Here is a 111,987-nt window from a genome sequence, read left to right as displayed (position 1 = left end):
ACCAGCACGTTGCCGGCCGGCAGGCTGAAGCCGACCGGTGGCGGGCGCCGGTCGGGCACAGTGCCGCCAATCGGTGGACCGATGCTGTTGCCCGCGGCCGGGCGCGGGCCGGGGTGCGGGCTGTAGCCGGGGCCGGGCCGGCCGCGCGGATACCAGACGTTGCCCCACACCGTCACCCAGCGCGGGTTGCCCTCGTTGCTGTCGCTGGTATAGCGGCTGCCATCCTCGGCCACGCATTCGTACATCGGCTGCGGCGGCTGCACGTACACATGGCGCACTTCGCGCTCACGCAGCGCGGGGGGATCGGCGCGCTCCAGCGGCGCGGCGTCGGTGCTGACAACGCGCGCGGGCGGGTCCTTGGGGCGCTGCATGTCGCGCACTTCCTGGCGGCCGCTGCTGCACGGCTTGTCCTGCAGGGCGACAGCACCGTTGCTGCCCACGCAGCGATAGATGCGCACGTCATCGGCTGCCGGCGCGCTCAGCGGCAGCAGCAGGGCCAGGCAAAGGATGGATCGCAGCAGGTGCATGTGCGCAGCGTGCGCCAAGCCGGGCGCCGCTGCAATCATCGGCTCAGGACCGCAGCACGTTGCCACTGAGTGCGTCCCGGATCGGGGTGGGCTGGGCCAGCCCGCCGGTCTCGCCGTCCAGCACGCCGTCCAGCAGGCGCAGCAGGCGCGGGTCCAGCTCCTGGCGGGTACGCGCGGGCGGTTCGCCGGCCAGGTTGGCGCTGGTGGACACCAGCGGGCCACCCCAGGCCTGGCACAGCGCGGCCACCAGCGGGTGCGCGCTGATGCGCACGGCAATGCCACTGTGTTCACCGGTGATCCACGGCTGGGCACGCGCCCCCGCCGGCAGGATCCACGTATTGGCGCCGGGCCAGCTGGCCAGCACTGCGCGCTGCCGTGCGTCGGGTAGGGCGTCCAGCCGCACCCAGCCCTGCAGCTGGGCCAGGTCGGCGGCGACCAGGATCATGCCTTTCTCGATCGGGCGCTGCTTCAGGCGCAGCACCATATGCACCGCCGCCTCGTGCGCGGGGTCGCAGCCCAGACCCCAGACCGCTTCGGTGGGGTAGGCAATCACGCCGCCGGCACGCAGGGTGGCGACGGCGGAGTCCAGAGTGAGTTCTTTCATGGCGGCAACCGGGCCGGCGTGGGGGTTCATTATCCCCCCGCTGCGTGCAGATGGGGTGGAACCTGCCACCCCAAGTAGGTGCGGACCGTTGGTCCGCACATCCAGGCACATCATCCACGCATGGCGTGGATCTACTTCACTGCTTTCTTGGTGGCCTTCTTGGCCGCTTTCTTGGCCGGGGCCTTCTTCGCCGGGGCCTTCTTGGCAGCGGCCTTCTTCGGTGCGGCTTCCTTCTTCACCGCCGCCTTCTTGGCCGGGGCTTTCTTCGCCGCGGCCTTCTTGGCGCCGAAGCCCTTGCGCACCGGCTTGCCGGTTTCTTCCATCAGCTGCTGCACTTCGGCCAGGGTCAGCGATGCCGGCTCGCGATCCTTGGGGATCTTGCCGTTCATCTTGCCGTCGCTGATGTACGGGCCGAAGCGGCCGTTCAGCACCTGGATGTCGCTGCCCTCGAACTCCTTGATGATCCGGTTGCGTGCGATTTCTTCCTTTTCTTCCACCAGGAACACGGCGCGGGCCAGGTCGATGGTGTACGGGTCATCTTCCTTCTTCAGCGAGGCATAGGTGCTGCCACGCTTGGCGAACGGCCCGAAGCGGCCGATGCCGACGCTGACCGGTTCGCCCTTGTCCTCACCCAGCGCGCGCGGCATCAGGAACAGCTCCAGCGCGTCTTCCAGGGAAATGGTGTGCATCGACTGGCCGGGGCGCAGCGAGGCGAACTTGGGCTTCTCCTCGGCGTCCTCGGCGGTGCTGCCGATGGCTGCATACGGCCCGAAACGGCCCAGGCGCACGCTCACCGGCTTGCCGGTCTTGGGGTCGGTGCCGAGCTCGCGCGCGCCACTGGCCTCGGCGCGGTCGACCGATTCCTTCTTGTCTTCCACCAGTTCCTTGAACGGCTCCCAGAAGCGGGCCATCAGCGGAATCCACTCTTCCTCGCCGCGCGAGACGGCGTCGAGCTCGTCCTCAAGCTTGGCGGTGAAGTCGTAGTCCACGTACTGGGTGAAGTGGCTGGACAGGAACTTGGACACGGCACGACCAACGTCCGACGGGCGGAAGCTGCGGCCTTCCATTTCCACGTACTTGCGGAACAGCAGGGTCTGGATGATCGAGGCGTAGGTCGAGGGACGGCCGATGCCGTACTCTTCCAGCGCCTTCACCAGCGCCGCTTCGGTGTAGCGCGGCGGCGGCTGGGTGAAATGCTGTTCGGCCAGGATGCGTTCCAGCGGGATGCGGTCGCCGGGCTTCATCGCCGGCAGCTTGCGGCCTTCGTCCTCGTCCTCGGCGCTCTTGTTGTCCTTGCCTTCCTCGTAAACGGCCAGGAAGCCGGGCACCACCACGGTGGTGCCGCTGGCGCGGAACACATGCTCGCTGCCGGCGGACAGGTCCACGCTGACGGTGTTGAGCGTGGCCGGAATCATCTGGCAGGCCACCGCACGCTTCCAGATCAGCTCGTACAGCTTGCGCTCGTCGTCGGTCAGGAAGCGCGACACCTGGGCCGGCGTGCGCAGGGCCGAGGTCGGGCGCACCGCTTCGTGCGCTTCCTGGGCGTTCTTCGACTTGGTCTGGTAGGTGTTGGGCTGGTCGGGCAGCGACGCGATGCCGTAATCACGGGCGATCACGTCGCGGATCTCGGCCAGCGCATCCTGCGACAGGTTCACCGAGTCGGTACGCATGTAGGAAATCAGGCCGACGGTGCCTTCGTCGCCGATGGCCACGCCTTCATACAGCTTCTGCGCCACCTGCATGGTCTTGCGGGTGGTGAAGCCGAGCTTGCGCGAGGCTTCCTGCTGCAGGGTGGAGGTGGTGAACGGCGGGGCCGGGCGGCGCTTGCGCTCCTTGCTGGCCACGTCGGTCACGTGCAGCGCACCCTGGGCGGCCTGCTGGATGCGCAGGCGCGCGGCCTCGGCGGTGTCGCCGTCGGTCACGGTGAACTGTTCAAACTTCTGCCCGTCCAGCTTGATCAGCTTGGCGTTGAAGTGCTGCGACGGGTGCGCGCACTCGGCGCCGATGGACCAGTATTCGCGGGCGATGAACGCTTCGATCTCTTCCTCGCGCTCGACGATCATGCGCAGCGCCGGGCTCTGCACGCGGCCGGCGGACAGGCCGCGCTGCACCTTGCGCCACAGCACCGGCGACAGGTTGAAACCGACCAGGTAATCCAGCGCGCGGCGCGCCTGCTGCGCATCCACCAGATCACTGGCGATGGCGCGCGGCTGGTTGATCGCTTCCTTGATGGCGCGCGGGGTGATCTCGGTGAACACCACCCGCTGCATCGGCTTGTCCTTGACCAGCCCGCGTTCCTTCAGGATCTCGGCAATATGCCAGCTGATCGCCTCACCTTCGCGATCCGGGTCGGTCGCCAGCAGGATGTCATCGGCGCCCTTGGCAGCCTTGGCGATGGCATCGACGTGCTTTTCGTTCTTGTCGATCACGTCGTAGTGCATGGCGAACCCGTTGTCCGGGTCGACCGCGCCTTCCTTCGGAATCAGGTCGCGCACATGCCCATACGAGGCCAGGACGGTGTAATCCTTGCCGAGGTATTTGTTGATCGTCTTGGCCTTGGCCGGCGATTCGACGATGAGCAGGTGCTTGGGCATGTCGGGATAGGTCTGTGGGCGGACCGGGGGAAGGGGCCGCTAGGGTGGAGCAAACGGCCGCATTAGTGAAGCGGCCACGGGAAATTCCATAAACTGAACGCCCGGTAGTGTGCCGGGCGTTCAGGTTTCCTTATTAGAGGAATCATGTCCGGGCGGCCGGTGTCAAGCAGCACGGCGTGATGACCGTCGCCTGCAGGCCGCCCGGGCAGGGCCGGTCAGCCGGCCATCTTGGCGATCATGCCGATGGCGAAGATCATCACCGCAAAGCCGGCCAGCATCAGCAGGCCGCCGATCACCAGCACCACCACGGTCACCGTGCCCAGCTCGTGGCGCTGCAGGTGCGGCTGGTCGCTGAAGGCCCAGCGGTCCACCACCACGGTGTCGCAGATCAGGTCGTGCAGGGCCTGCTTGCGGTCGGTGAAGGCGGCCATCAGGTAGCCGATCATCAGGGTCAGGCTGCTGAGGATGGTGGCGAAGTAGCGGCCGATACTGCGGCCCAGAGTCAGGCGTTCGCCGTTGCCGCGTACCACCTTGATGCCGATGGCCATCTTGCCCAGGGTGGCGCCGCCGCGCGAAGCGTGGAACCAGCCATAGTAGGCCAGGGAAATGACCAGGCCGGCCAGGCCGCTGACAAGCTGCGCGGTCACTTCGGCCGCCGTGCCGCCGCTGCCGGCCGCGCCCATGCCGGCGCCGATGCCCACGCCCAGGATGGCGCCGACGATCCAGCTGGGGATCAGCAGCACGAAGTAGTCGATCAGGTAGGCAGCAAAGCGCTTCCAGAAGCCGGCATAGACGATTTCGCCGCCTTGTACCGGCTGGCTGTAGTCGCCACCGCCTGCGCCGGGGGCGGCGTAGGGCGAATTGCTGAGTACGCCGGTGCCGGGCAGCGGCGCGGTGCCGTTGTCGATGGCCGCGTAGTCGCTACGCAGGTCGAAACCGCCACTGGCGGTGGCCGTACTGGCGTCTGCCAGGGTCTGCAGGCCCAGCTCGTCCACCACCTGGCGCAGGGCGGCCCATTGGCCCATGCCCTCGCGCCAGACCAGGGTGTCCAGGGTCAGCTGGCCGCGCTGGAAGCGCTGGCGGATCTCGGCTACCGGCAGCGGCCCCTGCCGCTGCTGTCCTTCTGCGTAGTACCACTCGGTCATTGCATGTCCCCTGTTGGGTCGTCCTTGGTTGTGGAGGCCTGTGCCGTTCAGCCGCGGCAGGCGACGGGCAGGTACTTGTCGTCGCTTTCGCCGCTGCATTCCCAACGGCCGCTGTCGCGGTCGTATTCCTGCCACAGCAGATCGCCATCGATGGTCTTGCCCGGCACCGACAGCGTGGCTTCAATGCCGCAGTGGCCATTGTTGAAACGGCCGATATGCACGGCCGACAGGCCCTGCGCGGCGAAATCGCCCGCGCCGGGGAAGCCGGCATCATTGGCGCCGGGGCAGCGGCCCTCGTCGTCGGCGAAGTGCTGTACCTGGTCCTTCAGCGGCTGCAGTGCGGTGATCGCACCGGCCACCTTGGCCTTGATCGTGTAGTCGTTGTAGGCCGGCAGTGCGATCGCGGCCAGGATGGCGCAGATCGGCACCAGGATCAGCAGCAGGCCGCCGCCGATGATGGCGGTGATGGCGCAGCCGGAAAGGCCCTTCTTCGGCGGCGGTGCGGCCATGGCCGGAGCGGCCGCGTAGGGCGTGGCCGGTGGCAGGGTAGGCGGCAGTGGGACTTCGGGCGGTGCTGGCGGTGCCGGCGGCGGCGGCGGTTCGACCGATGCCGGTGCATCCATCGCCGGCACGATTAGGCCCAGCTCATCGACCACGCTGCGCAGCGGCTGCCATTGCGGCAAGCCGTCGCGCCACACCAGGGTGTCCAGGTTGATCTGGTTGCTGCGGAACAGCGCGATCAACTGTTCCGCAGGCAACGGGCCTTGCTGGCGATTGCCTTCTGCATGGAACCACTCACTCACGGGGGACGCTCCTGAATGCGCACGGCCCCCAAGTGTACGGTCAGTGCAGCGGTTCTGGCTCGTCCACGAACATCTGCGTTTCCATCCAGGCGTAGGCCGCCTCGGCGCCGGGCTGGTTGAACAGCACCATCAGCACCACCCATTTCAGGTCATCCAGGTCCAGTTCGTCCTGGTCCAGGGCCATGGCACGGTCCAGCACCAGCTCGCGCTGGTCGGCATCGAGGATGCCGTGTTGTTCCAGATAAAGCAGGAAACCGCGACATTCCACGTCCAGTTTGTCCAGCTCGGGGCCGTGGTAGATGCGCACGGGGCCATCGACCCGGGCCTGCGCCACGCTGGGCCGCTGGGCGGCCAACGCGTCGAGCCAGTCGAACGCCTTGTTGATCTCGGTAGGGCTGAAACCGGCCTGTATCAGGCCATTCTGCAGCGAGTCGCGATCACGGATCAGGTCAGCATCTTCGCTGAAATAGTGTTCAAACAGGTACAGCAGTACGTCCAGGATGCTCTCTTTCATTGCCCCTCGGCCTGCGTCGGGCGACGCTGTGGAGGTGAAGAAACTAGGGAGTTCGACAGTAGCGGCCGTGTACGCACACCACGATTCCCGCCAGTTCCATGGCCAGCAGCATGGAGGACACCTCCGGCGCCGTCAATCCACAGCGCGTGATCAATGAATCCATACTGATTGGGTCGTGGTCCAGCGCGCGCCACAAGGTCTGGTAGTTGCGGTCACCGGCCCAGTGCGCCGGCAAGGCTGTCGAGACTGCCTGTTCAGTGGGGGCCGCCAGCCGGCTTTGCAAGTCCGGCAGTTGCTGGCGCAGGGCCGGGGCCAGCAGCTCCAGAACCTCCTCGGGGCGCTCGACCAGGGCGGCGCCGTCGCGGATCAGCCGGTGGCAGCCGGCCGCGCGCGGGTTCAGCACCGAACCGGGCACCGCGCAGACCTCGCGCCCGGCCTCGGCTGCCAGCCGCGCGGTGATCAGCGCGCCCGAGCGCTGCGCCGCCTCGACCACCACCGTGGCCAGGGCCAGCCCGGCCACCAGCCGGTTGCGCGCCGGGAACTGCCCGGGCCGGGCAGGCATGCCGGGTGGGTATTCGCTCAGGACCACGCCTTCGACGGCAATGCGGGCCTGCAGCCGGGCGTTGCCGGGTGGATAGGCCAGGTCCGGCCCGGTGGCGATCACCGCCACGGTGCAGCCGCGGGCATCCAGCGCCGCGGTGTGGGCGGCTGCGTCGATGCCCGCCGCCAGGCCGCTGCTGACGGCCAGCCCGGCCTCGGCGAAACAGCGGGCGAACCGCGCCGCCAGTGCGCGCCCGCCGGGCGTGGGCGAGCGGCTGCCGACCACCGCCACCGAGGGCCGCCAGGCCAGGCTGGGGTCACCGGCCACGAACAGCGCCAGTGGCGGGTTCGGCAGGTCCTGCAGCAACGGCGGCAGGGCCGGGTCGGTGCAGGCCAGCAGTTGGTGGTCGGGTGCCTGCAGCCAGTGCTGGGCGGTGGCCAGCGAACGCGCATCCGGGCCCTGCAGCGCGGCGCACTGGGCGGGCGTGCAGCCATGGGCGCGCCAGCCGGCAACGCCCAGCGCCAGCGCGGCACGGGCGGTTCCGGCGCTGCGCAGCAACGCGCGGCGCGGCGCCAGCGGCCCTTCGGCCAGCACCAGGGTCAACAACGCGAGGGTTTCATCCATCGGCCGACTATCGGCCAGATACAGCAACGGCGCCCTAGGGCGCCGTCGCATGTGCGTGTCAGAGGATGCCGGGCGTGCCCGGTATGCCCTTACTTCGCGTCCGGGTGCAGCGCGCTGTAGCCCACCTTCACCGGCTTCAAGCCCTGCATCACCAGCGCATAGCTGACGTTGTCGAAGGTGCGGAACACCATGGCATGGGCGGCGTACTCGTCCGGCAGGGTGACCCGGCCAGCGCCGGTGCTGCGCGAATCGTCCATGCGCGAGGAGGTCGGGTACTTCATACGGTGGGCCACATGGCTGCCCTGGCGCCACAGCGAGAACACCGTGCCGTTGTCCACGCCCTGTGCCTTGCCGGCGGAAATGGCGATGACATCACGCGGGCCGCCGGCATCGAACATGTCGGTGACCGCCAGCACGCGCACGTCCACGCCTTCCACGCTGGCCGCCGGCACATGCGGGAAGAACTGCAGGTCGTACGGCTGCGCTTCCACCGGTACCAGGCGGTCGCCGGCACGCACTTCGCGGCCGTTGGCGTTGCTGTCCAGCACCAGGGTGGAGGCTTCGGTCTTTTCGCCGGCCACCTGGGTGATGGTGCCCAGGCCAACCTGCGCCAGTTCATAGCCGAGCACGCCGCGGCGGTGGTTGGGCGCGTTGAAGGCCTTCCACAGGTTGCCGCTGCCCGGGGTCACGTCGCCGTTGGCGGTCAGGTCCTCGGTGGGCTTGGGCTGGGCGTAGCGCACGGTCGGGCGGACCACGGCCCAGCGCTGGCCCGGCTGGGCGTCGGCCAGGCGGACATAGGCGGTCTGGCCGCCGGTGGCACGCAGGCGGTTGTCTTCCAGGCCGACCACGTAGGGCAGGCCCTCAATGCTGTCCACCACGCTGAGCTGCTTCAGGAACGGCTCGACCTGGGCCAGCGGTACGCCGGTCACGGGCGCTTCCTGGCGCGGGCCGGGCGTGGCCGTCACGCGGTCCAGGTAGGCCAGGCTGAGCACGTCACCCGGATAGATCAGGTGCGGGTTGGCGATCTGCGGATTGGCTTGCCAGATCTCGGGCCAGAGCCAGGGCTTCTGCAGGAATTTGCCTGCAATGTCCCACAGCGTGTCCCCTTTGCGGACCACATAGGTGTCCGGGTGCCCGCCATTCACTTCAACGGCGGTAGCATAGGCAGCCACGGTCAGCATCGCCGCGGCGACGACCGTACGAAAACGAAGCAACATAGGTGCGAAGCCCTGATTCCCCAACAGGTTGGCGCACTATAGTCCAGAAACCGGGGCGCAAGGCAAGCGTTGCAGATAGAATCTGCGACGTATGCCGGCGTTGCCCCGGCCCCCAACCCGGAAACTGCCATGGCACTGCTCCCCATTCTTGAGTTCCCCGACCCGCGCCTGCGCACCAAGGCGGCCCTGATCGAGGCCACCGAGGTCACCACGCCGGCCTTCCAGGAACTGATCGACAACATGTTCCAGACCATGTACGAAGCCCCCGGCATCGGCCTGGCCGCCAGCCAGGTGGACGTGCACAAGCGCTTCATGGTCATCGACGTGAGCGAAGAGAAGAACGAACCGCGGGTGTTCATCAACCCGGAAATCGTCGCCAAGGACGGGGGCCAGGTGTACCAGGAAGGCTGCCTGTCGGTGCCGGGCATCTTCGCCGACGTCACCCGTGCCGACAGCATCACCGTGAAGTTCCTGGACCGCCAGGGCCAGCCGCAGGAGCTGTCCACCGACGGCCTGCTGGCGGTCTGCGTGCAGCACGAGATGGACCACCTGGACGGCAAACTGTTCATCGACTATCTGTCGCCGCTGAAGCGCGAGATGGTGCGCAAGAAGCTGGCCAAGCAGCGCAAGCACGTGGCGTGATCGCCACGCCGGGCCGGCCGCTGCGCCGGCCCGCGCCTGCGCACTGCGCGCGGGCCGCACGGCGCCGGATATGGGCGCCGTTCTTTTTTCTGCATGAAATCATCCTGCAAGTGGGGTCGCCATGAGGATTGTCTTTGCCGGTACGCCGGAATTCGCAGTGTCGTCGCTGCGCGCCGCTGCCCGCCACCATGAAGTCGTGGCGGTCTACACCCAGCCGGACCGCCCGGCCGGCCGCGGCCGTGGCCTGGCACCGTCGCCGGTGAAGCTGGAGGCGGTGGCCCGTGGCATTCCGGTGTACCAGCCGGAAACCCTGAAGGATGAGGCGGCCCAGCAGCAGCTGCGCGATCTGCAGCCGGACCTGATGGTGGTGGTGGCCTATGGCCTGATCCTGCCCAAGGCGGTGCTGACCATTCCGACGCACGGCTGCTGGAACGTGCATGCCTCGCTGCTGCCGCGCTGGCGCGGCGCCGCGCCGATCCAACGCGCGATCCAGGCCGGCGATGCCAGCACCGGCGTGTGCCTGATGCAGATGGAAGCCGGCCTGGATACCGGCCCGGTGCTGCTGCACCAGGAACTGCCGATCGCCGCCACCGATACCGGCGGCCAGCTGCACGACAAGCTGGCCGAGCTGGGCGCACAGGTGCTGTCCGACGGTCTGGGCCTGCTGCGTGCCGGCATCAAGCCGGTGGCGCGGCCGCAGCCGGAACAGGGCGTGACCTACGCGCACAAGCTGGACAAGGCCGAGGCCAAGCTGGACTGGGCGCAGCCGGCCGACGTGCTGGCGCGTACCGTGCGGGCCTTCAACCCGTGGCCGATTGCCGAGGCCACGCTGGCCGGCGAGCGCGTGCGCATCCACGGCGCGGTGGCGCTGGACCTGGCCCATGGCCAGGCCCCCGGCACCGTGCTGGCGGCGGGCCGTGAAGGCATCGACATCGCCTGCGGCCAGGGCGCGCTGCGCCTGCGCGTACTGCAGCGCGAGGGCGGCAAGGCGATCACCGCCGCCGATTACCTCAACGCGCGCCGCGATCTGCGCGCAGGGGTGTAACGGGTGGGCAAGCAGAACGATTTTTCGGTGGCCAAGGCCGCCCCGGGCGCGGCCACCCGCATGCTGGCCGCGCGCGTGCTGGCGCAGGTGTTCACCCGCGGCCGTTCGCTGAAGGCCGAGCTGGCCTGGGCGCTGCCCAAGCTGGCCGACACCCGCGACCGCGCCCTGCTGGAAGCCCTGTGCTTTGCCGTGCTGCGCCGTCGCAGCACCTACGATGCCGTGCTGCAGGGCTGGATGCAGAAGCCGCTGTCGGCACGCGATGCCGATCTGCGCACGCTGCTGATGGTGGGCTTTGCCCAGCTGGACGTGCTGGAACTGCCGGCCCATGCCGCACTGTCGGCCACGGTGGACGCCGCGCGCGCACTGGGCCGCGAGCGCCAGGCCGGGCTGGTCAACGCCATCCTGCGCCGTGCCCAGCGCGAGGGCTTCCCGCAGCAGCCGGCCCGCGATGCGTTCCCGGACTGGCTGGCACAGGCCATCGAGCGCGACTGGCCGGAACAGGCCGGCGCCATCTTCGACGCCAGCCTGCAGCCGGCGCCGCTGTGGCTGCGCGCCAACCGCCAGCAGGGCGGGCGTGACAAGGCACTGGCCGCGCTGGCCGAGGCCGGCATTGCCGCCGAACCCAGCGCCCTGTGCAGCGATGCCCTGCGCCTGGCCGCGCCGGTGCCGGTGAACCAGCTGCCAGGGTTTGCCGACGGCGCGCTGTCGGTGCAGGACCTGTCGGCGCAATGCGCCGCCGACGCACTGGCGCCGCCGCCGGGGGCACGGGTGCTCGACGCCTGCGCGGCGCCTGGCGGCAAGTCCGCCCACCTGCTGGAACGCGACCCCAGCCTGCGCCTGCTGGCGCTGGACATCGATGCCCGGCGCCTGGCGCGCGCGCGCGACACCTACGCCCGCACCGGGGTAGGCGAGGGCGCGCAGACCCAGGTGGCCGACGCCAGCGATACCGCCGCCTGGTGGGATGGCACGCTGTTCGACGCCATCCTGCTGGATGCCCCGTGCTCGGCCACCGGTGTGATCCGCCGCCAGCCGGACGTGATGTTCCACCGCCGGGCCGAGGACATCGAGGCGCTGGTGGGGGTGCAGGCGCGCCTGCTGGAAGCCTGCTGGTCGATGCTGCGCCCTGGCGGCGTGCTGCTGTACGCCACCTGCTCGATCCTGCGGGCCGAGAACGTGGACCAGGTGCGGGCCTTCCTGAAGTGGCATCCGGACGCGCAGGCCGCGCCGCTGGGTGACGCTTTCGGGCTGGATTGTGAGGGCATTGCCCGCCAGCGACTGCCCGGCAGCGATGATGCTGACGGATTTTTCTACGCGCGTCTGCTAAAAACAGCCTGACCTTTTCAATCGCCGAGTTCCCATGCTGAAAACCCGCGCATCACGCGAGACGTGGCTGTTCGTAGTGATGGCCCTGCTGGTGCTGGGCGCCGGCCTGGGCCTGCGCGACCCGTGGCCTTCGGACGAACCGCGCTTTGCCCTGGTGGCCAAGCAGATGGTGGAAAGCGGCGACTGGCTGTTCCCGCACCGCGGCCTGGAGCTGTATTCGGACAAGCCGCCCATGCTGATGTGGTGGCAGGCCACCCTGTACAGCGTGATCGGCAACTGGCGGGTGGCGTTCCTGCTGCCCTCGCTGATCGCCGCGCTGGGCACGCTGTGGTGCGTGGTCGACCTGGGCCGCCGGCTGTGGACGCGGCGCGTGGGCCTGTACGCCGGCTGGGCGCTGCTGTTCGCGCTGCAGTTCACCTTCCAATCGAAGAAGGCGCAGATCGACCCGCTGGTGGTGCTGTTCATCACCCTGGCCAATTACGGCCTGCTGCGCCACCTGCTGCTGGGCCCAGCGTGGCGCTGGTGGTGGCTGGGCTGGTTCTTCGCCGGCATCGGGGTGATCACCAAGGGCGTGGGGGTGATCGCCCTGCTGATGATCGTGCCGGCGGCCATCGCCTCGGCGCTGCACTGGCCGCGGGTGCGCCTGCATGTGCGCGACGTGCGGTTCTGGCTGGCGCCGCTGGCATTCGCGCTGGCGGTGGCGTTGTGGCTGCTGCCGATGGTGCTGACCGCGCTGGCGACCAAGTCGGGCGAGTACCAGGCGTACATGAACGACATCCTGTTCCGGCAGACGGCCAAGCGCTACGCGCAGTCCTGGGACCATCACCAGCCCTGGTGGTACTTCCTGGGCACCATGCCGTCGATGTGGATCCCGGCGTTCCTGCTGGTGCCGTGGGCGATTCCGGCATGGCGCCGACGCCTGCAGCGGCGCGATGCGCGGTACCTGCTGCTGCTGGGCTGGTGGGCGTTGATCGTGCTGTTCTTCTCCATTCCCAACGGCAAGCGCGATGTCTACATCCTGCCGTCGCTGCCGATGTTCTGCCTGGCCCTGGCGCCGCTGCTGCCCGGCCTGCTGCGCCGGCGCGACGTGCAGTGGCTGCTGGGCGCTTTCACCCTGCTGCTGGCCGTGGCCACGCTGGGCGGCGGCCTGGCCGCGCTGATGGGCGAGCCCAGCTTCGAAGTGCGGCTGCAACAGGCGCGCGGCATGGCGCCGGGGGTGATGAACCAATTGGCCTGGGCCGCTCTGGCCATGGGTGGCTGGGCCGTGGCCAGCCTGCTGCTGTTCGGGCGCCGCCGCTGGCACATGGCGCTGGTCTCCACGCTCACCGTGATCTGGGTGCTGTACAGCCTGGTGGGCTACCCGCTGTTGAACGATTCCAGTTCGGCGCGGGGGCTGATGCAGGCCGCCGGCCAGCGCATCGGCCCGAAGGCCGAGCTGGGCCTGGTGGCGTGGAAGGAACAGAACCTGCTGATGGCCGACCGCCCGGCGGCGACGTTCGGCTTCAAGGTGCACTGGGATGAACAGCTGGCGGCCGGCGTGCGCTGGCAGCAGCTGGCGCCGGAACGACGCTGGCTGCTGGTGCTGGAAGATGCCCTGCTGCCCTGCATCGACCGCAACCAGGCCGAATTGGCCGGTATCGCCAACCGCCGGCGTTGGTGGTTGGTGCCGGCCACGGCAGTGCAGGGGCGCTGTGTGTCCAATGCCGCCGAGCGCGAACGTGAACGGCAGATGCAGGATGATGAGTAGGCGTTCGCAGTCTGGTGTGTCCAGACTGCCCAGCAGGCTGCAAACACAGTAAAAGATACGGGCGGGGGTGGCCTGGCCACGCCTCTTGAACTTCCGCAGGAACGCAGTGATCGCTCTGAACGTGGCAGCTTCACCAGACAACCAAGACGCGCGGGCCAGCACCCTGCTGGCAGCTCCCGCCGGGGGCCGCCACGGCGTGGCCCATTGGCTGGCCCAGGTTGGCCTGTTCTGCATGCCGGCGCTGGTGCTCACCCTGCCCAGCAACCTGCTGGGCTATGGCGTGCTGTTGCTGGTCAGCACCCTGCTGGCCCCGGAACTGCTGTGGCGGGCCCGGCGCATCGAACCGACCACCCTGAAAGTGCTGACCGTGCTGATGCTGGCGGTGGTGGCGCTGGGCGTGTTCTCGATCCTGCTGTTCCAGCAGGGCCTGCGCGATGTCGACAACCGCTCGCGCTTCCTGGTCATTCCCTGGCTGGTGCTCTGGGTATGCGCACTGCGGCCGGACATGCGCTGGCTGTGGCGTGGCGCCCTGGCCGGGTTGCTGGGCACCTTCGTGCTGGCTCTGGTGCAGGTGCTGCAGGGGGCGCCCCGCGCTGAACTTTCAACCAATGCCATCGTGCTGGCCGACATCGTGGCCATGCTGATGGTGCTGCTGGTGTTCTGCCGTCCCTCACGGCGCTGGTCGCTGGTGATCGTGGGCATGGCGGCCGGCTGCGGCACCATCGTGCTGACCGGCAGCCGCGGGGTGTTCGCCGCGCTGCTGGCGCTGCTGGTGGTGCTGGCGCTCAGTCTGCGCTGGCGCACGGGCACGGCGCGGTTGTCGGTGCTGGGGGTGATGCTGGCGCTGGGCGCCACGCTGATGCTGTCGGTACCCGAACTGCGCCATCAGCTGCGCCTGACCGAACTGCACAGTGACGTGCAGCGGCTGGAGAAGGGTGACGCCGATTCGTCGGCCGGTGCCCGGGTGGAGCGCCTGCAGGTGGCCTGGGAAACCTTCAAGGACCACCCGTTCACCGGGGTGGGCATCGGCCAGTTCGATACGGCCATGCAGCGCCTGCCGGTCTGCCGCACCGATCCGGGCGAACTGCGCTGCCACCTGGGCCATGCGCATAACGACCTGGCCGAATGGACCGCGACCCAGGGGCTGCCGGGGCTGTTGCTGCTGCTGGCGGTGTACGGCGTGCCCCTGTGGGTGTTCGTGCGCCTGCACCGGCGCAGTGGTCGCGCCACGTTCCGCGGGCCGGCGGCCGCTGGCATCATGATCGTGGTGGCCTATGTGCTGTGCGGCCTGACCCAGTCGATGTTCGCCCACCAGATGACGGCCAGCTTCTACGTGACCATCGTCGGCCTGCTGGCCGGTCTTTCCATGGTGGAAGGCGCGCGGCACCGGGCGGCCATCGGACGGTAGCGCCGGGCCACGCCCGGCGGGTCAATCGGTCGGCGGGTCGGCCACGGCCTGGCCGTTGCCCAGCATCCACAGCATGATGGTCTTCTGCCGCACGTAGTTGGCGCGCACGTAGGCGTAGACCAGGCCATGCCAGCCATCGCGGAAGCCGCCGCGGAACACGAAGCCCCGCCAGAACCGCCAGGCCGGTGCCAGCACCAGCTTGCCTAGCGTGGCCCGCTTGCCGCGCGCGAACTCGTGCTCGGCCATCATCCGCGCGTACTTTTCGGTCTTGGCCAGCTGCTGCTGCAGGGACCGGTACGGGTAGTGGATCAGGTCGCCACGCAGGGTGCCGACGCTGCCGTCCACGCTGGCCGCCTCATGGATCTCGCGCTTGCCGCGCCAGCCACCGTGGCGGCGGTCGAACAGGCGCAGCACGCGGTCGGGGTAGGCATTGCCATGGCGCAGGAACTTCCCGAAATACTCGGAAAGCCGCGCGAAGCGGTAACCCGCGTGGCCACTGAAGCCGCCGTCTCGGGCGGCCTCGATGGCCGCGCGCAGTTCCGGGCTGATGCGCTCGTCGGCGTCCAGGCACAGCACCCAGTCGTGCTGCGCCTGCGCCACGCAGAAGGCCTTCTGGCTGCGGAAGCCGTCGAACCGCCGCTGCAGCACGCGGGCCCCGGCGGCTTCGGCGATGGCCACGGTGGCATCGGTCGAATACGAGTCCACCACCACGATCTCATCGCAGAAGGCCAGCGAGGCCAGGCAGTCGCCGATGCGGCCGGCCTCGTTGAACGCGATAATGCACGCCGAGATGCGAGGCCGTTCGATGGGAGCGGTCGTGGAGGACATGATGGCCGGGTACCTGTTGTTTGCGACGGAGCGCTATGCGCTGCCTATTCTCGCCCCGTTGGCGCAGGCGTTGCACGCCTCGGGCCAGCAGGTCAGTGCCTGGTTCGAGGGGGGCGCCGCTGGCAGCCAGCTTCCCGGGGTGCCCACGGTGGGCCTGAAGCAGGCCCTGGCGCTGCGCCCGCGCGCGGTGTTCAGCGCGGCCAACTGGGTGCCGACCTTCCTGTCCGGGGCCAAGGTGCAGCTGTTCCATGGCTTCAACGTGGAAAAGCGCGACAGTGCGCGCGGCCACTTCCGGGTGCGCGGCATGTTCGATCTGTACTGCACCCAGGGCCCGGCCACCACCGCACCGTTCCGGCAGATTGCCGACCAGCAGGGGCATTTCGCGGTGGCCGAGACCGGCTGGCCGAAGCTGGACCCGTTGTTCCGCGACGATGGCGGTGAAAGCGCGGCGCTGCGCGCGCCGGCGGACGGACGCCCGGTGGTGCTGTTTGGTTCCACCTTCACCGAGCGCCTGAGCGCGGCCCCGCACCTGCATGCGCAGATTGCCGCCGACATCGCCGCCGGTGATCGCTACTGGCTGCTGACCCTGCACCCCAAGTGCCCACCGGAGCTGTTCGAGCAGTACCGCGCGCTGGCCGGTGCCAATGCGCGCTTCATCGAGCCCGAGCAGGTGATGGCCGCGCAGCGTGCCGCCGACGTGCTGGTGTCGGACACCTCGTCGATCGTTTCGGAGTTCATCGTGCAGCACAAGCCGGTGGTGACCTTCCGCAACCGGGTGCCGAAGCCGCACATGATCGACTTCGATGCACCCGAACTGCTGCCGGCCATGCTGCAGCGCGCGCTGCATCCCGATGCGGCGCTGACGGCGGAGATCGTGCGCTATGCCGATGCCATCCACCCTTATCGCGATGGCCGTTCCAGCGAGCGGGTGATCGCCGCCACCGAGGATTTCCTGGCCGGCGAGATGGGCGCGCTGCGGCGCAAGCCGTTCGGCACCTGGCTGCGCGATCTGCAGATCCGCAAGGACCTGGGCTATTGGGGCCCGGCGCAGCGCTGACGGGGGGGTGATCGGGTAGCGTCGATCGTTGGGTTGCCACGCGCCCGTCAGTAGATCCACGCCATGCGTGGATGGTGTGTGTCTGGGGTCAGAGCCCTTTCCTGCGGAAAGGGATCCGACCCCGCCGGGTCGACTGCTCTTCATGAATTGCGCGAAAACCCCGCGCTGCGCGCGATAGTCGACCAACGGTCGACTCTACCGTCGCGTTTCCAGTAGATCCACGCCATGCGTGGATGGCGCTTCCGGGGGCGGCCGTCACCAGCGCAGCTTGCGCCGGGCCAGGGCGTGGGCCAGTTGTTCCATCAGTTGCTGCGCTTGCGCCTGCGGCAGGTAGTTCAGGGTCAGCGCCACATCGCCGTGTGCGCCGGCCGTATCCAGTTGCAGGCTGGCGGTGCCCAGCAGCTTGTCCAACGGCGTGCGGCGCAGGCGCAGCGCCTGCACTTTGTCCAGTTCGGCCCAGCGCCACCAGCGCTTCCACCAGCCGCCGCGCACGGCCACGAAGTGGTCGTCCAGGTACCAGCCCATGCGCGCCATCTGCCGGTGCGCGGCCAACAGGGCGATCGGCAGCCACGCCAGCACGGCCAGCCCGAACGTGCCCCAGCGCCAGTACGCCGCGGCCGCCAGCAGCGGCACCAGCAACAGGCTGCCCAGCGCCAGCCGCCACCAGCCGCGCTGGCGCACCGGCTGCCACTGTGGCGGTGGCCACTGCAGCTGCGGCAACAGGTGCTGCACCAGGCCGTCGCAGGTGGCCGCCGGCGCCAGCGGCGCCAGTTCGCGCAGGGCGCGGTCGTCGCCGCGCGAGGGCCCGCCGGCGGCGCTGTCGATGCGCAGTTGGCGCAGCCCGAACCAGCGGTGCAGGGTGCTTTCGCGCAGGGTCCAGGCCTGGATGCGGCGCCGCGCCACACTGCTGCGGGTGCGGCTGAGCAGGCCGGTGGCCACGGTCAGGCGGCGCTCGCGCTCGCTCAGGGTGAAGCCGTGGTAACGCAGCAGGGTCAGCGCGACCGACAGCACGCGCAGCGCCAGCCAGCCCAGCAGCAGCACGCTGGCCGCCAGCAGCAGCGCACCGGTGGTGCCCGGGTGCAGGTGGCTGACGAAGCCGAACGCCTGGCGGCCACCGCGCTGGATCGCATCGTCCATCACCGGCCGTGGCACGGTCTGGAACAGCAGGCCGAAGGCGGCCACCGCCAGCGCCCAGCCGCGGTTGGACAACAGCCCCATGCGCAGCACGTCCCAGCTGGACAGGCGCAGCAGCACGTGGTCCTGCGCATCGTCCGGCGCGACCGCCTGCGGTTGATCGTCGGCCACGGCCTGTGGCGCCTGGCCGCGCTGGCGCACCAGTTGTTCCAGCGCCAGCGCCTGGTCCAGCCGCAGCACGCGCATTTCCGCCTCCGGACGTACGCCGCCGGCCGATTCCAGGCGCAGTTCGGCTACCCCGAACAGACGGTGCAGCGGGTTCTGCCGCACTTCCACGTTGTGGATGCGGGCGAAGGGGATTTCGCGCCGGTTGCGCGCGAGCAGGCCGCTGCGCACGGTGATCGCATCGGCGCCGATCTGGTAGCGGTAGCTGAGGTACTGCAGCACCGACACCAGTACCAGCGCGACGATGGCGCCCAGTGGAATCAGCTGCGCCCACATCGGGTCGCGGTCGCCGCGCTGGCCGAACACCAGCAGCGCCACCAACGGCAGGAAGTAATGGCGCAGCTGCATCAGCAGCACGAACAGCCACGACCAGGGGTGCAGGCGCTGGTCCTGGCCGCCGGTGGGCAGCGCGGCAGGCAGGGGCGGTGGCTGGCTCACAGGGCGTCGGCGTCCTGGTCCAGCTGGTGGGCCAGGGTGTCGCGCAGGCGTTCGGCATCGGCCTGGTCCAGGCCGTTTACGGTGACCGCGCTCATGCGGGTGCCGGCGGTGTGCACGATCAGCGTGGCCAACCCGGCGCGGCGCTCCAGCGGGCCACGGCGCAGGTCCAGGTGCTGCACGCGCGACACCGGCACCCGCGTTTCCAGCTGCCACATCAGGTCGCGGCGCAGGCCCAGGCCCTGTGCGTCCAGGCGCCAGCGTGTGCGCCGGGTGCGGCGGTGGCCGATCCATGCGCCGAACAGCACGCCGGCCAGCAGGGCGGCACCGGCACTCCACAGGCCACCGGGGGCATCGAAGAACCAGCAGGCCGCGGCCAGCGGGGCGCCGGGAATGAACACACCGCCGAACGCGCCTTCCAATGCGGCCAGTACTGCCGCACGTGCGGGCAGCGGCTGCCAGTGGTCCAGGGGCGGCGCAGGGTCGGCAATCGGCAGGTCGGTCACGCAGGCATCCGTCGGGCAGCAGGGCGGGCGGTGGCGGCCGCAGCCGCACCGCGCTGACGGTAGCAAATCGGCCGCGTTACTGGGCGGCCTGGATCAACGCATCCACATCCAGCAGGTGGCCGGCGCGGTCGGCCTTGGTGCGCAGGTACTGCTCGTTCTCGGCGGTGATCTCGCCGGTGACCGGAATGCAGTCCAGCACTTCAATGCCGGCATTGCGCAGGCGCTGCGCCTTGGTCGGGTTGTTGCTGAGCAGGGCCACGCGGGTGATGCCCAGGCCGTGCAGCATGGCCACCGCGCTGCCGTAGCGGCGCTCGTCGGCACCGAAGCCCAGCTGCGCGTCGGCATCGATGGTGTCCAGGCCGTCGTGCTGGTAGCCGTAGGCGCGCATCTTGGCGGCAATGCCGGTGCCGCGGCCTTCCTGGTCCAGGTACAGCAGCACGCCGCCGCCCAGTTCCTTCAGCTTGCGCAGGCCGCGCCGCAGCTGGTCGCCACAGTCGCACTTGAGCGAACCGAACAGGTCGCCGGTCAGGCACGAGGAATGCACGCGCACCGGCACCACGGCCGACAGGTCGGGTTCGCCGACGATGATCGCCACCTGGTCGCGCTGGGCCACGCCGCCGCGGAACACGGCGAAGGTGGTCATGCCCACATCGCGCAGCGGCACCGGCGAACGCGCCACCAGTTCGTAATCGTGGGCGGCATGGGCAGCGCCTTCGGCCAGATCGCACAGGGCCACGTCGGCGGCGCCATCGAAGGTGCGGTCGTCGGCGGCCAGGCGCACCGCCACCATGGCCGGCAGCAGCAGGCCCAGGCGGGCCAGTTCCACCGCACCGGCGTCGAAGGCATCGCCCGCGCTCCAGCCGTCCGGCATCGGGCCCGGCTCGCGCAGGTAGCCCAGCGACGGCAGCGCATCGAAGGCGATGCCGGCCAGCGGCAGGCGCGCGCCGTGCGCGGCCTCCACGCCCAGCACGCGGGCGCGGGTGGCGGTCAGGAACAGGTAATGGCGTTGCTGCGCGGCCTTGGCGAAGGCGGCGAAGCTGCTGGCGGTGGCGCTGTCCAGCGCGATCACCGCCAGGCGCTGGCCCTGGCCGTCGTGCAGCAGGACCGGGCGACCGGCACGCAGTTCGGCCACCGCGCGTTCGCAGCGGATCGCGGCAGGGTCGCCGAACAGGGAAGAAGCAGGCATGGCAGGACCGGGGGAGGCGGACATCGCAGTCTCTATGGGGGCGCCGGCGTCGTATTCAACATAGCGCGATCGCCGGCGTCCGGCCGTCAGTGCGGGTGCTTTTCGGTGGCGTAGGGGTCGTCTTCGCCGCTGCCCGGCGGCCGCAGCGTATAGCGCTTGTAGGTCCACTGGTACTGCGAAGGGTCGCGCCGGGCAATGCGTTCAATGCCCGCATTGAGGGCGGCCACGGCCACCTGCGGGTCCGGGTCGGCCACGGCCGGGTCGGTTGGTTCGATGTGCAGGGCGAATTCCATGTCCGGACCAATGCGTTCGCACCAGCCGTACAGCACGGTCGCGCCGGTGCGCTCGGCCAGCCGGTTGACCAGGGTCATGGTCAGCGCCTGCACGCCGAAGAACGGCACGAACACGCCGTCGCCGGCCTTGGGCTGCTGGTCGGGCAGGATGCCGGTGGCACCGCCGTCCTTCAGTACCTTGAACAGCTGGCGCACCGCCGGGCCTTCGGCGCGCACCTGCTGCACGTTCTGGCCGCCGCGCACCAGCTGCAGGAAGGCATCGCCGGCCTCGTCTTCCGGTGGCTTGTAGACGATGGCGATCTGCCCGCGCGAGGCCAGCCACTGGTTCAACAGCTCCCAGTTGCCGAAGTGCGGGGCGGCGACGATCACGCCCTTGCCGCTGGCCAGGGCGGCGTCGTACAGGGCCTGGCCGTGGCGCTCCTTCAGGTGCAGCCGCAGGTTGTCGGCCGGGCTCTGGCTCCACAAGCGCAGGGTTTCGATGGCCTGCAGCGCGGTCGAGCGCAGCACCTGGCGGTGCAGGGCGGTGCGGGTGGTCGCGTCCAGTTCCGGGTAGGCCAGTTCCAGGTTGCGGCGGGTCACCCGGCTTTCGCGGGCGTCCAGGCGGATCCACGCCCAGGCCAGGGCGTGCGCGAACCCCCGCAGCAGCGGCCAGGGCAGGCGGGCGAACAGGGTGGTGGCGCGGTAGACCAGCCGGGCTTTGCGTTGCGGATTCATCGCCCCCAGTTTAGCCAAGGGCGCTGCTATCGTGGCCGGCCGTGTTCAAAGGAAGCCCCCGCATGCTCGTCCTGATCCAGCGCGTCAGCCAGGCCGCCGTCCACGTAGAGGGCGAAGCGGTGGGGCAGATCGGCCCGGGCCTGCTGGCCCTGGTGGGCATGGAACCGGGCGACACCGAGGCGCAGCTGCAGCGCATGGCCGAACGCCTACTTGGCTACCGTGTATTCGCAGATGAGGCCGGGCGCATGAACCGCTCGCTGCGCGACACCGGCGGCGGCCTGCTGCTGGTCAGCCAGTTCACCCTGGCTGCGGACACCCGTTCGGGCATGCGGCCCAGCTTCACCAGTGCCGCTCCGCCGGACGAGGCTGAACGCGGGTTCAATCGATTTGTCGATATCTGCCGTGAAAATCATGCTGCGGGGGTGGAAACGGGCCGATTTGGTGCCCATATGGTCGTCAGCCTGGTCAATGACGGTCCCGTGACCTTCCTCCTCAGGCCCTAGGCCGCCGGGACCACCGCCCGGCAGGCCGGGCCCCGGGCTGGTATAATGCTACGTTCCCTATTTCTCCCTAGCCGGTGGCGCGAGCACTACATGGCCAACGAACGTCCTGCCCAATCCGAAATCAAGCAACTGATCAGCAAGGGCCTGGAACAGGGCTACCTGACCTACGCCGAAGTCAATGACCATCTGCCGGACGACATGGTCGATCCGGAACAGATCGAAGACATCATCGGCATGATCAACGGCATGGGCATTGATGTCCATGAAGTTGCGCCGGATGTGGAAACCCTGCTTCTGAACGACGGCAACACGGGCAACCGTGAGGTCGACGACACCGCGGCCGAAGAAGCCGCCGCAGCGCTGAGCGCGCTGGACACCGAAGGTGGCCGCACCACCGACCCGGTGCGCATGTACATGCGCGAAATGGGCACCGTCGAGCTGCTGACCCGCGAAGGCGAAATCGCCATCGCCAAGCGCATCGAGGAAGGCCTTTCGCAGGTGCAGGCCGCGCTGGGCCAGTTCCCGGTGTCGGTCGAATCGCTGTTGAACGATTACGAAGCCCACAAGGAAGGCAAGAAGCGCCTGGCCGAAGTGATCGTCGGCTTCAACGACCTGGCCGACGAAGAGCCGGCGCCGCCGGCTGCCGCCGCCTCCGATGACAGCGACGACGCTGACGCCGATGGCGACGAGGACGAGGACGATGATGTCGACGGTGGCGATGAAGAAGCCGCACCGACCGGTCCGGACCCGGAAGAAGTCGCTGCGCGCATGCAGGCGCTGAGCGATGCCTTCAACGCCTTCAAGAAGGCTGCCGGCAAGAACGACAAGAAGAACCTGCCGCGCCTGCGCGAAGAAATGTCGGCCGTGTTCGTCACCCTGAAGCTGCCGCTGCCGCTGACCGACGTGCTGACCAAGCAGCTGCGCGACACCATGGCCAGCATCAAGGGCCACGAGCGCCGCGTGCTGAACCTGGCTACCGTCACGGCCCGCATGCCGCGCAAGGACTTCATCCGTTCCTGGGAAGGCAACCAGACCAACCTGGAATGGGTGGAAGACGCACTGAAGCGCAAGCAGAAGTGGTCCTCGGCCCTGCGTGAAGTGAAGGACCAGATCATTGCCGAACAGCAGGCGACGATCGACATCGAGAAGCTGACCCAGCTGGACCTGGAAGAGCTGAAGGAAATCAGCCGTGCCATGGCCTACGGCGAAGCCAAGGCGCGCAAGGCCAAGAAGGAAATGGTCGAGGCCAACCTGCGCCTGGTCATCTCCATTGCCAAGAAGTACACCAACCGTGGCCTGCAGTTCCTCGACCTGATCCAGGAAGGCAACATCGGCCTGATGAAGGCCGTGGACAAGTTCGAGTACCGCCGCGGTTACAAGTTCTCGACCTACGCCACCTGGTGGATCCGCCAGGCGATCACCCGCTCGATTGCCGACCAGGCACGCACCATCCGTATTCCGGTGCACATGATCGAGACGATCAACAAGTTGAACCGCATTTCCCGCCAGATGCTCCAGCAGTACGGCCGCGAGGCTACGCCGGAAGAGCTGGCCAAGGAAATGGACATGCCGGAAGACAAGATCCGCAAGGTGATGAAGATCGCCAAGGAGCCGATCTCGATGGAAACCCCGATCGGCGACGACGAGGATTCCCATCTGGGCGACTTCATCGAGGACACCAACGTGGAGTCCCCGATCGAGAACACCACCAACATCAACTTGTCTGAAACCGTGCGCGACGTGCTGGCCGGCCTCACCCCGAGGGAAGCCAAAGTGCTGCGCATGCGCTTCGGCATCGACATGAACACCGATCACACGCTGGAAGAAGTCGGCAAGCAGTTCGACGTGACCCGCGAGCGCATTCGCCAGATCGAAGCGAAGGCCCTGCGCAAGCTGCGCCACCCGAGCCGTTCGGAACAGCTGCGCAGCTTCCTGGATATCGACTGATTTCCGGGTTGGGCTGATGTGTTGAAAAAACCCCGCTTCGGCGGGGTTTTTTTGGGGGGTAGCGCCGGGCCATGCCCGGCGGATTTGTATCGATATTCGTACTGTTTACGTAACACTATTCGAGCATCTGCCTGCCGTGGCTTTCGAGTAATTCATTTTAAAACAAAGAATTGTGAATAATTGGATGCTTGCGGCGCCTGATCATTTGCGCTAAATACGTAACACTATTCCGTCAGCAAACACTGCCATGGCCCGCCCGCCACTGCTTCAGCCCCAGGACCTGATCGCCCAGCTTCCCCCGGGCCAGCCAATGTCGGCGGCGGTCCTGGCCGAACGGCTGGGCGTGAACCGCATGACCTTGAGCCGTCTGGTAGCCGCCAGTGGCGACCAGGTGGTGCGCCTGGGCCAGACCCGCGCCACCGCTTACGCGCTGCGGCAACCCTCGCGCGTGGGCAGCGAATGGCCGCTGTACCGGCTGCGCGAAGACGCCACGCTGGAAGAGCTGGGTCGGCTGGTCGCGCTCAGTGGCGACACCTTCCATGTGGACGCCAGCCGCGCGCGATCAAACCTGCTGCGTGCGCCCGAGGGCGACTTGGCCGGATTCTTCCCCGGTCTGCCCTGGTACCTGGACGACCTGCGTCCGCAGGGCTTCCTGGGCCGCAGCTTCGCCCATGGGCGCGGCCGCGCGCTTGGCCTGCCGACTGACCTCAACCGATGGCAGCGCGATGACGTGCTGACGGCGCTGGTGCAGGGCGGGGGCACCGAAATCGGCGATCTGCTGCTGGGCGGGGACGCAGTGCAGGCGGCTCTGGCTGCACTGGACGCACCCCCGGACCGCGTGGACGCGACCGACCGCGCGCGCCAGTACCCCGAGCGCGCGCGTGCTGCGTTGGCCGGCGAAGACGTGGGCTCATCACCGGGCGGCGAGCAGCCCAAGTTCACCGCCACCGTGGAAAGCGCAGGCGGGCGACGCGCGGTACTGGTGAAGTTCGCCCAACCCGAGGGAGGCGACGCTGCACAGCGCTGGGCCGACCTGCTGGTCTGCGAACACCTGGCCCTGCAGACCCTGCGCGGCGCCGGCATGAATGCCGCCCACAGCGAGCTGCTGCAGACACCCACGCATACGTTCCTGGAAGTGGAGAGGTTCGACCGCACCGCCGATCTGCTGGGGCGGCGTGGCTTCGTCTCGCTGCTGGCGCTGTCGGCCGCCTTCACCGGCGAAGCCACGCTGGACTGGCCCTCTGCCGGTGCGCAACTGCAGGCGATGGGCTGGTTGTCGGCGCGCACCGTGCAGGCCATGGCGCGGCTGCATGCGTTTGGTCGCCTGATCGGCAACACCGACATGCACCAGGGCAACGTGGGTTTCCACTTCGTGGACCGCGGCGCGCTGCCCTTGGCGCCGGCGTACGACATGCTTCCGATGTCGCTGGCACCGTCGCGGCTGGGCGTGCTGAGGCAGGATGCGCCGCTGGACGCCGTGGCACCGCGTGGCAGCGGCGAGCTGGAACACCTGCGCTGGGCGGTGCCGCTGGCGGCGGAGTTCTGGGAGCGCGCGGCGGGGGAGGCGCGCGTGGGCTCGGCCGGGCTGCGTGCCTTGGCGGCGATGAATGCTGAGCGGGTGCTGGCGATGGGCGCGCGGTTTGGGTGATCCGGTCTGGTAGCGCCGGGCCATGCCCGGCGGATTGTTCCGGTGTCGCGTTTGCCGTTTGAACTCTCTCTCTGGCTGCCGCACGCTGGTTTGGCAGGTGCTCAACACACCTCGTAGGCGGACCGGACACCCCGGTACCGATGCAGACGCGCAACACGTCGCACCCTTCCCGGGGCGGGCTGTTGCTTCGATTGACCCTGCATCTGGAGTACAGCCATGAATGATGTTGAGCCTGTTGAGGCGGATCGAGACGTTCCCGATTTCCTGCCGCTGCTGGACTGGAATGATGTGATGCGGGACGAGCTTGAGGATCGCTGGGGCTTTGCCCGGCGAGCGACGTTCGCGTTGCTGACACAGTCTGGCGCGGGTTTGGTTGAGGGGTTTGGTGGGGAGAACCGGTCGGGGTTGGAGGGCGTTAGGAGCGCAGTGATCCTGTTTCGTGAGCATCTGCTGGAGATGCAGGTGTACGCAGAGGCTGCTGAAGATCGGTTGCGGCAGGTCGCGACGGTGCTCGCAGCTGAAGACTGAGTAGCGAGGTAAGGGCGGGCTCCACTACACTGTGGCGCTGCGCAGGGCCTATAGCTCAACGGTTAGAGCAGGGGACTCATAATCCCTTGGTTCCAGGTTCGAATCCTGGTGGGCCCACCAAACATCTGCCCAGCGTTGTTGAAGTCGGTCCAACGACCGGCACAACGCTGCGTCCGGCTGTGCTGGCTTTTTTCTCGCTCGCATTTCCAATACTTCCCGGTTGAACCCGATCTGGGCTCAGATTCTGGCCGCGCGCAAGAAGACGCGTGCGCAAGTCGGCTATATGATCAAATGCGAGAAGAAGCGAAGAACGTCCTTCACACCCGGAGAGCGGAATCGTACCTGGCATGAAAATAGAGGAATCTGTCGTAAAGACGCTGGTTGATCAAGCCAGTCGATTGCAGTCGGCTGCTGTCGTACCTGCGGATTGCGGGCGCATCAATGTCTCGGTTGCCATGCAGGAAACGAGAGAGCGCTTGGCAAAGCGTATCGATGACTACCTGCAGCCGTGGTTTGTCCTGTTAGACGAGAGCATCCAGTTTTTCGTGCAGTTTGAGCGCTACCTCTACGAGGCTCCGCTAAGCAGCAACCTTGCCGGTTTCGCGGTAACGGTCTCCAAGCTCAAGCGCGATGTCATCTCGATACGCGATCTCCTGGCCATTGGGCAGGACATGACAGCGCGAGTCTTGGCGCGCACGTTCATTGAGGACATTGAGATTGCAATGGCGCTGGCGCTCAGTGCTGAAACATGCGAAGCGTTTGCCGCAACCCGCGATACCAACGAGTTCTGGAACAAACACATCGGGTACGGGAAGGTATACGACAAAGTGCATCAGTATCTCTTGGCATGTGGAACCGAAGCAGATCTCTCCAAATCGCTCGTCGACAGGCACCGCCATGCAAAGAACGTCTTCTCTGAGAGCACTCACGGTGGGCGAAATTCCTCGCTGATGAGTGCTTTTGCACCGTCGCTTACTGATAAGGATGAATTGCACTTCCTCTCGATAGGTGCACTGACCTACGCAACTGCGCAGTTGGCGAGGTTCATTGCCCAAGAGACGCATGCGTTTGCGGGCTCGATCGTGAAGGGAACGATGGTCGCCGATCCATTGCATCTGTTCAGGAATTTTCGATTGACGGGGCGCTATATGAACGCCGTCGGCTCTGCTTACGTGCTCCAAGAGCTCCTGAAGCGGTATGAGGCAGGATTGGAAGCTCAGGAAGCGCGATTCGGATGAGGTGCATGGGTCGAACGGTCTCACCTAGATTTGATCGCGCATTGGCTTGAAGCCTGGGGACGCTGCGCGTCCCCAGGGCCTAGCTCATTGCAGGCTCTTGCTCAGAATCAGCCAGGCTGGATTTCTTCGCCTGCGCCTTCGAATTCTTGGAGACCGCCCGTCGGATACGCTGCTGTGCGTCCTTTACTTTTTCCCCGTCCAGCACTTCGCGCTTCAGAATCTCGTTGTTTAGAAGCTCAACTACGGCCTCTGGCTCGATCTTCAACTCGGGGAAGAGGCGGCGCAACTCGCGGCGGATCACAGTAACAACGGGCTCTCCGAGAACAACCTGGGCAACCGTAAACTTATTGAGAACCGAGATGTGCTGGTGATACAGGCCCATCGCATCGGAGGTGATCCCTTCTCGACAGAGCAGGAACAATTTGCGCTGGTCCTCGTCGTTCTTCAAGTTGATATCTGCAATGCAGAACGATGAAACGAGTTCGTACTCGATAGGCTGACCGAACTTGATCCTGTACAGCCGCCACTCGAGTGCGTTCGTCAGCACGATCCATTCGATTCCCTCGTGGGCACCGTAGTTGATGGCCTGACGCAGGTGGGTCTCGTTCAACGAGATGGCGGCAGCTTTCACTTCAATCAGGACCCTGATCTTGCCGTCGATCCTCACCGCCAAGTCGCAGAAGGTTCCTCTGATCTGCTGTTCGCTCGTCAGTTCGTTGTATTTGTCATAACCGAAAATGTCGGCAAGCATGTCCTTGACGAGGGTCACTGTGTCCGCTTCAGACACATCCTTGGTCTTATGGGAAACGGCGACAGAAACAAGAGACTTTACTGTTGTCGGCCACCTGTCCGAGACCTTCTTTGGAATCTTCAGCACGTCCATGCTCCTTCCAGTTGTCGTCTGCGGATAGTGATGCTTTGCCCGCCACTGTGCAATAACTCGCTCCGGGGACTCTGGTTTTGGAGTGTATGTATGGGGCGTGGCGGCCTGCCATGCCCCCCGCCAGCCAGCCTTCAACAACACGCTCACACCCCCAGCGCCACGCTCAGGCCTCTGCAAGGAGGCTCCCCATGGCACCCACCATCCGCATCGCGTCCTCTTCCGACCTCCCGCAGGTCGCTGCGCTCTTCAACGATTACCGGCAGTTCTACGAACAGCCTGCCGACCTTGAACTGGCCACGACCTTCATGCGCGATCGGTTACAGGCCGGCGATTCACTGGTGCTGGTAATCGAATCCGAAGAACACGGAATCGTCGGGTTTACCCAGTTGTACCCACTGTTCGATTCAGTAAGCGCGCAGCGCAGTTTCATTCTGTACGACCTGTATATCTCGCAATCGGCACGTCGCCAGGGCCTCGCCCGTGCGCTGATGATCGCGGCAACCGACGAGGCACGTCGGCGTGGCGCGGGGCGCCTGGAACTGCAAACCGGCCGCAGCAACCTGCCTGCGCAGCGGCTGTACGAAGGCCTGGGATGGGAGCGCGACGACGCCTTCTTCGTCTACGCCATTCACCCATAGGCCGCGCCGGGCGTCGGGTGTCCTGTAAACCCAGCTTGACACCCCGCCCGCCAACATGGACCTTTCCCCCCCATGACTATCGATATCGAATCGCTCAGCCTGCGCGAGCTGGGCGCCCTGGTGGCCGCCGCTGAACAGCGCAAGGCGCTGATCACCTCCCGTCGCCCGGCCGCCGCCGTGCGCCGCCTGCTGAAGGCCGCCGCCGCCGAAGCCGGTTACACCATCGAAGAATTGTTCGGTGACGATGCCGACACCGCGCCCGCGCCGGCCCGCAAGACCACCCGCCGCAAGTCCGGCAAAGTGGCGCCCAAATACCGCGACCCCGAATACAAGCGCCTGACCTGGACCGGCCGCGGGCGCATGCCGCGCTGGCTGGCGGCCAAGGTGTCCAAGGGCCACAAGGTCACCGATTTCCTGATTCCCGGCCTGGCCAAGCCGACGGCGGGCAAGACCAGCACCATCGGCAAGCGCACCGTCATCAAGAAGGCCTGAGGCCCGCGTTCCACTCCCGCATGCGGAGTGGGACCGCCTTCGCATTCCTTATCTGGATCGATCTAATATGCTCCCATCTATCCAGCACGGGAGCGCACGGCATGGCGTTGGGGAAGTGGATGATGGCCGCCTGCATGGCGGTGGCACTGGCGTCGGGCGCGCAGGCCGCGCCGCCGGCCACCTCGGGTAATCCGATCCTGCAGGGCTGGTATGCCGACCCGGAAGCGGCCGTGTTCGGCAGCCGCTACTGGATCTTCCCGACCACCTCGGCCGTGTACGAAGCGCAGACCACCTTCGATGCGTTCTCGTCGCCCGATCTGCTGCACTGGACCAAGCATGCCGACGTCCTGAACGCCAAGGCGGTGCCATGGGCCAAGCGCGCGATGTGGGCGCCGTCGGTGGTGGAAAACAATGGCAAGTACTACTTCTTCTTCGCCGCCAACGACATCAAGAACGATAGCGAGCTGGGTGGCATTGGCGTGGCCGTGGCCGACCACCCGCAAGGGCCGTACAAGGATCTGCTGGGCAAGCCGCTGGTGGGCGCGTTCCATAATGGCGCCCAGCCCATCGACCAGTTCGTGTTCAAGGATGACGATGGCGCCTGGTACATGATCTACGGCGGCTGGAAGCACGCCAACATCGTGCGCCTGAAGGACGATTTCACCGGCGTGCTGCCGCTGGCCGATGGCACGCTGTTCAAGGAAATCACCCCGGCCCCGGAATACGTGGAAGGCCCGTTGATGTTCAAGCGCGGCGGACGCTATTACTTCATGTGGTCCGAAGGCGGCTGGGGCAGCCCGGATTATTCGGTGGCCTATGCAATTGCCGATGCGCCCACCGGGCCGTTCAAGCGCGTCGGCAAGATCCTGCAGCAGGATGAAGCCATCGCCACCAGCGCCGGCCACAACTCGGTGATCCAGGTGCCGGGCACCGACCGCTGGTACATCGTCTACCACCGTCGCCCCCACGGTGACAGCGCCCGCGACCATCGGGTGACCGCCATCGAGCGCATGCAATTCGATGCGCAGGGCCACATCCTGCCGGTGAAGATCACCCATGAGGGCGTGGCGGCCGATCCGCTGCGCTGAGGTCGGCCGAGCGGCAGGCCATCAGGCGTTCTGGAACACTGCCAGCTGCGCGGCGAACGCGCGCTGGTAGGCCGGTCGTGCCGTCGCACGCGCCACGTAGGCCGCCAGCAACGGGAATTCATCGACGATGCCGCTGCTCTTCAAGCGCAGCAGCACCGACACCATCAATAGATCGGCGGCGCTGAAGCCGCCCTCCAGCCAGGGGCCATCGCCCAACCGTGCGGACAGTTCGCCCAGCCGACGCCGCACGCGCTCATCCAGCATCACCAGCCGCTGCGCATACCAGGGTTGTTCGCGTTCCAGCACCCAGGCCAGCGAGCGCTCGACAATCGGCGGCTCCACCGTGTTCAACGCGGCGAACATCCACATGATCGCGCGCATGCGTGCGTTGCCATCGGGCGGCAGCAGGCCGGCATGCTGCTCGGCCAGGTGCAGGATGATCGCGCCGGATTCGAACAGCACCAGGTCGTCTTCTTCGTAAGTGGGAATCTGCCCGAACGGATGAAGCGCGCGGTGCGCCGGTTCCTTCATTTCAGCGAAGCTCAGCAGTCGCACGTCGTAGGCCAGGCCCAGTTCTTCCAGTGCCCAGCGCACGCGCATGTCGCGTGCCAGGCCCTGGCCACGGTCGGGGGAGGTGGCAAAGGCGGTGATGGTCGGTTGCATGCTGCTGCTCCTGCAGGGAAATGGCCTGCGTTACCTGTTCCGACGAACGACGGGGCCGGCAATCGACAGGCCAACCCCATCGGCTGGATGTGATTCGGCAGCAACTGCTTCCGCGCAGGCAACATGGCGTCCCCGCCGACGGGTCTACTGGCGCATCCATGGGTTTTCTACGCTGGTTTCGCACGGCTACCTGCCGTGTTGCGCGCCAGCTCGCTGCTGTTGCCCGCCCGCCAACTCTGTGGAGATCCGCTCATGTTCAGTCTGGAAAATACTGCCGCCCCCATCGCCCCTGCACTCGATGAACTGGTGCCCTCGCGCTACGCCCTGAACGTGGGCGATGTTGAAGTGCTGGTGATCAGCGATGGCGTCCTGCCGCTGCCCACGCAGATGCTGGGCCACAACGTGCCTGCAGCGGACCGCGACGAATGGTTCGACGAGATGTACCTGCCGCACGATGCCTTCGATTGGGCGTTGAACGTGATGGTGGTGCACAGTGGTGATCGCACCATCCTGATCGACGCCGGCCTGGGCATGGACCCGGACCTGCAGTTGCCGCGAGCCGGCCAGTTGATCCGCCGCCTGGGTGCGGCGGGTATCGATCTGGGCGGGATTACCGATGTGGTGATCACCCACATGCACATGGACCACATCGGCGGCCTGCTGGTGGACGGAGTGAAAGAACAGCTTCGCCCGGACCTGAAGATCCACATTGCGGCGGCCGAAGTGGAATTCTGGAAGTCGCCGGACTTTGCCCGCACCAACATGCCGCAGGGCTTCCCCGATGCACTGCGGGCCACGGCCAAGCAGTTCTGGGCCGAGTACAGCGGCCTGGTGCACACCTTCCAGGACGAGCAGCAGATCGCGCCGGGTGTGGTGGCGCGCCGTACCGGTGGGCACACGCCGGGGCATTGCGTGGTGCGCGTGGCATCGGCTGGCCAGGCGCTGACCTTCGCCGGCGATGCGGTGTTTGCAGTGGGCTTCGATCAGCCGAACTGGCACAACGGCTTCGAGCACGATCCGGAAGAATCGGCGCGCGTGCGCATTGCCCTGTTGGACCAGCTGGCCGGCAGTGGCGAAATGCTGGTAGCCACCCACCTGCCGTTCCCGTCGGTGGGCCGGGTTTCACGCGATGGCCAGGCCTACCGCTGGGTGCCGGTGTTCTGGGATTTCTGAGCGGCCACCGCAGCACATCGATCCAATACGGTCGATCAAGTTTTACGGACCATTCGTCACCGATGCGCCCGGATCCGGGCGCACAGTAGCGCCTGTCCAACCACCCAAGACGAGGTTCCCCCATGAAATTTGCTACCCGTACCCTGGCCGCCGCCGTGCTGGCCCTGTCCGTGCAGGCCGGCGTGTCCGCCCAGGCGGCCGAGCCGGTCAAGCCGGCCGCGGTCACCAGCATTGCCCGCACCGCCAGCTACATCACCACCGCCGACGGCGTGCAGCTGTACTACAAGGATTGGGGCCCCAAGGACGGCCCGGTCGTCACCTTCAGCCACGGCTGGCCGCTGAACTCGGACAGCTGGGAATCGCAGATGATCTTCCTGGCCAACCACGGTTACCGCGTGATCGCGCACGACCGTCGTGGCCACGGCCGTTCCAGCCAGCCCTGGGATGGCAACGACATGGATCATTACGCCGATGACCTGGCCACGGTGATCAACACCCTGGACCTGCACGACGTGACCCTGGTGGGCTTCTCCACTGGCGGCGGCGAAGTGGCGCGCTACATCGGCCGCCATGGCACCGGCCGGGTGAAGAAGGCCGTGCTGATCAGCTCGGTGCCGCCGTTCATGCTGAAGACCGCCGACAACCCCAACGGTCTGCCGATCGAAGTGTTCGACGGTATCCGCAAGGCGCAGATGGAAAACCGCGCGCAGCTGTACAAGGACATTCCGTCGGGCCCGTTCTACGGCTTCAACCGCCCGGGTGCGAAGGTTTCCCAGGGCCTGATCGACGCCTGGTGGGCGCAGGGCATGCAGGGTGGCCACAAGAACACCTACGATTCGATCGCTGCGTTCTCGGCCACCGACTTCCGCGCCGACCTGAAGAAGTTCGATGTGCCGACCCTGGTCATCCATGGTGATGACGACCAGATCGTGCCGATCGACATCTCCGGTCGCCAGTCGGCCAAGCTGATCAAGGGCGCCAAGCTCATCGTGTACCCGGGTGCGCCGCACGGCCTGACCGACACCCACAAGGACAAGGTCAACCAGGACCTGTTGGCCTTCCTGCAGCAGAAGTAAGTGCGAAGACGAAGGCCCCGGCAATGCCGGGGCCTTCTGCGTTGCGGCTACTGGATGGCCAGCTGGCGGTCCAGATGCTGCAGTTTGTGCGGATTGCGCTGCACCAGGATCTGGATGATCTGCTCGCCATCGGTATCGAAGGCCATGGCCGATTCCAGCACGCCGTCGAAGTAGCGCAGCAGGCCCAGCCGGCCATTGATCATGGTCGGCACCATGCGCAGCTGGTCCTTGCGGCGCAGGTGCGGCGCGTACAGCAGCTGGGCGATCCGCGCGCCACCCACCATCGGCTTGGGGAAACTGGTGACGATGCCGCCGCCGTCGCCGATCAGTTCGGCCGACTCGGCCATCAGTGCTTTCATGCTGGCGAAATCACCGCTGGAAACTGCATCGGCAAAGCGCTGCATCAGCTTCTGGTGGACATGCTGCGGCACGTTGTAGCGGGGTCGCGCCTGGCGCAGCTGCAGGCGTGCACGGTGCACGATCTGCCGGCACGCCGCTTCGGTCTTGTCCAGAGTGCGGGCGACCACGGCGTAGTCCTGCTCGAACACATCGTGCAGCAGGAACGCGGCGCGCGCGTCCGGTGCCAGTCGCTCAAGCACGTTAAGGAAGGCCACCGACAGATCGCTGGCGGTTTCCAGCACGTGTTCCGGGGTGGTCGATTCGTCGGTCAGCAGTGGCTCGGGCAGCCACATGCCCACGTAGTGTTCGCGACGGTGCCGGGCCAGGCGCAGGCCATCGATGGCGCGGCGGGTGGTAGTGGCCACCAGCCAGGCCTCGGCATTGTCGATCTGCGCTCTGTCGGCACCATGCCAGCGCAGCCAGACATCCTGCACCACGTCCTCGGCTTCATGCGCCGAGCCGAGCATGCGGTAGGCCACGCCGAACAGGCGCGGGCGAAGCTGGGTGAAAAGGGCGGTCGAGTCGTCCATGCCAGCGCAGACGGGACAGTTCCCCGGATTGTGACACCCGGGGAGCTGTGGAGGGGGCTGGTTGAACGGGCGCGCTCAGTGCGGCGGCAGCACAGCCGGGGTGCCGATGTCCTTCAGCAGGAAGACCACGAACCTGGCCGGCTCGGTCTTGCTGGCGTTGCGGCCCACGGTGTGCAGGTCCTGCGGACCTTCATGGAAGGCCTCGCCGGGGCCGAGGGTGACTTCGCGGCCGCCGGCAACGCCCATCACGATGCGTCCCTGCAGCACGTAGACGAAGCCGTGGGCATCGTGCCGGTGCACCGGGTCGGCGCCGCCGGGCGGGTATTCCACGGTCAGGATCAGCGCTTCCTTGCCGGGGTAGTCGGGCAGGGGCTGGGTCATGACCTCGCGCACGACAGGTTCCGGCGCTGCCGCTTGGGCGGCCGGCGTGGCGGGGGCCGCCTGCGCCGAGGCCATCGACAGCAGGCCGCACAGTGCCAGGACAATAGGGGTTCGCATGGGGTGTCTCCTGGGAAGGAAGTGGCGCCGTGCCGGAGCGCGGCGCAGCCGGATCAGGCCAGTCCGGCCCGGGACAGGCCGAAGGCCTGGTCGAGGACACCCGGCACGGTGCCGAATGCCACGTTGGCGCGGTTCCAGGCATTGATCGCCATCACCGCGTAGGTCAGGTCCACCAGCTCCTGTTCGGACAGCTGCGCGCGAACCTGGTCGTACAGCGCATCGGCCACGCCCTGGGCAGGCAGATGGGTCAGGGCATCGGTCCATGCCAGGCAGGCGCGCTCGCGCGGGCTGAACAGGTTCGATTCGCGCCATGCCGCAACATGGTGCAGCCGCAGCGGACGCTCGCCACGGATCGTGGCTTCCTTCACATGCATGTCCAGGCAGAACCCGCAGCCATTGAGCTGCGATGCGCGGATGTTGACCAGGTCGATGATGGCCGGTTCGATGCTGGCGTGATGGGCGGCATGCGAGAACGTGCCGAGCTTCTTGAACAGCTCGGGGGACAGTGCGGCATAGTCCAGACGATGGGTCATGGCAGGGGGCCTGTAGGCAGGGGAACGTGCTGCGCAGGCTACGAACGCGGCGGCGGTGGCGGTAGGCCGCGCCGGGGATGCATCGCGTTGCACGAAAAACACCAATGGCCTGTCACAGCGGCAGGCGCCCGCACGTCTGCCGGGCATGGACACCCCGAACGCCCATGCCTTGCGCCCTGCCAGCGAACGTATCTGGCAGTCCTTCCTTGCCGCGCTGGCGCAGCTTCCTGCCGACGCCCGCGCCGTGCTGTTGCTGCATGACGTGCTGGGTGCCGACGTGGACGACATCGTGCCGCTGCTGGGCCTGAGCGCCGCAGCGTGCCACCAGCGCCTGCTGCAGGCGCGTGCCCACCTGCACCAGCCCCCCAACGCTGTGGAGCCCCCGACCCCATGAATGCATCGTCCCCTGCGACCGCCGCCACGGCCGCGCGCGATCCGCTCAATGCCTCGTTTTCCACCAGCTACGCGGGCGTGCTCGCGTTCATCGCCGTGGCCAGCGAGGGCAGCTTCGCCCGCGCCGGTGACCGCCTGGGCATCGGCAGGTCGGCGGTCAGCCGCAGCGTGCAGAAGCTGGAAACCCAGCTGGGCGTGCGCCTGTTCCTGCGCACCACGCGATCCACCTCGCTCACCCGCGAGGGGGAACTGTTCCTTGAAGGCTGCAGCCCTGGCGTGGAGTGCATCCTGCAGGCGCTGGATGAAATGCAGGACCTGCGCGAAGGACCGCCGCGCGGTCATCTGCGCATCAGCGCCACGCACGGTTTTGGCCGCCGCGTGATCGCGCCGTTGCTTGCGGCCTTCCGCAGGGAACATCCGCAGGTGACCGTGGAGCTGCTGCTGGACGAACAGGCGCCGGATCTGGCCGGCGATCGCATCGACATCGCCTTCCGCGAAGGCGTGCTGGAAGACAGCCAGGTCATCGCCAAGCAGCTGGTGCCGATGCAACTGGTGGCCTGCGTGTCGCCGGCGTATGTGCAGGCCCATGGTGCGCCGCAGAGTGTGGACGCGCTGGCCACCCATGCCTGCATTGGTCGCCGGCTGCCCGCCGGGCGCATGCAACGCTGGGAGTTCCGGGTGGACGGCCAGGAGCTGCACCCGCAGCCCACCGCGGCGCTGGTGTTCAACGATGCCGAACTCGTGCTGCAGGCCGTGGTCGATGGCCTGGGCATCGCGCAACTGCCCAGCTACCAGGTGCGCGATGCGCTGCGCGCCGGCAGTGTGGTGACCTGCCTGGACCGCTATGCGCCGCACGACCGCGGCCACTACCTGTGCTACCTCAGCCGGCGGCAACTGCCCAAGCGTATCCGCGCGTTCATCGACTTCAGCACCCAGCGGGTGCGCGCGCTGGACCTGGACGCCATTTCGCACTGGGAAGCACGCCAGCAGGCCGCCGTGGCCGCGACCGCTGATGCGCCGGCATGGGCCTGAGCGATTGGTGCATGGCAGGCAACAACGTGGGGCCGCCGCCGGATCTACTGCCGGCCCAGCGGTGTTCCTAGCATGGCAGCGAACCGGCTATTCCCCTTCCGCATTCCTGGAGACAGCACATGAAGATTCTCGTCATCGGCGGCACCGGCCGCATCGGCAGCAAGGTGGTGGACCGCTTGCGGGCCGCCGGGCATGAGGCCGTGGTTGCAGCACCGTCCACGGGCATCGATGTGTTGACCGGACAGGGCCTGGACGCGGCCATGGCCGGCACCGAGGTGGTGCTGGATCTGGCCAACTCGCCTTCGTTCGAAGATGCCGCCGTGCTGTCGTTCTTCGTTACGGCCGGGCACACGATCCTGGCTGCGGCCGCGCGCGCGGGCGTACGCCACCATGTGGCGCTGTCGGTGGTGGGCACCGATCAGCTGGCCGCCAGCGGCTACTTCCGCGGCAAGATCGCGCAGGAGCAGTTGATCCGTGATTCGGGCCTGCCGTTCACCATCATTCATTCCACCCAGTTTTTCGAATTCCTGCCGGGCATCGTGCAGTCGGCCGGGCAGGGCCCGACCCTGCGCCTGCCCAGTGCCGATGTGCAGCCGATTGCCGCCGACGATGTGGCCGACGCGGTGGCGCGCATCGCACTGCAGCCGCCGGTGAACGGCGTGGTGGACATTGCCGGGCCGCAGCGCGAATCGATGGCGGCGCTGGCACAGCGCTTCCTGCAGGCCAACGGGGATACGCGCGAGGTGGTGGCCGACCCGGACGCGCCTTATTTTGGCGCGGTACTGCAGCAGGGCACGCTGGTGCCGCAGGGCGAGGCGTGGACGGGCCGCATCGACTTCGCCCAGTGGCTGCAGCAGTCCACGCCGGCAGCGGGGCCGCGGGCATGACCCTGCCGTCAGTGCTGCTGGACGTCCAGGTCTGCCGATGAATGGCCTGAAGCCGCCGCCGTCCAGTGTGCTCGATCGCTATCACGGCGATGAGGTGCGCCCCCTCTACACCGGCCGCGTGCGGGTTCAGGGCGGCCAGGCCGGGCACGGTCGCGCCTCGGGCGTGGTGCGTTCCGATGATGGTGCGCTGGCCGTCGATCTGCGCCTGCCCCCTGAACTGGGCGGTCCCGGCGGTGGCACCAATCCCGAACAGCTGCTGGCGGCCGGTTACGCCGGCTGCTTCCACGGCGCCATGGTGCTGGTTGCCGCGCGGGCCGGCCTGGTGCTGGACCAGCCCAGCGTCGAGGTGGGGGTGACCTTTGCCCGTGACCCGGTGGATGGCCTGTATCTGCTGTCCGCCGAGATCGTGGTGTGCCTGCCGGGCATGGACGCCACGCTGGCGGCGGAACTGGTGCGCAATACCGAACGCGTGTGTCCGTACGCCAAGATGTTCCATCGCGGCATCAGTCACGTGGTGCGGGTCAGCGTGGGATGAACGCTGCGCCCTGCCATGGTTGCCTGGTGATCAGGCTCGCGGCTGCGATAATGGGCCATGCACACTGCGTCCCTTACCGTCACCTTGGAAGCTGCGTTCCTGGGACTGCGCGCGCTGCCATGGTTTGCGCTGGCGCACAACAGCCTGAACCCGCGCCTGATCCTGCACGCGGACCGTGTGGAATACCGCGTGCTGCGCCGCCATGAGCGGCCCTACAGCGCGATTGCCGAAGTGGACTACCGGAACTGGCGCAGTACGCAGAACATCGTGCTGGCATTTGAAGGAAGCGCATTCACCTTCATTGCCAATACCGGAGTTCTGGGCCGCACGCGGGGGGCCATTGCGCGATTGCAGGCGCAGGGATGCGTGTTGTCACCGCGTGCGCAGGCGCTGTTAAGCGCGCGTGCGAATGAAGACGCGCCGAAGTAGGCGTTTTCCCGTGCTGGAACACTGCAATTGCTGCAATCACGTGAAGCCGCTGCAACGCCGCGTGAAGCAGTCAGCGCCGGTTCTACAGCGTGATTCCCGCATCAATCGCTGCTCACCTGCACCGCACACGCGTTCGATCACTGTGGCTGCGCACGGCAACGGTCATGCACCGCTGCCCCTTCCCGCAGATCCGAAACGGAGCCACGCCATGAGCACCCAGTCCACCATCGAAAGCCGTCTGAACGACCTGATCGAAATCGCTCGCGACGGCAAATCCTTCTATGAAGAAGCGGCCACCAAGGTGAAGGATGCCGAGCTGTCGGCACTGTTCACCCGCATTGCCGGCGTCAAGGCGCGCATCGTGACCTCGCTGAGCGGCGCGGTGGCGGCCACCGGCGGCAAGCCGGCCGAGCACGGCACCCTGGTCGGTTCCATGCAGCAGTTCTACGGCAAGGTGCGCGCCGCCTTCGGCGATACCAACTACGGCTACGTAGCCGAGCTGGAAGAGTCGGAAGACCGCCTGCTGGCCGCGTTCAAGGACGTGCTGAAGGAAAACGACCTGCCGCCGGCCGTGCGCCAGGAAGTGACCCAGTGGCTGCCGGACGTGCAGGAATGCCACGCCGTGATGCGCACCCGCAAGCACGCAATGAAGGCCGCTTGATCGCCTGAACGTTTCTGGCTGACCCCCACCAGCCAACCCGGGCCCCGCCACATGGCGGGGCCTTTCTGTGCGTGCGCGCACAACTGGAATGCGCTGCTCTCGCCGTGGTCGCACGGCCTGCCTAGAATCGCTTCATCCCGGTACGTTCCGGGCGCTGTCGAGTGAATGGATTCCATGAAGATTCTGCTGACCGGAAGCTCCGGCCGCATCGGCCGCGCGATCTTTGGTGCGCTGGCGGCGCAGCACGAGGTGATCGGGCTGGACCGCAGCCCGTTCGCCACCACGCGCATCGTGGCCGACGTGACTGACCGCACGGCACTGCAGCGCGCCCTGGACGGCGTGGATGCGGTGATCCATACCGCCGCCCTGCACGCGCCGCATGTGGGCCTGGTGGACGAAGCGGTGTTCCAGACGGTGAACGTGGACGCGACCGCGCAGCTGCTGCAGCTGGCGCGGCAGGCGGGTGTGCGGCGGTTCGTATTGACCAGCACGACGGCGCTGTACGGCCACGCGGTGGTGCCTGGCGGCTGCCGCTGGATCGACGAAGACACCCAGCCGCAGCCGCGCACCATCTACCACCGCAGCAAGCTGCAGGCCGAGGGACTGGTCGAGCAGGCCGCATCGGACAGCTTCAGCGTGCGGGTACTGCGCATGGGACGTTGTTTCCCGGAGCCGCCCGAACGCATGGCGCTGTTCCGCCTGCACCGGGGCATCGACGCACGCGATGTGGCCAGCGCGCATGCCGCACTGCTGCTGGACGAAGGTGGCGTGTTCCAGCGCTACATCGCCTGCGGTGCCAGCCCGTTCCAGCGCGAGGATTGCCTGCAGCTGGCCGTTGATACTCGCCAGGTGCTGGCGCGCCGCGCGCCGCAGCTGCTGGCTGAGTTCGACCGCCGTGGCTGGTCGGTACCGCCGTCGATCGACCGGGTGTACGACAGCCGCCGGCTGCAGCAGCAGCTGGGCTGGCAGCCGCGCCACGGGCCGGAAGAAGTGCTGCAGCAGTACGCCGCCGGCAGCATTGAAGTGTTGCCGCGCGCGATGGCCCGGCCGTAACCCGTAGCGTCGAGCTTGCTCGACGGCCGTGAACGCCGGCGCCACCGCGTCAGTCGAGCAAGCTCGACTCTACGAATGGGCGCGCTCCGGCGTCCCCCGTAGCGTCGAGCTTGCTCGACGGCCATGAAGCCCAGCGCGCGCCGGGCACCTGGCCAGACCACGAGACTGAGCGCGTTCAGCTTCGGCGCCCGGTCCGGCTCAACCTGTGCGGCGCGCGGCCGTTAACCCGGTGCGCGCCTTCTTCTGGAAGGTGGCCCGCGCGAGGGATCGCGCATCTGCGCGGTGCCCCCACCGGTGCCGGTTGTCCTGAATCACCTGCGGATCCTTCCATGTCGCCTTCCCGTTCTACGGCTGCCCGTCGCCCCGGCAGCATTGCCCACAAGCTGATGCTGGGCACCGCGCTGATCGCACTGCTGTGCTTCGGCCTGACCGCCTTCCTGATCTACCGCCAGGCCAGCAGCAGCCTGATCAACGCCTCGCGCCAGACCATGGCCAGCGAGGCCAATGCCGAGGCACGCAAGGTCGCCGCCGACCTGGGCACGGCCTTTGCCAGCAACGACGCCATGGCCGAGGCCGTCCTGGCCCAGCGCGCGCGCGGCGATGTGCCCGACCGCGCCAGCCTGGCCGCCATCATCGGCGAGCAGCTGCACGCGCACCCGGAATGGCTGGGCAAGAGCACCATGTGGGAAGCCGATGCCTTCGATGGCAAGGACGCCGAATTCGTGAACACCGAGGCGCACGACGCCACCGGTCGCTACATGAGCTACTGGGCCTGGCAGGACGGCAAGCCGACCCAGTCGCCCATGACCGACTACACCGACAGCGCCAGTGGCTCTGCCGACTGGTACGTGGGCCCCAGCCGCGACAAGCTGCCCAAGGTCAGCGAACCCTACGCCTACGACATCGGCGGCCAGCAGGTGCTGATGAGCACGCTGAGCACGCCGATCGTGGAAAACGGCACGTTCCTGGGTGTGTTCACCGTTGATTTCTCGCTGGCGGCCCTGCAGAAGCACCTGGCCACGCTGGCACCGATGGGCGCCGGCCGGGTCGAGCTGCTGTCGCCCAAGGGCGTGGTGCTGGCCGCGGCCAACCCGGCGGAGATCGGCAAGCCGCGCAGCGATGCCGGCACCCGCGCCATGCTGCAGCAGATTGCCGCCGACAAGACCGTGGAAGCCTTCGAGCCGGACGATGCCGGCAATGTGCGCCTGTACGTGCCGCTGAAGATCGGCAACGCACCGCAGCGATTTGCCCTGGGCGTGGTGGTGCCGCATGCAGTGATCGTGGCCGAAGCGCGCCAGCTGCTGTGGCTGACCCTGCTGGTGGGCGTGGTTGCCGCGCTGACCCTGAGTGCCGGCGTGTACGTGCTGCTGCGCCGCCTGGCGATCCGTCCGCTGGCCGAAGCCGTGCGCATCGCTGGCGATGTGGCCGCCGGCAAGCTGGATTCGGCCATGCCCGCGCGCAGCAACGATGAAGTGGGCCGGTTGCTGGAGGCGATGCAGGCCATGCGTGGCCAGCTGCAGGCGGTCATGGCCGCCCAGGCCGAGATGGCGCAGCGCCACGATGCCGGGCAGATCAGCTACCGCATGGATGCGTCGGCATTCCCGGGCGAGTACGGCCGCATGGTGGCCGACAGCAACCAGCTGGTGGCGTCCAGCAATGCGGTCACCCAGCGCCTGGTGGAAGTGATGCAGCGCTACGCCGTGGGCGACCTGAGCGTGGACATGGAAGCGCTGCCGGGCGAAAAGGCGGTGTTCACCGCGGCCATGGCCACCACCAAGGACAACCTGGGCGCGATCAACGATCAGATCCAGCAGCTGGCCGCCGCTGCCGCCGCCGGTGATTTCGCCGTGCGCGGCGATGCCCAGCGCTTCGAGCATGATTTCCGCCGCATGGTGGAAACCCTGAACACCATGATGCAGGTGAGCGACCACAACCTGGCCGCGCTGTCCACGCTGCTGCGCGCGATCGCCGCCGGCGACCTCAGCACGCGCATGCAGGGTGATTTCCACGGTGTGTTCGCGGTGATGCGCGACGATGCCAACAGCACCGTGCAGCAGCTGACCCAGATCGTCGGCCAGATCCAGCAGTCGGCCGCCAGCATCCGCCTGGCCGCCGGCGAGATTGCATCGGGCAACAACGATCTGTCGCGCCGTACCGAAACGCAGGCGGCCAACCTGGAAGAAACCGCCGCGTCGATGGAAGAGCTGACCTCCACCGTGCGCCAGAACGCCGAACACGCCCAGCAGGCCAACAGCCTGGCGGCGTCGGCGGCTGGCGTGGCCAGCGAAGGCGGGCAGGTGGTCGGCCAGGTGGTGCAGACCATGGAACAGATCGAAAGCTCGTCGCAGCGTATTGCCGAAATCATTTCGGTCATCGATGGCATCGCCTTCCAGACCAATATCCTGGCGCTGAACGCCGCGGTGGAAGCGGCGCGTGCCGGCGAGCAGGGCCGCGGTTTCGCCGTGGTTGCCAGCGAAGTGCGCGCGCTGGCACAGCGCTCGGCGGGCGCGGCCAAGGAGATCAAGGAGCTGATCGATGCCTCGGTGGCCCATGTCGGTGCCGGTGCGCAGCTGGTGCACGGCGCCGGCCGCACCATGCAGGACATCGTGGGCCAGGTGGGCCGGGTGAACGAGATCATGGCCGAGATCTCGGCCGCCTCGCGCGAGCAGTCCGCCGGCATCGAGCAGGTGAACCAGACCGTGGTGCAGATGGACGAAACCACCCAGCAGAACGCCGCGCTGGTGGAAGAAGCCACGGCCGCCGCGCGGGCCATGGAAGAGCAGGCCGAACAGCTGGCGGTGGCGGTGTCGCGCTTCCGCCTGCAGGCCGATGCCACGGCGGCGAAGGTGCTGCGCGCAGCCTGAGGGCTGGAAACGAAGACGCCCGGCGGGGGCCGGGCGTCGTTTGCATCCTTGCCGCGCGTCCGTGCGCAGGTCTGATTCGCTCAGAACATTCCTTCAAACGGGTTCCAGCTGGTGCTGCCCTTCACCTGTTCCAGGTAGTAGGCGTAGTTGGTGCTGGAGGCCACCAGGAAATTGGTGGCGATGAACAGGGCGCGGGCGACGATTTCCGGCAGTACGAAGGCCAGCGCCATCAGCACGATGTTGATGCCGATCACCACGATCGCCTTGCGCCACATGCCCAGGATGAACAGGTAGATGGCGCCGAAGAAGAAGGCGAAGAAGTTCAGGTTGATCTTCAGCCGGTCGCCGAAGGACAGGGCCTTCCAGGCCTGCTTGAAGCCCGGCTCCTTGGGGGCGCCGTGCTGCTGGTAGAAGGCAAAGCGGAACTGCCACTTCGGACTGAAGCGGGAGAGGTCTACGGCATTCATTGAGTAGGGACATCCCTGTAAGAAAACGTTTTCATGATAAATGGCAGCGCATTCAGGTGGTACAGGGTCGCGTCAAAAATGTGACGCCTTGCTCAGGAATTCGCCGCGTCGGGCGGTCGCACCGTCACCCACCCGCCTTGTTTTTAGGATAGGGTGCGCAGTTCCGCTGGCGCCCCGGCTTCATCCAGGCGTTGGCGGAATGTCCATGGAGGTTGCATGACCACAGCTGCTACACCGGAAAACGCACCGGGACCGGTGCTTCTGCCGACACCTGAAGTGGTGCAGGCACAACAACTGCTCGCCCGCCAGCAACTGGCGGTGGCGATGGAGCGCGCGCGCGCGGCGGCCAGTGGTGCCGCCCACACACCGGCACTGGCCGACGAGTGATACCCGCCGGGGCCGGGATCGCGTTGGCTGAGCAGCGCGACCGGCCCACCCCAGCGCCTGTTCATGAGAGTTGTTCTCATTTGTCACGATCCAGCCCGGCGCTCGCCTGCTGATCGCTGAATGGGGACATTTCCCGGCGCAAACCTTCGCACTGGGCTTACATTTACCCGCCTAGACTGGGCCGCATTTTTTCGATTCCGCCCCGTTGGAGATCGTGTGGGTTCCGGTAGTGACAGACATCGACTGCGCGGCGTGAAGCCCCCGCAGAGTGGACAAGTGCGGGCGCCGGGAAGGCGCGCCGGGAACCTTGGTGCATGCAGCCTGGCCGGGATGGCAGGGCGCGGCGCCTGGGCGGAATAGGCCTGCATGGAAGTTCAAACCCACATTCCGAGCACGGGCAACCCGGAGCTGGATGCCGGCTGGGCCCTGCTGCCTGCCGAATCGCCGCTGGTCATGCCCGAGCAGAGCCTGGGTGAGGGCGCGCTGAAGGTGCGCCGCCATCGCACTTCGCCGCGCCTGATCGGCCTGCGCCGCCTGTACATCCTGGGCGGCACCGCCGTGATGACCGCCGCCGCCACCCGCATGATGTGGCGGGTGCTGTCGGGCAATGGCATCAGCGTGCTGGAAGCCTGCCTGCTGGTGCTGTTCGTCGGCCTGTTCGCCTGGATCGCGCTGTCCTTTGCCAGTGCCGTGGCCGGCTTCCTGACCGCGGTGTTCGACCGCGGCTACCGCCTGGGCATCGACCCGGACAAGCCGCTGCCGGTGGTGCACAGCCGTACCGCGCTGCTGATGCCCACCTACAACGAAGATCCGCGCCGCCTGCTGGCCGGCCTGCGTGCCATCTATGAATCGGTGGCGGCCACCGGCCAGTTGCAGCGCTTCGATTTCTTCGTGCTCAGTGACACCCGCCGCGAGGACATCGCCCGCGCCGAAGAGCAGGTGTTCAACGAACTGCGCGAGCTCGTGCCTGACGGCCAGGTGCGTTTGTTCTACCGCCGCCGCAGCGACAACAGCGGCCGCAAGGCCGGCAACATCGCCGATTGGGTGCGCCGCTTCGGCGGTGCCTACCCGCAGATGCTGATCCTGGACGCCGACAGCCTGATGACCGGCGACAGCATCGTGCGCCTGGTGGCCGGCATGGAACACAACGCCGACGTCGGCCTGATCCAGACCCTGCCGTCGGTGATCGGCGGTCGTACGTTGTTCGCCCGCATGCAGCAGTTCGGCGGGCGCGTGTACGGCCCGGTCATCGCCCGCGGCGTGGCCTGGTGGCACGGTGCCGAGAGCAATTACTGGGGTCACAACGCAATCATCCGCACCCGCGCCTTCGCCGACCACGCCGGGTTGCCGGCGCTGCCGGGGCGCAAGCCCTTCGGCGGCCACGTGCTCAGCCACGATTTCGTGGAAGCGGCGCTGATGCGCCGCGGTGGCTGGGCCGCGCACATGGTGCCGTACCTGGGCGGCAGCTATGAGGAAGGCCCGCCCACCCTGACCGATCTGCTGGTGCGCGACCGCCGCTGGTGCCAGGGCAACCTGCAGCACGGCAAGGTGGTGGGAAGCCGTGGCCTGCACTGGATCAGCCGGGTACACATGCTGATCGGCATCGGCCATTACTTCACCGCGCCGATGTGGGGCATGTTGATGCTGATCGGCATCGCCATCCCGCTGTTCCAGGAAGGCATCGATTTCAATGCGGTGCTGCATCTGTCGCCCAGCGTCTACTGGCGTGCGCAGGATGAAGTGCAGGTGGTGCGGTTGTTCGGCGCCACCATGGCCGTGCTGCTGATGCCCAAGGTGCTGGGCTACCTGGCCATGCTGCTGGACCCGGTGGACCGTCGTGGCTGCGGCGGCGCGATCCGTGCGTTCGTGTCGATGTTGGTGGAAACCGTGCTGGCGGCGCTGATGGCGCCGGTGGTGATGTACGTGCAGTCGCGCGGGGTGGCCGAAGTGCTGTCCGGGCGCGATTCGGGCTGGGATGCGCAGCAGCGCGACGACGGCGGCATTTCCTGGTGGGCGCTGGTACGCGGCTACGGTGGGCTGGGCCTGTTCGGCGCGTTCATGGGCCTGCTGGCGTGGGCCGTGTCGCCGTCACTGGCGGCCTGGATGGCGCCGGTGGTGATCGGCATGGTGCTGGCCATTCCGGTGGTGGCGCTGACCTCCTCGCGTGCGCCCGGTGCCTTCCTGCACCGCCTGGGCCTGCTGGACATTCCCGAAGAGAACCTGCCGCCGCCGGTGCTGGTGCGCGCTGCGCAGCTGCGCCGCGAGGCCGCCGAGCAGCCGCCGCTGTACTGATCCCCGCGCGGCACCGGCATAATGCGGCTCGAACGTACAGGAGCCGCAACATGCTGCAAACGGTGGAACAGGAAACCGGCGCTTCGCCGCAGTGGTCGGTCATCTGGCTGCACGGCCTGGGCGCCGACGGCCATGACTTCGCACCCATCGTGCCGGAACTGGTACGCCCGCACTGGCCGGCGCTGCGCTTCGTGTTCCCGCATGCGCCGGTGCGGCCGATCACCATCAACAATGGTGTGCCGATGCGCGGTTGGTACGACATCGTCGGCATGGACTTCCGTTCGCGCGCCGACATGGCCGGCGTGCGTGAATCGATGGCGCAGCTGGACGCGCTGATCGCCCGCGAGATCGAGCGCGGCATCGCCGCCGACCACATCTTCCTGGCGGGCTTCTCGCAGGGGGGCGCGGTGATCCTGAGCGCCGCGCTGGCGCGCACCGCACCGCTGGCCGGCCTGATCGCGCTGTCCACCTACCTGCCCGACGCGCAGAGCGCCACCCGTGTGGAAGGCGCCGTGGACGTGCCGGTGTTCATGGCCCACGGCACCGGCGATCCGGTCATTCCGCTGCCGGTGGCCGAGCACAGCGCGCAGGTGCTGCGCGACCTGGGGCTGCAGCCGCAGTGGCACAGCTATCCGATGGCCCACCAGGTCTGCGCCGAGGAAATCGACGCGCTGGGCGATTGGCTGCAGCAACGGCTGGGCGTGGCCTGAGCCATGGCCGCTGCCAGCGCCGCCCCATGGATGCCGGAACTGTGCCGCCTGCCGCGGCTGGCCGCCATGCTGGGCCTGGCCGAGCTGGTCGTGGTGGTGCTGGCGCTGGCGCCCGATGGCAGCCGGCACTGGACGCTGGGCGAGCTGGCTTCGGCCAGCGGCTTCGCGCTGTGGCTGGCGCTGGCTGTCAGCATCAGCCTGTGCGCGCTGCGGCGGCCGTTGTCACGCCTGCCCGAATCGCTGGGTGCCGTCGCCGCCGTGGCCCTGGCGGCGCTGATCGCCGTGGCCTGTGCGGCCATCATCCATGCGTTGTATGCGGTCCTGGGTGACAACTTCACCCGCGGCATCAGCTTCCTGCGCTTCACCCTGGGCAGTGCCGCCACCACCGCGCTGATCACCGCGCTGGCGCTGCGCTATTTCTATGTGAGTGATCGCTGGGCCGCGCAGCTGCAGGCCAATGCACGCGCACAGGCCGATGCGCTGCAGGCGCGCATCCGCCCGCACTTCCTGTTCAACAGCATGAACCTGATCGCCAGCCTGCTGCACCGTGACCCGGCCGTGGCCGAGCGCGCGGTGCTGGATTTGTCCGATCTGTTCCGTGCGGCGCTGGGCGCGGGCGAGGGCGATGCCACCCTGCGCGAAGAATGTGAACTGGCCGAGCGCTACCTGTCCATTGAGTCGCTGCGACTGGGCGATCGCCTGCAGGTGCGCTGGCAACGCGACGAACCGCTGCCGTGGGAGCTGCCGATGCCACGCCTGGTGCTGCAGCCATTGGTGGAAAACGCGGTGCTGCATGGCATTTCACGGTTGCCGGAAGGTGGCACGATTGAACTGCACCTGGCCCGGCAGGGTGATGAACTGCAGATCACCGTGCGCAATCCCGCACCTGACCCGCAGGCGCCGGGGCTGGCCCTGGCACGTGGCGCCGGCCATGCCCAGCACAGCATTGGCCATCGCCTGGCCTGGCGCTTCGGCCGCGGTGCGCGGATGACGGCAGGCTGGAGCGAAGGCTACTATGCCTGCCAGGTGACAGTGCCGATCCAATGAAGGAGCGACCGTGAGGGTGGTCATCGCCGATGACGAACCGCTGGCCCGTGAACGCCTGCGCAGCCTGCTGGCCGCGCAGGAGGGCATCGAGGTAGTGGCCGAAGCCGGCAACGGTGAGCAGGCGCTGCACGCCTGTGCGGAACTGCAGCCGGACCTGGTGCTGCTGGACATCGCCATGCCGGGGCTGGACGGCCTGGAAGCGGCCCGCCACCTGGCCAGTTTCGAGCCGCGCCCGGCGGTGGTGTTCTGCACGGCCTACGATGCACACGCGCTGTCGGCGTTCGAAGCGGCGGCCATCGACTACCTGATGAAGCCGGTACGCGCCGAGCGGCTGGCCGCGGCGATCGCCCGCGCACGGACGTTCCTGGCCGGTCGTGATGGCCAGCCGCAGCACAACGGTGGCCAGGCCCGCAGCATGCTGTGCGCGCGCCTGCGCGGCAGCCTGCGCCTGATTCCGCTGGACGATATCCACTACCTGCAGGCCGAAGAGAAGTACGTGGTGGTGCACCACGCACGCGGCGAAGACCTGATCGAGGAATCGCTGAAGTCGCTGGAGGAGGAGTTTGCCAGCCGCTTCGTACGCATTCATCGCAACTGCCTGGTGGCGCGCCACGAGCTGGTGGAACTGCGGCGTGGCACGGGCGGGCAGGTGCAGGCGGTGCTTCGGCATGGCAAGCAGCCGCTGGAAGTCAGCCGCCGCTGCGTGGCCACGCTGAAGCAGGAAGTACGGCATCTGTAGGGGTGCCGCGCGGCCTGCGGCCGCGACCGCTTCGAGATCAACGTCAACAGCAACAGCGGGTTTGTCGGCTCGTGGTTGCTGCGTGTTGGGTGAGGCGGGATGGGCGGGCGGGACACGCCGTTAACCCATCCATGGGGGCTCGTAGGCGCCATCCATGGCGCCTGCGGTCCCGCCCGCCCATCCCGCCTCACCCCTCTCGTTTTCCCTGCGTCGGACAGCAAAAGCAGAGTTGTTATCGGGTGGGGAAAGAGGGGTCAGATCCCTTTTCCTGCGGAAAAGGGATCTGACCCCGGAGGTCACCGGCTGTTGCTGTTGCTCTGCTTTTTCTTTTGATCTTCCGTGGCGGCGGCGCACGGAAACTGTCAGGGGACGGGTGGGTGGGTTGCGCAGGGGCGCAGGCGCCATGGATGGCGCCTACGAGCTTACAAGGACGTACTTGCAGCGTCCCCTGCGCAGCCCACCCACCCGGCCCAGTGCAACGATCCATCCGGCCGCACCCGCCACGAGGAGCTCCGCCGTTGGCCGTATCCGCGCCGTAGGCGCGATAATGTGCTGATGGAAACCGTCCGCATCGCCACCCGCAAGAGCCCGCTCGCCCTCTGGCAGAGCGAACACGTCGCCGACCGCCTGCGCCAGGCCCACCCGGGCCTGCACGTGGAACTGGTACCGATGAGCACCCGCGGCGATGAGGTGCTGGACCGCTCGCTGGCCGCCATCGGCGGCAAGGGCCTGTTCCTGAAGGAACTGGAGCTGGCCATGCTGCGCGGTGAGGCCGATTGCGCGGTGCATTCGCTGAAGGATGTGCCGATGGAACTGGATGCGCCCTTCGCGCTGCCGGCCATGCTGACCCGGCACGACCCGGCCGATGGCTTCGTCTCCAACCTCTATGCCTCGCTGGATGCGCTGCCCATCGGTGCCCGCGTGGGCACGTCCTCGCTGCGCCGCCAGGCCCAGTTGCGCGCACTGCGCCCCGACCTGCAGCTGCTGGATCTGCGCGGCAACGTGAACACACGCCTGGCCAAGCTGGACAACGGCGGCTACGACGCCATCGTGCTGGCGGTGGCCGGGCTGGAGCGCCTGGGGCTGGGCAACCGCATCGTGGCGCGCCTGCAGCCGCCGCAGTGGCTGCCGGCGCCGGCGCAGGGCGCGGTGGCGGTGGAGTGCGATGGTGGCAATGCGCGCCTGATGGCTTTGTTTGCGGGCCTGGATGACGCGGGCACGCGTGCCTGCGTGGAAGCCGAGCGGGCGATGAACCGCGCGCTGCATGGTAGCTGCCATGTGCCGGTGGCGGCCATCGCCCAATGGCAGGGCGATGCTCTGCACCTGCAGGGCCTGGTGGGCAGTGCCAGCGATGGCCGCGCGGTGCGCGCCGAAGCGGTCGGGCCGGGCAGCGATCCGGATACGCTGGGCCAGCAGGTAGCGAAGATGCTGCTCGATGCCGGCGCCGGCGAACTGCTGAACGTCTGACCGAACCCGATTTCCGTAGAGTCGAGCTTGCTCGACTGCTCTGCAGGAAAGCAGTCGAGCAAGCTCGACTCTACGAAAGCAGACCTTATTTGAACTTGTAGACCACGTTCATCGTGGTCAGGGTATCGGTCTTGCGCTTGTCGTCGGCTACGTCGCTGTTGTAACGCGCCTGCCAGCCGGCCTTCAGTGCCAGGTGTTCGTTCATGCTCACCGACACGCCGAAGTCGTTCTGGCCGAAGGTGTTGTACGAGCCCGATTCCACCAGCAGGTTGTTGATCAGGTCGGTGTTGTCGGTCAGCGAATACTTCAGCTCGAACTGGCCCTGGCCGATCAGGCCGGTACGGGTGCGGTCGTCTTCGGTGCTGTGGGTACGGCTGACACCCGGGCCGATCAGCGCGTCGAAGTAGAAGCGGTCGGTGTTCCACAGGCGGGTACCGTAGCCCAAGCCGAACGAGCTGCGGCGGTCATAGGTGGCGAAGTCATCGCGCTCGAAACGCACCTTGGCCGACAGCTGGCGGTGTTCGCCCAGCTGCAATGCGCTGCCGGCGCTGCCGGTGTAACGGTTGGCCGTGGTGTTGGTGCGGCGCGTGGTGGTGCCGTCGTCGTTGGTTTCGGTCACCTTGGAACTGGAGCGCAGGCCGAACAGATCCATGGTGTGCACCCAGTCATCGTCGGTGTAGCGCAGGCGCAGGCTGCCGTTGAAGCTTTCGGTGCTGCTGTTGCCGCGTGCCGACGCGAAGCCCAGCTCGCCGCCGCTGCCACTCCATGGCGAGGTCATCGCCGCCAGCTCGGATGCGTCCTGCGCGTAGGCTAGCGGCGCGCACAGCAGCAGGGGGACCAGCAGGGACAAACGCAGGGACATCAAGGCTTCTCCGAAGCGGTTAACAACCGGTGATGATACTGGATGGTCGATGACAGGCCGACCCATCGCGGCCCATGCTTCAGCAGACGTTGCCGCCGCTCCCCCATTCAGGGCAGATCGACGCGCAGGGCAGGGTCGTTGAAGCGCGAATAGCGCAGCCGCAGCTGGTAGGGGCCGTCCTGGGCGGTGCCGCTGCGCATGATCTGCCGCGGCAGGCCCTGGTCGTCCACCCAGTAGTCCAGGTGTTCGCCGGGGCCGCTGCGCAGCCGGTAGTGGCGCGTGGCCACGCCGTCCAGCGATTGGCTGCCCAGGTCTTCCACCTGCAGGGCTGCCGGGTCGGCGTCGGCCGGCAGCGGGCTGCGCCATTGTTCCAGCGCGCCCGCCGGCAGCGGCACCTGGCGGATCGCGCCTTCGGCCTGCAGGAACAGCGTGTCGCCGATGATGATCTGCGCCCCGGCCGGGGTGTCCACCCGGAAGCGGTCCGGTGCCACGAAGTCCATCGCGCTGCGCACCGGGCGCGGGCCGCCGCGCACGTCCAGCTCGGCGTGGAAGCTGCGCAGGGCGGCAAAGCGCTGGCTGGCCGCCAGCACCGTCTGGGCCGCATCGGCAGCGGGCACCGGCGTGGTGGCCGTGGCCGGCGCGGGGGCGCGATCGCAGCTGGCCAGCAGCAGGCAGGCCAGCAGGGGCAGGGCGGGCAACCGGCGCATCGGGCATGTCCATGGGGCGGGGGGCGCCCACGATAGCCCAAAGCCCCCACACAACGCCCGCGACTCGGACATAATCGGGGGTATGGACCGATACGAACGCATCACCGCCCTGCATCGTCTGCTCAAGTCCGCTCGCTACCCGGTGACGGTGGCGACGCTGCAGGACAAGCTTGCCTGTTCCCGCGCCACCGTCTACCGCGACCTGGCCTTCCTGCGCGATGCGCTGATGGCGCCGATCGAGGGCGATGGCGAGGCCGGCTTCCGCTACCAGGCCGATGAAAGCGATCGTTTCGAGCTGCCGGGCCTGTGGCTCAGCTCGGAAGAACTGCATGCCCTGCTGGCCTCGCAGCACCTGCTGGCGCGCACCGGCGGTGGCGTGCTGTCGTCGGTGCTGGCGCCGCTGCAGCAGCGTATCGAGGGTCTGCTGGCGGCCCAGGCCGGCGTGTCCAGCTGGCCGGTGGACCGGGTGCGGGTCATTCCGCACCGCGGCCGCAAGTTCGACGAAGCCAGCTTCCGCACCGTGGCTTCGGCGGTGCTGGAGCGCAAGCAGCTGGCATTTGAATACCGCGCCCGCTCCACCGACGAGCCGACCCGGCGCACGGTGTCACCGCAGCGCCTGACCCACTACCGCGACAACTGGTACCTGGATGCCTGGGACCATGACCGCGAAGCCCTGCGCAGTTTCGCCGTCGATCGCGTGTACAAGGCGCGGGTGGTGGACGAAGGCGCCAGGGACGTGGCCGACACCGAACTGGACGAGCAGCTGGGCGCCAGCTACGGCATCTTCTCCGGCGCGCCCAAGGGCTGGGCGACCATCCTGTTCAGCGCCAAGGCGGCGCGCTGGGTGGCCGACGAGCACTGGCATTCCAAGCAGCAGGGGCGTTTCCTGCCCGATGGCCGCTATGAACTGAAAGTGCCCTACAGTGTCTCGCGCGAGCTGCTGATGGACGTGCTGCACTATGGCTCCGACGCCGAGATCGTCGAACCGGTGATGCTGCGCGAGCAGGCCAAGGCGCTGCTTGACCTGGCCCTGAGCAACTACGAAAAATCCTGACCCTCCCCCCGAGAGACCCCCTGCACCCATGAAGAAGACCCTGTTGCTGCCCCTGTTCGCCGCTGCGCTGGCCCTGACCGCCTGCGGCAAGTCCGGTGAGCCCTCGCAGAAACTGGTGGTGGCCGCCACGGCGGTGCCGCACGCGGAGATCCTGGAGGTGGTCAAGCCGATCCTGAAGCAGGAAGGCGTGGAACTTGACGTGCGCGTGTTCAATGACTACGTGCAGCCCAACGACCAGCTGGTGCAGAAGCAGGTGGACGCCAATTACTTCCAGACCGAACCGTACCTGGATGCCTACAACCGCGATCGCAAGACCGACCTGACCAAGGTGATCGGCGTGCACATCGAGCCTTTCGGTGCGTACTCGCGCAAGGTGAAGTCGCTGGCCGAGCTGCGCGAAGGTGCCGACGTGGTCATCCCCAACGATCCCAGCAACAACAGCCGCGCGCTGATCCTGCTGCACAAGGCCGGGGTGATCGAGCTGAAGGACCCGACCAACGCGCTTTCCACCCAGCGCGACATCGTGTCCAACCCGAAGAAGTTGAAGTTCCGCGAGCTGGATTCGGCCATGCTGCCGCGCGTGCTGGACCAGGTGGACCTGGCCCTGATCAACACCAACTACGCGCTGGATGCCGGCCTGAACCCGACCCAGGATGCACTGGCGATCGAGAGCAAGGATTCGCCGTACGTGAACTTCCTGGTGGCGCGCCCGGACAACAAGGACGATGCGCGCGTGCAGAAGCTGGCCAAGGCGCTGACCAGCCCGCAGGTGAAGACCTTCATCGAAACCAAGTACAAGGGCGCGGTGCTGCCGGCGTTCTGATGTTGGGGTAGCGCCGGGCCATGCCCGGCGCTACCCATCTCAATCAACGTGGAAGGCCAGCGTTGCGGCCACCGCCTGCTGCCAGCCGGCGTACAGTTTTTCCCGGCGGGCCGCTTCCATCTGCGGCTCGAAGCGCCGGTCCAGGCCCCATTGCGCGGCAATCTGCTCGCGGCTTTCCCAGAAGCCCACCGCCAGCCCAGCCAGATAGGCCGCGCCCAGCGCGGTGGTTTCGGTCAACCGCGGCCGCAGCAGCGGCACGCCCAGGATGTCGGCCTGGAACCCAGCCAGGAAATCATTGGCGATCGCGCCGCCATCGGCGCGCAGCTCGCTCAGCGCGATGCCGGCATCGGACTGCATGGCATCCAGCACGTCGCGGGTCTGGTAGGCCATGGCTTCCAGCGCGGCCCGTGCGAAGTGCGCCTTGCTGGTGCCACGCGACAGGCCGAACATTGCCCCGCGCACGTCACTGCGCCAGTAAGGCGCGCCCAGGCCCACGAAGGCCGGCACCAGGTACACGCCGCCGCTGTCGGGCACCTGCGCGGCCAGCGCCTGGCTCTGGCTGGCATGGTCGATCATGCGCAGGCCGTCGCGCAGCCACTGCACCACCGAACCGGCCACGAAGATCGAGCCCTCCAGGGCGTATTCCACCTTGCCGTGCAGGCCCCAGGCGATGGTGGTCAGCAGGCCGTTGCGTGAACGCACGGCCTGGTCACCGGTGTGCATCAACATGAAGCAGCCGGTGCCATAGGTGTTCTTCACCCGCCCGGGGCTGAAGCAGGCCTGGCCGAACAGCGCGGCCTGCTGGTCGCCGGCGATGCCGGCAATGGGAATGGGGTGGTCGAAGAAGAACTGGGGCCGCGTATGCGCGTACACCGCACTGGAATCGCGGACCTGCGGCAGCATGGCGCGCGGGATGTCCAGCAGTGCCAGCAGGTCGTCGTCCCAGTCCAGCGTGTGGATGTTGAACAGCAGCGTACGTGCGGCGTTGCTGTAGTCGGTCACGTGGGCCTGGCCGCCGCTCAGGTTCCACACCAGCCAGCTGTCGATGGTGCCGAACAGCAGTTCGCCGCGCTCGGCGCGCTGCTGCGCACCGGGCACATGGTCCAGGATCCAGCGCACCTTGGTGGCCGAGAAATAGGCATCGATCAGCAGCCCGGTACGCTCGCGCACCAGCGCCTCGTGGCCGTCCGCGCGCAGGCGCTCGCAGATGGCCTGGCTTTGCCGCGACTGCCAGACAATGGCGTTGTGGATCGGCTGGCCGGTGGCGCGGTCCCAGACCACGGTGGTCTCGCGCTGGTTGGTGATGCCCAGCGCGGCGATCTGGCGCGGATCGATCTGTTCGCGGCTGAGCAGTTCGGTCAGCGTGGCATAGACGCTGGTGAGGATCTCGCGCGGGTCATGTTCGACCCAGCCGGGCTGCGGAAAGATCTGCGCGAACTCGCGCTGTGCGCTGCCGACGATATCGCCGGCGTGATCGAACAGGATGGCGCGTGAACTGGTGGTGCCCTGGTCGATGGCCAGCACGTAGCGGGGCGTCATGGAGCGTCTCCGGTGGCGATGGGGAAATCCTACGGCATCGCGATGGAAGGGGCGGTGTGCGGGTGGGATGGCGCGGTGTGTGGGATTGCCGGAGAACCGTACGGACGGCGCGGTGTGGGATTGTCGCGGAGCCGTATGGACGGCGTGGCGTGGGATTGCCGGGGAACCGTATGGACGGCGTGCTGTGGGATTGCCGGGGAGCCGTAGAGTCGAGCTTGCTCGACTGCTTTTCGCGGCAGTCGAGCAAGCTCGACTCTACGAAGCGGGGCAGTCGAGCAAGCTCGACTCTACGAAGCGGGAAGTCGAGCAAGCTCGACTCTACGAATCGGGAAGTCGAGCAAGCTCGACGCTACCGGTCCTGCATCCAGGTCTGCAGGTGCGCTACCTGCGCTGCATCCAGGCGCAGGCCGAGCTTGCTCCGGCGCCACAGCACATCATCCGCAGTGCGTGCCCATTCGTGTTCGCGCAGGAACGCCACTTCGCGTGCATGCAGGCCGGCACCGAAGTCTTCGCCCAGCGCAGGCAGGTCACGCGCGTCCTCCAGTAGTTCGGCGCTGCGGCTGCCGTAGGCATGGGCCCAACGGTGCGCCAGACCGGCAGGCAACCATGGCGCGCGCTGCTGCAGCTGCGCGGTCGCATCTGCGGCGTCACCCCAGTCGCTGCCGGGCAGGGCGGGGCCGTGCGCGGTCCAGGCCGGACCCATCTGCGCCAGCGCGCCGCGCAGCAGCTCCAGCGCCTGTTCGGCCAGCACGCGGTAGGTGGTCAGCTTGCCGCCCAGCACGTGCAGCGCGGGCGCCCCGTCGTCCTGCAGCTGCAGCCGGTAATCGCGGCTCAGGCGTGCTGCGCGCGGGTCCGGATCAGCCAGCAGGGGGCGCACGCCGGCGAACTGCCAGACCACCTGCGATGGCGTGACCGGATCGCGCAGATAGCGGCTGGCTGCGGCGCACAGGTAGTCGATCTCTTCAGGCAGCACCGTGCAGCGTGCCGGGTCGCCGCGATAGTCGGTATCGGTGGTGCCGACCAGCAGATGGTCGCTGGCAAAGGGCAGCAGGAACACCACGCGGCCATCGGGCTGCTGCAGCAGGCAGGCGCTGTGCGCGGGCCAGGGCCGGCGCAGCACGATGTGGCTGCCCTGCACCAGACGCAGGGCAGGGGCGCCACTGTCCGCGTGCATCTGCTGCAGCAGACTGCCCGCCCACGGGCCGGCGGCGTTCACCACCGCCCGGGCGTGCACGGCGAAGGGAGGTTCGGCGGCGGTCTGCAGCTGCGCCTGCCAGTGCGTGCCATGCCGCTGCACCTGCAGGCAGCGGGTGCCGGTCAGGATGCGTGCGCCGCGGCCAGCGGCATCGAGCGCGTTGAGCAGCACCAGGCGCGCATCATCCACCTGTGCGTCGGCGTAGCTGAAACCGTGGTGCAGATGCGGTAGCAGCAGGGCGCCGATCGGGTCGGCCTGCAGGTCCACTGCGGTGGCGGCGGGAAAGGACGGGCTGCGTTGGCCCAGGTGGTCGTACAGCCACAGGCCCAGCCGCAGCATCCAGCGCGGCCGCAGGTGCGGTTCCCACGGCAGCACGAAGCGCAGTGGCTGCACCAGGAAGGGCGCCTGCCGGCGGACGATCTCGCGTTCGCTCAAGGCTTTGCGCACCAGCGCGAATTCGCCCTGTTCCAGGTAGCGCAGGCCACCGTGGATCAACTTGCTGCTGGCGCTGGAGGTGTGCGCGGCCAGATCGTGCTGTTCGCACAGCAGCACGCGCAGGCCACGGCCGCTGGCATCACGGGCGATGCCGGCACCGTTGATGCCGCCGCCGATCACCAGCAGGTCTACCTCGTGCATGGGCGTTCCCGTGTGGCCAGGTAGAGTCGAGCTTGCTCGACTGCCTCCCGCGTAGAGTCGAGCTTGCTCGACTGCTGGAGAAACAGTCGAGCAAGCTCGACTCTACAGAAAACGGCAGTCGAGCAAGCTCGACTCTACAGAAAACGGCAGTCGAGCAAGCTCGACTCTACAGAAAACGGCAGTCGAGCAAGCTCGACTCTACAGAATGCGGGCGACGGAAACGACGACGGGCCCCGCAGGGCCCGTCGCGTTATTGCAGTGAAGCGGGTACGTGCTTAGAAGCGGGCACCGATACCGAAGCCCACGGTCCACGGGTCGATCTTGGCTTCACCCACCTTCACGCCATCGATCTTCACGTCCGGGCGCGAGCGCATGTAGCGCGCGTCGGCACGAGCGAACCAGGTGGAATTGATGTTCATGTCCACGCCGACGGTGCCGATCACGCCCTTGGCATCCTTCAGGCGGATGTCCGAGGTGCTGCCATCGGACAGCGATTCATTGCTGAAGGCCGACTGGAAGTAGCCCACGCCCACGAACGGACGGAACACGTTGTCGGCCTGGCCGAAGTGGTACTGGCCGCTCAGTGCGACCGGCTGCTGCTCGACGCTGCCCAGGCGGGCATTGCCCGGACCCTTCACGCGGTGGTCGAACTTGTCGGCGGCGCCCCACAGTTCAACGGCCCAGTTGTCGTTGACGTAGTAGCTGAAGCTGACGGTCGGCGCCGGGCCACCATCGACCTTCTTCACGCCTTCGATCGGATCGTTCTTCGGCTGCAGCAGCGTCACCCCGCCAACCACGGCAAAATGCTTGCCCGAGGCGGTGTCGGTGCTGCTGCTGTCCTGGGCGAAAGCGGCCGGCGCAAAGGCGGCGGAAGTCAGCAGGGCGAGGCTCAGAATACGGATGGAGCGCATGGGGGAATCTCCTGATGTTTCTTGTTTTTGGGCCCCCGGTTGCGGGGCGAGCACACCGTAGTCGCCCCAACATGAATCGAATCCGACGCGCGTTAAAAAATGGTTGTCCTTGTTCAGCGAACAGCGCGAAAGCGCTGTTTCAAAGGGGTTTTTGATGCGGCGTGATGTTCATGCTGTTGTAGATGATGTGAGTGTCGAACACCTGTGCATCGGCTTTCCTGCGCAGGTGAACGACGACTGTCGCGTGTTGTTGCTGGGGTCGATGCCGGGCGTGGCATCGCTGCAGGAACGGCAGTACTACGCGCACCCGCGCAATCGTTTCTGGCCGCTGCTGGGCGCGCTGTGCGGTTTCGATGCGGACCTGCCCTACGCGCAGCGCCTGCACGCGCTGGCCGCTGCGCGGGTGGGGCTGTGGGATGTGATCGGCCAATGCCAGCGGCGCGGCAGCCTGGATGCGGACATCGTGCGTGGCAGCGAAGTGCCCAATGCGCTGCCTGCGTTGATCGCCGGCCTGCCTTCGCTGGTGCTGATCGGCTGCAATGGTGCCGCCGCGGCGCAGGCCTTCCGGCGCTGGGTGCTGCCGCAGCTGGTGGCGCCGCCGCCGGTGCTGGCCTTGCCCTCCACCAGCCCGGCCAATGCCGCCTGGTCCTTGCCCCGCCTGCGCCAGGCCTGGCAGCCGGTGGCCGACGCACTGGCGACATGAAGCGGACATCGACGGGACAATACGCTACCCACTGGAAGCCCGCGCAGGCCCGTGGCAACAGCGTGTCCCGGTGGCGTGCGTACTGAAAACACCTGTAACGGTTGGCGCTGGCCCCCGCTGGCCGCACAATAGACGTTTCCCTACACCAGATTGCCGGAGTTATCCCCATGGCCGAAATCAAGGAAGCACTTGTCCCCGATATCGGTGACTACAGCGATATCCCGGTAATCGAGGTGCTTGTCGCCGTCGGCGATACGGTCAAGAAGGACCAGGGCCTGGTCACGCTGGAAAGCGACAAGGCCACGATGGAAGTCCCGTCCTCGGTCGCCGGTGTGGTCAAGGAAATCAAGGTCAAGGTCGGCGACAACCTGTCCGAGGGCAAGGTCGTGGCGCTGATCGAAGTGGCCGAAGGCGAAGCCGCCAAGCCCGCCGCTGCCGCCCCGGCCCCGGCCCCGGCCCCGGCCAAAGCCGCTGCCCCGGCCGCCGCCACCCAGAGCGCGCCGGCCCCGGCCGCTGCTGCCCCGGCCGCCCCGGCCGCCAGTGGCGGTGCGGTGGAAGCCCTGGTGCCGGACATCGGCGATTACACCGACATCCCGGTCATTGAAGTGCTGGTCGCCGTGGGCGACACGGTGAAGAAGGACCAGGGTTTGGTCACGCTGGAAAGCGACAAGGCCACCATGGAAGTGCCGTCCTCGGTGGCGGGCGTGGTCAAGGAACTGAAGGTCAAGGTCGGCGACACCCTGTCGCAGGGTGCCGTGGTCGCCATCATCGAAGCCGAAGGTGCCGCCGCTCCGGCCGCTGCTGCCCCGGCCCCGGTGGCTGCCGCGCCGGCCGCTGCCCCGGCTCCGGCCCAGGTCAGCGCCCCGGCGCCGGCCCAGGCCGCCACCCCGTCCGCAGGCGCGCCGTCCAGCCCGCCGGTGCAGTTCAACGCCGATGGCGTGCTGCCGGCCAAGGTGCCCTATGCCACCCCGGCCGTGCGCGTGTTCGCCCGCGAACTGGGCGTGGACCTGCTGCAGATCAGCGGCACCGAGAAGGGCGGCCGCATCACCAAGGGTGACGTGCAGAAGTTCGTCAAGGCCGCGCTCAGCGGTGGCGTGCCGGCTGCCGGCGGTGCCGCCGTGCCCGCCGGTGGTGGCCTGAACCTGCTGCCGTGGCCGAAGGTCGACTTCAGCAAGTTCGGCGAAACCGAAGTGCAGCCGCTGTCGCGCATCAAGAAGATCTCCGGCGCGAACCTGGCCCGCAACTGGGCCATGATTCCGCACGTCACCCAGTTCGAACAGGCCGACATCACCGACCTGGAAGGCCTGCGCGTGGCGCTGAACAAGGAGAACGAGAAGGCCGGCATCAAGCTGACCATGCTCGCCTTCCTGATCAAGGCCAGCGCCGCGGCACTGAAGAAGTTCCCGGAATTCAACGCCTCGCTCGATGCCAGCGGTGAAAACCTGACCCTGAAGAAGTACTTCCACATCGGCTTTGCCGCCGATACGCCGAACGGCCTGGTCGTGCCGGTCATCCGCGACGTGGACAAGAAGGGCGTGGTGCAGATCGCGCAGGAAACCGGCGAACTGGCCAAGAAGGCGCGCGACGGCAAGCTGGGCCCGGCCGACATGAGCGGCGGCTGCTTCTCGATCAGTTCGCTGGGCGGCATCGGTGGCACCGCGTTCACCCCGATCGTCAATGCACCGGAAGTGGCCATCCTGGGCGTGTCCAAGTCCTCCATCCAGCCGGTCTGGAATGGCAAGGAATTCGCGCCGAAGCTGATGCTGCCGTTGTCGCTGAGCTACGACCACCGCGTCATCGATGGCGCCCTGGCCGCACGCTTCACCACGTACCTGTCGCAGGTACTGGCCGACATGCGCCGCGTGCTGCTGTAAGGCCGCGCTTCGCCCCCACCGTGCGGCCGCTGCCCCTGGCGCGGCCGCGTGAACAGATGCAGTGACAGCCCGCCGGCCCGCCCGGCCGGGCACGAGGAAAACCACCATGGCCACGATTGAAGTCAAGGTTCCCGACATCGGCGATTACAGCGATGTGCCGGTGATCGAAGTGTTGGTCGCCGTCGGCGACACGGTGAAGAAGGACCAGGGCCTGGTGACCCTGGAATCGGACAAGGCCACCCTGGAAGTGCCGTCGTCGGCCGCCGGTGTGGTCAAGGAAATCAAGGTCAAGCTGGGCGACACGCTGTCCGAAGGCGCCGTGGTCGTGCTGCTGGACGCTGAAGGCGCCGCCGAAGCCCCGGCCAAGGCCGCCGCGCCGGCCCCGGCTGCGGCCGCCCCGGCCAGCAAGCCGCCGGTGACCCCGTCGCACCGCGCTCCGGCCGAGCCGGCGGCGCCGAAGCCGGCGCTGTCCAGCGGCAAGCCGGCCGACATCGAATGCGAAATGGTCGTGCTGGGCTCGGGCCCGGGCGGCTACACCGCCGCCTTCCGCGCCGCCGACGTCGGCCTGGACACGGTGCTGGTGGAGCGTTACGCCAGCCTCGGCGGCGTCTGCCTCAACGTGGGCTGCATTCCGTCCAAGGCGCTGCTGCACGCTGCGGCGGTCATCGACGAAGTGGCCCATGCCGGCGATTTCGGCGTCGAGTTCGGCAAGCCGACCATCACCCTGGACAAGCTGCGCCAGTACAAGGAAAAGGTGGTCAACCAGCTGACCAAGGGCCTGGCCGGCATGGCCAAGCAGCGCAAGGTCCGCAGCGTGCAGGGCGTGGGCAAGTTCGTTTCCGCCAACGAGCTGGAAATCACTGCCGCTGACGGCAGCACCCAGCTGCTGCGCTTCCAGAAGTGCATCATCGCCGCCGGTTCGCAGGCGGTGAAGCTGCCGAACTTCCCGTGGGACGACAAGCGCGTGATGGATTCCACCGACGCGCTGGAGCTGGCCGAAGTGCCGGGCTCGCTGCTGGTCGTCGGCGGCGGCATCATCGGCCTGGAAATGGCCACCGTGTATGGCGCGTTGGGCAGCAAGGTCACCGTGGTCGAGTTCATGGACCAGCTGATGCCGGGCGCCGACAAGGACCTGGTCAAGCCGCTGGCCGACCGCCTGAAGAAGCAGGGCATTGAAGTGCACCTGAAGACCAAGGCGTCCGGCGTCACCGCCGATGCCAAGGGCATCACCGTCACCTTCGAAGCGGCCGAGGAAGGCCAGGCGCCGGCATTGGCGCAGGGCACCTTCGATCGCGTGCTGGTGGCCGTGGGCCGCTCGCCGAACGGCAAGAAGATCGATGCTGAAAAGGCCGGCGTGCAGGTCACCGATCGCGGTTTCATTCCGGTCGATCGGCAGATGCGCACCAACGTGCCGCACATCTTTGCCATCGGCGATATCGTCGGCAACCCGATGCTGGCCCACAAGGCCACGCACGAAGGCAAGCTGGCCGCCGAAGTGGCTGCCGGCCACAAGAAGGAATGGGTCGCCCGCGTGATTCCGTCGGTGGCCTACACCAACCCGGAAATCGCCTGGGTGGGCGTGACCGAAACCGAAGCCAAGGCCAAGGGCCTGAAGGTCGGCGTGGCCAAGTTCCCGTGGGCCGCCAGCGGCCGCGCGATCGGCATCGGCCGTACCGAAGGCTTCACCAAGCTGATCTTCGACGAAGAGACCCACCGCATCATCGGTGGTGCCATCGTTGGCGTGCATGCCGGTGACCTGCTGGCCGAAATCGGCCTGGCCATCGAAATGGGTGCCGAAGCCGAAGACATCGGCCACACCATCCACGCGCACCCGACGCTGAGTGAATCGGTGGCGATGGCCTCGGAAATCTACGACGGCACCATCACCGATCTGTACATGCCGAAGAAGAAGTAACGCGCTCGCGCGCTGTAAACAAAAGCCCGGCGAAAGCCGGGTTTTTTGTTGCCTGAATCATGCGTGGGGCTTCGTTTGCCGCTGCGGCGAGGGTCGGGGCCGCGCCGCGGGTGGCAGGCATTCCGGCAAATGTCCCCCGGCCGCCGCCTGGCGGCGCCAGCCTCCTCCTTGAATTTGCCCGAATGCCTGCCACCCGCGACGCGGCTCGGCTTTCGGCGGACAGAAAGCCGCGCCCTCCACAGCCCGCGCCCGACACACCATCAGCCACGCGTTCTGCACGGGAACACAAAAAACGCGGCGCCTGGTTGCCCGGGCGCCGCGTTGGAGTGAGAGAGAGAGCGGTAACGCTTAGAAGCTGACGCTGATACCGGCCACCGGGCCCTTGAATTCCTGCTTCAGGCCGATGGTGCCGTCGCTGCCCTTCTGGTCCACGTCCAGCTTGAACCAGTCGTAGCCGGCGAACACGCCGAAGTTGTCGGTGAAGCGGTAATCAACGATGGCATTGGCGCGGCTCAGGTCGCCCTTGTAGTCATCGAAGCTGCCCCAGCGGGTGTTCAGGTACTGGCCCTGCAGGGTGATCATCCACTTTTCAGAGGGGGTGAAGCTCAGCCGCGCACCGACCACCGGCGCCACGCCGTCAGCCTTCTCATCCAGGAACTGGCCTTCGTACACGGTGCCCAGATCGGCATAGCCCTTGGTGCTCACCTTGGCGTACTCGGCACCCAGCTGCAGGCCCAGGTCGAACTTTTCGGTGTCCACCACCGAGTAGTCGTACACCAGGCTGGCCACCTGGTACTTCAGTTCGGCCTTGACGAAGCTGTCGGCCGGCACGTTGACGTCACCGAACGTGATGTCTTGGCCCAGCGTCTCGCGGCGGTCCTTGTCGTATTTGAAGTAGTTGAACAGCAGGCGCTGGCGGTCGCTGATGCGGAACATGCCGTCGATGCGCGGTTCCCATTCCTTGCCGCCCAGCTTGAAGTCCTCGGAGAAGCCGATGTCCTGGCCGGCCACGTTGGTCTGGCCACGCAGCGTGTTGTCCGAATCGATGTTCATCGCACCCAGGCGCAGGGCGAAGCGGTCATCGCCTTCCGCAGCATGGGCGGACGAAGCGAAGGAGGCGCCGGCGGCGAGCAGCGAGAGGGCGAGCAGGGTGGGTACGGAGCGCATCAGAAAGTCCTTGCGGTGGTTCATTCGGGATGAAGGCCACTGTGCCGGACGCGCGCGTCCACCCTACGTGAACGTATGGTCCACGTTGCGTGGACGGTTCAGCGCGGTCATGACGTTGCAAAGAAGATGGCCCCGGAGCGCGCTTCGGGGCCATCCTGGGACCTGCAGGGCGGAGCATCGACGAGGAAGTGCAGCAGGCAGGTCGAAAGGTCAGACTGCAGGCGCGCGGGAAAGTTCCCGGCCGTGCGACCAAAGTTCAATACGCTGCGCTGCAGCATGCGGCGGACGCCATTGTCCCCCTGCTGGGCCGTAAAAAACCTGCCGTTCCCGCAACTTGCGGCTTCCGGGATGAACAGGCAGCGGTTGTCTCGCAAATTGTCCCATTGCTATAATTTGGCGGCTCGATGAGGCACCCCCTGTTTTAGCGGCCTCAGCCATTCACTTGTAACCACGTGGGACGTCCTGTGCTGAACTCCGTTGAAGCGGGTCGGCGACTGATGCTGCGCGCCGCGGTCTACCCGCTGGCTGCAGTCGCTGTGCTGGCTCTGGCCTTCCTCCTGGTAGGGCCGAAGTACGCCCTTGGCGCCCTGGCGTCCGGGGTGGCGATCTCGGCCGGTGGCTGGGTCGCGGCACGGATGGCGCTCAGTGGTGGGGCGGTGGCAGCGGGTTCGGCGATGGCGCGGCTGATTGTCGCGATTGTCGCCAAGTGGGTCGTGGTTTTCGGCGTCCTGCTGGTGGGGTTCCTGGTCTTCAAGCTGCCTGCATTGGCGCTGCTGGCCGGTATCGCCGTCGGTTTGATGTTCCAGGTCCTGGCCATGGCCAGGCGTTGACAAAAATTCAATTAACGAAGGTTCCGGACACATGGCGGGCGAGGCTCTAACCCCTACCAGCTACATCCAGCATCACCTGCAGAACCTGACCGCCCCGGTCGGTAACGGCGAAGGGATGTTCTGGCACATCCACGTCGATACGTTCCTCACCGCGGTCCTGATGGGCCTGGTGATCGTGGTCGCGTTCTGGCTGGGCACCCGCAAGGCCACCGCCGGCGTGCCGGGCAAGTGGCAGGCCTTCGTGGAAATCTGCCTGGAGTTCGTCGACCGCCAGGCCAAGGACACCTACCACGGCAAGAGCAAGCTGGTCACGCCGATCGCCATCACCATCTTCTTCTGGATTCTGCTGATGAATCTGCTGAAGATGATCCCGGCCGATTTCATCGCCAAGCCGCTGGAAATGGCCGGTATCCACTACTGGAAGCCGGTGCCGACCGCTGACGTCAACGCCACCCTGGGCATGGCCTTCAGCGTGTTCTTCCTGATGCTGTTCTTCGCCCTGCGTGCGAAGGGCCTGGGCGGTTTCATCAAGGAATTCCTGACGGCGCCGTTCGGCAAGTGGATGATGCCGTTCAACCTGATCCTCAACATCGTCGAGTGGCTGAGCAAGCCGATCTCGCTGGCGATGCGACTGTTCGGCAACATGTTCGGCGGCGAAATCGTGTTCCTGCTGATCTGGGTGCTGGGTGGTGCCGGTTTCTTCGGTGCCATTGCCGGTGGTGCGTTCGGCCTTGGCTGGATGCTGTTCCACCTGCTGGTGATCCCGCTGCAGGCCTTCATCTTCATGATGCTGTCGATCGTGTACCTGAGCCTGTCGGAAGACGCTCACTAAAGTTCCAAGCTTCAACGCGTTTCAACCTTCATCCGTTTCATCACCCTTAGCAACTTAGTTCCTGGAGATAACCATGTACTTCGCCGTCCTGACCAACTTCGCGCAGATTCAGAGCTCCACCGCCCTTGCCGTCGGCATCATGATCGGCCTGGCCGCGCTGGGCGCCGGTCTGGGTCTGGCCATCATGGCTGGTAAGTTCCTGGAGTCGGCCGCCCGCCAGCCGGAACTGATCCCGGTCCTGCAGGTCCGCATGTTCATCACCGCCGGCCTGATCGACGCCGCGTTCATCATCTCGGTCGCCGTCGGCCTGCTGCTGGCCTTCGCCAACCCGCTGTCGGCCGCCTTCGCTGGCGCCGTCACCAAGGCTCTGGCCGGCTGATACAGCGGTTTGAGACGACCGGGTGCTGATGCACCCGGTTTCGGATGAAGGTCCGGGTGCGCCGCTCCGGCGGCGCATCCACCCCGAAACCAGCGATCGAGCTAACCATGAATATCAATTTCACCCTTCTTGCGCAGGCGCTCGCCTTCGCTGGTCTGATCTGGATCATCGCGACCAAGATCTGGCCGCCGCTGATGAACGCGATCGAAGAGCGCCAGCAGAAGATTGCTGAAGGCCTCGCCGCTGCCGACCGCAGCCAGAAAGATCTGGCCCAGGCGCAGGAAAAGGTCAACGAAGCACTGAAGGACGCACGCACCAAGGCCAACGAGATCATCGACCAGGCCCACGCGCGCGCCAACCAGATCGTCGACGCTGCCCGTACCGAAGCGATCACCGAAGCCACCCGTCAGAAGGAACTGGCCCAGGCTGAAATCGACGCCGCCGCCAACCGTGCCCGTGAAGATCTGCGCAAGCAGGTGTCCGCGCTGGCCGTGACCGGTGCCGAAAAGCTGCTCAAGCGCGAAATCGACGCCAACGCCCACAAGGCGCTGCTCGACGAGCTGGCCTCGGAGATCTAAGGATGAGCCAGGCCCTCACGCTTGCCCGCCCGTACGCCCGCGCCGCCTTCGCGACCGCGCGCGACGAAGGCACGTTCGCGCCGTGGTCGGACGCCCTCGCGTTTTCCGCCCACGTCGCCGCCGACCCGCGCGTGGCGGCCCTGCTCGCCAACCCGGAGCTGGGTCGTGACGACGCCGTCGCCCTGCTGGCGCCGGTGAACCACGGCGAAAGCTACTCGCGTTTCCTGGCCATCCTGGCCGAATCGCATCGTCTGCCGCTGCTGCCGGAAATCGCCGGCATGTACGACGCCCTGCGCGCCGAAGCCGAACACGTGGTCAAGGCCACCGTGACCTCGGCCGCCGAACTGTCGGCCGGCGAGCTTGACGCGATCAAGGTCGCGCTGCGCAAGCGCTTCAACCGCGAGGTCGATGTGACCACCGCGGTGGATGCCTCGCTGATCGGCGGCGCCGTGATCGATGCCGGCGACGTGGTCATCGATGGTTCGCTGAAGGGCAAGCTGGCCCGTCTGCAGACCGCGCTCGCTAACTGAATTCATTTAACGTCCGGCCCCGCTGCCGGCACTAGGACTTGACGATGGCAACCACGCTCAACCCCTCCGAAATCAGCGAACTGATCAAGAACCGCATCGAGAAGGTCAAGCTGGCCGCGGAATCGCGCAACGAAGGCACCGTGACCAGCGTGTCCGACGGCATCGTGCGCATCTTCGGTCTGGCCGACGTGATGCAGGGCGAAATGATCGAACTGCCGAACAACACCTTCGCCCTGGCCCTGAACCTGGAGCGCGACTCGGTCGGCGCCGTGGTCCTGGGTGACTACGAGCACCTGCGCGAAGGCGACGTCGCCAAGACCACCGGTCGCATCCTGGAAGTGCCGGTCGGTCCGGAACTGCTGGGCCGCGTGGTGAACGCCCTGGGCGAACCGATCGACGGCAAGGGCCCGCTGGGCACCGACGTCACCGCCCCGGTGGAGCGCGTTGCTCCGGGCGTGATCTGGCGCAAGTCGGTCGACCAGCCGGTGCAGACCGGTTACAAGTCGGTCGACTCGATGATCCCGATCGGCCGTGGCCAGCGCGAGCTGATCATCGGCGACCGCCAGACCGGCAAGACGGCCATGGCCATCGATGCGGTGATCAACCAGAAGGGCACCGGCATCAAGTGCGTATACGTTGCGATCGGCCAGAAGGCTTCGACCATCGCCAACATCGTGCGCAAGCTGGAAGAGAACGGCGCGCTGGCCCACACCATCGTGGTGGCCGCCACCGCTTCCGAATCGGCTGCCATGCAGTACATCAGCGCCTACTCGGGCTGCACCATGGGTGAGTACTTCATGGACCGCGGCGAAGATGCGCTGATCGTGTACGACGATCTGTCCAAGCAGGCCGTGGCCTACCGCCAGATCTCGCTGCTGCTGAAGCGCCCGCCGGGCCGTGAAGCCTACCCGGGTGACGTGTTCTACCTGCACTCGCGCCTGCTGGAACGCGCTGCCCGCGTGTCCGAGGAATACGTCGAGAAGTTCACCGAAGGCAAGGTCACCGGCAAGACCGGTTCGCTGACCGCGCTGCCGATCATCGAAACCCAGGCCGGCGACGTGTCCGCCTTCGTTCCGACCAACGTGATCTCGATCACCGACGGCCAGATCTTCCTGGAAACCGACCTGTTCAACGCCGGCATCCGCCCGGCCGTGAACGCCGGTATCTCGGTGTCGCGCGTCGGTGGCTCGGCCCAGACCAAGATCATCAAGAAGCTGTCGGGCGGCATCCGTATCTCGCTGGCCCAGTACCGTGAACTGGCTGCGTTCGCGCAGTTCGCCTCGGACCTGGACGAAGCGACCCGCAAGCAGCTGGAGCGCGGTCAGCGCGTGACCGAGCTGATGAAGCAGAAGCAGTACGCGCCGATGTCCATCGCCAACCAGGCGCTGTCGATCTACGCCGTCAATGAGGGCTACCTGGACGACGTGCCGGTCAACAAGCTGCTGGCGTTCGAAGAAGGCCTGCACGCCCACTTCGCCAACACCCAGGGCGAACTGGTCAGCAAGGTCAACGCCACCGGCGGCTGGGACAACGACATCGAAGGTGCCTTCAAGAAGGGCATCGCCGAGTTCAAGACCACCGGCAGCTGGTAATCGCGGTCCTGTAGAGCGGAGCCATGCTCCGCTGGACCAGATGACAAACGGTTGAACAACGCGGGGCAGCAGCCCCGCGCCACGGGAAACAAGAGATGGCAAGCGGACGCGAAATCAAAACCAAGATCAAGAGCGTGCAGAACACCCGCAAGGTGACGCGCGCCCTGGAAATGGTCTCGGCCTCCAAGATCCGCAAGGCGCAGGATCGGATGAAGACCTCGCGTCCGTACGCGCAGGCGATGAAGCAGGTGATCGGCCACCTGGCCCAGGCCAGCACCGATTACCAGCATCCGTTCCTGGTCGAGCGTGAGCAGGTCAAGCGGGTCGGGTTCATCGTGATCTCCTCCGATCGCGGCCTGGCTGGCGGCCTGAACAACAACCTGTTCCGCAAGATGCTGGGCGAAGCCAAGGCATGGCAGGACAAGGGTGCAGAAGTGGACCTGGTGACCATCGGCCAGAAGGCATCGACCTTCTTCCGCCGCGTGAAGGTCAACATGGTCGGCAGCGTGACCCACATCGGCGACGTGCCGAAGCTGGAATCGCTGATCGGTGTGATCAAGGTCATGCTCGACGCCTTCACCGAAGGCAAGGTCGACCGCGTGTACCTGGTCTACAACCGCTTCGTGAACACCATGGTGCAGAAGGCCAGCTTCGATCAGCTGCTGCCGCTGCCGCCGGCTGAGAAGCAGGTCGCTCACCACGACTGGGATTACCTGTATGAACCCGATGCCGCGACCGTGCTGGAGCACGTGATGACGCGTTACATCGAGTCGCTGGTGTACCAGGCACTGCTGGAAAACGTCGCCTCCGAGCATGCCGCACGCATGGTCGCGATGAAGGCGGCGAGCGACAACGCCAACAAGCTGATCGGCACCCTGCAGCTCGTCTACAACAAGGCGCGCCAGGCAGCGATCACCCAGGAAATCTCCGAAATCGTCGGCGGCGCGGCAGCAGTCTGACCGCGTTCGTTCAAAGCACACATTAGAGGATGCAGCAATGAGTCAGGGCAAGATCGTTCAGATCATCGGCGCGGTCGTCGACGTCGAATTCCCGCGTGAGTCGGTGCCGAAGGTGTACGACGCACTGAAGGTCGACAACACCGAAATCACCCTCGAAGTCCAGCAGCAGCTGGGCGACGGCGTGGTGCGTACCATCGCCCTCGGTTCCACCGATGGCCTGAAGCGCAACCTGGTGGCCACCAACACCGACCGCGGCATCTCCGTGCCGGTCGGCGCTGGCACCCTGGGCCGCATCATGGACGTGCTGGGCCGTCCGATCGACGAAGCCGGCCCGGTGGCCGCCAGCGACAGCTGGGAAATCCACCGTGCGGCCCCGTCGTACGAAGACCAGAGCCCGGCCACCGAACTTCTGGAAACCGGCATCAAGGTCATCGACCTGATGTGCCCGTTCGCCAAGGGCGGCAAGGTCGGCCTGTTCGGCGGCGCCGGCGTCGGCAAGACCGTCAACATGATGGAACTGATCAACAACATCGCCAAGGCGCACAGCGGTCTGTCCGTGTTCGCCGGCGTGGGTGAGCGTACCCGTGAGGGCAACGACTTCTACCACGAAATGAAGGACTCCAACGTCCTGGACAAGGTGGCGATGGTGTACGGCCAGATGAACGAGCCGCCGGGCAACCGTCTGCGCGTCGCCCTGACCGGCCTGACCATGGCCGAGTACTTCCGCGACGAGAAGGACGAAAACGGCAAGGGTAAGGACGTCCTGCTGTTCGTCGACAACATCTACCGCTACACCCTGGCCGGTACCGAAGTGTCGGCACTGCTGGGTCGTATGCCGTCCGCCGTGGGTTACCAGCCGACCCTGGCCGAGGAAATGGGCGTCCTGCAGGAACGCATCACCTCGACCAAGAACGGTTCGATCACCTCGATCCAGGCCGTCTACGTGCCCGCCGATGACTTGACCGACCCGTCGCCGGCGACCACCTTCGCCCACCTGGACTCGACCGTTACCCTGTCGCGTTCGATCGCCTCGCTGGGTATCTACCCGGCCGTGGATCCGCTGGATTCCACCAGCCGCCAGATGGACCCGCTGGTCATCGGCCACGAGCACTACGACACCGCCCAGCGCGTCCAGCAGACCCTGCAGAAGTACAAGGAACTGAAGGACATCATCGCCATCCTGGGCATGGACGAACTGTCCGAAGAAGACAAGCAGGCCGTGTCGCGCGCCCGCAAGATCGAGCGCTTCTTCAGCCAGCCGTTCCACGTGGCCGAAGTGTTCACCGGTTCGCCGGGCAAGTACGTGCCGCTGAAGGACACCATCCGTGGCTTCAAGGCCATCGTCGATGGCGAGTACGACCACCTGCCGGAGCAGGCGTTCTACATGGTCGGCGGCATCGAAGAAGCGGTCGAGAAGGCCAAGAAGATGGCTGAGAAGGCCTGATCATGAGCACCATTCGTTGCGACATCGTCAGCGCTGAACAGGAAATCTTCCGTGGCGAAGCGACCCTGGTCGTGGCGACCGGTGAGCTGGGCGAGCTGGGCATTGCGCCCAAGCACGCCCCGCTGATCACCCGACTCAAGCCCGGCAAGGTCGTGGTCACCACGCCGAACGGCGAGCAGCTGGATTTCGCCATTTCCGGCGGCATCCTGGAAGTGCAGCCGCAGGTAGTGACCGTGCTGGCCGACACCGCCATCCGCGCCCAGGACATCGACGAAGCCTCGGTCCGCAAGGCCAAGGAAGAAGCCGAGCGCATCCTGGCCAACCGTGGTGAAGCGATGGAAGTGGCCGAAGCCCAGCAGAAGCTCGCCGAAGCCGTGGTCCAGCTGCAGGCCCTGGAACGTCTGCGCAAGAACCTCAAGCACTGACGCCAGGCGCTGGCGCCTGCCATTACGGTCAGGGCACGCGTTGAAGAGATCGCCGGCCCCGTGCCGGCGATTTTCTTTTGCACGAAGGAACGCAGATGCAGCAGCACGGACGCACTCCCATTCTGGCAAGCGCTTCGCGCCGTTTGGCCGCTCGGCCAGAGGCGGCATGGTTGCTGGCCTGGTGCGTGCTGTGCCTGCCCTGGCTGGCGGGGGTGAAGACGATTCCCTTCGACGCCGTCCAGCAGTTCTTCCCGGCCGTCAGCTTTACGGCCGAGCAGTTGCGCCATCTGCAGGCCCCTTGGTGGAACCCTTACCTGTACTCGGGTTACCCCCAGTTGGCCGACCCGCAGATGATGACGTTCCAGCCCAGCATGATCCTGCCGATGATGCCGGCGCCCACGTCGCTGCATCTGTTTACCGTGGTGGTGCTGCTGCACGTGCTGGCCGGCGGGCTGGGTGCGTTGCGCCTGGCGCGGTCGTGGGGGCTGTCGGTGGCACCGCAGCTGCTGTTTGCGCTGGTGCTGGCCGTGGGTGGGGTGGCTGCCTCGCGGCTGCAGCATACGCCGATGATCATCAGCTACAGCGTGCTGCCCTGGCTGTGGCTGGGGCTGGATCAGCTGCGTCGCCGGGGACGCATCGGTGATGTGCTGCTGGCAGGTATTGCAGGTGGACTGTGCGCCCTGCAGCTCACCCAGGTCACTTATTTCATCATCCTGGCCTGTGCCATCTATGCGTGTGCTGCACTGCTGGTTGCCAGGGACTCGCGTGGACGTCTGGCCCTGCACCTGTCGGCCGTCGCCTTCATCGCTGCGCTGATCAGCGCACCGCAATGGTTGTCGACCCTGGCCTGGCTGGGCGAAACCAACCGGGACGGTCTCTCGTTGCAGGCCGCACTGCCGGGCGCGCTGCACCTGCAATCGCTGGCCACGCTGCTGTCCGGCAATGTGTTCGCGCAGGGGCGCGGTGACAACTGGGCGTTCGGTGATGTCACCACCGACTATCTGTACATGGGGGCGGTCCCGCTGGCGCTATGGCTGGCCTGGGGCGGTCGCGTGGTGCAGCAGCACCCGGCGGCGGCACGCATTGCGTTGGCCACCCTGGTGCTGGCCGTGCTCGTGGCACTGGGCGGTGCGACGCCGTTGTTCCCCTGGCTGTTTACGGTGCTGCCGGGCCTTGATCTGTTCCGGCGCCCGTCCGATGCGCTGTTCCTGACCGTTCCGGCCGCTGCCTGGCTGGCAGCTTACGCCCTGCAGGCCGCCGTGCAGCGCGCCCGCTTGCAGCCGCACCTGCCTTCCGTACTGGCATTGGCCGTGCTGCTGGTCTACACCGGCTGGCTGGTGGTCGCCGCGGGGCAGATGCAGTCCTTCGCCTGGATGGCCATCAGTGGCGCCATCGGCGGGGGCGCGCTGTATCTGCTGCGTCGCCACGCCCACCCCCTGCGTTGGGTGTTCGCACTGGTGATGCTCGACATGATCTTGTTCAACGTCAGCACTGCGTTCAATACACGCAGCAGCAGGAATGTTGTGCTGGACGCCACGCGCGACGCGCCGTCGCAACGCGCGTTTGCACTGCTCGTCCGCGAGCGCGGCGAAGGCTTGCCGGAGCGGGCCGTGGTGTTCGGGCTGGGCACGCTGACCAATGGCGCAGCGGCACACGGTCTGCCGCTGGCCAATGGGTATAACCCACTGCTCGACGTGCGCTACCAGGCCATGGCCGGCATGCCGGCTGAGCCGGTCGACGCGTTCCAGCAGAAGCCTGCTACCCCTTGGGCGGCCGATATGGATGCGCCCCTGTTCCATCTGCTGGGCGTGCGTTGGCTGCTGTCCGCGCAGGCGTTCGCGGGTGCGCAGGCGCAGGGCGAGGGGCTGTACGTGGCACGGCGCGCGGATGTGCTCCCCCGCACCCTCAATCCGCATACCGTTCGTCGTCATGCCGACGATCTGCCCCCGGCCGATGATTACGGTCGCACCGACTTCCAGCAGGTGGTGTGGCTGCCGGCTTCGGTGAGCACTGCCTGCCCGGATGCGGATGCCGGAAACGTGCAGGTGCTGAGCCATCGCTACCGTGCAGGGGCGATGACGCTGCAACTGGTTGCGGATGAACCCGGCTGGCTGGTGGTCAATGAACTGCATGCCCCGGGGTGGGTGGCGACGCTGGAATCGGGCCTTGGCCTGCCGATCGTGCGTGGCAACGGGCTGTTCCGTGCCATCTGCGTGCCCCAGGGCCAGCACACGTTGCGACTGCGCTACAGCCCGCTGCAGCTCTGGCGGGAGGGGCTCGGCCAACGATTGGCAGATCGTCGCGGTCACTGAACCCGGTAGGGTCAACGGTCAGTCGACGATGGCGCGCCGCGCGTTGGCGGACCTCGATACGCCAGCCCCGCCGTCAGCGGTAGACCACAAACCGCATCAGCAGGAACGACACGCACGCCAGCCCGCCTTCCACCAGCGGCTTGGCCAGCCATGCGTACTGCAGGCCCAGCGCATGGTCGGCGGCGGCCACCAGCAGGGTGCTGGCGATCGTCACCAGCGCCCACAGCGGGAGGAAGCGTGCGAACCGGCGCCAGCCCAGGCGCTGGCCGCCCTGCGCATCGGCGAAGGTGTAGCGCCCGTTGAGCCAGAACCCCAGCAGCATGCCGCCCACGCGCCCGGCCACGTTGGCCGGCACCACCGGCATGCCCGCCGCCGTGCAGGCGACGAACAGCAGCCAGTCCAGCAGCAGCTGGGCCAGGCCGATCACGAGGTAGGCGGTGCCTTGGCGGAACAGGCTCATGGGCAATGGAGTCTGCAGGGATGCCCATGTTAACGGCCTGCGTTCTAGAATCGTCGGCAACGACCTACGGATAGCCGCCCATGACCCAACCCCTGCACGTGATCATCCTGGCCGCCGGCGCCGGCAAGCGCATGAAGTCGGTGCTGCCCAAGGTGCTGCAGCCGATCGCCGGGCAGCCGATGCTGGCGCATGTGATCGCCACCGCGCGCGAACTGCAGCCGGCGGCGATCCACGTGGTCTACGGTCATGGTGGCGAAGCAGTCCGCCAGCGCTTCGCCGACCAGCCGGACCTGCTGTGGGCCGAACAGGCGCAGCAGTTGGGGACCGGCCACGCCGTGGCCCAGGCCATGCCCGAAGTGCCCGACGCCGCGCAGGTGCTGGTGCTGTACGGCGATGTCCCACTGATCCGCGCGCAGACCCTGCGTGACCTGCTGGCGCAGCCGGGGCGCCTGGCGGTGCTGGTGGCCGAGATGGACGACCCGACCGGCTATGGCCGCATCCTGCGCGATGCCGAGGGCAAGGTCGGCGCCATCGTCGAACAGAAGGATGCCGATGACGAGCAGCGCCGCATCCGCATCATCAACACCGGCATCATTACCGCCGAATCGACCGCGCTGCGGCGCTGGCTGTCGCAGCTGTCCAACCGTAACGCGCAGGGCGAGTACTACCTGACCGATGTGTTCGCCTTCGCCGCCCATGAGTTCACCCCGGCGGAGATGGCCCTGGTGGCCGACGCCCAGGAAGCCGAAGGCGCGAACGACCCGTGGCAGCTTTCGCAGCTGGAACGCGCGTGGCAGCGCCGCGCGGTGCGCGCCCTGTGCACCCAGGGCGCGCGCGTGCTTGACCCGGCCCGCGTGGATGTACGCGGCCAGGTGACCGTGGGCAGCGACGTGCAGATCGACGTGGACGTGATCCTGGAAGGCGCCGTGGTGCTGGGCGATGGCGTAAGCATCGGGCCGTTCACCCGCTTGAAGGACGTGACCCTGGGGCCGGGCACCGAGGTGCGCGCGCACTGCGATCTGGAAGGCGTGGTGAGCGAAGGCGCCGCGCAGATCGGCCCGTTCGCGCGGCTGCGTCCGGGCACGGTGCTGGCCGATGGCGTGCACGTGGGCAACTTCGTGGAAACCAAGAAAGTGACCCTGGGCGTGGGCAGCAAGGCCAACCACCTGACCTACCTGGGCGATGCGGTGATCGGCAGCAAGGTGAACATCGGCGCCGGCACCATCACCTGCAACTACGACGGGGTGAACAAGTCGACTACGACCATCGGCGACAACGCCTTCATCGGTTCCAACAGTGCACTGGTGGCGCCGGTGCTGATCGGCGAGGGCGCCACCATTGCGGCCGGCTCGGTCATCACCCGCACCGCACCCGATGGCAAGCTGACCCTGGCGCGCGCACGACAGGAAACCATCGATGGCTGGAAGCGCCCGATCAAGAAGTCCTGAGCCACGTGTGCCGCACGCCGATGAGCTCGGCGTGCTGCCAGGCATCGAACAGCGCGCCGGCGAGCTGCTGAAGGGCCATGATGCCTATCCGGTGTTTGCCGGGCATGGCCTGGATCTGCCTGCGCTGCACGAAGGTCTGCGGCGCCGGCAGGTGTGGGTGGTGGATGCGGCCGACGGCGGAATCGCCGGTTACCTGCTGGCCGGTGAACTGGCAGGTGAGTTCCATGTGCTGCAGATGGATGTGGATCCCGCGCACGCGCGCCGGGGCCATGGACGTGCGCTGTTGCGCCACGCATTGGCGATGGCCAGGGCAGACGGCTATCCGGCAGCGGTACTGACCACGTTGAGCGATGTGCCGTGGAACGCGGCCTTTTACGCCAGCGAAGGATTCGTCACGGTGCCGGAAGCGGAATGGGGCGCCGGCCTTCAGGCCGTGATGGCCGAAGAGGCTGCGTTGGCGTTTCCGATGCATCTGCGGGTCGCGATGCGTCGGGTGCTGTAGCGGCCGACCTTGATCGGCCTATGGATCTACTGCCGCCCGCCATGGTCCTATCCCCGGTAGATCCACGCCATGCGTGGATACGCCCCCCCCGTTCACCCCACCGGCAACAGGATCGACACGCACAGCCCGCCCTCGCCGCGGTTCTGCAATGACACCCGCCCGCCGTGCGCTTCCACGATTTCCCGGGTCAGCGCCAGGCCCAGCCCGGTGCCGTTGCGCTTGGTGGAATAGAACGGCATCAGTGCGTTCTGCAGCACCTGCTCGTTCATGCCCTTGCCGCGGTCCAGCACATCCAGCCGCAGCCACTGCGGCAGGCGGGTCAGCTGCACCTGCACATCGTCGTTGGGCGGGTCGGCTTCGGCGCAGGCTTCATGCGCGTTCTTCAGCAGGTTCAACAACGCCTGGCCGAACTGGGCGATGTCGATGCGGCTGCTCAGGTCTTCGCTGGGCGGGTGGTCCATGGTGAACGGAATCTGCTGGCCCAGGCTGGCCAGGAACGGCGCCCAGTGCACGGTCTGCAGCTGCGGCTGCGGCAGCTTGGCAAAGCGCGCGTAGCCGCGGATGAAGCCTTCCAGGTGGCGTGCGCGGTCTTCGATGGTGCTGAAGATCTCGGGCAGGCGGTCGAAACGCTCGCGCTTCACCAGCTCGCCGCCGGAATGGGCCAGCGAGGCAATCGGCGCCAGCGAGTTGTTCAACTCATGGCTGATCACCCGGATCACCTTCTTCCAGGTCTGCACTTCCTGCCGCCGCAGTTCGGCGGTCAGCAGCCGCACCAGCAGCAGATCGTGCGGGCGGCCGTTCAGATGGAACGCGCGCCGCGACAGGTGGTAGACCTGTTCGTCGTCCTCGTCCAGTTCGGTACCGTCGTCCACGTCCGGGCGCACCGCGAACAGGCTGTCGCCGCCGCGCTCGATGGCATCGCGCAGCTCCACCGGCATCTGCTGCAGCACATCCTGCAGCCGCTGGCCCTCCAGCTTCCAGCCGCCGTGCAGCAGCTTGCGTGCGGCCAGGTTGGAAAACACCACGCGCGCAATGCCATCGCCACCGGCGGCGATCAGCAGCATGGCCACCGGCGTGTTCTGCACCATGGTGTCCAGCAGCAGCTCGCGCTGCACCAGCCCCTGGCGCTGTTCGCGCAGCACATCGCCCAGTTCGCGGTGGGCCTGTACCAGGTCACCCAACTCGTCGTTGCCCGGCCAATGCACGCTGAAGTTGTATTCGCCGTCGCGGTAGCTGCTGGTGGTGCCGGCCAATGCCCGCATCAGCGATCGAACCGGTGCGGTGGCACGGCGCAGCGCCCACCACATCAGCGCCAGCAGCAGTACGGTGGACACCAGGGTGACCGCCCAGCCGTGGTCCAGCCAGTAGGCCAGCAACCACGGCAATGCCGCAGCCAGCGCCAGCACCGGCAGCAGGCGCAGGAACAGGCGGAAGGTGAACGAGCGCCGCTTCATTCGCGCGGAATGCCGTGGCGGTCCATGCGGCGATACAGCGCCTGCCGGCTCAGCCCCAGTTCGGCGGCCGCCTGCGCGATCACCCCGTGGTTGCGTGCCAGCACCTCTTCAATACGCGCACGGTCCGGGTCGTTGCCGGCGCTCGGCGCGGGGCGTGCTGCGGCCGGCGCACGCGGCAGGTTCAGATCGGTCACCTCGATGCGCGGGCCACTGGCCAGCAGTTCGGCGCGCTGGATCACATTGCGCAGTTCGCGCACGTTGCCCGGCCACGGGTGGCGCTGCAGCGCGGCCGCGGCGGCGCTGGACAGCGGCTTGCCGGCGGCCAGGAAACGCTCGGCCAGCGGCAGGATGTCACCGGGACGCTCGGCCAGCGGCGGCAGTGCCAGCTCCACGGTGTTCAAGCGGTAATACAGATCTTCGCGGAAGCTGCCGTCGCGGATCATCGCCGGCAGGTCCGCATTGGTCGCGCTGACCACGCGCACCTTCACCTGCCGCTCGCGGTTGGAGCCCAGGCGCTCGAAGCGGCCAGTTTCCAGTACGCGCAGCAGTTTCATCTGTCCGCCCAGGGACAGGTTGCCGATCTCATCCAGGAACAGCGTGCCGCCGTCGGCCGCTTCGAACTTGCCCTCGCGTGCCTTGTTGGCACCGGTATAGGCACCGGCCTCGGCGCCGAACAGTTCGGCTTCGATCAGTTCCGAGGGCAGCGCGCCGCAGTTCACCGCCACGAACGGGCCCTTGGCGGCCAGTGAATTGGCCTGGATGATCTGCGCGATCTTTTCCTTGCCGGCGCCATTGGGGCCGGTGATCAGCACCGGCAGTTCCGAGCGTGCGACCTGGCAGGCCAGGGCGATGATGCGCTCGCTGGCCGGATCGGCGAACACTGCATCACACAGCTCGTACTTCGTTTCCAGGGCGGTGCGCTGGCGCTGTTCGCGGGCGCGGCGCTGGTCCAGCTCGCGGCGCGCCTCGGAAAGCTCCAGCAGGTTGTTCACCGTGGTCAGCAGCTTGCGGTCATCCCACGGCTTGGCCAGGTAGTCGGCGGCACCGGCCTTGACCAAGTCCACCGCACTGCTCAGGTGGGTCCAGGCGGTCAGCAGGATGACCGGCAGATCGGGGTGGCGCGCGCGGATCTGCGCGAACAGTGCTTCGCCTTCCTCACCGGAGGTGGTGTCTTCGGTGAAGTTCATGTCCTGGATCACCAGATCCACCGGCTGCGATTCCAGCAGGGCCAGCCCTTCGGCCGGGCTCTGCGCCTGCAGGGTGTCGATGTCATGCAGGGAAAACAGCACGTCCAACGCAGTGGCTACGCTGGCGTTGTCGTCGATGATCAGGATCGCAGGCATGGACGCATTCTGGAGAAGGGATGGGTGGCGCCAAGAGAGCCGTGACCGGCGCCACCCATCAAGCATAGCCAAACCCGTGGCCGCGCAGGGCCCGGGGGTACGTCTCAGGCCCCGCGGGTGGCCACCGCCGGCGGTACCGCGGCGGCGCGCCGGGCTGGGCCGAACACTGCGATCTGGCCCAGCACCCACAGCAGCAGGGCGCCCAGCGGCAGGTACAGCAGCGGCATGCGCGGCAGCTCGTACATGTTCATCAGGGCCAGGTTGATGGCGTAGGCCGCCAGCATGCCCAGCACGATGCCCAGGGTGGCCAGCAGGAAGTTCTCGGTCTGGAAGTAGCGCAGGATCTGCCCGCGGGTGGCACCCAGCGCACGGCGGATGCCGATCTGCTTGCTGCGCTGCTGCACCCAGAAGCTGGCCAGGCCGACGATGCCCAGGGCCGTGACCACCAGCAGCGCCACGCACACCGTCACCAGCAGGCCGACCATGGCGCGGTCGTTGCTGAAGTACTTCTGGCGCTGTTCTTCATAGGTCATCTTTTCGCGCATCAGGCGGTTGGGATCGTTGCGTTCCAGCGCAGCCACCGCAGCCTTCAGCACCTCGTCGCGGCGCTCCGGTGCGGTGCGCAGCATGTAGGTGCCGCCTTCGTCGAAGCCACGGCGCAGCGGCAGCAGCATCGATTCGGACCAGTTGTTGGCCCAGCCGGTGGGGGTGGTGAGGGTGTCGACGATGCCGATCACATGCAGCGGCTGCTTGCCCATGTAGTAGGTCTTGCCCAGCGCATTGCCATTGGGTTCCATCTTCGCGGCAGTGGCCTGGGTGAAGATCACCGGGATCGCCTTGTCCTGCGAACCGGCCTTGCTGACCACTTCGTAGTCCCGGTATTCGTCGGGCTGGAAGTCACGGCCGGCGATCACGTTGATGCCCATCGTGCGGATGCCATCTTCGGACATCGTGTACATCGATGCTTCGGTGGTGGGCTGTTCCTGGTCCTGCTGGCGCTGGATGCTGCTGCTTGAAGAACCGCCGCGGAACGGCACCTGGTTGATGATGGTGGCGCTGGTGACACCGGGAATGGCGCGCAGCGCGGCCAGGTCTTCGCGGGTGCGGGCCAGGCCGTTGGTCTGCTTGCCGATGCCGCTCACGCGCACCATTACCAGTTCGTTCTCGGCGATGCCGCTGGGCATGCTGATCTTTTCCACGCGCTGGCTGACCAGGAACAGCGCATTGCAGACGATGGCGCAGGTCAGGGCGACTTCCAGCACGATCAGCGCGGCAGCGGTCTTGTGCCGGCGCAGGGTGCTGAGGATGGGGCGGATGTCCATGGGAGTCCTCGTTCGGGTGCTTACTGCGACTTGAGCTGGATGGCCGGGGTGACCTGCATCGCGCGCCAGGCGGGCAGGAAGCCGGCAGCAAGGCTGGCAAACAAGGTCAGGCCGATGGCCAGCAGCAGCATGCTGCCGTCCAGGTGGGCCAGCTTGGCGTAGTCCACCGGCTGCTGGCGCACCGCGAACAGCCCCAGCAGGGCCACGCCGATGCCGAGCACGCCGCCGACCACGCCCACCGCACCGGCTTCCACCAGGCACTGCAGGAAGATCTGCCCACGGCTGGCGCCCAGCGCACGGCGCACGCCGATTTCACCGCTGCGGCGCAGGAACTTGGCCAGCAGCAGGCCCACCGTGTTGACCAGGCACACGCCCAGGAAGCCCAGGGCCAGCCACAGCTGCAGGCGCACATCGCTGGGCACCGCGCCGTTGAAGTCCAGCCACTCCATCACGTTGCGCAGGCGCACGTTCGGCGGGCGCTGGAAGCGACCGGCCTCACGCTGCTGGCTGGAATAGTTTTCCAGGTAGCGGCGATAGTCGTCGGCCTTGGCCGGGTCGACCTCGACCCAGTACTGCAGCCAGGTGCAGGGTGCGTTCAACGAGTAGCTGTTGCCGTCCGGGTTCTCGCCGAAGCAGTTCATGTTGCCGCTGCTGCCCAGCTTCATTTCGAAGGACGTGCTGACCGGCAGCAGCAGGTCTTCATCCTTGCCGTAGCTGCCGGTGGTCAGGTCGAAAAACTGCGGTTCGGGATTCCATTCCTTCATTACGCCCACGATGCGGAAGCTCTGGCCATCCATGCGGATGTCCTTGCCCACGCTGTTACCGCCCTGGTACAGCTTGTCGTTCAGCGCCTTGGAAATGACCACCACGCGCGCGCGGGCGTCATCGTCCTGGCGGGTCCAGGGGCGGCCGTACTGCATGGGCACGTTGAACATCGGGAAGAAATCGGCCGAGGTCCAGCGCGTATCGATCGTGAACGGCTGCAGGGTGCTGTTGTCCGGTTCGATGGTGCCGCCGCCGGCGCTCATCAACGCCTGGCGTTCGGCCTTGGCCTCGCGCAGCAGTGCCTCACCGTCGAAGCGGGTCATCTGCGAGTTGGGTTCCTCGCCGGGCACGTAGCCACCGCGCTGGCCCGGGTCCAGCTGCACGTAGAACAGGCGATCACTCTTTTCCGGGATCGGATCGCCGGAAAGCACGTGGAAAACAGTCAGGGTGGTCATCGAGGCACCGATGCCCAGCGCGATGGCCACCACCATCAGCGCGGTCAGCACCTTGTTGCGGCGGAAGCTGCGCGCCGCCAGGCGGGCGTAGTAGGCGAACATGGTCAGGCCCTCACTCGTTCACGGCAACGATGCGGCGCGGCGTAGCCAGCACCGGCTCACGCACCAGGTCGGTCACCTGGCCATCGACGATGTGCACGTTGCGCTGCGCGCGCGCGGCCAGTTCCGGGTCATGGGTGACCATGACGATGGTGGTGCCGGCGGCGTTGATTTCTTCCAGCAGCTCCATTACGCCGCGTGCCATCTGCGTGTCCAGGTTGCCGGTCGGTTCGTCGGCCAGCAGCAGGCGCGGGCTGCCGGCCAGGGCACGGGCAATGGCCGCGCGCTGCTGCTGGCCGCCGGACAGTTCGTTGGGGTAGTGCTTCATGCGCGAGCCCAGGCCGACCTGGGTCAGCGCCTTTTCAATGCGCTCGCGGCGCTCGTTGGCGCTCATTTTGCGGTAGCGCAGCGGCACGTCCACGTTGTCGAACAGGTTCAGGTCGGGAATCAGGTTGAAGCCCTGGAAGATGAAGCCGATCTTCTGGTTGCGCAGGCGGCTGCGCGCATCATCGCCCAGCGTGCTTACGTCCTGGCCGTCCAGCAGATAGGTGCCGCTGGTGAAGGTTTCCAGCAGGCCGGCAATGTTCAGGAAGGTGGTCTTGCCGGAGCCGGACGGGCCGGTGACGGCCACGAATTCGCCTTCCTTCACCTGCAGTTCCAGCGAGCGCAGTGCATGGGTTTCCACCTGTTCGGTGCGGAAGACCTTGGCGACCGAACGCATTTCGAGCATGTACATGGGGTGTCCTCTCTCCAGGATGTGTCAGTTGACGGAGACGCGTTCGGCGTCCTTGAACAGGTCGCTGCCAGAGACCACGATGCGGTCGCCCGGCTGCACACCCGACTTGATTTCCACTTCGCCCAGGCTGCTGACGCCCAGTTCCACCGGCCGGCGCACCGCGGTGCGGCCGTCCATCACGTAGGCCACGCCGTTGCCCTGTTCGACGAACGGGCCACGCTCGACCTTCATCACGTTCCTGCGCGTATCCAGCAGCACGCGCACCGACATGCGCTGGCTCTGGCGCAGGCCTTCGGGCTGTGCGGCGGCAAAGCGCACGCGGGCGTTCACTTCACCGTTCACCACCTCCGGCGAGACGGCGCTGATCTCGCCGGCGAACGGCTTGCCGTTGCCGCCGGTCAGCTGCGCCGGCATGCCGATGGCCAGGTCGCGGGCGAAGCTTTCCGGCACCTTGATCTCCACTTCGAACTTGGACAGGTCCACCACGCCCAGCACCGGCGCGTTGGCCGCCAGGTTGGTGGCCTGGGTGGCCTGCACCTGGCCCACCTGGCCGTCGAACGGGGCACGCAGGGTCAGCGCGTCCACCTGGCGCTGCACTTCGGTCACCACGGCCTTCTGGCGGTCGGCCAGCAGGCGCTTGTTGCGCGCATCCAGGTCGGCGCCCTGGCTCTGCAGGCGGGCGTCGGTGGTGGCGTTGGCCAGGGTGATGTCGGCCTTCTTCAGGCTGTCCTGGGCCTTGGCCAGGTCGATCTGCGGCACCGCGCCGCCGTCGTAGCCGCGCTGGTAACGCTGCAGGTCGCGGTCGGCGGCCTGCCGTTCGATGCTGGCCTGGTCGGTTTCCTTGCGCGACTTGGCGCGGGCCAGGGTGGCGTCCAGCGCGGCGCGGCTGGCTTCGGCTTCCAGGCCGGCCAGGGTGGCCTGTTCCTGGGCCAGCTTGCTGCGCAGTTCCGGGCTGTCGATGATCGCCAGCTCCTGGCCCTTCTTCACCACGTCACCGGCCACCACCTTCAGGTCCACGGTGCCGGCCGAGATGGCGTACAGGGTGGGGCTGTTGGCGGCGATCACGCGGCCGTCGGCGGCGATGTCGCGCACCAGGTCGCCGCGCTGCACTTCGGCAATGCGCACCCGGCTGCTGTCGAAGGAGCGGCTGGCATTGGACCAGGCATGCACCGCCCAGCCGATGGCGGTCAGCAGGGCAAGCCCGCCCAGCACCGGCCAGCGGTAACGGCGCAGGGCGGCGCCCGAGCGGGAGGTGCCGGCCGGGGCGGAGGAAACGATCTGGTCCTGGGCAGAGGTGTCGCGGATCATCGGGTACGTGCCTGTCGGTGGTAGTCCATACCAAGCACGTCGCGTGCCAACTTTTTGGTGTTATGAATCAGTGATTTAGCGGCCCGTGATCGGTGTCCGGGTGTCCGCGGACACTGCAGCGGACACTTTCATTAAGCGGACAGGCGGGGGAGGGCGGACACCCACGCTAGAATGCCGACACCGTCTTGAAGGAAACGCGACATGTGTGGAATCGTAGGTGCGATCGCTGATCGCGATGTGGTGCCGGTGCTGATCGAAGGACTGAAACGACTGGAATACCGCGGCTACGATTCTTCCGGTATTGCGGTGATCGACCAGGGCGAGCGCCCGGACGTGCGCCGCGTGCGCCGCACCGGCCGTGTTTCGGAAATGGCCACCGCCGCCGAGGCCGAGGGCTTCAACGCCAGCCTGGGCATCGGCCACACCCGTTGGGCCACCCATGGCGGGGTGACCGAGGCCAATGCGCACCCGCACATCAGCCACGGCGTGGCGCTGGTGCACAACGGCATCATCGAAAACCACGAAGAGCAGCGCGAGAAGCTGCGCGCGCTGGGCTACACCTTCGAGTCGCAGACCGACACCGAAGTGATCGCGCACCTGATGCACCACCACCTGAAGGGCGGCGACAGCCTGCTGGGCGCGCTGCAGCGCACGGTGAAGGAGCTGACCGGTGCCTACGCCCTGGCCGTGGTCAGCCGCGCCGAGCCGGACCACTTCGTCTGCGCGCGCATGGGCTGCCCGCTGCTGGTGGGCCTGGGCGAGGGCGAAAACTTCGTCGCGTCCGATGTGTCGGCCGTGATCTCGGCCACGCGCAAGGTCATCTTCCTGGAAGAGGGCGACACCGCCGATATCCGCCGTGATGGCGTGCAGGTGTTCGACGAACACGACCAGCCGGTGCAGCGCGACACCCATCTGTCCGATGTGTCGCTGGCCTCGCTGGAACTGGGCCCGTACCGCCACTTCATGCAGAAGGAAATCCACGAGCAGCCGCGCGCGCTGGGTGACACCATCGAAGCGGCGATCGACGCCGGTGGTTTCCCGGCCGAGCTTTTCGGCAAGAATGCCGAAACCGTGCTGGCCGGCATTGAAGGCGTGCAGATCCTGGCCTGCGGTACCAGCTACTACTCGGGCCTGACCGCGCGTTACTGGATCGAATCCATCGCCGGCCTGCCGTGCAGCGTGGAAATCGCCAGCGAGTACCGCTACCGCGCCGCGTATGCCAATCCCAAGCACCTGATCGTGACCATTTCCCAGTCCGGCGAAACGCTGGATACGATGGAAGCGCTGAAGTACGCCAAGTCGCTGGGCCACACCCACACGCTGTCGATCTGCAACGTGCCGGAAAGTGCGATTCCGCGTGCCAGCGAACTGGTCTGCTACACCCGTGCCGGCGCCGAAATCGGCGTGGCCTCCACCAAGGCCTTCACCACCCAGCTGGCCGCGCTGTTCCAGCTGACCGTGGTGCTGGGCAAGCTGCACGGCCGGGTGGATGCAGCACAGGAAGCGGAATACCTGGAACAGCTGCGTTTCCTGCCGGGCAGCGTGCAGCACGCCCTGAACATGGAACCGCAGATCGCCGCCTGGGCCGAGCGCTTCGCGCGCAAGAGCAGCGCGCTGTTCCTGGGCCGTGGCCTGCATTACCCGATCGCACTGGAAGGTGCGCTCAAGCTGAAGGAAATCACCTATATCCATGCCGAGGCCTACCCGGCCGGTGAGCTGAAGCACGGCCCGCTGGCGCTGGTGGACGAAGACATGCCGGTGGTGGTGATCGCGCCCAACGACAGCCTGCTGGAAAAGGTGAAGTCGAACATGCAGGAAGTGCGCGCGCGTGGCGGCGAACTGTTCGTGTTCGCCGACCAGGACAGCAACTTCAACGAGTCCGAAGGCGTGCACGTGATCCGCACCCCGCGCCATGCCGGCGTGCTCAGCCCGGTGGTGCACACCATTCCGGTGCAGCTGCTGGCCTACCACACCGCGCTGGCACGCGGCACCGACGTGGACAAGCCGCGCAACCTGGCCAAGAGCGTTACGGTGGAATAAGCCGGAAGGGCCTGTGGTCGCCGGGCATGGCCCGGCGCTACCAGGGGCCGGGCAACACCGGCGCCGCGGGGCACGGCTCGGCCACCATCGGTAGCGCCGGGCCATGCCCGGCGGCATGCCTCAGGCCGCGTGCACCTGCACATCCACATACTCAGCCAGGCCACGGCACGCGAGCAGCAGGCCTTCGCGCACATCGTTGCCGACCTGCTGCGCTTCGTCGCCATCCACGCGCACGCGCTCGCTGGCGTGCAGCAGTTCCAGCAGCAGCGTCAGCCCGGCGTTGGCGCGATGGATGCGCGCCAGCGCCATGCACTGGCCGTTGCTACGCCCCTTGCGCTGCAGCGGCTGGCCATCGGCGGCATCTACCTGGCGGATGCGCTGCAGGCTGCCCAGCAGAGTGATGCCCGCATCGGTCTGCTGGGCGGCAAGCGTGGTTTCCAGCGGCTGGGCAAGTTCATCGGGCAGGGTGTTGGCGGCCTCGCCCAAAGTGGCGAACAGGTACGGGTATCGCGAGGTGCTCATGGCGGCTTCCTTCTGCATGCGGCGAAGAAGCCACCCCGCTTAACAGCAAGGGTGGCGGACGGTGCGTGGTTGCAATACCGGGGAGCTTCTGCAAAAGCCGGCGGGCACGAGGCCCCCACGCACCGCCCGCCATAGGTGCGCGGACAGAGTGCCTGCCGACGCCACCCACAGGGAATGGGCGACGCCGACAGGCAAGCGTAACCAGCAGAAACTACCCACGGGATTGCAAGCCCGTGCCACCCGTTTTCGGTGGCCACCCATATTTCGCATGGGTCGCCTTGGCCGCCAATGAGGAAAGTTGGAAAGATCGAAATTGTTGCAATACACCGATGCGCTGCAGACGCACGCGGCGGCGCGCCGATTGCGACACCGGTTGCCGACGGTTCGTCGAGCAAGGCTCGACGCTACAGATCTTCCGGGTGCGGCTCAGGTCCCCACGTGGAAGCGGTTGCTGTCTTCGGCCAGCCCCAGGTGTTCCAGCGCGATCTCCAGCCCCAACGCATAGCTCTGCGCACCGTAGCCACTGGCCACCGCCAGCCGGCGCCCAGCACCAGCCGGAATGCAGGTCTCGCGCTGCGCGCCATCGTCGTGCACTTCCACATAGGCGTTATGCAGATGCGGCAGCAGGCGCTGCAGGCGGGTGCTGTCGGCGCACGCACCGGGGTCGAGCAGGGTGATCTCGCCGCGGCTGTGGTCGGCCACGCGCAGTGCGTCCAGCAGTTCCTGTTCGGAACCGCACGCGCGGATGGCGATGGTGGTGCCGGCATCGATGGCGCGTTCCACCAGTGCCTTCAGCACGGGGCTGGGCAGCGGTGCAGCCGTGCGGATAAGACGGCCACTGGCTTCCGGGCCACGAATGATGAAGATCGACATGGCTCAGGCCTCCATGGCCAGACGGTGGCGGATGATGCCCAGCGAGAGCGGATAGCCGCCCTGCGCGTTGCGATGGTCGACCACCACGGCGGCCGGTGCATGCTGCAGGCGCAGCCGCGACTGCAGATCCAGTTCGCAGGTGGCCTGGACTTCAATGTACTGCGCCGGCAACTGGTCCAGCGCGTGGCCCAGCGCGGCGGCCTGTTCGCACCATTGCTGCTCGTCCACGGCACCCAGTTCCAGCACCACCCAGTCGCGGGGCTGGGCGTCGATCTGGCACAGACACTGGCGAATCTCTTCCACGCCACTGCAGTCTTTGCAGACCACGGGATGGTTGCCCAAGTGCGCAGGCAGGCTCGGCGGCACACTGCTGGGGGTTGCGTGGCGAATCACGATCACGGTCATGGCGGTTCTGGTTTCACACCCTGCGGTGCGGTGATGCCATGGTCGCGGTGGGCTACGTAAAATCGCCAGCCGTGTTCTGCCGCCCCTGCATAAAATCAACGTAACGGCCGGCGCGGTGCGCTGCATCGCCGCCAGCGGGGCGTGAAATTTTATGAAGATTTTACGCGGCGTATCAACGCGGGAATGGGCTTTTTACAGGCATCGATTCGACAATTTTCGCATCGGCTGAACAGCCATCCTGTGAGTTGTCATTTCATGTCTCTGCACCTCTTCCCGGGCCAGCGCGTCAGCGCCCAGGTCATTGCCACCCGTAGCCTGGCCGGCCTGGTCCTGTTCGCCGGCACCGCGCTCAGCAGCCATGCGGCCACCGTGTCCGGCTCGGCCGCCATTGCCAATGATTATGTGTGGCGTGGTTCCAGCCAGACCCAGGGCGATGCGGCCGTGCAGGCCGGCTTCAAGGCCAGTGCCGAATCGGGCTGGTACGCGTCGGTCTGGGGCTCCAACGTCGAATTCGCGCCGGAGACCCATGCCAGCAGCGAGCTGGATTTCATTGCCGGCTGGTCCGGTGGCCTGTCTGACGATTGGGCGCTGGACGTCAACCTGATCCATTACCGGTACCCGTCCACCACGGTGGATCTGAACTGGACCGAATTGAACAGCACCGTGACCTGGAAGCAGAACTACTGGCTGCAGGTGGCGTACTCGCCCGATGCCCTGGCCACCGACGAGCGCGGCGTGTACGCGCAGCTGGGCGCGCGACTGCCGGTCAGCGACAGCGTGCGCTTCGAGGCCGCCGTGGGCCATTACTGGCTGGAAGACGCCTACAACGACAGCTACACGCACGGCCAACTGAGCGGCATCTGGGCCTTCAAGGCGCCGTTCGAACTGCGCGTGACCGCGCACGCCACCGATTCGGCGGCCAAGCGCATCTTCCCCGATCTGGCGGGTTCGCGCGTCGAAGCCGCGCTGCAGGCGTCGTTCTGAACTGAGTCCGGCATCGCTGACAGGCGCCCCCGCGCGCACGGCGATCCAACCACAACAAGGTGGGACATCCCATGTTCGAGTTCCTTTCCGTATTTGCGCTGGCCCTGTTGCTGGGCTGGCCCATTGGCCGCTATCTGGCGGCGGTGATGCGTGGCAACCCCATGTGGGGTGACCGCGTGTTTGGCCTGATCGAACGGCCGCTCTATCGCATGCTGGGCGTTGCGCCTGGCCAGGGTATGGGCTGGAAGCAGTACGTTACGGCGTTCCTGGTCAGCAACCTGGTGCTGGCCGTGCTGACCCTGGCCATCTTCATGACCCAGGCCTGGTTGCCGCTGAACCCCAACAATGCGCCGAACATGCACTGGGACCTGGCGCTGCACACCATGGTCTCGTTCCTGACCAACACCAACCAGCAGCACTATTCCGGCCAGGCGCAGTTGTCCTACTTCGCGCAGATGACCGGCATTCTCGGCCTGCAGGTGATCACCCCGATGATGGGCCTGGCCCTGGTGGTGGCAACCCTGCGCGGCCTGTTCGGCGGGCGCAGGCGCGATGTGCTGGCCGCAACGGGCAAGGATCGCGCGACGCCGGTCGCTGCAACCGATGGCGAACCCGACCTGGGCAACTACTGGGCCGATGTCATCCGCCCGGCCGTGCGCCTGATGCTGCCGCTGTGCCTGCTGTGGTCGCTGCTGCTGACCTGGCAGGGCGTGCCGTCCACTCTGAACGGCGGCCCGGTGGCCACGCCCATCGACGCGTCTGCGGGCATGGCCGAGCAGAAGATTCCGTTGGGGCCGGTGGCCTCGATGGTGGCGGCCAAGCAGCTGGGTACCAATGGCGGTGGCTGGTATGGCCCCAACAGTGCCGTGCCGCTGGAAAACCCGACCGCGCTTTCCAACCTGCTGGAAACCCTGGCCTTGATCCTGATTCCGGTCAGCATCGCTTTCATGGTAAGCGCCTTCACCGGGCGCCGCCGCTTCACCGCGCTGGTGGTCGGCACCATGCTGGCCATGTCGCTGGTTTCCACCGGTGTGGCCCTGTGGTCTGAATCGCTGTCGTCCACCAGTACCGACATTGCACTGATGGAGGGCAAGGAAGTGCGCTTCGGCGCCGACGCTTCCGCGCTGTGGGCGGCGTTGACCACGCAGACCTCCAACGGCTCGGTGAACGCCATGCACGATTCGCTGGCGCCGCTGACCGGCCTGGTCACGATCGGCAACATGCTGGTCAACTCCATCTGGGGTGGCATCGGCTGCGGCCTGCAGCAGTTCCTGGTCTATCTGTTGCTGAGCGTGTTCCTGGCCGGCCTGATGACCGGCCGCACCCCGGAACTGTTCGGCCGCAAGATCGAAGCGCCGGAAGTGAAACTGCTGGCCGTGCTGGTGCTGCTGCAGCCGCTGGTGCTGCTGTCCCTTACCGCCATCACCCTGGCCGTGCCCAGCCTGACCGGCAATTCCAACCCGTCCTTCCACGGCATCAGCCAGGTGTTCTATGAATTCACTTCGGCCTTTGCCAACAACGGCTCCGGCTTCGAAGGTCTGGGCGATGCCACCTACTGGTGGAACCTGACCTGTGCGGTGGTGTTGGCGCTGGGCCGTTACCCGGCACTGATCATCCCGCTGGTCATTTCGGCGATGTTGGCGCGCAAGCGTGCCGTTCCGGAAAGCCCGGGCACGCTGCACGTGGAAACGCCCACCTTCGCACTCACCCTGATCGCGGTGGTCGTCATCCTGACCCTGCTTCAGTTCATGCCGGTTCTGGTGCTGGGCCCCATCGCCGATCACCTGGCGCTCAAGGCCTTCTGAGGATTTCCCAATGACTGATACTTCCATGCACACCGGGCATCGCCCCGGTCGCCCGGCGCTGCTGGATGCCGCCGGGTTCAAGGCCGCTGTCATTGCGTCCTTCGCCAAGCTGTCGCCTGGCCATGCCTTCCGCAACCCGGTGATGGCCGTGGTGTGGCTGGGCACCCTGCTCACGGCGGGCCTGACCATTACCGGCAAGGCCGCCACCGGTACCGGCTGGGCGGTTACCGCACTGCTGCTGGTCACCGTGCTGTTCGCCAACTTCGCCGAGGCCGTGGCCGAAGCGCGCGGTCGCGGCCAGGCCGCCTCGCTGCGCCGTGCACGCAAGGATCTGGTGGCACGCAGGATCAGCGATGCGGCCATGCCGGCCAGCGCGGTCTCGGTGCCGGCCGCCGAGCTGCGCCCGGACGATCTGGTGGTGGTGTCGGCGGGCGAGATCGTGCCCGCCGACGGCGAGATCATCCGTGGCCTGGCCACCATCAACGAATCGGCGGTGACCGGCGAATCGGCACCGGTACTGCGTGAGGCCGGTACCGACCGCTCCGGCGTGATCGGTGGCACCAAGGTGCTGTCCGACGAAATCGTGGTGCGGGTAACCGCCGAACCAGGCAACAGCTTCCTGGACCGCATGATCTCGCTGGTGGAAGGTGCCAACCGGCAGAAGACCCCCAACGAGATCGCGCTGGGCCTGCTGCTGGTCACCATGACGCTGACCTTCCTGATCGTGGTGCTGACCCTGCCGTCCATCGCCGGTTTCGTGGGTATTTCGCTGGACCCGCTGCTGCTGGTCGCGTTGCTGGTCTGCCTGATTCCGACCACCATCGGTGGCCTGCTGCCGGCCATCGGCATTGCCGGCATGAACCGCGCGCTGTCGTCCAACGTGTTGGCCAAGTCGGGCAAGGCGGTGGAAGTGGCCGGTGACGTGGACGTGCTGCTGCTGGACAAGACCGGCACCATCACCCACGGCGATCGCCAGGCCACGGCGTTCCATCCGCTGGCGGGCGTGGACATGCAGCGACTGCGCGAAGCAGCGCTGCTGTCCTCGCTGGCCGACCCGACTCCGGAAGGCAAGTCGATCGTCAAGCTGGCCCGCCAGCCGAACACGCCCATCGAAGAGCCGACCAACGCGCACTTCGTGCCGTTCAGTGCGCACACCCGCATGTCCGGTGTCGATCTGAATCTGTCCGATGGCCAGGTGCGTGCCATCCGCAAGGGCGCCATCGACGCCATGGTGAAGTACGCGCAGTCGCTGGGCTCGGAGCCCTCGCCGGAACTGTCGGCGCGCGTGGAGCAGGTAGCCCGCAATGGCGCGACGCCGCTGGTGGTGGCCGATGGTCGCCACCTGCTGGGGGTGATCGAGCTGTCCGACGTGGTCAAGCACGGCATCAAGGAAAAGTTCGCGCAGCTGCGTGCAATGGGCATCAAGACGGTGATGATCACCGGCGACAACCCGCTGACCGCCGCGGCCATCGCTGCCGAAGCCGGCGTGGACGACTACATCGCCGAGGCACGCCCGGAAGACAAGCTGGCCCGTATCCGCCAGGAACAGGCCTCGGGGCGCCTGGTGGCGATGGTTGGCGACGGCACCAACGATGCGCCGGCGCTGGCGCAGGCCGACGTCGGCCTGGCGATGAACTCGGGCACGCAGGCAGCCAAGGAAGCCGGCAACATGGTCGACCTGGATTCGGACCCGGCCAAGCTGCTGCAGGTGGTGGAATTGGGCAAGCAGCAGTTGATCACCCGCGGCGCGCTGACCACGTTCTCGCTGGCCAATGACGTGTCCAAGTACTTCGCCATCCTGCCGGCGATGTTCGCCGCCGTTCCCTCGATGGCCGCGCTGAACGTGATGCACCTGTCCAGCCCGACCAACGCGGTGGTGGCCGCGCTGATCTTCAACGCGATCATCATTCCGATCCTGATTCCGCTGGCCCTGCGCGGTGTGCGCTTCCGTGCCGCCAGCGCCACCGCGCTGCTGCGCCGCAATGTGCTGGTGTACGGCCTGGGCGGCGTGCTGCTGCCGTTCCCGGCCATCAAATTGATCGACATTGCGCTGGCCGCCGTGTTCGGTGCCTGAGGACCTGCCATGAACAACATCATTGAACACGCTTCGTCGCACTCCGCTCCCACCCGCAGTGGCGTCTGGCGCGCTTCCATCGGCCTGGCGATCACCTCGCTGCTGGGCTTCGGTTTCGTCTACTCGCTGGCGGCCACGAACCTGGGGAACCTGATGTTCCCGGCCGCCGCCAGTGGCAGCCTGATCGAGCGCGACGGCAAGGTGGTCGGCTCGTCACTGGTGGCGCAGCCGTTTGCCGATGACCGCTACTTCCAGTCGCGCCCGTCGGCGGCGTCCTACGACGTGATGGCGCTGGCCGGCAGCAACCAGGCCCGCACCAACCCGGACCTGCGCACGCGGGTGGACGAGGCCCGCGCGGCCGTGGCGGCGCGCGACGGCGTGGCGCCGGAAGCGGTGCCCAGCGACCTGGTGACCCAGTCTGGTGGCGGCATCGATCCGCACATCTCGCCGCAGGCCGCGCAGATCCAGGTGCAGCGCGTGGCCAAGGCACGCGGCATGCAGGCTGCCGATGTGCAGGCCTTGCTGGCCAAGCACACCGAAGGCATGCGCTTTGGCCTCTATGGTGCGCCGCACGTGAACGTGCTGGAGCTGAACCTGGCGCTGGACCAGGTGGCACCGGCCCCGACCCGGAACTGAGCGCGGCACGCTCGGATCGAGCCGCCCCTGTGTACGCACAGGGGCCTGCGCACACCTGATGGAACCTGCCCATGAACGATGACCGCAACGCCAAGGCCGATGCGCTGGCGGGCGAACTGCGCCGGCAGAACAGCGGCCACCTGACCGTCTTCCTGGGCGCCGCGCCCGGCGTGGGCAAGACCTACGCCATGCTGTCGCGCGCACGCGAGCTGCGCCGCCAGGGCATCGACCTGGTGGTGGGGATCGTCGAAACCCACGGCCGTTCCGAAACCGCCGCGCTGGTGGACGGGCTGGAGCTGATTCCGCGCAGGCGCATTGAATACCAGGGCCGCAAGCTGCAGGAACTGGATGTCGATGCAATCCTGGCGCGCCGTCCGCAGGTGGCGTTGATCGATGAACTGGCCCATCGCAACGTTCCGGGAAGCCGCCATGAACGGCGCTGGCAGGATGTGATCGATCTGCTGGATGCGGGCATCGATGTCTACACCACGATCAACATCCAGCACTTGGAAAGCCTGAACGACGTCGTCCATCGCATCACCGGCATCCGCGTCAGCGAGACCGTGCCCGATGCGGTGTTCGACCGCCTGCGCGACATCCGCCTGGTCGACCTTCCCGCGCGCGAACTGATTGAACGCCTGAACCAGGGCAAGGTCTACCTGCCCGAGCAGGCGACCCACGCCTTGCAGGCGTTCTTTTCGCCGTCCAACCTGGCGGCGCTGCGCGAACTGGCCATGCAGACGGCGGCCGACCACGTGGAAGAAGACCTGCGCGAATCGCAGATCGCACGCGGCCTGCCCGGCATTGCGCTGCGCAACCGGGTGCTGATCGCCATCGATGGCATGGGCGCATCGGAATACATGGTGCGCGCGGGGCGCAGGATCGCCCAGCGCCGTGATGCGCCCTGGACGGTGGTGACCGTGCAGTCCGGCAAGCCGGTGGAGGCCACACGCCAGGCCGAGCTGGACCGCGCCTTCGCACTGGCACGCAGCCTGGGTGCGGACGCCGAGGTGGTGCACGGCACCCACGTGGCCGATGCGCTGCTGGACCACGCCGAACGCTGCGGTGCATCCACGCTGATCGTGGGCCGCACCCGCGAGCGGCCGCTGGCCCGCATGATCAACCGCACGCTGACCCAACAACTGCTGCAGCGCGGGGCGCATTACGAACTGGTCATCATCAGCTCGCCCGAAGCACGTGCGCGTGCGCGCCGCCGCCTGCGCATTCCCGACCGTTCGCTGCTGCGGCACGATCTGAGCGCTGCCGTGCTGGCCACCCTGGGCGCGATCGTGGCTTCGTGGATGGCGCAGCGATGGCTCGGTATCGACGACATGTCGATGGTCTTCATCGTGGCGGTGATCCTGGTGGCCACCCGCACCAGCATGCTGGGCGTGGTTGGCACCGCGGCGCTGTGCTTCTTCAGCTACAACTTCTTCTTCATCGAACCCACCTTCACCTTCAGCATCAGCGCCAACCGTGGCGTGGCCACGGTGGTCATCTTCCTGGTGGCCGCACTGGTCTGCGGCAGCCTGGCCACCCGGCTGCGCGCGCAGATCCTGGCGCTGCGCGCGGTCAATGCGCAGGCCACGATGATGGAACGGCTGGGGCGCGGCCTGAGCAGCGCGGCCGACCTGGGCCAGGTGCTGCATGTGGGGCGCATTGCGATGGAACGCAGCCTGGGGGTTGCGGTGTGGATCCAGTCCGCCGATCGCACCGAGCAGTCGCCTGGCACGGTGCTGCAGGCCACCGATCAAGCGGCGGCGGACTGGTCATTGGCGCATCGCCAGCAGGCCGGGCGCTTCACCGATACGCTGGCTGCCTCACCGTGGTGGTTCGTTCCGCTGCTGGCCAACCGCACCGTGGTGGGCGTGATGGGGCTGCGCTGGGGCGAGGACACCGCGCGCCTGGCGCCCGAGCAGCGCCGCCTTGCCGAAGCGATGATCGACGATGTGACCCAGGCCATCATGCGCACCCGGCTGGTGGCCGATCTGGAGGGCGCGCGGGTCAGCAATGAAACCGAGCGCCTGCGTTCGGCGTTGCTGTCGTCGGTGTCGCACGACCTGCGCTCGCCGCTGGCGTCGATGATTGGTTCGGCCAGCAGCCTGGTGAGCTACCCGGATGCGCTGTCGGCCGAGGACAAGGCGAACCTGCTCGACACCATCCTGGAGGAGGGCGATCGGCTCGACCGCTACATCCAGAACCTGCTGGACATGACCCGGCTGGGCCACGATGGGCTGACGTTGAACCGGGACTGGGTGGGCGTGGATGAACTGATCGGATCGGCCGCCGGGCGTCTGCGCCGGTACCAGCCGGGGGTCACGCTGGATGTGGCCATCGCCGCGGAACTGCCGCCCATCTGGGTGCATCCGGCCCTGGTCGAACAGGGGCTGTTCAACGTGCTGGAGAACGCCGCCAAGTTCTCCCCGCCGGGCGCGGCGGTGGATGTGTCCGCTCGCCTGCTCGGCGGCAACCTGCAGATCGACGTGCGCGATCGTGGCCCCGGCATTCCCGAAGACGAGCGCAAGCGCATCTTCGACATGTTCTACAGCGTCGAGCGTGGCGACAGGAACCGCAAGGGCACCGGGCTGGGCCTGACCATCGCGCAGGGCATGATCGGCGCGCATGGCGGATCGGTTGAAGCGTTTGCCGGGCCGGATGGCGTGGGCACCGTCATCCGCATCACCCTGCCGATGCTGCGGCCCACGGCGGCATGAGGAACCCGATGTGACGCAGATTGCCGCCGTGGAATCGGGCATCAACGTGCTGGTCATCGATGATGAGCCGCATATCCGTCGCTTCCTGCAGATCAGCCTGCGTGCGCAGGGCTATACGGTGCTGCTGGCCGAGAACGGGCAGGGCGGGCTGGACGTGGCCCGCAGCTGCAGCGTGGATATCGTGGTGCTGGATGTCGGCCTGCCCGACATGGACGGGCACGCGGTGCTGGCCCAGCTGCGGGCGTTTTCGCCGGCACCGGTGATCATGCTGACGGCGCGCGCCGGTGAGCGCGAGAAAGTGGCCGCGCTCGATGGCGGTGCACATGACTACGTCACCAAGCCGTTCGGCATCGATGAACTGATGGCGCGCATCCGGGTGCTGCTGCGCTCGGCCAGCCGCAGCGGCGATGAGCCGTTCCGCTTCGACGACGGTTGCCTGTGCATCGACGACCAGACCCACGTGGTCACCTTCCAGGGCAGCCCCCTTGCGCTGTCGCGCAAGGAGTACGCGCTGCTTCTGCTGCTGGCCCGCAACGCCGGGCGGGTGGTGACCCAGCCGGTCATCCTGACCGGCATATGGGGTCCCACCCACAACCGCGATGCGCACTACATCCGCATCCTGCTGGCACGCCTGCGGCCGAAGATCGGCGACAGCGCCGCCGCACCGCGTTACATCCAGACGCTGCCCGGGGTGGGGCTGCAGTTCCACGGCAGCGGCTGACAACGGCGCCGGTGCTGCGCCGTTACTGCGCGGCGCCCTTGCCGGGGCCGCGGTAGCGCGACAGCCAGTACGCGTAGGGCGGCGGCAGCACACCGGCCGGGTTCTGTTCGCCCAGTGCCAGCGCCAGCTGGTACGGGTAGTGCGGGTTGGCCAGGTGCGCACGGGCGATCAGCACCAGGTCCATGCTGCCCTCGGCCACGGCCTTTTCGGCCATGTGCGGATCGTCGATGCACCAGCTCGCGGCCACCGGCATCTGCACATCGCGCTTCAGGCGTGCGGCTACCGGAACGAAGAAGCCCGGTCCCCACGGCGCGCGACTGGCGGCGGTGGAAAAGCCGATGCTGGCGTCGATCAGGTCCAGCCCGCCATCGCGCATCTCCCGCACCAGCTGCGCGGCTTCGTCGTAGAAGCGCTCGTCGTTGCCGTCGTATTCCACGACGCCGAAGCGCGCGGTCAGCGGCAGGTGTTCGGGCCACACGCGGCGCACGGCGGCCAGGGTTTCGCGCAGGAAGCGGCCGCGGTCTTCAGCGCTGCCGCCGTAGGCATCGGTACGCTGGTTGGCCACCGGCGAGAAGAAGCTCTGTGCCAGATAGCCATGGGCGAAGTGCAGTTCCAGCCACTGGAAACCTGCGGCAAGCGCGCGTTGGGCGGCGGCTACGAAATCGGCCTGCACGCGCGCGATGTCGTCCAGCGTCATCGCCTGCGGCACCTTGCCCAGCCCGCCACCGAAGGCCAGCGCGGACGGCGCCAGTGTCGGCCAGCCACGGCGGTCGCCCTCGGCGATATGGTCGTCGCCTTCCCACGGCAGGTTGGCGCTGGCCTTGCGCCCGGCATGGCCGATCTGGATGCCCGGCACGGCGCCGGCGGCCTTGATCGCCGCGGCAACCTGCGCCATGCCTTCGATCTGGCCGTCTTCCCACAGCCCGGCACAGCCGGGGGTGATGCGGCCTTCAGCGGAAACGGCGGTGGCTTCGACGATGACCAGACCGGCGCCACCCCGCGCCATGCCGGCGTAATGGGTGGTGTGCCACGGGCTGAGATAGCCCTCGTGCGCCGAGTACTGGCACATGGGCGGAATGGCGATGCGGTTGCGGAGCGTGATGCCCTTCAGGGTGAAGGGACTGAACAGAGCGGTCATGAAGATCTCGGTAGCGGGGTGCAGCGAACGGGCGGGGAGCGATGGGATCAGCGCGGCGGAAGGGCGCGGGCAGCGCCGACCAGACCGTCCAGCCAGTCCTGGTGGCCGTTGATCATCGGGTTGGGCTTGGCCGCCTGCAGCGCCTTGGCCGGTGCGCCGTTCTGGGTTTCCTGGGTGAGGATGCGCACGCGGCCAGCGTCCAGGTCTTCCACCAGCCAGGCATGGTGGACATCCAGCCGATCGGCGGCGCCTTCCTCGCCGGCCCAGCCGTGCCACGCCACCCGGCCCGGCGCGCCGGCGGTGGGCGCAACGTATTCGGTGCAGCGGGCTTCGACCGGGAAGCCGAAGGTTTCGAAGTAAAAGCGGTCGCCGGCTGCCAGCACCGGGCCACGGCCATCGTGGAAGCGCACGTTGGCCGAGTTGGCGTAGTAGGTCGGCCAGTGCGCCGGGGTGGCCAGCAGCGGCCAGAGGTCGGCGGCGGTCAGGCCGGCGACGATGACTTCGTTGGAGACAAAGTTGTCGGTCAGGCCCGGCAGGTAGCCGTCGGGCCAGTGGATGGCGTTCATTTTCATGGGGGAGTGGTGCAGGGAAGGGAAAGAGGGCCTTACAAGCGTAGGTGGCCCATGCCCATAGGTGGTCTAATGGCGACTTATCCCGTGGATAAAATCTGCTTATGCATAATCCGCAGTGGCTGCGCTCGTTCGCGGCCGTGGTCGCCCACGGGGGCTTCACCCGTGCGGCGCAGCAGCTCGGCCTGACCCAGGCCGCGGTGAGCCAGCACGTACGCCACCTGGAAGACGAACTGGGGCCGCTGTTGATCCGCCGGCCGCGGCAGGTCGAGCTGACCCCGGCGGGCACCGCCTTGCTGGCCTTCATCCAGGACATGGAGCGCGCGCACGGGCGCTTGCGAGCGAGCCTGTCGCAGACGGTTTCAGACCAGGGTGAGGTGAGCCTGATCAGCCCCGGCAGCGTGGGCCTGGCGCTGTATCCCATCCTGCTGGACTACCAGCGCAATCACCCCGGGCTGGTGATCCGCCACCGCTTCGCGCCCGACCCGGAAGCGCTGCAGGCCGTGGTGAACAAACAGTACGAACTGGGCCTGGTGACGCTGAAGCCGGACGACCCGCGCGTGGCCGCCTCGGCCTTCACCGAGGAAGTGCTGGAACTGGTGGTGCCTGCCGGTGCGCAGGCCGAAGACTGGGCAGATCTGCAGCGGCTGGGCTTCATCGACCACCCCGATGGACGAGCGATGGCTACCCGCCTGTTGTCGCGGCGCTTCCCGGGCAACCCCGGGGTGGGCACGCTGCCGGTGCACGGCTTCACCAACCAGGTCGCGCTGATCCTGGAGCCGGTGTCGCGCGGCCTGGGCTTCACTGTCATTCCGCGCCACGCACGCGAATCGTTCGCGCAGCCGGCGCTGATCGATACGGTGGAATGTGGCGATCCGGTGCGCGATACGCTGTGGCTGATCCACCGTGCGGAGTGGCCGTTGTCGGGCGCGGCGCAGTGGCTGGTGGAGCGCCTGCGCGGGCTGCCGCGCTTCCGCCGCGACCGCGCCACGTAGCGCCTGAACAGGGTTCTATTGCGGCGCAACATCGAAGGCGTACAATCCGCTTCGGCCAGTCGGCTGCTGTAACCCGCCTCCCGCCGTTTTCCCCTGCAACGCACAGTGCCGGGGCATTCCGGGGACGTCGCTACGGACCAGCGTACTTCCCAGGACTCACCTGTCCCCCTGTCCTGCCTGTCCCGTTGTCGGGGCCGGGCGCAGGCGGGCGCGTGCCTTTCAACCGAACTGCCCTTGTTGTCGTCGCCCCCATGTACGGCTTCCGCGCGCTGCGCGCTTCTGCGTCCCCCCATCTTCCTACCCTGATCGGCGCCAGTGCCGTGCTGCTGTGGAGCCCCACGCTGGGCATGCTGCGCACGATCAGCGAGATCTTCGGTGCCACCGGTGGCGCCGCACTGATCTTCACCGCTGCTGCGTTCTTTTCCGCGTTGATGCTGGGCATGCCGCGGCCATCGCAGCTGCCGCGACGTTACCTGCTGCTGGGCGGTGCGTTGTTCATCGGTACCGAGGCGTCGCTGTCGCTGTCCATCGGCCTGGCCCACCACCGTGGGCAGGCGCTGGAACTGGTGATGATCAATTACCTGTGGCCGTGCCTGACCGTGCTGCTGACGGTGTTGACCCGCATGCAGCGCGGCAACTGGCTGCTGCTGCCGGCCACGGTGCTGTGCCTGCTGGGCGTGGTGATGGTGGTGACCGGCGAGGGCGCGTGGTCGCCGGCGGTGCTGTGGGGCAACCTGCGCAGCAACCCGCTGGCCTATGCGCTGGCACTGGGCGCGGCCTGCATGTGGGCTACCTATTCGCTGGTGACCAAGCGCATCGGCGGCACCCGCAATGCGGTACCGCTGTTCATGGCCGCCACCGCGGTCGTGCTGTGGCTGAAGTACCTGCTGGGCGATGCGCCGCCGCTGCACCTGCACTGGGGCGGGCTGGCCCAGGTGGCGGTGTTCGGCCTGCTGACCGCCACCGCCTATGGCTGCTGGAACCACGGCCTGCAGCACGGCAACGTCACCTCGATGGCGATCTTTTCCTACTTCGCGCCGGTGCTGTCGGTGCTGTGGAGCAGCCTGTGGCTGTCGCTGCAGCCGGGCATGGGCTTCGTACGTGGGGTGGCCTGCGTGACCGCCGGTTCCCTGCTGTGCTGGTGGGCCACCCGCCCGCCGCGCGCGCTGCCACCGCCGGCGCCGCCGGCCGCACATACCGCCTGATATCCCTTGGCTGCCTGTGGCGCCGTGTTGCGCCGCACGATGTTTCAGCCGGATGACACTGTTACGTTGCCTGTCCCCCGGTGTCATCAACTGATGCGCACCTACGACCGCCAGTAGCAGTGATTGCAAGGGATTTTCATGACGCACAGGCTGAATCGCAAAAAGACACCGGTTACCTTCGTCGCCAGCGCGCTGGCCAGCGCCGTGATGCTGGCCCTGGCCGGCCCGGCCGCCGCGCAGGACAGCGGCGCCAACCCCACCGACCTGGATGCGGTGACCGTGACCGGCTATCGCGCCAGCGTGGAAAAGGCGCTGGACATCAAGCGCTCTGAAAAGGGCATGGTCGATGCGATCGTGGCCGAGGACATCGCCAACTTCCCCGATCTGAACCTGGCCGAATCGCTGCAGCGCATTCCCGGGGTGACCATCACCCGCGACGCCGGCGAAGGCCGCAACATTTCCGTGCGCGGGCTGGGCCCGGATTTCACCCGCGTGCGCATCAATGGCCTGGAAGCGCTGACCACCGTGGGCGGCTCGGACCAGTCCGGCGGCACCAACCGCAGCCGCGGCTTCGACTTCAACGTGTTCGCCTCGGACCTGTTCTCGCAGCTGATCGTGCGCAAGACCGCCTCGGCCGACGTGGAAGAGGGTTCGCTGGGCGCCACGGTGGACCTGCGCACCGCGCGTCCGTTCGACTACGACGGCTTCACCTTCGCTGCCAGCGGGCAGGGCAGCTTCAACGATCTGTCGAACAAGGCCAGCCCGCGCGCGGCCGCGCTGATTGCCGATACCTGGGCCGATGGCCGCTTCGGTGGCCTGCTGTCGGTGGCCTATTCCGAGCGCCAGGTGCGCGAAGAAGGCAGCAACACCGGGCGCTGGTACAGCGCCAGCAGCAATGGCGGCTTCAATCCGGCGTCGCCGTTCACCGCCGGCCTGGCCGATGGCGTGTGGCACCCGTACTTCCCGCGCTACACGCTGTTGGAACACGACCAGAAGCGTCTGGGCGTGACTGCCGCGCTGCAGTGGAAGCCGACCGACAACACCGAATTCGCGTTGGATGCGCTGTATTCGAAGATCGATACCGTGCGCAGCGAGAAGTACATCGAAGCGATCTCGTTCGCCTACTCGGCGCAGAAGCAGAACATGCTGCTGCGCGATGGCTACATCGATCCGACCTCCGGCGCGCTGCTGTACGGCGTGTTCGATGGCGCCGGCGTGCGCTCGGAACAGCGCCGCGACGAATGGAGCACCGAGTTCAAGCAGGTCTCGCTCAGCGGCGAACACCGCTTCAGCGATGCGTTCAAGATCAACCTGCTGGCCGGGCATTCCAGTTCCAAGCACGCCAACCCGGTGCAGACCACGCTGATCATGGACAAGGCCAACGTGGCCGGCTACAGCTACGATTTCCGCGACAGCGTCACCCACCCGACCTTCAACTACGGCATCGATCCCACCGACGCCAGTGGCTGGACCCTGGCCGAAGTGCGCCTGCGCCCGCAGTACGCCACCAATACCTTCGACACCGCCGCGCTGGATTTCAGCTGGAACTTCGGGCCGTCGTTCACTCTGAAGGGCGGTCTGCTGGCCAAGGACTACCAGTTCGACACCAGCGAATACCGCCGGCAGAGCGAGACGGTGGTACCGGCCTTCGCCGATGGCAGCTACACCGTGCCGGCGGCGATGGTGGACATCGCGCGCCTGGGCGGCGTGGCGGGTTCGCCCGACGCCTGGGCCGTGCCGGATCTTGCGGCGCTGTCGCAGCTGCTGGGCATCTACAGCGGGCAGGGCATCTACCAACTGTACGAACGCAACGCCACGCGCCGCAGCGTGGAAGAGCGCGACCGCGGTGCCTGGCTGATGGGTGAGTTCGGCTTCGATATCGGCAGCGTGCCGGTGTCGGGCAACGTGGGCGTGCGCCGGGTGAAGACCACCCAGTCGTCCACCGGCTATTCCACCGTGGACGGTGCGATGGTGCTGACCCATGTCTCGCGCGACTACACCGATACGCTGCCCTCGCTGAACCTGGTGGCCGAGCTGGGCCCCGACGTGATGCTGCGCTTTGGTGCGGCCAAGGTGATGGCGCGGCCGGGGCTGTCATCGCTTACCCCGGGCACCACGCTCAGCCTGTCCAGCGGCCACCGCTACGTGAACGGCGGCAACCCCAACCTGGACCCGATCCGTGCGCGCACGCTGGATCTGGGCGTGGAGTGGTACTTCCAGGAAGGCGGTCTGCTGGGGTTGGCGTTGTTCCACAAGGACATCGAAAGCTTCGTGCAGGGCACCAGCACGGTCATGCCGTTCACCGCCAGCGGCCTGCCGGCCAGTCTGCTGGACGGCACCGGCGTATCGCCCAACGAGGACTTCACCTTCACCCGCCCGTTGAACACGCCCGGCGGTGACCTGAAGGGCGCCGAGTTCAACTACGTGCAGCCCTTCAGCTTCCTGCCCGGGCGCTGGAGCAACCTGGGCCTGCAGTTGAACTACACCTGGGTGGATTCGCAGATCCAGTACCTCACCTCCACCGGTGCGGCATCGCTGAAGACCGATCTGACCGGGCTGTCGAAGAATGCGTACAACAGCACGCTGTTCTACGAAGGCGAGAAGCTGGGCGCGCGCGTGTCCTACACCCACCGCGATGGCTACTACACGCAGGTGCCGGCCAGCGTGCAGGGCTTCAGCTTCCACGGCATGGATGCGGTGGACACGGTGGATGCCTCGATCAGCTGGAAGATTGATGACCAGCTGGAAATCAGCCTGGAAGCGATCAACTTGACCAACGAAACCAGCAACGAATGGGTGGGCACGACGGCGTGGAAGCTGCCGCTGACCTACACCCAGACCGGACGCGAATACCTGGTCGGCCTGCGCTACAAGTTCTGACCGTTGCCACGTCCAGCAGGAGCCAACATGCGCAAACCATGCCGTCGTTTCCTTCCCCTGGCGGTGCTGCTGCTGTGTGCCAGCCTGCCGGCCACTGCCCGTGACTGGGTGGTGGCCGCCGATGGCAGCGGCGACTACCGCAGCGTGCAGGCCGCCATTGATGCGGTGCCCGATGGCAACCGCACGCGCCAGGTGATCGTGCTGCGCGAAGGCCTGTACCGCGGCGTAGTGAAAGTGCCCAAGGAGAAGAGCCGGGTCACCCTGCGCGGAGCGGGTGCAGGCGCCTCGATCATCAGCTGGAACAACTACGCCGACCTGATTGACCCGGCCACCGGCAAGGCGATGCGCACCAGTGGCTCGGCCACGGTCTATGTGTACGGCGATGAGTTCATCGCCGAAGACCTGACCATCGAGAATACGGCCGGCAATGTCGGCCAAGCCTTGGCACTTTATGCGGCGCCGCCGCGCGGTGGCTTCCGCAACGTGCGCCTGCTTGGCAACCAGGACACGCTGTACACCCACGAAGGCAGCGTGCTGCATTTCAAGGACTGCTATATCGAAGGCACGGTGGACTTCATCTTCGGCGCGGCCACCGCGTTGTTCGATGACTGCACGATCGTGTCCAAGGGTCGGCTGGGCTGGGTGACTGCTGCATCCACGCCGGAAGGCCAGCGCTTCGGTTACGTGTTCCGGCGTGCGCTGCTGCGTGGCGAAGGTGCCGGCACCACCTACCTGGGCAGGCCGTGGCGGCCGTTCGCGCGCACGGTGTTCCTGCAGTCCAACCTGGGCCCGCACATCGTGCAGGCCGGTTGGCATAACTGGGACAAGCCCGATGCCGAACGTACCACTTACTACGGTGAGTTCGGCAGCACCGGGCCCGGTGCCTCGCCGGAGGAACGTGTGCCGTGGTCGCACCATCTGTCGGGCGATGAAGCGGCGCAGTACAGCACCGAGGCGGTGCTGGGCAGCTGGCGCCCGTTCCCCTGACTTTGCAGGGTCGGGCGGCTGCGTGTGCGTCGGCCGGCGCGGCGCCAACTTTAGCGTTGGCCGGCGGCTGTATTCAGCGCCGGTTTCAGCGCGGGTGCGATTCTCGGAATCGTCGACAGGTTCCACGACGAACTGTCCCACCGGTGCCGGTAGTGGCCGCACAGGGCAGTCGTAGAATCGAATCGACCGGGGCCTTCGCTGCTGCTGCAGCGTTCGGTTTCGATCGCGTTGCAGCACGCTGCCTGCCCACTGATTCCACCGGCAGGTGGCATGCGCCAGACGTGCGCTGAAAGGTCTGTTCCCGGGGAGGGGGCGATTCGGAAGAGCACACTTTTTTGACTTCAGTGACCTGCACCAGGAAACAAGAATGAACGTCCGCGAACTCCTGCAATCGAAGAAAGAAGCTGTCATCACCATCGACGCCGAAGACACGATCGGTGCCGCCGCGCACAAGATGAGCGCGAACCGTATCGCCGCGTTGGTCGTGGTCAAGGACGGTGCCCCGGTGGGCATCATTTCCGAAAAGGACATCGTGCGCGTGCTGGCCGACGACGGCCCGCAGGCCGGCCGCCGGGTCATTTCCACGCTGCCGTCCACCGGCCTGGAAGGCATTGCGCCGGACGCCACGCTGAAGCAGGCCATGTCGCTGATGACGTACTCGCGCCGCCGCCACCTGATGGTGACCGAAGGCAACACCCTGGTCGGCATCCTCAGCCTGGGCGATATCGTGAAGAACCTGCTGGGCGAGCTGGAGCTGGAAAAGGCTGTGCTGCAGGACATCTACATGGCGGCACACTGAGTGCCGTGTGCGCGCCGGCGTCGGCCCCGGCGCGCAGCAGGTATTCGTACAGCGGAAAAGCTGCAACAACGCAGACGTTCCGATGTTCCGGTCCGCCGGGCATGGCCCGGCGCTACCGGTACGCACGATGACAAGTGCAACGGGCGTCTAGCCTGCGATCTGCGCCTTACGGATGTGCGTCGAACCAGGCCAATACGCGCGCCGGTGAACTGGCGAACCATTCATGCCCGCCCAGCGGTTCGGTGTAGAACGCCGTTTCCAGGCCCTGGTCCTGCAAGCGGTTGAAGTAGCGGTTGGTGGTCCACCACGGCACCACCGTGTCGACAAAGCCCTGCAGGAACAAGGTGGGCGGATGGTCGGACGGCAGCACCGCCGGCACATCGCACAGCGGCCCGCTGCAGGTGGCGTACGAGCCGGACTGGATGGCCAGCGCGCGGAACTCGCCCGGGAACGAAACGGCCATGCGGCTGGTGTTGTAGCCGCCGCTGGAAATGCCGGTGGCATAGCGCCGCAGCGGGTCGAGCGGGCCGAACTGGCCAGCGGCAATCGCATCGAAGACGTTGCTGAGGAAATCGTAATCGGTGCCCAGCTCGTAGGCCGCACTCAGGCCCGGCACATTGGTCTGCCAGAACAGATCAGCCGGCGCGGCCGGTGCCACCACCGCGTAACCGTGGTCGAGCAGGGTCTGGATCAGCTTGCCTTCGTAATAGCCGCCAAACGGCTGGTTGCTGCGGTAATCGAAATTCTGCAGCGGGAAGAACGAGCCCTGGTAGACCAGTACCACCGGCCAGCCATGTGCCGGCGGTGTGCCCAGCGGCAGCTGGTAGGTCACCCGGCGCTGGCCGACCACGCCCGAATCGATCCACGCGGTCTGGTGCGTGCAGGTCACCCGCGCGGGGGTCAGCAGGCCGCGTGGTGTTTCGGTGCAGCGCGATTGCGCAGCGGCGTTCTGGCCCAGCAGGGTCCACAGCAACAGGCACGACAACCACATCCTCATTGCACGCTCCTTGCAGACAGGGACGGCGGGGATCAACTCGCTTCCGTCCCACTGAGGTAGAGCGACGCGATCCCCTTCGTCGCTGGGTTCAGAAGGTGACTTTCACCGAGTCGGCGCTGTAGCGGGCCGGGCCGTGGTAGACCACTTCGATATTGTTGCCATCGGGGTCGAGCACGAAGGCGCCGTAGTAGCCGGGGTGGTAGGGGCGCTCGCCGGGGGCGCCGTTGTCGATGCCGCCAGCGGCCAGGGCGGCACGGTGGAAGGCATCGACGGTGGCCGCATCACGGGCCTGGAACGCCAGATGGTGGCGGCCGGTCAGCTGGCCGGCGGCGGCCCCGCTGCTGGCGGTGGAAATGAACAGTTCGTCGGCCCAGAAATAGTCCGGGCCTTCGCCGGCCACCGGAATGCCGATCGTGTCGAACACCGCCTGGTAGAAGCGGCGGCTGGCGGCCAGATCGCGCACCACCAGTTGCAGGTGGTCGATCAGGCGGCCGCGGTGCAGCTCCATCGTTTCCATACGCACCTCATCAAAGTGGCTCGTTGGTAGCGCCGGGCCGTGCCCGGCGAGCGCTTGGCGCGGTCTGCTTCCGGTGCCGTGAAGCCCGGAGGCGGCCGCCGGGCATGGCCCGGCGCTACCGGAACGATACCTTCTTTTGGATCAGGTATTGGCGATGATCTCGACCCAGTAGCCGTCCGGGTCCTTGATGAATGCGATGTTCTTCATGCGACCGTCGGTCAGGCGCTTCTGGAACGGTACGCCCAGATCCTCGAAGCGCTGGCAGGCCGCTTCCAGGGCCGGCACCGACACGCACAGGTGGCCGAAGCCGCGCGGGTCGCTGTTGCCGTCGTGGTAGACCGGGCCGTCCTGGCTTTCCGTGCCGTGGTTGTGGGTCAGTTCCAGCACGCCCGGCAGGCCGGCCATCCACACCCGGCGGGTGGCATCGTCCTCCGGCACGGTCACGCCGGCCGGCACGTAGGCCAGGAAGTACAGGCTGAACTGGGCTTCGGCGAAATCGCGCTTGTCGATCAGCTGGTAACCCAGCACGCGGGTGTAGAAGTCCAGCGAGGCGGTGATGTCCTTCACCCGCAGCATGGTGTGGTTGAACACGAAGCCGTGGGTTTCGGCCGGGGCCTGGGCAGCCACGCCGGGAACGTCGCGCAGGGCGGCAAGGGTCATGGGGGAAGTCCTTCAGACAGGGCCGGGAACGGCCGGATGGACCATTCTAACGGGCGCCCACCGTGCTGATTGCGACATACAATGGACGGATCGCACCGTTCCGTCCTGACAACGACTCTCCGCCATGTCGCAGCGTGAATGGGTGGCTGCCGCCATCCGCAAGATCGAAGCCGATTTCAACCGCTCCGCCGATACCCATCTGATCCCGCTGGCGCTGCCCGGGTTTGCCGGGATCGATGTCTATCTGAAGGACGAGTCGAGCCACCCCACCGGCAGCCTGAAGCACCGGCTGGCGCGCTCGCTGTTCCTGTATGCGCTGGCCAACGGCTGGCTGCGTGAAGGGCGGCCGGTGATCGAGGCCTCCAGCGGCTCCACCGCGGTGTCCGAAGCGTACTTCGCGCGCCTGCTGGGGCTGCCGTTCGTGGCGGTCATTCCGGCCAGCACGTCGCCGGAAAAGATCGCGGCCATCGAATTCCATGGTGGGCGCTGCCACCTGGTCGAGCGTGCCTGCGACCTGAACTGCGAATCCGAACGCCTGGCCCGCGAAACCGGCGGCCACTTCATGGACCAGTTCACCTACGCCGAGCGCGCCACCGACTGGCGTGCGAACAACAACATCGCCGAATCCATCTTCAAGCAGATGGCCGAAGAGCCCAGCCCGGTGCCGGACTGGATCGTGTGCAGCCCGGGCACCGGCGGCACCGCCGCCACCTTGGGCCGTTATGTCAGCTACCGCCGCCACGACACGCGCATCCTGTGCGCCGACCCGGAAGTCTCGGTGTTCTACGCCGGCTACCAGGCGGCCGTGGCCGGTGAACAGGACTGGCGCGGGCTGACCTGCAGCGGCGGTTCGCGGGTGGAAGGCATTGGCCGGCCGCGGGTGGAACCCAGCTTCATTCCGACCAGCGTGGATGCGATGGTGAAGGTGCCCGACGCGCTGAGCCTGGCCGCCATGCGCCATGTCAGCCGCCAGCTGGGGCGCCGCGTGGGCGGTTCCACCGGCACCAATTTCATCGGCGTGCTGCAGGCCGCGCAGTGGATGCGGGCGGCCGGGCGCAGCGGCAGCATCGTCAGCATCCTGTGCGATGCCGGCGAGCGCTACGCGCACAGCTATTACAACCCCGAGTGGTACCTGAAGCAGGGCATCGATGTGGACGGCGCCGATGCACAGCTGGCCGCCGCCGTGGCCGGACAGGGGCTGCCCGAGCTGGCATGCTGCAGCCTGGAAGCGCTGTAACGCAGCGACCTCATCCGCCGGGCATGGCCCGGCGCTACCACGGTGGGTGGCACGGTAGCGCCGGGCCACGCCCGGCGAGCGAAGCGGTGGTCAAGATAGCGCCCGGCCATGCCCGGCGGTCGCGATGGCGTCTCAATACCCCGCCGCCATGAACGCATCCAGCACCGCATCGCGCAGTGCATCGGGCAGCGCCTCGATATCCATCGCGCGGTCATCCAGGTGCAGGTGCGGGTCCAGGCTGCTGGCCCGGCCCTGGGCCAGTGCCTGCAGCCACAGCAGCACGCAGATCACGAACTCGCGCTCATGCCCGGGATGCAGGTGGCTGGCGCCCCGTTCGATCACCTCGAACGGGTACCACTCCTGGGTCTCGTTCAATCGACCGCCCTGCTGCTGCACGGCCTGCAACTGGGCAAGATGGCGCGGCGCATCGTCGCCGGCGTCGCACAACGCGGCGATCCAGGCCAGTTCGTTGGCACTGGCCGTCAGGGCCATCGACCGGCCCGGTGCTGCGGTTGGGGCTGGAGCCAGACCTTCCATGTGGGGCCTCGTCGGTACGTACCGCTGCGGTCTCCCCCGCGCGGCCAGCTTCGGCGCGGTGCCGTAAGGCCGGTGTGAATGCCCGGTGCGCCGCCCCCTTGTCTGCTGCCGCTGCCAGCGCCATATCGACGGTGATGCCCGCGCGCCGGGCCTGTCCCCCTGGAGATCTGCCGTGACCGAAGCCAACCCTCTGCTCGATTTTTCCGGCCTGCCGCGTTTCGAGGCGATCCGCCCCGAGCACCTGGCACCGGCGCTGGATGTGCTGCTGGCCCAGGCCGAGGCGGCGGTCAGCGCGGCCGAGCAGGTGCGGCCGGTCACCTGGCAGACCTTCGTAACCCCGCTGGACGATGCCACCGAGCGCCTGTGGCGTGCCTGGGGCCTGGTCAGCCATCTGCAGGGCGTGGTGAACACCCCTGAGCTGCGCGAGGCCTACAACAGCAACCTGCCGCGGGTGACCCGCTTCGCCAGTGCGCTGGGCCAGAACCTGGCGCTGTTCCGCCAGTACCAGGCCCTGGCCGCCAGCGCCGAAGCGGCGCACTTCGATGCGGCCCAGCGCAAGGTGCTGGACAACACCCTGCGTGATTTCCGCCTGGGCGGTGCCGAACTGGAGCCGGCCGCGCAGCAGCGCTTCGCCGCAATCAAGGAGGAGCTGTCGGCACTGTCGGCGAAGTTCTCGCAGAACGTGCTCGATGCCACCGACGCCTGGTCGCTGGTGGTGGACGACGAAGCGCGCCTGGCCGGTGTGCCCGACGACGTGAAGGCCGCCGCGCGTGCGGCCGCACAGAAGGACGGCCACGATGGCTGGAAGCTGACCCTGCAGATGCCGTGCTATCTGCCGGTGCAGACCTGGGGCGAAGACCGCGACCTGCGCGAGATCCTGTACCGCGCCAGCGCGCAGCGCGCCTCGGAATTCGGCGATGACGCGCTGGACAACAGCGGCAACATCGACCGCATCCTGGCCCTGCGCGGCGAGCTGGCGGCGCTGCTGGGCTTCGCCTCGTACGGCGACTATTCGGTGGCCACCAAGATGGCGCAGGACCCGGCCGAAGTGCTGGGCTTCCTGCGTGACCTGGCCGTGCGTGCCAAGCCGTTCGCCGCACAGGATCGCGCCGAACTGGAACAGTTCGCCAGCGAACAGCTGGGCATTGCACCGCTGCAGGCCTGGGATCTGGCGTTCGCCGCCGACCGCTTGAAGCAGGCGCGCTACAGCTATTCCGAGCAGCAGGTGAAGCAGTACTTCACCGAGCCGAAGGTGCTGGCTGGCCTGTTCGCGGTGATCGAGCAGCTGTACGGCCTGCGCGTGCAGCCTGACAGCGCACCGATGTGGCACGACGATGTGCGCTTCTTCCGGCTGGTGGATGCGCAGGGCGCGCTGGTGGGCCAGTTCTACCTGGATCTGTACGCGCGCGAAGGAAAGCGCGGTGGCGCGTGGATGGACGACTGCCGCAACCGCCGCGTACGCGCCGATGGCAGCGTGCAGACGCCGCTGGTCTACCTGGTGTGCAACTTCGGTCGCGGTGCCGACGGCAAGCCGGCCACCTTCAGCCACAACGAAGTCACCACCCTGTTCCATGAAATGGGCCATGGCCTGCACCAGTTGCTGACCCGCATCGGTGAGCTGGGCGTGGCCGGCATCAACGGCGTTGAATGGGACGCGGTGGAGCTGCCCAGCCAGTTCATGGAGAACTTCTGCTGGGAATGGGACCACCTGCAGGCGATGACCGCGCACGTGGACAGTGGCGAGCCGCTGCCGCGCGCGCTGTACGAGCGCATGCTGGCCGCGCGTAACTTCCATAGCGGCATGGCGACCGTGCGCCAGCTTGAATTCGGCCTGTTCGACATGCTGCTGCACAGCCAGTTCGAACCGGCGCAGGACAGCGTGCTGGCGTTGCTGGATCGCGTGCGCGCGGAAGTGGCGGTGAACCATCCGCCGGTGTGGAATCGCTTCCCGCACCAGTTCAGCCATATTTTTGCCGGCGGCTATGCGGCGGGGTATTACAGCTACAAGTGGGCCGAAGTGCTGAGTGCCGATGCGTATGCGGCCTTCGAAGAAGCGCCGCAGGCACTGGCCGAAACCGGTGCGCGTTTCCGCGACGAGATTCTTTCGCGCGGCGGCAGCCGTGCCGCGGCGGAAAACTTCAAGGCCTTCCGCGGCCGCGCACCGCAGATCGACGCGCTGCTGCGGCATTCGGGCATGGCGTAACACGGTGGTGCTGTGGTGGGTGCCAACCTTGAAGCGGTGATGCCGTGGTAGGTGCCAACCTTGGTTGGCACTGTCCGGCATTTGTGCGGACCAAGGTCCGCACCTACCGAAGAGCGGTGGTGCTGCGGTGGGTGCCAACCTTCAAGCGGTGGTGCTGCGGTGGGTGCCAACCTTCAAGCGGTGGTGCTGTGGTAGGTGCCAACCTTGGTTGGCACTTGCTGGCAATGGTGCGGACCAAGGTCCGCACCTACCGAGCAGCGGTGCTCTACTCGGTGTAGATCATCTTCCGGGTCATGCCGCCGTCCACGATGAAATCCTGGCCGGTGCTGAAGCCGGACAGTGACGACAGCAGGTACACCGCCAGCGCGCCGATATCTTCGGGCTGGCCGACGCGGCCGACCGGGTGTTGGGCGTGGTCGCTGGGCGAATAGTCCGGCGCGTAGCGGCGCGACGGCGCCTGCCAGGCACTGGTGCCGATCCAGCCCGGGCTGATGCTGTTCACCCGCACCGCCGGCCCGGCACTGATGGCCAGTGCATGGGTGAAGGCCACCAGGCCACCCTTGGCGGCGGCGTAGGCTTCGCTGTGCGCTTCGGACTGCCAGGCACGGGTGGAAGCGATGTTGATCACCGCGCCTGCGCCACTGGCGGTCAGTGCCGGCAGCGCGTGCTTGCAGCACAGGAACGCGCCATGCAGCGACGACAGCCGCCGCTGCCATTCGTCCCACTCCATGTTTTCCAGGGTGGTGCCATGCGGGCCGGCAATGCCGGCGTTGTTCACCAGGCCGTCGATGCGGCCAAAGCGCTGCTGCGCCACGGCGATGAAGTCGCGCACGCTGCCTTCGTCGGCAATGTCCAGACGCTGGAACGCGGCATCATCGCCGCGCTGCCATTCGTCCAGGCAGGCCTGGCCCGCCTCGGTGTCCAGATCGCCGATCAGCACGCGGCCGCCGGCGCCCAGCACCGCCTGGGCGATGCCGCGGCCAATGCCGTTGGCACCGCCGGTGACCAGCACCACCTTGCCCTGCAGGGGCGCCGCAGGCCACCTGGCGATCGGCGGTGCCGCACTCACGACAGGTCTTCCCCGCGCAGGCGGCGGTACCAGCCGTCCACGCCAATGCGGTCCAGGGTCTGGATGTTGCGCTCCACGATCACGTCCGGGTCCGGGAAGGCGTCCACCGCGCGCGCCACGCTGTCTTCGCGCAGCAGGTGCAGGGTGGGGAAGGGGGCCCGGTTGGTGTAGTTGCTGGCATCGTCAGCGGCCACGCCGTCGAACTGGTAATCCGGGTGGAAGCTGGCCACCTGCAGGATGCCCTGCAGGTCCAGTGCCTCGATCGCCGCGTCGGCGTTGTCGAGGAAATCGTTGTAGTCCAGGAAGTCCACCAGCACCTGCGGATGCACGATCAGCGTGGTGTCGATCT

At 67.1% G+C, this 111,987-nt stretch carries 104 protein-coding genes and 1 tRNA gene (2 of these 105 only partly in view); 62 read left to right on the top strand and 43 right to left on the bottom strand.

The features are described from left to right. The 8 genes from C1930_RS17765 to C1930_RS17730 form a co-directional block, all read right to left on the bottom strand. Positions 1–527 carry the 5' portion of a hypothetical protein gene (locus tag C1930_RS17765; protein WP_108757282.1) on the bottom strand. It extends 169 nt beyond the left edge of the window, so only the first 527 of its 696 coding nucleotides appear in the window; it begins with the start codon at positions 525–527; the stop codon falls past the left edge of the window. Positions 528–570: 43 nt separating this feature from the next. Further along, positions 571–1,161, bottom strand: a complete 591-nt coding sequence (locus C1930_RS17760) for a Sua5/YciO/YrdC/YwlC family protein (protein ID WP_108754287.1) — start codon at positions 1,159–1,161, stop codon at positions 571–573. A 101-nt stretch (positions 1,162–1,262) separates the two neighbouring features. Further along, positions 1,263–3,725 carry a DNA topoisomerase I gene (locus tag C1930_RS17755; protein WP_108772312.1) on the bottom strand — a complete coding sequence of 821 codons (2,463 nt, stop codon included), beginning with the start codon at positions 3,723–3,725 and terminating at the stop codon, positions 1,263–1,265. Between the two features lie 215 nt (positions 3,726–3,940). Then, on the bottom strand, positions 3,941–4,870 hold the full coding sequence (locus C1930_RS17750; RefSeq protein ID WP_108757280.1) for an RDD family protein: 930 nt from the start codon (positions 4,868–4,870) through the stop codon (positions 3,941–3,943). A 47-nt stretch (positions 4,871–4,917) separates the two neighbouring features. Beyond that, positions 4,918–5,673, bottom strand: a complete 756-nt coding sequence (locus C1930_RS17745) for a GYF domain-containing protein (protein WP_108757279.1) — start codon at positions 5,671–5,673, stop codon at positions 4,918–4,920. 40 nt (positions 5,674–5,713) lie between these two features. Then, the gene (locus C1930_RS17740) at positions 5,714–6,187 is read right to left on the bottom strand and encodes a DUF494 family protein (RefSeq protein ID WP_108750316.1); all 474 of its coding nucleotides are present in this window, start codon (positions 6,185–6,187) and stop codon (positions 5,714–5,716) included. 43 nt (positions 6,188–6,230) lie between these two features. Beyond that, positions 6,231–7,352: a DNA-processing protein DprA gene (dprA, locus tag C1930_RS17735; RefSeq protein WP_234412690.1), complete on the bottom strand. Its 1,122-nt coding sequence runs from the start codon at positions 7,350–7,352 to the stop codon at positions 6,231–6,233. An 89-nt stretch (positions 7,353–7,441) separates the two neighbouring features. Next, a complete protein-coding gene (locus C1930_RS17730) occupies positions 7,442–8,569 on the bottom strand; it encodes a LysM peptidoglycan-binding domain-containing protein (protein WP_108772310.1) in 1,128 nt (375 codons plus the stop codon). 129 nt (positions 8,570–8,698) lie between these two features. On the opposite strand from C1930_RS17730, the gene def reads away from it, so the two are divergent. The 5 genes from def to C1930_RS17705 all read left to right on the top strand — a co-directional run bounded on the left by def (position 8,699) and on the right by C1930_RS17705 (position 14,734). Continuing rightward, positions 8,699–9,211 (top strand): peptide deformylase, encoded by a 513-nt coding sequence (gene def / locus C1930_RS17725; protein ID WP_108772309.1) that lies wholly within the window; start codon positions 8,699–8,701, stop codon positions 9,209–9,211. Between the two features lie 121 nt (positions 9,212–9,332). Further along, a complete protein-coding gene (gene fmt / locus C1930_RS17720; protein ID WP_108757276.1) occupies positions 9,333–10,256 on the top strand; it encodes a methionyl-tRNA formyltransferase in 924 nt (307 codons plus the stop codon). 3 nt (positions 10,257–10,259) lie between these two features. Continuing rightward, a complete protein-coding gene (gene rsmB, locus C1930_RS17715) occupies positions 10,260–11,591 on the top strand; it encodes a 16S rRNA (cytosine(967)-C(5))-methyltransferase RsmB (RefSeq protein WP_108772308.1) in 1,332 nt (443 codons plus the stop codon). A gap of 22 nt (positions 11,592–11,613) precedes the next feature. Beyond that, the gene (locus tag C1930_RS17710) at positions 11,614–13,326 is read left to right on the top strand and encodes a glycosyltransferase family 39 protein (RefSeq protein ID WP_108772307.1); all 1,713 of its coding nucleotides are present in this window, start codon (positions 11,614–11,616) and stop codon (positions 13,324–13,326) included. A gap of 232 nt (positions 13,327–13,558) precedes the next feature. Further along, a complete protein-coding gene (locus C1930_RS17705) occupies positions 13,559–14,734 on the top strand; it encodes an O-antigen ligase family protein (RefSeq protein WP_108757803.1) in 1,176 nt (391 codons plus the stop codon). Positions 14,735–14,755: 21 nt separating this feature from the next. On the opposite strand, the gene C1930_RS17700 is transcribed toward C1930_RS17705, so the two are convergent. Continuing rightward, positions 14,756–15,562: a glycosyltransferase family 2 protein gene (locus C1930_RS17700; RefSeq protein ID WP_108772306.1), complete on the bottom strand. Its 807-nt coding sequence runs from the start codon at positions 15,560–15,562 to the stop codon at positions 14,756–14,758. Here C1930_RS17700 and C1930_RS17695 point away from each other — a divergent pair. Then, the gene (locus tag C1930_RS17695) at positions 15,561–16,619 is read left to right on the top strand and encodes a CDP-glycerol glycerophosphotransferase family protein (RefSeq protein ID WP_108772305.1); all 1,059 of its coding nucleotides are present in this window, start codon (positions 15,561–15,563) and stop codon (positions 16,617–16,619) included. The genes C1930_RS17700 and C1930_RS17695 overlap by 2 nt on opposite strands. 255 nt (positions 16,620–16,874) lie before the next feature. On the opposite strand, the gene C1930_RS17690 is transcribed toward C1930_RS17695, so the two are convergent. The 4 genes from C1930_RS17690 to C1930_RS17675 form a co-directional block, all read right to left on the bottom strand. Then, positions 16,875–18,416 (bottom strand): PH domain-containing protein, encoded by a 1,542-nt coding sequence (locus C1930_RS17690; protein ID WP_108772304.1) that lies wholly within the window; start codon positions 18,414–18,416, stop codon positions 16,875–16,877. Continuing rightward, entirely contained in the window at positions 18,413–18,919 is a 507-nt protein-coding gene (locus C1930_RS17685) for a PH domain-containing protein (protein ID WP_108754275.1), read from the bottom strand. Before C1930_RS17685 ends, C1930_RS17690 begins: the two co-directional genes overlap by 4 nt. A gap of 76 nt (positions 18,920–18,995) precedes the next feature. Further along, positions 18,996–20,129 carry a GTP cyclohydrolase II RibA gene (gene ribA / locus C1930_RS17680; RefSeq protein ID WP_108772303.1) on the bottom strand — a complete coding sequence of 378 codons (1,134 nt, stop codon included), beginning with the start codon at positions 20,127–20,129 and terminating at the stop codon, positions 18,996–18,998. A 62-nt stretch (positions 20,130–20,191) separates the two neighbouring features. Beyond that, entirely contained in the window at positions 20,192–21,112 is a 921-nt protein-coding gene (locus C1930_RS17675; protein ID WP_108754273.1) for a lauroyl acyltransferase, read from the bottom strand. Positions 21,113–21,174: 62 nt separating this feature from the next. Between C1930_RS17675 and dtd the strand changes: the two genes are divergently transcribed. The 6 genes from dtd (at position 21,175) to C1930_RS17645 (ending at position 26,976) form a co-directional block, all read left to right on the top strand. Next, complete coding sequence (gene dtd, locus C1930_RS17670; protein WP_108772302.1) at positions 21,175–21,615, top strand: D-aminoacyl-tRNA deacylase; 441 nt, start codon at positions 21,175–21,177, stop codon at positions 21,613–21,615. A 90-nt stretch (positions 21,616–21,705) separates the two neighbouring features. Further along, positions 21,706–23,562 carry an RNA polymerase sigma factor RpoD gene (gene rpoD, locus C1930_RS17665; protein WP_108772301.1) on the top strand — a complete coding sequence of 619 codons (1,857 nt, stop codon included), beginning with the start codon at positions 21,706–21,708 and terminating at the stop codon, positions 23,560–23,562. Positions 23,563–23,809: 247 nt separating this feature from the next. Then, positions 23,810–25,210, top strand: coding sequence for a type II toxin-antitoxin system HipA family toxin YjjJ (gene yjjJ / locus C1930_RS17660; RefSeq protein WP_108772300.1), 1,401 nt, complete (start codon positions 23,810–23,812; stop codon positions 25,208–25,210). A 216-nt stretch (positions 25,211–25,426) separates the two neighbouring features. Further along, positions 25,427–25,738, top strand: a complete 312-nt coding sequence (locus C1930_RS17655) for a hypothetical protein (protein WP_108772299.1) — start codon at positions 25,427–25,429, stop codon at positions 25,736–25,738. A gap of 44 nt (positions 25,739–25,782) precedes the next feature. Then, positions 25,783–25,858, top strand: a tRNA-Ile gene (locus C1930_RS17650). A gap of 227 nt (positions 25,859–26,085) precedes the next feature. Next, positions 26,086–26,976 (top strand): hypothetical protein, encoded by an 891-nt coding sequence (locus C1930_RS17645; RefSeq protein ID WP_159093630.1) that lies wholly within the window; start codon positions 26,086–26,088, stop codon positions 26,974–26,976. A gap of 79 nt (positions 26,977–27,055) precedes the next feature. Here C1930_RS17645 and C1930_RS17640 read toward each other — a convergent pair whose 3' ends face one another. After that, complete coding sequence (locus tag C1930_RS17640; RefSeq protein WP_108772297.1) at positions 27,056–27,859, bottom strand: type I restriction enzyme HsdR N-terminal domain-containing protein; 804 nt, start codon at positions 27,857–27,859, stop codon at positions 27,056–27,058. Positions 27,860–28,047: 188 nt separating this feature from the next. Between C1930_RS17640 and C1930_RS17635 the strand changes: the two genes are divergently transcribed. From C1930_RS17635 to C1930_RS17625, 3 genes are all read left to right on the top strand, one after another. Next, on the top strand, positions 28,048–28,497 hold the full coding sequence (locus C1930_RS17635; protein ID WP_108772296.1) for a GNAT family N-acetyltransferase: 450 nt from the start codon (positions 28,048–28,050) through the stop codon (positions 28,495–28,497). Positions 28,498–28,569: 72 nt separating this feature from the next. Further along, a complete protein-coding gene (locus C1930_RS17630) occupies positions 28,570–28,989 on the top strand; it encodes an H-NS histone family protein (protein WP_108772295.1) in 420 nt (139 codons plus the stop codon). A 101-nt stretch (positions 28,990–29,090) separates the two neighbouring features. After that, positions 29,091–30,077 carry a glycoside hydrolase family 43 protein gene (locus C1930_RS17625; protein ID WP_108772294.1) on the top strand — a complete coding sequence of 329 codons (987 nt, stop codon included), beginning with the start codon at positions 29,091–29,093 and terminating at the stop codon, positions 30,075–30,077. Positions 30,078–30,098: 21 nt separating this feature from the next. Here C1930_RS17625 and C1930_RS17620 read toward each other — a convergent pair whose 3' ends face one another. After that, positions 30,099–30,740 (bottom strand): glutathione S-transferase family protein, encoded by a 642-nt coding sequence (locus C1930_RS17620; RefSeq protein ID WP_108772293.1) that lies wholly within the window; start codon positions 30,738–30,740, stop codon positions 30,099–30,101. Between the two features lie 252 nt (positions 30,741–30,992). Here C1930_RS17620 and C1930_RS17615 point away from each other — a divergent pair, with 252 nt between their 5' ends. Together C1930_RS17615 and C1930_RS17610 are read left to right on the top strand one after the other, a co-directional pair. After that, entirely contained in the window at positions 30,993–31,913 is a 921-nt protein-coding gene (locus C1930_RS17615) for an MBL fold metallo-hydrolase (RefSeq protein WP_108757252.1), read from the top strand. A gap of 122 nt (positions 31,914–32,035) precedes the next feature. After that, entirely contained in the window at positions 32,036–32,989 is a 954-nt protein-coding gene (locus C1930_RS17610; RefSeq protein ID WP_108757251.1) for an alpha/beta hydrolase, read from the top strand. Between the two features lie 47 nt (positions 32,990–33,036). Here C1930_RS17610 and C1930_RS17605 read toward each other — a convergent pair whose 3' ends face one another. From C1930_RS17605 to C1930_RS17595, 3 genes are all read right to left on the bottom strand, one after another. Continuing rightward, on the bottom strand, positions 33,037–33,918 hold the full coding sequence (locus C1930_RS17605) for an RNA polymerase sigma-70 factor (protein WP_108757250.1): 882 nt from the start codon (positions 33,916–33,918) through the stop codon (positions 33,037–33,039). 75 nt (positions 33,919–33,993) lie between these two features. After that, on the bottom strand, positions 33,994–34,416 hold the full coding sequence (locus C1930_RS17600; protein ID WP_108772292.1) for a cupin domain-containing protein: 423 nt from the start codon (positions 34,414–34,416) through the stop codon (positions 33,994–33,996). A gap of 53 nt (positions 34,417–34,469) precedes the next feature. Beyond that, entirely contained in the window at positions 34,470–34,949 is a 480-nt protein-coding gene (locus tag C1930_RS17595) for a carboxymuconolactone decarboxylase family protein (protein ID WP_108757248.1), read from the bottom strand. Between the two features lie 145 nt (positions 34,950–35,094). Between C1930_RS17595 and C1930_RS17590 the strand changes: the two genes are divergently transcribed. The 8 genes from C1930_RS17590 (at position 35,095) to C1930_RS20665 (ending at position 42,803) form a co-directional block, all read left to right on the top strand. Further along, positions 35,095–35,343: a sigma-70 region 4 domain-containing protein gene (locus C1930_RS17590; RefSeq protein WP_108772291.1), complete on the top strand. Its 249-nt coding sequence runs from the start codon at positions 35,095–35,097 to the stop codon at positions 35,341–35,343. Continuing rightward, positions 35,340–36,374, top strand: a complete 1,035-nt coding sequence (locus C1930_RS17585; protein WP_108772290.1) for a LysR family transcriptional regulator — start codon at positions 35,340–35,342, stop codon at positions 36,372–36,374. Before C1930_RS17590 ends, C1930_RS17585 begins: the two co-directional genes overlap by 4 nt. Positions 36,375–36,493: 119 nt before the next feature. Continuing rightward, positions 36,494–37,261, top strand: a complete 768-nt coding sequence (locus C1930_RS17580; protein WP_108754256.1) for an SDR family oxidoreductase — start codon at positions 36,494–36,496, stop codon at positions 37,259–37,261. Positions 37,262–37,298: 37 nt separating this feature from the next. Next, a complete protein-coding gene (locus tag C1930_RS17575; RefSeq protein ID WP_108754255.1) occupies positions 37,299–37,796 on the top strand; it encodes an Ohr family peroxiredoxin in 498 nt (165 codons plus the stop codon). Between the two features lie 57 nt (positions 37,797–37,853). Then, positions 37,854–38,225, top strand: a complete 372-nt coding sequence (locus C1930_RS17570; RefSeq protein WP_108772289.1) for a hypothetical protein — start codon at positions 37,854–37,856, stop codon at positions 38,223–38,225. 208 nt (positions 38,226–38,433) lie between these two features. Continuing rightward, positions 38,434–38,886: a PA2169 family four-helix-bundle protein gene (locus C1930_RS17565; protein WP_108757243.1), complete on the top strand. Its 453-nt coding sequence runs from the start codon at positions 38,434–38,436 to the stop codon at positions 38,884–38,886. A 174-nt stretch (positions 38,887–39,060) separates the two neighbouring features. Further along, positions 39,061–39,939, top strand: a complete 879-nt coding sequence (locus tag C1930_RS17560; protein WP_108757801.1) for an NAD(P)-dependent oxidoreductase — start codon at positions 39,061–39,063, stop codon at positions 39,937–39,939. A 329-nt stretch (positions 39,940–40,268) separates the two neighbouring features. Then, positions 40,269–42,803 carry a methyl-accepting chemotaxis protein gene (locus C1930_RS20665; RefSeq protein WP_108772288.1) on the top strand — a complete coding sequence of 845 codons (2,535 nt, stop codon included), beginning with the start codon at positions 40,269–40,271 and terminating at the stop codon, positions 42,801–42,803. Positions 42,804–42,883: 80 nt separating this feature from the next. Here the strand turns inward: C1930_RS20665 and C1930_RS17550 are convergent, their stop codons facing one another. Next, complete coding sequence (locus tag C1930_RS17550; RefSeq protein ID WP_108750349.1) at positions 42,884–43,270, bottom strand: DUF2628 domain-containing protein; 387 nt, start codon at positions 43,268–43,270, stop codon at positions 42,884–42,886. A gap of 216 nt (positions 43,271–43,486) precedes the next feature. On the opposite strand from C1930_RS17550, the gene C1930_RS20465 reads away from it, so the two are divergent. The 6 genes from C1930_RS20465 to hemC all read left to right on the top strand — a co-directional run bounded on the left by C1930_RS20465 (position 43,487) and on the right by hemC (position 49,912). Then, the gene (locus C1930_RS20465; RefSeq protein ID WP_199912374.1) at positions 43,487–43,657 is read left to right on the top strand and encodes a hypothetical protein; all 171 of its coding nucleotides are present in this window, start codon (positions 43,487–43,489) and stop codon (positions 43,655–43,657) included. A 366-nt stretch (positions 43,658–44,023) separates the two neighbouring features. Further along, positions 44,024–45,949: a glucans biosynthesis glucosyltransferase MdoH gene (gene mdoH, locus C1930_RS17540; protein ID WP_108757241.1), complete on the top strand. Its 1,926-nt coding sequence runs from the start codon at positions 44,024–44,026 to the stop codon at positions 45,947–45,949. Between the two features lie 50 nt (positions 45,950–45,999). Further along, positions 46,000–46,659: an alpha/beta hydrolase gene (locus C1930_RS17535; protein ID WP_108750351.1), complete on the top strand. Its 660-nt coding sequence runs from the start codon at positions 46,000–46,002 to the stop codon at positions 46,657–46,659. Positions 46,660–46,662: 3 nt separating this feature from the next. Continuing rightward, positions 46,663–47,706 carry a sensor histidine kinase gene (locus C1930_RS17530; protein ID WP_199911975.1) on the top strand — a complete coding sequence of 348 codons (1,044 nt, stop codon included), beginning with the start codon at positions 46,663–46,665 and terminating at the stop codon, positions 47,704–47,706. 10 nt (positions 47,707–47,716) lie between these two features. Further along, a complete protein-coding gene (locus C1930_RS17525) occupies positions 47,717–48,445 on the top strand; it encodes a LytTR family DNA-binding domain-containing protein (RefSeq protein ID WP_108750352.1) in 729 nt (242 codons plus the stop codon). A gap of 555 nt (positions 48,446–49,000) precedes the next feature. Next, positions 49,001–49,912, top strand: coding sequence for a hydroxymethylbilane synthase (gene hemC, locus C1930_RS17520; RefSeq protein WP_108757240.1), 912 nt, complete (start codon positions 49,001–49,003; stop codon positions 49,910–49,912). A gap of 85 nt (positions 49,913–49,997) precedes the next feature. Here hemC and C1930_RS17515 read toward each other — a convergent pair whose 3' ends face one another. Both C1930_RS17515 and C1930_RS17510 read right to left on the bottom strand, forming a co-directional pair. Further along, positions 49,998–50,774 carry a DUF481 domain-containing protein gene (locus C1930_RS17515; RefSeq protein ID WP_108757239.1) on the bottom strand — a complete coding sequence of 259 codons (777 nt, stop codon included), beginning with the start codon at positions 50,772–50,774 and terminating at the stop codon, positions 49,998–50,000. 107 nt (positions 50,775–50,881) lie between these two features. After that, positions 50,882–51,481, bottom strand: coding sequence for a hypothetical protein (locus C1930_RS17510; protein WP_108772287.1), 600 nt, complete (start codon positions 51,479–51,481; stop codon positions 50,882–50,884). A gap of 82 nt (positions 51,482–51,563) precedes the next feature. Between C1930_RS17510 and C1930_RS17505 the strand changes: the two genes are divergently transcribed. Together C1930_RS17505 and C1930_RS17500 are read left to right on the top strand one after the other, a co-directional pair. Next, entirely contained in the window at positions 51,564–52,535 is a 972-nt protein-coding gene (locus C1930_RS17505) for a YafY family protein (RefSeq protein ID WP_108750356.1), read from the top strand. A 28-nt stretch (positions 52,536–52,563) separates the two neighbouring features. After that, positions 52,564–53,358, top strand: coding sequence for a MetQ/NlpA family ABC transporter substrate-binding protein (locus C1930_RS17500; protein WP_108750357.1), 795 nt, complete (start codon positions 52,564–52,566; stop codon positions 53,356–53,358). 39 nt (positions 53,359–53,397) lie between these two features. Here C1930_RS17500 and glpK read toward each other — a convergent pair whose 3' ends face one another. The 3 genes from glpK to C1930_RS17485 all read right to left on the bottom strand — a co-directional run bounded on the left by glpK (position 53,398) and on the right by C1930_RS17485 (position 57,639). Next, positions 53,398–54,897, bottom strand: coding sequence for a glycerol kinase GlpK (glpK, locus tag C1930_RS17495; protein ID WP_108754246.1), 1,500 nt, complete (start codon positions 54,895–54,897; stop codon positions 53,398–53,400). Positions 54,898–55,246: 349 nt separating this feature from the next. Then, complete coding sequence (gene glpD / locus C1930_RS17490) at positions 55,247–56,728, bottom strand: glycerol-3-phosphate dehydrogenase (RefSeq protein ID WP_108772286.1); 1,482 nt, start codon at positions 56,726–56,728, stop codon at positions 55,247–55,249. A 275-nt stretch (positions 56,729–57,003) separates the two neighbouring features. Then, on the bottom strand, positions 57,004–57,639 hold the full coding sequence (locus tag C1930_RS17485; RefSeq protein ID WP_108754244.1) for an OmpW family outer membrane protein: 636 nt from the start codon (positions 57,637–57,639) through the stop codon (positions 57,004–57,006). 154 nt (positions 57,640–57,793) lie between these two features. On the opposite strand from C1930_RS17485, the gene C1930_RS17480 reads away from it, so the two are divergent. From C1930_RS17480 to lpdA, 3 genes are all read left to right on the top strand, one after another. Next, positions 57,794–58,342 carry a DNA-deoxyinosine glycosylase gene (locus C1930_RS17480; RefSeq protein WP_199912373.1) on the top strand — a complete coding sequence of 183 codons (549 nt, stop codon included), beginning with the start codon at positions 57,794–57,796 and terminating at the stop codon, positions 58,340–58,342. Between the two features lie 167 nt (positions 58,343–58,509). Beyond that, positions 58,510–60,216, top strand: a complete 1,707-nt coding sequence (aceF, locus tag C1930_RS17475) for a dihydrolipoyllysine-residue acetyltransferase (protein ID WP_108772284.1) — start codon at positions 58,510–58,512, stop codon at positions 60,214–60,216. Between the two features lie 106 nt (positions 60,217–60,322). Continuing rightward, complete coding sequence (lpdA, locus tag C1930_RS17470) at positions 60,323–62,131, top strand: dihydrolipoyl dehydrogenase (RefSeq protein WP_108757234.1); 1,809 nt, start codon at positions 60,323–60,325, stop codon at positions 62,129–62,131. A 348-nt stretch (positions 62,132–62,479) separates the two neighbouring features. Here the strand turns inward: lpdA and C1930_RS17465 are convergent, their stop codons facing one another. After that, positions 62,480–63,298: a hypothetical protein gene (locus C1930_RS17465; protein ID WP_108757799.1), complete on the bottom strand. Its 819-nt coding sequence runs from the start codon at positions 63,296–63,298 to the stop codon at positions 62,480–62,482. A 497-nt stretch (positions 63,299–63,795) separates the two neighbouring features. Here C1930_RS17465 and C1930_RS17460 point away from each other — a divergent pair, with 497 nt between their 5' ends. The 10 genes from C1930_RS17460 (at position 63,796) to C1930_RS17415 (ending at position 73,179) form a co-directional block, all read left to right on the top strand. Continuing rightward, entirely contained in the window at positions 63,796–64,128 is a 333-nt protein-coding gene (locus tag C1930_RS17460; RefSeq protein WP_057496518.1) for a hypothetical protein, read from the top strand. A 31-nt stretch (positions 64,129–64,159) separates the two neighbouring features. Further along, entirely contained in the window at positions 64,160–64,960 is an 801-nt protein-coding gene (gene atpB, locus C1930_RS17455; protein ID WP_108750365.1) for a F0F1 ATP synthase subunit A, read from the top strand. A 73-nt stretch (positions 64,961–65,033) separates the two neighbouring features. Then, positions 65,034–65,339, top strand: coding sequence for a F0F1 ATP synthase subunit C (gene atpE / locus C1930_RS17450; protein WP_005411133.1), 306 nt, complete (start codon positions 65,034–65,036; stop codon positions 65,337–65,339). A gap of 107 nt (positions 65,340–65,446) precedes the next feature. Next, entirely contained in the window at positions 65,447–65,917 is a 471-nt protein-coding gene (locus tag C1930_RS17445) for a F0F1 ATP synthase subunit B (protein WP_108750366.1), read from the top strand. 2 nt (positions 65,918–65,919) lie between these two features. Continuing rightward, entirely contained in the window at positions 65,920–66,447 is a 528-nt protein-coding gene (locus tag C1930_RS17440; protein ID WP_108750367.1) for a F0F1 ATP synthase subunit delta, read from the top strand. A 44-nt stretch (positions 66,448–66,491) separates the two neighbouring features. Next, positions 66,492–68,039, top strand: a complete 1,548-nt coding sequence (gene atpA, locus C1930_RS17435; protein WP_108750368.1) for a F0F1 ATP synthase subunit alpha — start codon at positions 66,492–66,494, stop codon at positions 68,037–68,039. Positions 68,040–68,134: 95 nt separating this feature from the next. Then, positions 68,135–68,998, top strand: coding sequence for a F0F1 ATP synthase subunit gamma (gene atpG / locus C1930_RS17430; RefSeq protein WP_010481324.1), 864 nt, complete (start codon positions 68,135–68,137; stop codon positions 68,996–68,998). Between the two features lie 37 nt (positions 68,999–69,035). Beyond that, complete coding sequence (gene atpD, locus C1930_RS17425) at positions 69,036–70,442, top strand: F0F1 ATP synthase subunit beta (protein WP_032129045.1); 1,407 nt, start codon at positions 69,036–69,038, stop codon at positions 70,440–70,442. Positions 70,443–70,444: 2 nt separating this feature from the next. Further along, the gene (locus C1930_RS17420; RefSeq protein WP_005419509.1) at positions 70,445–70,867 is read left to right on the top strand and encodes a F0F1 ATP synthase subunit epsilon; all 423 of its coding nucleotides are present in this window, start codon (positions 70,445–70,447) and stop codon (positions 70,865–70,867) included. 212 nt (positions 70,868–71,079) lie between these two features. Then, positions 71,080–73,179 (top strand): hypothetical protein, encoded by a 2,100-nt coding sequence (locus C1930_RS17415; RefSeq protein WP_234412689.1) that lies wholly within the window; start codon positions 71,080–71,082, stop codon positions 73,177–73,179. 73 nt (positions 73,180–73,252) lie between these two features. On the opposite strand, the gene C1930_RS17410 is transcribed toward C1930_RS17415, so the two are convergent. Next, positions 73,253–73,639, bottom strand: coding sequence for a GtrA family protein (locus C1930_RS17410; protein WP_108772282.1), 387 nt, complete (start codon positions 73,637–73,639; stop codon positions 73,253–73,255). Positions 73,640–73,719: 80 nt separating this feature from the next. Between C1930_RS17410 and glmU the strand changes: the two genes are divergently transcribed. Next, complete coding sequence (gene glmU, locus C1930_RS17405; protein ID WP_108757231.1) at positions 73,720–75,087, top strand: bifunctional UDP-N-acetylglucosamine diphosphorylase/glucosamine-1-phosphate N-acetyltransferase GlmU; 1,368 nt, start codon at positions 73,720–73,722, stop codon at positions 75,085–75,087. Continuing rightward, the gene (locus C1930_RS17400) at positions 75,056–75,589 is read left to right on the top strand and encodes a GNAT family N-acetyltransferase (protein WP_108757230.1); all 534 of its coding nucleotides are present in this window, start codon (positions 75,056–75,058) and stop codon (positions 75,587–75,589) included. Before glmU ends, C1930_RS17400 begins: the two co-directional genes overlap by 32 nt. Before the next feature lie 92 nt (positions 75,590–75,681). Here the strand turns inward: C1930_RS17400 and C1930_RS17395 are convergent, their stop codons facing one another. The 6 genes from C1930_RS17395 to C1930_RS17370 all read right to left on the bottom strand — a co-directional run bounded on the left by C1930_RS17395 (position 75,682) and on the right by C1930_RS17370 (position 83,071). Continuing rightward, on the bottom strand, positions 75,682–77,043 hold the full coding sequence (locus C1930_RS17395; RefSeq protein WP_108757229.1) for an ATP-binding protein: 1,362 nt from the start codon (positions 77,041–77,043) through the stop codon (positions 75,682–75,684). Next, positions 77,040–78,386 (bottom strand): sigma-54 dependent transcriptional regulator, encoded by a 1,347-nt coding sequence (locus tag C1930_RS17390; protein WP_108757228.1) that lies wholly within the window; start codon positions 78,384–78,386, stop codon positions 77,040–77,042. Before C1930_RS17390 ends, C1930_RS17395 begins: the two co-directional genes overlap by 4 nt. A gap of 104 nt (positions 78,387–78,490) precedes the next feature. Beyond that, positions 78,491–79,708, bottom strand: a complete 1,218-nt coding sequence (locus C1930_RS17385; RefSeq protein WP_108757227.1) for an FtsX-like permease family protein — start codon at positions 79,706–79,708, stop codon at positions 78,491–78,493. A 20-nt stretch (positions 79,709–79,728) separates the two neighbouring features. Continuing rightward, positions 79,729–81,030 carry an ABC transporter permease gene (locus C1930_RS17380; protein WP_108757226.1) on the bottom strand — a complete coding sequence of 434 codons (1,302 nt, stop codon included), beginning with the start codon at positions 81,028–81,030 and terminating at the stop codon, positions 79,729–79,731. 10 nt (positions 81,031–81,040) lie between these two features. Continuing rightward, complete coding sequence (locus C1930_RS17375; RefSeq protein ID WP_108757225.1) at positions 81,041–81,763, bottom strand: ABC transporter ATP-binding protein; 723 nt, start codon at positions 81,761–81,763, stop codon at positions 81,041–81,043. Positions 81,764–81,787: 24 nt separating this feature from the next. Continuing rightward, entirely contained in the window at positions 81,788–83,071 is a 1,284-nt protein-coding gene (locus C1930_RS17370; protein WP_108772281.1) for an efflux RND transporter periplasmic adaptor subunit, read from the bottom strand. Between the two features lie 201 nt (positions 83,072–83,272). Between C1930_RS17370 and glmS the strand changes: the two genes are divergently transcribed. Then, on the top strand, positions 83,273–85,111 hold the full coding sequence (glmS, locus tag C1930_RS17365; RefSeq protein ID WP_108772280.1) for a glutamine--fructose-6-phosphate transaminase (isomerizing): 1,839 nt from the start codon (positions 83,273–83,275) through the stop codon (positions 85,109–85,111). Positions 85,112–85,231: 120 nt separating this feature from the next. Here glmS and C1930_RS17360 read toward each other — a convergent pair whose 3' ends face one another. From C1930_RS17360 to C1930_RS17350, 3 genes are all read right to left on the bottom strand, one after another. Further along, positions 85,232–85,633, bottom strand: coding sequence for a hypothetical protein (locus tag C1930_RS17360; protein WP_108772279.1), 402 nt, complete (start codon positions 85,631–85,633; stop codon positions 85,232–85,234). A gap of 426 nt (positions 85,634–86,059) precedes the next feature. After that, entirely contained in the window at positions 86,060–86,506 is a 447-nt protein-coding gene (locus tag C1930_RS17355) for a 3-dehydroquinate dehydratase (protein WP_108754229.1), read from the bottom strand. A gap of 3 nt (positions 86,507–86,509) precedes the next feature. After that, on the bottom strand, positions 86,510–86,911 hold the full coding sequence (locus tag C1930_RS17350; protein ID WP_108762953.1) for a hypothetical protein: 402 nt from the start codon (positions 86,909–86,911) through the stop codon (positions 86,510–86,512). Positions 86,912–87,166: 255 nt separating this feature from the next. Between C1930_RS17350 and C1930_RS17345 the strand changes: the two genes are divergently transcribed. From C1930_RS17345 to C1930_RS17320, 6 genes are all read left to right on the top strand, one after another. Then, on the top strand, positions 87,167–87,895 hold the full coding sequence (locus C1930_RS17345; protein ID WP_108772278.1) for a TorF family putative porin: 729 nt from the start codon (positions 87,167–87,169) through the stop codon (positions 87,893–87,895). A 71-nt stretch (positions 87,896–87,966) separates the two neighbouring features. Continuing rightward, positions 87,967–89,700 carry a potassium-transporting ATPase subunit KdpA gene (kdpA, locus tag C1930_RS17340; protein WP_108772277.1) on the top strand — a complete coding sequence of 578 codons (1,734 nt, stop codon included), beginning with the start codon at positions 87,967–87,969 and terminating at the stop codon, positions 89,698–89,700. Positions 89,701–89,725: 25 nt separating this feature from the next. After that, positions 89,726–91,774 carry a potassium-transporting ATPase subunit KdpB gene (kdpB, locus tag C1930_RS17335; RefSeq protein ID WP_234412796.1) on the top strand — a complete coding sequence of 683 codons (2,049 nt, stop codon included), beginning with the start codon at positions 89,726–89,728 and terminating at the stop codon, positions 91,772–91,774. 9 nt (positions 91,775–91,783) lie between these two features. Continuing rightward, entirely contained in the window at positions 91,784–92,410 is a 627-nt protein-coding gene (gene kdpC, locus C1930_RS17330) for a potassium-transporting ATPase subunit KdpC (protein ID WP_108772275.1), read from the top strand. Between the two features lie 71 nt (positions 92,411–92,481). Continuing rightward, a complete protein-coding gene (locus tag C1930_RS17325) occupies positions 92,482–95,124 on the top strand; it encodes a sensor histidine kinase KdpD (RefSeq protein WP_108772274.1) in 2,643 nt (880 codons plus the stop codon). 10 nt (positions 95,125–95,134) lie between these two features. Then, positions 95,135–95,845, top strand: a complete 711-nt coding sequence (locus C1930_RS17320) for a response regulator transcription factor (protein ID WP_234412688.1) — start codon at positions 95,135–95,137, stop codon at positions 95,843–95,845. Positions 95,846–95,867: 22 nt separating this feature from the next. Here C1930_RS17320 and C1930_RS17315 read toward each other — a convergent pair whose 3' ends face one another. Continuing rightward, positions 95,868–96,983 (bottom strand): NADH:flavin oxidoreductase/NADH oxidase, encoded by a 1,116-nt coding sequence (locus C1930_RS17315; RefSeq protein WP_108772273.1) that lies wholly within the window; start codon positions 96,981–96,983, stop codon positions 95,868–95,870. 47 nt (positions 96,984–97,030) lie between these two features. Then, the gene (locus tag C1930_RS17310; protein WP_199912372.1) at positions 97,031–97,555 is read right to left on the bottom strand and encodes an SRPBCC domain-containing protein; all 525 of its coding nucleotides are present in this window, start codon (positions 97,553–97,555) and stop codon (positions 97,031–97,033) included. 101 nt (positions 97,556–97,656) lie between these two features. Between C1930_RS17310 and C1930_RS17305 the strand changes: the two genes are divergently transcribed. From C1930_RS17305 to C1930_RS17285, 5 genes are all read left to right on the top strand, one after another. After that, positions 97,657–98,547 carry a LysR family transcriptional regulator gene (locus C1930_RS17305; RefSeq protein ID WP_108757214.1) on the top strand — a complete coding sequence of 297 codons (891 nt, stop codon included), beginning with the start codon at positions 97,657–97,659 and terminating at the stop codon, positions 98,545–98,547. Positions 98,548–98,759: 212 nt separating this feature from the next. Continuing rightward, the gene (yddG, locus tag C1930_RS17300; RefSeq protein WP_199912371.1) at positions 98,760–99,752 is read left to right on the top strand and encodes an aromatic amino acid DMT transporter YddG; all 993 of its coding nucleotides are present in this window, start codon (positions 98,760–98,762) and stop codon (positions 99,750–99,752) included. 138 nt (positions 99,753–99,890) lie between these two features. Next, positions 99,891–102,632 carry a TonB-dependent receptor gene (locus tag C1930_RS17295; RefSeq protein ID WP_108772272.1) on the top strand — a complete coding sequence of 914 codons (2,742 nt, stop codon included), beginning with the start codon at positions 99,891–99,893 and terminating at the stop codon, positions 102,630–102,632. A gap of 27 nt (positions 102,633–102,659) precedes the next feature. Beyond that, entirely contained in the window at positions 102,660–103,619 is a 960-nt protein-coding gene (locus tag C1930_RS17290; protein WP_108757211.1) for a pectinesterase family protein, read from the top strand. Between the two features lie 367 nt (positions 103,620–103,986). After that, positions 103,987–104,418 (top strand): CBS domain-containing protein, encoded by a 432-nt coding sequence (locus C1930_RS17285; RefSeq protein WP_108750461.1) that lies wholly within the window; start codon positions 103,987–103,989, stop codon positions 104,416–104,418. 166 nt (positions 104,419–104,584) lie between these two features. Here the strand turns inward: C1930_RS17285 and C1930_RS17280 are convergent, their stop codons facing one another. From C1930_RS17280 to gloA, 3 genes are all read right to left on the bottom strand, one after another. After that, on the bottom strand, positions 104,585–105,415 hold the full coding sequence (locus tag C1930_RS17280) for a prolyl oligopeptidase family serine peptidase (protein WP_108772271.1): 831 nt from the start codon (positions 105,413–105,415) through the stop codon (positions 104,585–104,587). 88 nt (positions 105,416–105,503) lie between these two features. Beyond that, positions 105,504–105,932 (bottom strand): VOC family protein, encoded by a 429-nt coding sequence (locus tag C1930_RS17275; protein ID WP_108772270.1) that lies wholly within the window; start codon positions 105,930–105,932, stop codon positions 105,504–105,506. A gap of 141 nt (positions 105,933–106,073) precedes the next feature. Next, the gene (gene gloA / locus C1930_RS17270) at positions 106,074–106,592 is read right to left on the bottom strand and encodes a lactoylglutathione lyase (protein WP_108754213.1); all 519 of its coding nucleotides are present in this window, start codon (positions 106,590–106,592) and stop codon (positions 106,074–106,076) included. 124 nt (positions 106,593–106,716) lie between these two features. On the opposite strand from gloA, the gene C1930_RS17265 reads away from it, so the two are divergent. Then, on the top strand, positions 106,717–107,829 hold the full coding sequence (locus tag C1930_RS17265) for a PLP-dependent cysteine synthase family protein (protein WP_108754212.1): 1,113 nt from the start codon (positions 106,717–106,719) through the stop codon (positions 107,827–107,829). Between the two features lie 132 nt (positions 107,830–107,961). Here the strand turns inward: C1930_RS17265 and C1930_RS17260 are convergent, their stop codons facing one another. After that, positions 107,962–108,321, bottom strand: coding sequence for a hypothetical protein (locus C1930_RS17260; RefSeq protein ID WP_233615042.1), 360 nt, complete (start codon positions 108,319–108,321; stop codon positions 107,962–107,964). A 217-nt stretch (positions 108,322–108,538) separates the two neighbouring features. On the opposite strand from C1930_RS17260, the gene C1930_RS17255 reads away from it, so the two are divergent. Continuing rightward, positions 108,539–110,569, top strand: coding sequence for a M3 family metallopeptidase (locus C1930_RS17255; protein ID WP_108772269.1), 2,031 nt, complete (start codon positions 108,539–108,541; stop codon positions 110,567–110,569). Between the two features lie 265 nt (positions 110,570–110,834). On the opposite strand, the gene C1930_RS17250 is transcribed toward C1930_RS17255, so the two are convergent. Both C1930_RS17250 and C1930_RS17245 read right to left on the bottom strand, forming a co-directional pair. Further along, positions 110,835–111,638 carry an SDR family oxidoreductase gene (locus C1930_RS17250; RefSeq protein ID WP_108772268.1) on the bottom strand — a complete coding sequence of 268 codons (804 nt, stop codon included), beginning with the start codon at positions 111,636–111,638 and terminating at the stop codon, positions 110,835–110,837. Further along, a protein-coding gene (locus tag C1930_RS17245; protein WP_108754208.1) for a DUF1415 domain-containing protein crosses the window boundary here: on the bottom strand, positions 111,635–111,987 show its 3' portion. Its footprint extends 214 nt past the window's final position; the window shows 353 of its 567 coding nt (coding positions 215–567); the start codon falls outside the window, past its right edge; it ends in the stop codon at positions 111,635–111,637. The genes C1930_RS17250 and C1930_RS17245 overlap by 4 nt, the downstream gene beginning before the upstream one ends.

It is taken from the genome of Stenotrophomonas sp. SAU14A_NAIMI4_8, from assembly GCF_003086695.1.
Lineage (GTDB): Bacteria > Pseudomonadota > Gammaproteobacteria > Xanthomonadales > Xanthomonadaceae > Stenotrophomonas.
The sequence above is the reverse complement of the archived record's forward strand: the minus strand, read 5'-3'. Positions and strand labels throughout refer to the sequence as shown.

What these genes read in the sequence shown, in the direction of transcription:
- atpB (WP_108750365.1), top strand. Translation starts at nt 64,160, where the DNA reads ATGGCGGGCGAGGCTCTAACCCCTACCAGCTACATCCAGCATCACCTG.
- rpoD (WP_108772301.1), top strand. Translation starts at nt 21,706, where the DNA reads ATGGCCAACGAACGTCCTGCCCAATCCGAAATCAAGCAACTGATCAGC.
- C1930_RS17380 (WP_108757226.1), bottom strand. Translation starts at nt 81,030, where the DNA reads ATGTTCGCCTACTACGCCCGCCTGGCGGCGCGCAGCTTCCGCCGCAAC.
- C1930_RS17595 (WP_108757248.1), bottom strand. Translation starts at nt 34,949, where the DNA reads ATGACCCATCGTCTGGACTATGCCGCACTGTCCCCCGAGCTGTTCAAG.
- C1930_RS17530 (WP_199911975.1), top strand. Translation starts at nt 46,663, where the DNA reads ATGGCCGCTGCCAGCGCCGCCCCATGGATGCCGGAACTGTGCCGCCTG.
- C1930_RS17285 (WP_108750461.1), top strand. Translation starts at nt 103,987, where the DNA reads ATGAACGTCCGCGAACTCCTGCAATCGAAGAAAGAAGCTGTCATCACC.
- C1930_RS17675 (WP_108754273.1), bottom strand. Translation starts at nt 21,112, where the DNA reads ATGAATCCGCAACGCAAAGCCCGGCTGGTCTACCGCGCCACCACCCTG.
- atpE (WP_005411133.1), top strand. Translation starts at nt 65,034, where the DNA reads ATGTACTTCGCCGTCCTGACCAACTTCGCGCAGATTCAGAGCTCCACC.
- C1930_RS17575 (WP_108754255.1), top strand. Translation starts at nt 37,299, where the DNA reads ATGAATGGCCTGAAGCCGCCGCCGTCCAGTGTGCTCGATCGCTATCAC.
- C1930_RS17295 (WP_108772272.1), top strand. Translation starts at nt 99,891, where the DNA reads ATGACGCACAGGCTGAATCGCAAAAAGACACCGGTTACCTTCGTCGCC.
- C1930_RS17460 (WP_057496518.1), top strand. Translation starts at nt 63,796, where the DNA reads ATGCTGCGCGCCGCGGTCTACCCGCTGGCTGCAGTCGCTGTGCTGGCT.
- C1930_RS17620 (WP_108772293.1), bottom strand. Translation starts at nt 30,740, where the DNA reads ATGCAACCGACCATCACCGCCTTTGCCACCTCCCCCGACCGTGGCCAG.
- hemC (WP_108757240.1), top strand. Translation starts at nt 49,001, where the DNA reads ATGGAAACCGTCCGCATCGCCACCCGCAAGAGCCCGCTCGCCCTCTGG.
- C1930_RS17325 (WP_108772274.1), top strand. Translation starts at nt 92,482, where the DNA reads ATGAACGATGACCGCAACGCCAAGGCCGATGCGCTGGCGGGCGAACTG.
- C1930_RS17260 (WP_233615042.1), bottom strand. Translation starts at nt 108,321, where the DNA reads ATGGCCCTGACGGCCAGTGCCAACGAACTGGCCTGGATCGCCGCGTTG.
- lpdA (WP_108757234.1), top strand. Translation starts at nt 60,323, where the DNA reads ATGGCCACGATTGAAGTCAAGGTTCCCGACATCGGCGATTACAGCGAT.
- ribA (WP_108772303.1), bottom strand. Translation starts at nt 20,129, where the DNA reads ATGTCCGCCTCCCCCGGTCCTGCCATGCCTGCTTCTTCCCTGTTCGGC.
- C1930_RS17400 (WP_108757230.1), top strand. Translation starts at nt 75,056, where the DNA reads ATGGCTGGAAGCGCCCGATCAAGAAGTCCTGAGCCACGTGTGCCGCAC.
- kdpC (WP_108772275.1), top strand. Translation starts at nt 91,784, where the DNA reads ATGAACAACATCATTGAACACGCTTCGTCGCACTCCGCTCCCACCCGC.
- dprA (WP_234412690.1), bottom strand. Translation starts at nt 7,352, where the DNA reads ATGGATGAAACCCTCGCGTTGTTGACCCTGGTGCTGGCCGAAGGGCCG.
- C1930_RS17440 (WP_108750367.1), top strand. Translation starts at nt 65,920, where the DNA reads ATGAGCCAGGCCCTCACGCTTGCCCGCCCGTACGCCCGCGCCGCCTTC.
- C1930_RS17695 (WP_108772305.1), top strand. Translation starts at nt 15,561, where the DNA reads ATGATGGCCGGGTACCTGTTGTTTGCGACGGAGCGCTATGCGCTGCCT.
- C1930_RS17350 (WP_108762953.1), bottom strand. Translation starts at nt 86,911, where the DNA reads ATGACCGTGATCGTGATTCGCCACGCAACCCCCAGCAGTGTGCCGCCG.
- aceF (WP_108772284.1), top strand. Translation starts at nt 58,510, where the DNA reads ATGGCCGAAATCAAGGAAGCACTTGTCCCCGATATCGGTGACTACAGC.
- C1930_RS17390 (WP_108757228.1), bottom strand. Translation starts at nt 78,386, where the DNA reads ATGCCTGCGATCCTGATCATCGACGACAACGCCAGCGTAGCCACTGCG.
- C1930_RS17560 (WP_108757801.1), top strand. Translation starts at nt 39,061, where the DNA reads ATGAAGATTCTGCTGACCGGAAGCTCCGGCCGCATCGGCCGCGCGATC.
- C1930_RS17550 (WP_108750349.1), bottom strand. Translation starts at nt 43,270, where the DNA reads ATGAATGCCGTAGACCTCTCCCGCTTCAGTCCGAAGTGGCAGTTCCGC.
- C1930_RS17290 (WP_108757211.1), top strand. Translation starts at nt 102,660, where the DNA reads ATGCGCAAACCATGCCGTCGTTTCCTTCCCCTGGCGGTGCTGCTGCTG.
- C1930_RS17640 (WP_108772297.1), bottom strand. Translation starts at nt 27,859, where the DNA reads ATGGACGTGCTGAAGATTCCAAAGAAGGTCTCGGACAGGTGGCCGACA.
- C1930_RS17740 (WP_108750316.1), bottom strand. Translation starts at nt 6,187, where the DNA reads ATGAAAGAGAGCATCCTGGACGTACTGCTGTACCTGTTTGAACACTAT.
- C1930_RS17360 (WP_108772279.1), bottom strand. Translation starts at nt 85,633, where the DNA reads ATGAGCACCTCGCGATACCCGTACCTGTTCGCCACTTTGGGCGAGGCC.
- C1930_RS17655 (WP_108772299.1), top strand. Translation starts at nt 25,427, where the DNA reads ATGAATGATGTTGAGCCTGTTGAGGCGGATCGAGACGTTCCCGATTTC.
- C1930_RS17275 (WP_108772270.1), bottom strand. Translation starts at nt 105,932, where the DNA reads ATGGAAACGATGGAGCTGCACCGCGGCCGCCTGATCGACCACCTGCAA.
- C1930_RS17605 (WP_108757250.1), bottom strand. Translation starts at nt 33,918, where the DNA reads ATGGACGACTCGACCGCCCTTTTCACCCAGCTTCGCCCGCGCCTGTTC.
- C1930_RS17585 (WP_108772290.1), top strand. Translation starts at nt 35,340, where the DNA reads ATGAATGCATCGTCCCCTGCGACCGCCGCCACGGCCGCGCGCGATCCG.
- C1930_RS17625 (WP_108772294.1), top strand. Translation starts at nt 29,091, where the DNA reads ATGGCGTTGGGGAAGTGGATGATGGCCGCCTGCATGGCGGTGGCACTG.
- C1930_RS17500 (WP_108750357.1), top strand. Translation starts at nt 52,564, where the DNA reads ATGAAGAAGACCCTGTTGCTGCCCCTGTTCGCCGCTGCGCTGGCCCTG.
- C1930_RS17730 (WP_108772310.1), bottom strand. Translation starts at nt 8,569, where the DNA reads ATGTTGCTTCGTTTTCGTACGGTCGTCGCCGCGGCGATGCTGACCGTG.
- C1930_RS17610 (WP_108757251.1), top strand. Translation starts at nt 32,036, where the DNA reads ATGAAATTTGCTACCCGTACCCTGGCCGCCGCCGTGCTGGCCCTGTCC.
- C1930_RS17355 (WP_108754229.1), bottom strand. Translation starts at nt 86,506, where the DNA reads ATGTCGATCTTCATCATTCGTGGCCCGGAAGCCAGTGGCCGTCTTATC.
- def (WP_108772309.1), top strand. Translation starts at nt 8,699, where the DNA reads ATGGCACTGCTCCCCATTCTTGAGTTCCCCGACCCGCGCCTGCGCACC.
- C1930_RS17515 (WP_108757239.1), bottom strand. Translation starts at nt 50,774, where the DNA reads ATGTCCCTGCGTTTGTCCCTGCTGGTCCCCCTGCTGCTGTGCGCGCCG.
- C1930_RS17315 (WP_108772273.1), bottom strand. Translation starts at nt 96,983, where the DNA reads ATGACCGCTCTGTTCAGTCCCTTCACCCTGAAGGGCATCACGCTCCGC.
- C1930_RS17445 (WP_108750366.1), top strand. Translation starts at nt 65,447, where the DNA reads ATGAATATCAATTTCACCCTTCTTGCGCAGGCGCTCGCCTTCGCTGGT.
- C1930_RS17485 (WP_108754244.1), bottom strand. Translation starts at nt 57,639, where the DNA reads ATGCGCTCCATCCGTATTCTGAGCCTCGCCCTGCTGACTTCCGCCGCC.
- C1930_RS17370 (WP_108772281.1), bottom strand. Translation starts at nt 83,071, where the DNA reads ATGATCCGCGACACCTCTGCCCAGGACCAGATCGTTTCCTCCGCCCCG.
- C1930_RS17705 (WP_108757803.1), top strand. Translation starts at nt 13,559, where the DNA reads ATGCCGGCGCTGGTGCTCACCCTGCCCAGCAACCTGCTGGGCTATGGC.
- C1930_RS17700 (WP_108772306.1), bottom strand. Translation starts at nt 15,562, where the DNA reads ATGTCCTCCACGACCGCTCCCATCGAACGGCCTCGCATCTCGGCGTGC.
- C1930_RS17265 (WP_108754212.1), top strand. Translation starts at nt 106,717, where the DNA reads ATGTCGCAGCGTGAATGGGTGGCTGCCGCCATCCGCAAGATCGAAGCC.
- C1930_RS20465 (WP_199912374.1), top strand. Translation starts at nt 43,487, where the DNA reads ATGACCACAGCTGCTACACCGGAAAACGCACCGGGACCGGTGCTTCTG.
- C1930_RS17535 (WP_108750351.1), top strand. Translation starts at nt 46,000, where the DNA reads ATGCTGCAAACGGTGGAACAGGAAACCGGCGCTTCGCCGCAGTGGTCG.
- yjjJ (WP_108772300.1), top strand. Translation starts at nt 23,810, where the DNA reads ATGGCCCGCCCGCCACTGCTTCAGCCCCAGGACCTGATCGCCCAGCTT.
- C1930_RS17505 (WP_108750356.1), top strand. Translation starts at nt 51,564, where the DNA reads ATGGACCGATACGAACGCATCACCGCCCTGCATCGTCTGCTCAAGTCC.
- C1930_RS17310 (WP_199912372.1), bottom strand. Translation starts at nt 97,555, where the DNA reads ATGAAAATGAACGCCATCCACTGGCCCGACGGCTACCTGCCGGGCCTG.
- kdpB (WP_234412796.1), top strand. Translation starts at nt 89,726, where the DNA reads ATGCACACCGGGCATCGCCCCGGTCGCCCGGCGCTGCTGGATGCCGCC.
- C1930_RS17375 (WP_108757225.1), bottom strand. Translation starts at nt 81,763, where the DNA reads ATGTACATGCTCGAAATGCGTTCGGTCGCCAAGGTCTTCCGCACCGAA.
- C1930_RS17635 (WP_108772296.1), top strand. Translation starts at nt 28,048, where the DNA reads ATGGCACCCACCATCCGCATCGCGTCCTCTTCCGACCTCCCGCAGGTC.
- C1930_RS17615 (WP_108757252.1), top strand. Translation starts at nt 30,993, where the DNA reads ATGTTCAGTCTGGAAAATACTGCCGCCCCCATCGCCCCTGCACTCGAT.
- fmt (WP_108757276.1), top strand. Translation starts at nt 9,333, where the DNA reads ATGAGGATTGTCTTTGCCGGTACGCCGGAATTCGCAGTGTCGTCGCTG.
- glmU (WP_108757231.1), top strand. Translation starts at nt 73,720, where the DNA reads ATGACCCAACCCCTGCACGTGATCATCCTGGCCGCCGGCGCCGGCAAG.
- C1930_RS17510 (WP_108772287.1), bottom strand. Translation starts at nt 51,481, where the DNA reads ATGCGCCGGTTGCCCGCCCTGCCCCTGCTGGCCTGCCTGCTGCTGGCC.
- C1930_RS17480 (WP_199912373.1), top strand. Translation starts at nt 57,794, where the DNA reads ATGCGGCGTGATGTTCATGCTGTTGTAGATGATGTGAGTGTCGAACAC.
- C1930_RS17600 (WP_108772292.1), bottom strand. Translation starts at nt 34,416, where the DNA reads ATGCGAACCCCTATTGTCCTGGCACTGTGCGGCCTGCTGTCGATGGCC.
- C1930_RS17570 (WP_108772289.1), top strand. Translation starts at nt 37,854, where the DNA reads ATGCACACTGCGTCCCTTACCGTCACCTTGGAAGCTGCGTTCCTGGGA.
- C1930_RS17305 (WP_108757214.1), top strand. Translation starts at nt 97,657, where the DNA reads ATGCATAATCCGCAGTGGCTGCGCTCGTTCGCGGCCGTGGTCGCCCAC.
- atpA (WP_108750368.1), top strand. Translation starts at nt 66,492, where the DNA reads ATGGCAACCACGCTCAACCCCTCCGAAATCAGCGAACTGATCAAGAAC.
- C1930_RS17590 (WP_108772291.1), top strand. Translation starts at nt 35,095, where the DNA reads ATGGACACCCCGAACGCCCATGCCTTGCGCCCTGCCAGCGAACGTATC.
- atpD (WP_032129045.1), top strand. Translation starts at nt 69,036, where the DNA reads ATGAGTCAGGGCAAGATCGTTCAGATCATCGGCGCGGTCGTCGACGTC.
- kdpA (WP_108772277.1), top strand. Translation starts at nt 87,967, where the DNA reads ATGTTCGAGTTCCTTTCCGTATTTGCGCTGGCCCTGTTGCTGGGCTGG.
- C1930_RS17630 (WP_108772295.1), top strand. Translation starts at nt 28,570, where the DNA reads ATGACTATCGATATCGAATCGCTCAGCCTGCGCGAGCTGGGCGCCCTG.
- atpG (WP_010481324.1), top strand. Translation starts at nt 68,135, where the DNA reads ATGGCAAGCGGACGCGAAATCAAAACCAAGATCAAGAGCGTGCAGAAC.
- C1930_RS17760 (WP_108754287.1), bottom strand. Translation starts at nt 1,161, where the DNA reads ATGAACCCCCACGCCGGCCCGGTTGCCGCCATGAAAGAACTCACTCTG.
- C1930_RS17385 (WP_108757227.1), bottom strand. Translation starts at nt 79,708, where the DNA reads ATGGACATCCGCCCCATCCTCAGCACCCTGCGCCGGCACAAGACCGCT.
- C1930_RS17410 (WP_108772282.1), bottom strand. Translation starts at nt 73,639, where the DNA reads ATGAGCCTGTTCCGCCAAGGCACCGCCTACCTCGTGATCGGCCTGGCC.
- C1930_RS17420 (WP_005419509.1), top strand. Translation starts at nt 70,445, where the DNA reads ATGAGCACCATTCGTTGCGACATCGTCAGCGCTGAACAGGAAATCTTC.
- glpK (WP_108754246.1), bottom strand. Translation starts at nt 54,897, where the DNA reads ATGACGCCCCGCTACGTGCTGGCCATCGACCAGGGCACCACCAGTTCA.
- C1930_RS17465 (WP_108757799.1), bottom strand. Translation starts at nt 63,298, where the DNA reads ATGCGCTCCGTACCCACCCTGCTCGCCCTCTCGCTGCTCGCCGCCGGC.
- C1930_RS17395 (WP_108757229.1), bottom strand. Translation starts at nt 77,043, where the DNA reads ATGAAGCGGCGCTCGTTCACCTTCCGCCTGTTCCTGCGCCTGCTGCCG.
- C1930_RS17755 (WP_108772312.1), bottom strand. Translation starts at nt 3,725, where the DNA reads ATGCCCAAGCACCTGCTCATCGTCGAATCGCCGGCCAAGGCCAAGACG.
- mdoH (WP_108757241.1), top strand. Translation starts at nt 44,024, where the DNA reads ATGGAAGTTCAAACCCACATTCCGAGCACGGGCAACCCGGAGCTGGAT.
- C1930_RS17710 (WP_108772307.1), top strand. Translation starts at nt 11,614, where the DNA reads ATGCTGAAAACCCGCGCATCACGCGAGACGTGGCTGTTCGTAGTGATG.
- glpD (WP_108772286.1), bottom strand. Translation starts at nt 56,728, where the DNA reads ATGCACGAGGTAGACCTGCTGGTGATCGGCGGCGGCATCAACGGTGCC.
- dtd (WP_108772302.1), top strand. Translation starts at nt 21,175, where the DNA reads ATGCTCGTCCTGATCCAGCGCGTCAGCCAGGCCGCCGTCCACGTAGAG.
- C1930_RS17580 (WP_108754256.1), top strand. Translation starts at nt 36,494, where the DNA reads ATGAAGATTCTCGTCATCGGCGGCACCGGCCGCATCGGCAGCAAGGTG.
- C1930_RS17645 (WP_159093630.1), top strand. Translation starts at nt 26,086, where the DNA reads ATGAAAATAGAGGAATCTGTCGTAAAGACGCTGGTTGATCAAGCCAGT.
- gloA (WP_108754213.1), bottom strand. Translation starts at nt 106,592, where the DNA reads ATGACCCTTGCCGCCCTGCGCGACGTTCCCGGCGTGGCTGCCCAGGCC.
- glmS (WP_108772280.1), top strand. Translation starts at nt 83,273, where the DNA reads ATGTGTGGAATCGTAGGTGCGATCGCTGATCGCGATGTGGTGCCGGTG.
- C1930_RS17280 (WP_108772271.1), bottom strand. Translation starts at nt 105,415, where the DNA reads ATGAGGATGTGGTTGTCGTGCCTGTTGCTGTGGACCCTGCTGGGCCAG.
- C1930_RS17345 (WP_108772278.1), top strand. Translation starts at nt 87,167, where the DNA reads ATGTCTCTGCACCTCTTCCCGGGCCAGCGCGTCAGCGCCCAGGTCATT.
- C1930_RS17565 (WP_108757243.1), top strand. Translation starts at nt 38,434, where the DNA reads ATGAGCACCCAGTCCACCATCGAAAGCCGTCTGAACGACCTGATCGAA.
- C1930_RS20665 (WP_108772288.1), top strand. Translation starts at nt 40,269, where the DNA reads ATGTCGCCTTCCCGTTCTACGGCTGCCCGTCGCCCCGGCAGCATTGCC.
- C1930_RS17750 (WP_108757280.1), bottom strand. Translation starts at nt 4,870, where the DNA reads ATGACCGAGTGGTACTACGCAGAAGGACAGCAGCGGCAGGGGCCGCTG.